This is a genomic window from Aeromonas sp. BIGb0445, assembly GCF_024809075.1.
Lineage (GTDB): Bacteria > Pseudomonadota > Gammaproteobacteria > Enterobacterales > Aeromonadaceae > Aeromonas > Aeromonas rivuli.
The window spans coordinates 1-115343 of sequence record NZ_JANUES010000009.1 but is presented as its reverse complement, the minus strand read 5'-3'; the positions used below and the strand labels follow the sequence as shown (position 1 = coordinate 115343).

At 61.5% G+C, this 115343-nt stretch carries 100 protein-coding genes and 1 tRNA gene (1 of these 101 running past the window's edge); 42 read left to right on the top strand and 59 right to left on the bottom strand.

The window, feature by feature from the left end:
* The 3 genes from M2367_RS16075 to M2367_RS16065 all read right to left on the bottom strand — a co-directional run.
* Positions 1-262: the start of a bifunctional 2',3'-cyclic-nucleotide 2'-phosphodiesterase/3'-nucleotidase gene (locus M2367_RS16075; protein WP_259237265.1), read on the bottom strand. Its footprint begins 1730 nt before the window's first position; 262 of the gene's 1992 nt are visible here — the first part of the coding sequence; it begins with the start codon at positions 260-262; its stop codon lies off the left edge, out of view.
* A 114-nt stretch (positions 263-376) separates the two neighbouring features.
* Complete coding sequence (gene lysE, locus M2367_RS16070) at positions 377-997, bottom strand: L-lysine exporter (RefSeq protein WP_259237264.1); 621 nt, start codon at positions 995-997, stop codon at positions 377-379.
* A 242-nt stretch (positions 998-1239) separates the two neighbouring features.
* The gene (locus M2367_RS16065) at positions 1240-2022 is read right to left on the bottom strand and encodes a LuxR family transcriptional regulator (RefSeq protein WP_259237263.1); all 783 of its coding nucleotides are present in this window, start codon (positions 2020-2022) and stop codon (positions 1240-1242) included.
* Positions 2023-2081: 59 nt separating this feature from the next.
* Between M2367_RS16065 and M2367_RS16060 the strand changes: the two genes are divergently transcribed.
* From M2367_RS16060 to M2367_RS16025, 8 genes are all read left to right on the top strand, one after another.
* Positions 2082-2738, top strand: coding sequence for an acyl-homoserine-lactone synthase (locus M2367_RS16060; protein WP_042044317.1), 657 nt, complete (start codon positions 2082-2084; stop codon positions 2736-2738).
* Positions 2739-2943: 205 nt separating this feature from the next.
* On the top strand, positions 2944-3837 hold the full coding sequence (locus M2367_RS16055; RefSeq protein WP_224431389.1) for a LysR family transcriptional regulator ArgP: 894 nt from the start codon (positions 2944-2946) through the stop codon (positions 3835-3837).
* 114 nt (positions 3838-3951) lie between these two features.
* A complete protein-coding gene (locus M2367_RS16050) occupies positions 3952-5973 on the top strand; it encodes an exoribonuclease II (protein ID WP_259237262.1) in 2022 nt (673 codons plus the stop codon).
* A 687-nt stretch (positions 5974-6660) separates the two neighbouring features.
* Positions 6661-8589 (top strand): PTS mannitol transporter subunit IICBA, encoded by a 1929-nt coding sequence (locus tag M2367_RS16045; RefSeq protein ID WP_259237261.1) that lies wholly within the window; start codon positions 6661-6663, stop codon positions 8587-8589.
* A gap of 35 nt (positions 8590-8624) precedes the next feature.
* Positions 8625-9767: a mannitol-1-phosphate 5-dehydrogenase gene (locus M2367_RS16040; protein WP_259237260.1), complete on the top strand. Its 1143-nt coding sequence runs from the start codon at positions 8625-8627 to the stop codon at positions 9765-9767.
* A 61-nt stretch (positions 9768-9828) separates the two neighbouring features.
* Positions 9829-10350, top strand: coding sequence for an MltR family transcriptional regulator (locus M2367_RS16035; protein ID WP_259237259.1), 522 nt, complete (start codon positions 9829-9831; stop codon positions 10348-10350).
* Positions 10351-10487: 137 nt separating this feature from the next.
* On the top strand, positions 10488-12299 hold the full coding sequence (locus tag M2367_RS16030) for a sodium:proton antiporter (RefSeq protein ID WP_259237258.1): 1812 nt from the start codon (positions 10488-10490) through the stop codon (positions 12297-12299).
* Between the two features lie 38 nt (positions 12300-12337).
* Entirely contained in the window at positions 12338-12586 is a 249-nt protein-coding gene (locus M2367_RS16025) for a hypothetical protein (RefSeq protein ID WP_042044327.1), read from the top strand.
* A 105-nt stretch (positions 12587-12691) separates the two neighbouring features.
* Here the strand turns inward: M2367_RS16025 and M2367_RS16020 are convergent, their stop codons facing one another.
* Both M2367_RS16020 and zntB read right to left on the bottom strand, forming a co-directional pair.
* Entirely contained in the window at positions 12692-13216 is a 525-nt protein-coding gene (locus M2367_RS16020) for a mechanosensitive ion channel family protein (protein ID WP_259237257.1), read from the bottom strand.
* A gap of 2 nt (positions 13217-13218) precedes the next feature.
* A complete protein-coding gene (gene zntB, locus M2367_RS16015; protein WP_259237256.1) occupies positions 13219-14184 on the bottom strand; it encodes a zinc transporter ZntB in 966 nt (321 codons plus the stop codon).
* A 149-nt stretch (positions 14185-14333) separates the two neighbouring features.
* On the opposite strand from zntB, the gene M2367_RS16010 reads away from it, so the two are divergent.
* The 7 genes from M2367_RS16010 (at position 14334) to M2367_RS15980 (ending at position 25748) form a co-directional block, all read left to right on the top strand.
* Positions 14334-14786 carry a YaiI/YqxD family protein gene (locus M2367_RS16010; protein ID WP_042044330.1) on the top strand — a complete coding sequence of 151 codons (453 nt, stop codon included), beginning with the start codon at positions 14334-14336 and terminating at the stop codon, positions 14784-14786.
* A gap of 211 nt (positions 14787-14997) precedes the next feature.
* The gene (locus M2367_RS16005) at positions 14998-15489 is read left to right on the top strand and encodes a metal-dependent hydrolase (RefSeq protein ID WP_259237255.1); all 492 of its coding nucleotides are present in this window, start codon (positions 14998-15000) and stop codon (positions 15487-15489) included.
* Positions 15490-15946: 457 nt separating this feature from the next.
* On the top strand, positions 15947-19642 hold the full coding sequence (locus tag M2367_RS16000; protein WP_310504077.1) for an Ig-like domain-containing protein: 3696 nt from the start codon (positions 15947-15949) through the stop codon (positions 19640-19642).
* 186 nt (positions 19643-19828) lie between these two features.
* Positions 19829-21208, top strand: a complete 1380-nt coding sequence (gene dbpA / locus M2367_RS15995; RefSeq protein WP_042044331.1) for an ATP-dependent RNA helicase DbpA — start codon at positions 19829-19831, stop codon at positions 21206-21208.
* Between the two features lie 91 nt (positions 21209-21299).
* The gene (locus M2367_RS15990) at positions 21300-21590 is read left to right on the top strand and encodes a YkgJ family cysteine cluster protein (protein ID WP_259237254.1); all 291 of its coding nucleotides are present in this window, start codon (positions 21300-21302) and stop codon (positions 21588-21590) included.
* A gap of 382 nt (positions 21591-21972) precedes the next feature.
* The gene (locus tag M2367_RS15985; protein ID WP_259237253.1) at positions 21973-23400 is read left to right on the top strand and encodes a PepSY domain-containing protein; all 1428 of its coding nucleotides are present in this window, start codon (positions 21973-21975) and stop codon (positions 23398-23400) included.
* 380 nt (positions 23401-23780) lie between these two features.
* On the top strand, positions 23781-25748 hold the full coding sequence (locus M2367_RS15980) for an LTA synthase family protein (protein ID WP_259237252.1): 1968 nt from the start codon (positions 23781-23783) through the stop codon (positions 25746-25748).
* A 73-nt stretch (positions 25749-25821) separates the two neighbouring features.
* Here M2367_RS15980 and M2367_RS15975 read toward each other — a convergent pair whose 3' ends face one another.
* Positions 25822-26292, bottom strand: a complete 471-nt coding sequence (locus tag M2367_RS15975) for an Lrp/AsnC family transcriptional regulator (protein ID WP_042001133.1) — start codon at positions 26290-26292, stop codon at positions 25822-25824.
* 538 nt (positions 26293-26830) lie between these two features.
* Here M2367_RS15975 and M2367_RS15970 point away from each other — a divergent pair.
* Positions 26831-27004, top strand: coding sequence for a hypothetical protein (locus M2367_RS15970; RefSeq protein ID WP_198135319.1), 174 nt, complete (start codon positions 26831-26833; stop codon positions 27002-27004).
* Between the two features lie 77 nt (positions 27005-27081).
* Here the strand turns inward: M2367_RS15970 and M2367_RS15965 are convergent, their stop codons facing one another.
* The gene (locus M2367_RS15965; RefSeq protein ID WP_042044335.1) at positions 27082-27585 is read right to left on the bottom strand and encodes a GNAT family N-acetyltransferase; all 504 of its coding nucleotides are present in this window, start codon (positions 27583-27585) and stop codon (positions 27082-27084) included.
* A 229-nt stretch (positions 27586-27814) separates the two neighbouring features.
* On the opposite strand from M2367_RS15965, the gene M2367_RS15960 reads away from it, so the two are divergent.
* Complete coding sequence (locus M2367_RS15960) at positions 27815-28090, top strand: hypothetical protein (RefSeq protein ID WP_042044336.1); 276 nt, start codon at positions 27815-27817, stop codon at positions 28088-28090.
* Positions 28091-28203: 113 nt separating this feature from the next.
* A complete protein-coding gene (locus M2367_RS15955) occupies positions 28204-29070 on the top strand; it encodes a neutral zinc metallopeptidase (protein WP_259237250.1) in 867 nt (288 codons plus the stop codon).
* A gap of 70 nt (positions 29071-29140) precedes the next feature.
* Here M2367_RS15955 and M2367_RS15950 read toward each other — a convergent pair whose 3' ends face one another.
* Positions 29141-29848, bottom strand: coding sequence for an adenine nucleotide alpha hydrolase (locus M2367_RS15950; RefSeq protein WP_259237249.1), 708 nt, complete (start codon positions 29846-29848; stop codon positions 29141-29143).
* 153 nt (positions 29849-30001) lie between these two features.
* On the opposite strand from M2367_RS15950, the gene M2367_RS15945 reads away from it, so the two are divergent.
* Together M2367_RS15945 and M2367_RS15940 are read left to right on the top strand one after the other, a co-directional pair.
* Positions 30002-31318, top strand: a complete 1317-nt coding sequence (locus M2367_RS15945) for an MFS transporter (RefSeq protein WP_259237248.1) — start codon at positions 30002-30004, stop codon at positions 31316-31318.
* Positions 31319-31463: 145 nt separating this feature from the next.
* A complete protein-coding gene (locus tag M2367_RS15940; protein WP_042044340.1) occupies positions 31464-32159 on the top strand; it encodes a MarC family NAAT transporter in 696 nt (231 codons plus the stop codon).
* Between the two features lie 74 nt (positions 32160-32233).
* Here the strand turns inward: M2367_RS15940 and tldD are convergent, their stop codons facing one another.
* The 25 genes from tldD to M2367_RS15815 all read right to left on the bottom strand — a co-directional run bounded on the left by tldD (position 32234) and on the right by M2367_RS15815 (position 60778).
* On the bottom strand, positions 32234-33682 hold the full coding sequence (gene tldD, locus M2367_RS15935; protein WP_259237247.1) for a metalloprotease TldD: 1449 nt from the start codon (positions 33680-33682) through the stop codon (positions 32234-32236).
* Between the two features lie 234 nt (positions 33683-33916).
* On the bottom strand, positions 33917-34723 hold the full coding sequence (locus M2367_RS15930; protein WP_259237246.1) for a carbon-nitrogen hydrolase family protein: 807 nt from the start codon (positions 34721-34723) through the stop codon (positions 33917-33919).
* Positions 34724-34756: 33 nt separating this feature from the next.
* Entirely contained in the window at positions 34757-38653 is a 3897-nt protein-coding gene (locus M2367_RS15925; protein WP_259237245.1) for a YhdP family protein, read from the bottom strand.
* Positions 38653-40122, bottom strand: coding sequence for a ribonuclease G (gene rng, locus M2367_RS15920; protein WP_042044344.1), 1470 nt, complete (start codon positions 40120-40122; stop codon positions 38653-38655). Before rng ends, M2367_RS15925 begins: the two co-directional genes overlap by 1 nt.
* A gap of 86 nt (positions 40123-40208) precedes the next feature.
* Positions 40209-40796, bottom strand: coding sequence for a nucleoside triphosphate pyrophosphatase (locus tag M2367_RS15915; RefSeq protein WP_042044345.1), 588 nt, complete (start codon positions 40794-40796; stop codon positions 40209-40211).
* Between the two features lie 2 nt (positions 40797-40798).
* Positions 40799-41284: a rod shape-determining protein MreD gene (gene mreD / locus M2367_RS15910; RefSeq protein WP_042044346.1), complete on the bottom strand. Its 486-nt coding sequence runs from the start codon at positions 41282-41284 to the stop codon at positions 40799-40801.
* Positions 41284-42168 carry a rod shape-determining protein MreC gene (gene mreC, locus M2367_RS15905; RefSeq protein WP_042044347.1) on the bottom strand — a complete coding sequence of 295 codons (885 nt, stop codon included), beginning with the start codon at positions 42166-42168 and terminating at the stop codon, positions 41284-41286. The genes mreD and mreC overlap by 1 nt, the downstream gene beginning before the upstream one ends.
* A gap of 41 nt (positions 42169-42209) precedes the next feature.
* Complete coding sequence (locus tag M2367_RS15900; protein ID WP_005308111.1) at positions 42210-43250, bottom strand: rod shape-determining protein; 1041 nt, start codon at positions 43248-43250, stop codon at positions 42210-42212.
* 216 nt (positions 43251-43466) lie between these two features.
* Positions 43467-46340, bottom strand: coding sequence for a DUF6701 domain-containing protein (locus tag M2367_RS15895; protein ID WP_259237244.1), 2874 nt, complete (start codon positions 46338-46340; stop codon positions 43467-43469).
* A gap of 35 nt (positions 46341-46375) precedes the next feature.
* Positions 46376-46786 (bottom strand): MSHA biogenesis protein MshP, encoded by a 411-nt coding sequence (locus tag M2367_RS15890; protein ID WP_404972884.1) that lies wholly within the window; start codon positions 46784-46786, stop codon positions 46376-46378.
* 43 nt (positions 46787-46829) lie between these two features.
* On the bottom strand, positions 46830-47699 hold the full coding sequence (locus M2367_RS15885; RefSeq protein WP_259237242.1) for a PilW family protein: 870 nt from the start codon (positions 47697-47699) through the stop codon (positions 46830-46832).
* Positions 47699-48271, bottom strand: coding sequence for a prepilin-type N-terminal cleavage/methylation domain-containing protein (locus M2367_RS15880; RefSeq protein ID WP_259237241.1), 573 nt, complete (start codon positions 48269-48271; stop codon positions 47699-47701). The genes M2367_RS15885 and M2367_RS15880 overlap by 1 nt, the downstream gene beginning before the upstream one ends.
* Complete coding sequence (locus tag M2367_RS15875; RefSeq protein WP_224431411.1) at positions 48258-48734, bottom strand: prepilin-type N-terminal cleavage/methylation domain-containing protein; 477 nt, start codon at positions 48732-48734, stop codon at positions 48258-48260. The genes M2367_RS15880 and M2367_RS15875 overlap by 14 nt, the downstream gene beginning before the upstream one ends.
* 65 nt (positions 48735-48799) lie before the next feature.
* The gene (locus M2367_RS15870; protein ID WP_042044353.1) at positions 48800-49237 is read right to left on the bottom strand and encodes a prepilin-type N-terminal cleavage/methylation domain-containing protein; all 438 of its coding nucleotides are present in this window, start codon (positions 49235-49237) and stop codon (positions 48800-48802) included.
* Between the two features lie 25 nt (positions 49238-49262).
* Entirely contained in the window at positions 49263-49931 is a 669-nt protein-coding gene (locus tag M2367_RS15865) for a type II secretion system protein (protein WP_042044354.1), read from the bottom strand.
* Positions 49932-49998: 67 nt separating this feature from the next.
* Positions 49999-50481, bottom strand: coding sequence for a hypothetical protein (locus tag M2367_RS15860; RefSeq protein WP_259237240.1), 483 nt, complete (start codon positions 50479-50481; stop codon positions 49999-50001).
* Positions 50482-50987: 506 nt separating this feature from the next.
* Positions 50988-52211: a type II secretion system F family protein gene (locus tag M2367_RS15855; RefSeq protein WP_042044355.1), complete on the bottom strand. Its 1224-nt coding sequence runs from the start codon at positions 52209-52211 to the stop codon at positions 50988-50990.
* 3 nt (positions 52212-52214) lie between these two features.
* Entirely contained in the window at positions 52215-53924 is a 1710-nt protein-coding gene (mshE, locus tag M2367_RS15850; RefSeq protein WP_259237239.1) for an MSHA fimbrial ATPase MshE, read from the bottom strand.
* Positions 53925-54136: 212 nt separating this feature from the next.
* Positions 54137-55312, bottom strand: a complete 1176-nt coding sequence (locus M2367_RS15845; protein WP_259237238.1) for a tetratricopeptide repeat protein — start codon at positions 55310-55312, stop codon at positions 54137-54139.
* Positions 55313-55406: 94 nt separating this feature from the next.
* On the bottom strand, positions 55407-56297 hold the full coding sequence (locus M2367_RS15840; protein ID WP_259237237.1) for an ExeA family protein: 891 nt from the start codon (positions 56295-56297) through the stop codon (positions 55407-55409).
* A gap of 53 nt (positions 56298-56350) precedes the next feature.
* Positions 56351-58027 (bottom strand): pilus (MSHA type) biogenesis protein MshL, encoded by a 1677-nt coding sequence (gene mshL / locus M2367_RS15835; RefSeq protein ID WP_259237236.1) that lies wholly within the window; start codon positions 58025-58027, stop codon positions 56351-56353.
* Between the two features lie 121 nt (positions 58028-58148).
* Complete coding sequence (locus tag M2367_RS15830) at positions 58149-58445, bottom strand: MSHA biogenesis protein MshK (RefSeq protein WP_042044430.1); 297 nt, start codon at positions 58443-58445, stop codon at positions 58149-58151.
* A 7-nt stretch (positions 58446-58452) separates the two neighbouring features.
* On the bottom strand, positions 58453-59094 hold the full coding sequence (locus M2367_RS15825; RefSeq protein ID WP_259237235.1) for a type II secretion system protein M: 642 nt from the start codon (positions 59092-59094) through the stop codon (positions 58453-58455).
* Positions 59095-59164: 70 nt separating this feature from the next.
* The gene (locus M2367_RS15820; protein ID WP_042044431.1) at positions 59165-59758 is read right to left on the bottom strand and encodes a PilN domain-containing protein; all 594 of its coding nucleotides are present in this window, start codon (positions 59756-59758) and stop codon (positions 59165-59167) included.
* A 156-nt stretch (positions 59759-59914) separates the two neighbouring features.
* On the bottom strand, positions 59915-60778 hold the full coding sequence (locus M2367_RS15815) for an MSHA biogenesis protein MshI (RefSeq protein WP_259237234.1): 864 nt from the start codon (positions 60776-60778) through the stop codon (positions 59915-59917).
* 69 nt (positions 60779-60847) lie between these two features.
* On the opposite strand from M2367_RS15815, the gene M2367_RS15810 reads away from it, so the two are divergent.
* Positions 60848-61750 (top strand): 1-aminocyclopropane-1-carboxylate deaminase/D-cysteine desulfhydrase, encoded by a 903-nt coding sequence (locus tag M2367_RS15810; protein ID WP_259237233.1) that lies wholly within the window; start codon positions 60848-60850, stop codon positions 61748-61750.
* Between the two features lie 94 nt (positions 61751-61844).
* On the opposite strand, the gene M2367_RS15805 is transcribed toward M2367_RS15810, so the two are convergent.
* The gene (locus M2367_RS15805; RefSeq protein WP_259237232.1) at positions 61845-63767 is read right to left on the bottom strand and encodes an EAL domain-containing protein; all 1923 of its coding nucleotides are present in this window, start codon (positions 63765-63767) and stop codon (positions 61845-61847) included.
* 493 nt (positions 63768-64260) lie between these two features.
* On the opposite strand from M2367_RS15805, the gene M2367_RS15800 reads away from it, so the two are divergent.
* Positions 64261-65784, top strand: a complete 1524-nt coding sequence (locus M2367_RS15800) for an EAL domain-containing protein (protein WP_259237231.1) — start codon at positions 64261-64263, stop codon at positions 65782-65784.
* Between the two features lie 126 nt (positions 65785-65910).
* Here M2367_RS15800 and M2367_RS15795 read toward each other — a convergent pair whose 3' ends face one another.
* The 3 genes from M2367_RS15795 to M2367_RS15785 all read right to left on the bottom strand — a co-directional run bounded on the left by M2367_RS15795 (position 65911) and on the right by M2367_RS15785 (position 69124).
* Positions 65911-66921, bottom strand: coding sequence for a sensor domain-containing diguanylate cyclase (locus tag M2367_RS15795; protein WP_259237229.1), 1011 nt, complete (start codon positions 66919-66921; stop codon positions 65911-65913).
* Between the two features lie 344 nt (positions 66922-67265).
* The gene (locus M2367_RS15790) at positions 67266-67979 is read right to left on the bottom strand and encodes an SIMPL domain-containing protein (protein WP_042044366.1); all 714 of its coding nucleotides are present in this window, start codon (positions 67977-67979) and stop codon (positions 67266-67268) included.
* Positions 67980-68164: 185 nt separating this feature from the next.
* A complete protein-coding gene (locus M2367_RS15785; protein WP_259237228.1) occupies positions 68165-69124 on the bottom strand; it encodes an AraC family transcriptional regulator in 960 nt (319 codons plus the stop codon).
* Positions 69125-69199: 75 nt separating this feature from the next.
* On the opposite strand from M2367_RS15785, the gene M2367_RS15780 reads away from it, so the two are divergent.
* The gene (locus M2367_RS15780; protein ID WP_259237227.1) at positions 69200-69598 is read left to right on the top strand and encodes a VOC family protein; all 399 of its coding nucleotides are present in this window, start codon (positions 69200-69202) and stop codon (positions 69596-69598) included.
* 267 nt (positions 69599-69865) lie between these two features.
* Here M2367_RS15780 and M2367_RS15775 read toward each other — a convergent pair whose 3' ends face one another.
* The 5 genes from M2367_RS15775 to recC all read right to left on the bottom strand — a co-directional run bounded on the left by M2367_RS15775 (position 69866) and on the right by recC (position 80774).
* Entirely contained in the window at positions 69866-70345 is a 480-nt protein-coding gene (locus M2367_RS15775; RefSeq protein ID WP_259237226.1) for an N-acetyltransferase, read from the bottom strand.
* A 410-nt stretch (positions 70346-70755) separates the two neighbouring features.
* Entirely contained in the window at positions 70756-71589 is an 834-nt protein-coding gene (locus tag M2367_RS15770) for a tetratricopeptide repeat protein (RefSeq protein WP_259237225.1), read from the bottom strand.
* Positions 71590-71641: 52 nt separating this feature from the next.
* The gene (gene recD / locus M2367_RS15765; RefSeq protein ID WP_259237224.1) at positions 71642-73681 is read right to left on the bottom strand and encodes an exodeoxyribonuclease V subunit alpha; all 2040 of its coding nucleotides are present in this window, start codon (positions 73679-73681) and stop codon (positions 71642-71644) included.
* An 8-nt stretch (positions 73682-73689) separates the two neighbouring features.
* The gene (gene recB / locus M2367_RS15760) at positions 73690-77310 is read right to left on the bottom strand and encodes an exodeoxyribonuclease V subunit beta (RefSeq protein ID WP_259237223.1); all 3621 of its coding nucleotides are present in this window, start codon (positions 77308-77310) and stop codon (positions 73690-73692) included.
* Complete coding sequence (gene recC / locus M2367_RS15755; RefSeq protein WP_259237222.1) at positions 77310-80774, bottom strand: exodeoxyribonuclease V subunit gamma; 3465 nt, start codon at positions 80772-80774, stop codon at positions 77310-77312. Before recC ends, recB begins: the two co-directional genes overlap by 1 nt.
* On the opposite strand from recC, the gene M2367_RS15750 reads away from it, so the two are divergent.
* On the top strand, positions 80773-81006 hold the full coding sequence (locus M2367_RS15750; protein ID WP_157014129.1) for a hypothetical protein: 234 nt from the start codon (positions 80773-80775) through the stop codon (positions 81004-81006). The genes recC and M2367_RS15750 overlap by 2 nt on opposite strands.
* A gap of 12 nt (positions 81007-81018) precedes the next feature.
* Here M2367_RS15750 and M2367_RS15745 read toward each other — a convergent pair whose 3' ends face one another.
* From M2367_RS15745 to M2367_RS15735, 3 genes are all read right to left on the bottom strand, one after another.
* Positions 81019-81411, bottom strand: a complete 393-nt coding sequence (locus M2367_RS15745; protein WP_259237221.1) for a DoxX family protein — start codon at positions 81409-81411, stop codon at positions 81019-81021.
* Positions 81412-81496: 85 nt separating this feature from the next.
* Positions 81497-82183, bottom strand: coding sequence for a pirin family protein (locus tag M2367_RS15740; protein ID WP_042044372.1), 687 nt, complete (start codon positions 82181-82183; stop codon positions 81497-81499).
* A gap of 29 nt (positions 82184-82212) precedes the next feature.
* Complete coding sequence (locus M2367_RS15735) at positions 82213-82545, bottom strand: hypothetical protein (RefSeq protein WP_042044373.1); 333 nt, start codon at positions 82543-82545, stop codon at positions 82213-82215.
* A 257-nt stretch (positions 82546-82802) separates the two neighbouring features.
* On the opposite strand from M2367_RS15735, the gene M2367_RS15730 reads away from it, so the two are divergent.
* Positions 82803-83702, top strand: a complete 900-nt coding sequence (locus M2367_RS15730) for a LysR family transcriptional regulator (protein WP_259237220.1) — start codon at positions 82803-82805, stop codon at positions 83700-83702.
* 401 nt (positions 83703-84103) lie between these two features.
* Positions 84104-84868, top strand: a complete 765-nt coding sequence (locus M2367_RS15725) for a helix-turn-helix transcriptional regulator (RefSeq protein WP_042044375.1) — start codon at positions 84104-84106, stop codon at positions 84866-84868.
* 122 nt (positions 84869-84990) lie between these two features.
* On the opposite strand, the gene M2367_RS15720 is transcribed toward M2367_RS15725, so the two are convergent.
* A complete protein-coding gene (locus tag M2367_RS15720; RefSeq protein ID WP_259237219.1) occupies positions 84991-85716 on the bottom strand; it encodes a UTRA domain-containing protein in 726 nt (241 codons plus the stop codon).
* Between the two features lie 187 nt (positions 85717-85903).
* On the opposite strand from M2367_RS15720, the gene M2367_RS15715 reads away from it, so the two are divergent.
* From M2367_RS15715 to M2367_RS15690, 6 genes are all read left to right on the top strand, one after another.
* Positions 85904-86965 carry an ABC transporter substrate-binding protein gene (locus M2367_RS15715; RefSeq protein WP_259237218.1) on the top strand — a complete coding sequence of 354 codons (1062 nt, stop codon included), beginning with the start codon at positions 85904-85906 and terminating at the stop codon, positions 86963-86965.
* A 9-nt stretch (positions 86966-86974) separates the two neighbouring features.
* Entirely contained in the window at positions 86975-87808 is an 834-nt protein-coding gene (locus tag M2367_RS15710) for an alkaline phosphatase family protein (RefSeq protein ID WP_259237217.1), read from the top strand.
* Positions 87808-88707: an ABC transporter permease subunit gene (locus M2367_RS15705; protein ID WP_224431435.1), complete on the top strand. Its 900-nt coding sequence runs from the start codon at positions 87808-87810 to the stop codon at positions 88705-88707. The genes M2367_RS15710 and M2367_RS15705 overlap by 1 nt, the downstream gene beginning before the upstream one ends.
* Positions 88700-89476, top strand: coding sequence for an ABC transporter permease (locus M2367_RS15700; RefSeq protein WP_259237216.1), 777 nt, complete (start codon positions 88700-88702; stop codon positions 89474-89476). The genes M2367_RS15705 and M2367_RS15700 overlap by 8 nt, the downstream gene beginning before the upstream one ends.
* A gap of 6 nt (positions 89477-89482) precedes the next feature.
* Positions 89483-90490, top strand: a complete 1008-nt coding sequence (locus M2367_RS15695) for an ABC transporter ATP-binding protein (RefSeq protein ID WP_259237215.1) — start codon at positions 89483-89485, stop codon at positions 90488-90490.
* Between the two features lie 85 nt (positions 90491-90575).
* The gene (locus M2367_RS15690; protein WP_259237214.1) at positions 90576-91247 is read left to right on the top strand and encodes an HAD family phosphatase; all 672 of its coding nucleotides are present in this window, start codon (positions 90576-90578) and stop codon (positions 91245-91247) included.
* Between the two features lie 105 nt (positions 91248-91352).
* On the opposite strand, the gene M2367_RS15685 is transcribed toward M2367_RS15690, so the two are convergent.
* Positions 91353-92936, bottom strand: a complete 1584-nt coding sequence (locus tag M2367_RS15685; protein WP_404972883.1) for a diguanylate cyclase — start codon at positions 92934-92936, stop codon at positions 91353-91355.
* 102 nt (positions 92937-93038) lie between these two features.
* Here M2367_RS15685 and M2367_RS15680 point away from each other — a divergent pair, with 102 nt between their 5' ends.
* Together M2367_RS15680 and M2367_RS15675 are read left to right on the top strand one after the other, a co-directional pair.
* Complete coding sequence (locus M2367_RS15680; RefSeq protein WP_042044383.1) at positions 93039-93479, top strand: DUF2214 family protein; 441 nt, start codon at positions 93039-93041, stop codon at positions 93477-93479.
* Positions 93480-93602: 123 nt separating this feature from the next.
* Positions 93603-94508, top strand: coding sequence for a DMT family transporter (locus tag M2367_RS15675; RefSeq protein ID WP_259237213.1), 906 nt, complete (start codon positions 93603-93605; stop codon positions 94506-94508).
* 111 nt (positions 94509-94619) lie between these two features.
* Here the strand turns inward: M2367_RS15675 and M2367_RS15670 are convergent, their stop codons facing one another.
* Both M2367_RS15670 and M2367_RS15665 read right to left on the bottom strand, forming a co-directional pair.
* Positions 94620-95477: a GyrI-like domain-containing protein gene (locus M2367_RS15670; protein ID WP_259237212.1), complete on the bottom strand. Its 858-nt coding sequence runs from the start codon at positions 95475-95477 to the stop codon at positions 94620-94622.
* Positions 95474-95965, bottom strand: coding sequence for a GNAT family N-acetyltransferase (locus tag M2367_RS15665; RefSeq protein ID WP_259237211.1), 492 nt, complete (start codon positions 95963-95965; stop codon positions 95474-95476). The genes M2367_RS15670 and M2367_RS15665 overlap by 4 nt, the downstream gene beginning before the upstream one ends.
* Before the next feature lie 160 nt (positions 95966-96125).
* On the opposite strand from M2367_RS15665, the gene M2367_RS15660 reads away from it, so the two are divergent.
* On the top strand, positions 96126-97574 hold the full coding sequence (locus tag M2367_RS15660) for a catalase (RefSeq protein ID WP_259237210.1): 1449 nt from the start codon (positions 96126-96128) through the stop codon (positions 97572-97574).
* A gap of 328 nt (positions 97575-97902) precedes the next feature.
* On the opposite strand, the gene M2367_RS15655 is transcribed toward M2367_RS15660, so the two are convergent.
* Positions 97903-98217 (bottom strand): YnjH family protein, encoded by a 315-nt coding sequence (locus tag M2367_RS15655; protein WP_259237209.1) that lies wholly within the window; start codon positions 98215-98217, stop codon positions 97903-97905.
* Between the two features lie 211 nt (positions 98218-98428).
* Between M2367_RS15655 and M2367_RS15650 the strand changes: the two genes are divergently transcribed.
* Positions 98429-99604 (top strand): hypothetical protein, encoded by a 1176-nt coding sequence (locus M2367_RS15650; RefSeq protein ID WP_259237208.1) that lies wholly within the window; start codon positions 98429-98431, stop codon positions 99602-99604.
* Positions 99605-99674: 70 nt separating this feature from the next.
* A complete protein-coding gene (locus M2367_RS15645; RefSeq protein WP_224431445.1) occupies positions 99675-100457 on the top strand; it encodes an ABC transporter substrate-binding protein in 783 nt (260 codons plus the stop codon).
* A 79-nt stretch (positions 100458-100536) separates the two neighbouring features.
* Here M2367_RS15645 and M2367_RS15640 read toward each other — a convergent pair whose 3' ends face one another.
* Positions 100537-100917, bottom strand: a complete 381-nt coding sequence (locus tag M2367_RS15640) for a hypothetical protein (protein ID WP_224431446.1) — start codon at positions 100915-100917, stop codon at positions 100537-100539.
* 184 nt (positions 100918-101101) lie between these two features.
* Here M2367_RS15640 and M2367_RS15635 point away from each other — a divergent pair, with 184 nt between their 5' ends.
* The gene (locus M2367_RS15635) at positions 101102-102490 is read left to right on the top strand and encodes a bifunctional NUDIX hydrolase/phosphatase PAP2 family protein (RefSeq protein ID WP_259237207.1); all 1389 of its coding nucleotides are present in this window, start codon (positions 101102-101104) and stop codon (positions 102488-102490) included.
* Positions 102480-103568 (top strand): AI-2E family transporter YdiK, encoded by a 1089-nt coding sequence (gene ydiK, locus M2367_RS15630; protein ID WP_259237206.1) that lies wholly within the window; start codon positions 102480-102482, stop codon positions 103566-103568. The genes M2367_RS15635 and ydiK overlap by 11 nt, the downstream gene beginning before the upstream one ends.
* 55 nt (positions 103569-103623) lie before the next feature.
* Here ydiK and M2367_RS15625 read toward each other — a convergent pair whose 3' ends face one another.
* From M2367_RS15625 to M2367_RS15615, 3 genes are read right to left on the bottom strand one after another with little or no spacing between them, the layout of a single operon-like run.
* Positions 103624-104748: an agmatine/peptidylarginine deiminase gene (locus tag M2367_RS15625; RefSeq protein WP_224431450.1), complete on the bottom strand. Its 1125-nt coding sequence runs from the start codon at positions 104746-104748 to the stop codon at positions 103624-103626.
* An 18-nt stretch (positions 104749-104766) separates the two neighbouring features.
* Positions 104767-105879, bottom strand: coding sequence for an extracellular solute-binding protein (locus M2367_RS15620; protein ID WP_259237205.1), 1113 nt, complete (start codon positions 105877-105879; stop codon positions 104767-104769).
* A 42-nt stretch (positions 105880-105921) separates the two neighbouring features.
* Entirely contained in the window at positions 105922-106974 is a 1053-nt protein-coding gene (locus tag M2367_RS15615) for an agmatine/peptidylarginine deiminase (protein ID WP_259237204.1), read from the bottom strand.
* A 115-nt stretch (positions 106975-107089) separates the two neighbouring features.
* Between M2367_RS15615 and M2367_RS15610 the strand changes: the two genes are divergently transcribed.
* Together M2367_RS15610 and dhaR are read left to right on the top strand one after the other, a co-directional pair.
* Positions 107090-107995, top strand: a complete 906-nt coding sequence (locus M2367_RS15610) for a LysR substrate-binding domain-containing protein (RefSeq protein ID WP_259237203.1) — start codon at positions 107090-107092, stop codon at positions 107993-107995.
* A gap of 234 nt (positions 107996-108229) precedes the next feature.
* Positions 108230-110131: a dihydroxyacetone kinase operon transcriptional regulator DhaR gene (dhaR, locus tag M2367_RS15605; RefSeq protein ID WP_259237202.1), complete on the top strand. Its 1902-nt coding sequence runs from the start codon at positions 108230-108232 to the stop codon at positions 110129-110131.
* A gap of 95 nt (positions 110132-110226) precedes the next feature.
* Here the strand turns inward: dhaR and dhaM are convergent, their stop codons facing one another.
* The 4 genes from dhaM to M2367_RS15585 all read right to left on the bottom strand — a co-directional run bounded on the left by dhaM (position 110227) and on the right by M2367_RS15585 (position 114242).
* Positions 110227-110943, bottom strand: a complete 717-nt coding sequence (dhaM, locus tag M2367_RS15600; protein ID WP_259237201.1) for a dihydroxyacetone kinase phosphoryl donor subunit DhaM — start codon at positions 110941-110943, stop codon at positions 110227-110229.
* A 1-nt stretch (position 110944) separates the two neighbouring features.
* Entirely contained in the window at positions 110945-111574 is a 630-nt protein-coding gene (gene dhaL / locus M2367_RS15595; RefSeq protein ID WP_259237200.1) for a dihydroxyacetone kinase subunit DhaL, read from the bottom strand.
* 9 nt (positions 111575-111583) lie between these two features.
* Complete coding sequence (gene dhaK, locus M2367_RS15590) at positions 111584-112654, bottom strand: dihydroxyacetone kinase subunit DhaK (RefSeq protein WP_259237199.1); 1071 nt, start codon at positions 112652-112654, stop codon at positions 111584-111586.
* Positions 112655-112883: 229 nt separating this feature from the next.
* A complete protein-coding gene (locus tag M2367_RS15585) occupies positions 112884-114242 on the bottom strand; it encodes an NCS2 family permease (RefSeq protein WP_042044403.1) in 1359 nt (452 codons plus the stop codon).
* Between the two features lie 202 nt (positions 114243-114444).
* Here M2367_RS15585 and M2367_RS15580 point away from each other — a divergent pair, with 202 nt between their 5' ends.
* Positions 114445-114777, top strand: a complete 333-nt coding sequence (locus M2367_RS15580; RefSeq protein ID WP_042044404.1) for a cupin domain-containing protein — start codon at positions 114445-114447, stop codon at positions 114775-114777.
* A gap of 306 nt (positions 114778-115083) precedes the next feature.
* Here M2367_RS15580 and M2367_RS15575 read toward each other — a convergent pair.
* Positions 115084-115160: transfer RNA gene (locus tag M2367_RS15575), tRNA-Asp, on the bottom strand.
* Between the last annotated feature and the right edge of the window lie 183 nt (positions 115161-115343).

The window sequence follows — 115343 nt, the reverse complement described above, 5'->3', positions numbered from 1 at the left end:
TCAGGTCACCGTTGTCGAGCAGCAGGCTGTTGGGGTTTTCGGCGCGGGCGGCGCGGATCAGCAGCGCGGTACGGGAGAGGCCGAACTTGCGGTCTTCCTTGTTCTGGTAGTAGTCATACCCCAGCACGTTGGAGTGGATGTCGGAGGTCTGGATCAGGCGCAGGGAGACGGCTCCCGGCTGCGCCTTGCTGTCATTTTCATTGCTGCAGGCAGACAACAGCACAATGGCTGCGATAGCGCCCAGCTTCGTGGCTTTATTCACTGTTTTTCCCTTTTATTATGAGTATTGCTTTACCAGCAACGGGAATTTAACAGACGAATATGTCAGCAGATGGAACCTGGACTCATTTTTATGAAGCTCGACACAAAAATAGCCTTATGAGGCCGTCAGTGCGCCAATCGCCAGCTGCAGTGCCAGGGCAATCATGATTAAACCCACAACAACATCAATAGCTTGCTGTACCTTTCCCCGGGCAAGCCAAGGGGAAAGTGCCGCCGCGCCAAAGGCCAGACCATAGAACCAGACCAGGGATGCCAGCATGGCGCCCGCGGCGAAGGCGGGCCGCAACGGCTCGGCAAACTGGCTGCCGAGGGAGCCGAGCAGCATCAGGGTATCCAGGTAGACATGGGGGTTGAGCAGGGTAACGCCCAGGGTCATGGCCAGCACGCTCCTGACCCCCATCAGTTGGGTCGAATCCGCCAGGGCAGCCCCCTGCCCGCGCCAGGCGCTGCGCAGGGAGCGCACACCAAACCAGCTCAGGAATAACACGCCGCCCCAGGTCAGCAGCGCCAGTCCGAGTGGATTGGCCGCCAGCAAGCTGGCGCCGCCGAATACGCCAATCCCGATCAGCACGAGATCGCACAGGCAGCAGAGTGTCGCCGTCAGCAGGTGGTGGTTGCGGTGAATGCCCCGGCTCAGCACAAAGGCATTCTGGGCTCCGATTGGGATTATCATGGCAAGGCCTAATACAAAGCCCTGCAAGCTGGTCGCCATCATGGGTTCAAGGTCTCTCAGTGAAGATGGCGGCAGTATGCGAGATGGGGTTATTTAAGAGAAATTCATTAAATTTCTCATTGATTCGAAAATTTAATAAAAGGGCTCCGACCTGAACGTGACGGCGATCGGCTTCTGGCTGTCAATTGCCAGATCTGACAATGGTCGAGGGCGAGATCCCTCCCGATAATGCAGGCCGCCTGGGCCCTATGGAAGAGAAAGAGATGAGCTCTGCTGAATGCGGGTTATTGCAGCTGACGCGGAAAATTGGTGACCACGACCTCTTCCAGATTGGGCACCAGTATGCCGCTGCTCATGCCCTTGGCGATGGCCTGATAGCGATTGATGGAACCCGTCTTGCGGGTCACCTGATTGAGATGGTAATTCACGGTTCGCTCGGTGATGCCGAGGATGCTGGCGATTTCACCGGACGTTTTACCCTCGCTGGCCCAGGAGAGGCACTCGGTCTCGCGCCCCGTCAACACCTCCTGCTGGACCCCTGCCGGCAATCCGAGTCGCACGGTGCGCAGCGCCGCATCGAAGATGTAGGTCGACATCCAGGAGAGCACCGGGGAAGACTCCAACAACAGGTCACTGGAGGCTCGCTCCCGGGTGATGAAGGAGAGAATGCCGCTCTCACCGGTCGGGCCATGGAGCGGGAAAGAGATGCCGTTGCGCAGACCGAATTCGGCGGCCAGGCTCATCACATCCAGACTGCCCGCTTGCAGGAAGCTCGCCTTCTCGTCGAGCTGGTTCCAGTAGATGGGCAGAGTCTGATGGCGGGCGAGTTGGATGATGGGATCCCGAGCCAGCATATGGTGGGCCGTATAGGCCTGGATCCAGGAGTCGGGGCAGCGGTTGAACAGCACCACCTTGGGACGCTGCATCGACATCGGCAGGATCAGCGCGAAGCGATAATAGTCATACCCCATGCCGAGCGCGAAACGTCCAATCAGCTCAGACAGTTGATCTCCATCCATGACCCTGGTGAACAGTTCAAGGTATTCCAGCAGTTGAGCCTGTTTCATTTCAATCCCCTTCCCGAGTCCGTGAGTATAACGCCCTTCCTGGATATGGAGTGAGCAGAATGCGTGTTTTCAAGGGAAAACTGAGCAAACATCGAGATAAATCCGTAGAAAATTCCCTATATACCTTTAGAAACCGAGTTTTCAACGAAAGGCTTCAGTGGGATGTCGAATCCCATTCCGGCCTTGAGCGAGATAATTTCGATGGTCCTGACACTCACTGGGTTCTGATCGAAGATGAACAGGGTCTGTGCGGCTGCATCCGCCTGCTCAGCTGTGCCCAGGACTACATGCTGCCCACTATCTTCCCCGCCGCCCTCGCCGGTGAGGCCCCACCTCGTCATCAGGATGTCTGGGAGCTGACTCGGCTCGCCATCGATGCCAGCCGGGCGCCGCGACTCGACAATGGGGTGAGCGAACTCACCTGCGTCATCTTCCGTGAGGTGTATGCCTTCGCCCTCGCCCAGCAGATCCGTGAGCTGGTCGCTGTGGTCAGTCTGCCGGTTGAGCGCATCTTTCGTCGACTCGGCCTGCCGATTGAGCGGCTCGGCCACCGGCAAGCCGTTGATCTGGGTGCCGTGCGCGGCGTCGGCATTCGCTTCCTGCTCGACGAACGTTTCGCCGCTGCCGTCGCGCGTCCGCTACGCGGCCTCTATGCAGACCAGGGCACAGCGGCCCATTCCGACCCCATAAAAAATCCCGGGAAGATCCCGGGATAAAGCACTCACGCTAGGTCCGATCCCACCCCACGCAGAAGCGGACACAAAGGAGTATCTTCTTTTGGATCCCTGACAGCTACTGTCACTTTTAACAGTGTTAAATGCGGCCATCATGGGGCAGGGCCGAACACCACAGTCTGCTTGCCTCCCCCTCGATGCCGATAGTAGAGTGACTTCTGAATCGTCATATTGATAAGGGATATTGATGAAGGCTCTGGACTACAAGTTGCTGCTGGCCCTGGATGCCGTGATGCAGGAGCAGAACTTCGATCGTGCCGCCCAGCGCCTGCACCTCACCCAATCCGCCATCTCCCAGCGCATCAAGCAGCTCGAACAGCAATTCGCCGAGCCCCTCATCATCCGCAGCCAGCCGCTACAGGCAACGCCACTGGGCCAGAAACTGCTGGCCCACTACCGTCAGGTACGTCAGCTCGAACAGGAGCTCAGCAGCGAACTGACCCCCGCCAGCCCCCAGGCCCCGATCCGCATCAGCATAGCGGTCAATGCCGACAGCCTGGCCACCTGGTTTTTACCGGCCCTGGCCCCCCTGCTGGAGCAGTTTCCCATCGAGCTTAACCTGCTGGTCGATGATGAGAGCCGCACTCTGGACAAGGTACGCGAAGGCCAGGCATTCGGTGCCGTCAGCCTGCATCCGCAGCCACTGCCTGGTTGCAGCGTCGATGCGCTCGGCCAGATGTGCTACGTCCTGACAGCCAGCCCGGCCTTCATGGCGCGCCACTTTCCAGAAGGCCTCACTCCTCAAGCCCTGGCCAAGGCCCCCGGGGTCGCCTTCGATCCCCGGGATGACATGCACATCAGTTTCTTGCGCCGCGAGTTTGGCCTCGAGCCCGGCGGCTACCCCTGCCACATAGTCCACTCCTCCGAAGCCTTCGTCGCCATGGCCGAGCAGGGGCTGGCCTACTGCCTCATCCCGGAGTTGCAGATCCGCGCCCAGCTCCAGTCCGGCCGCCTGCTGGATCTCTGCCCGGACCGTCACCTGATAGAGACCCTCTACTGGCATCGCTGGTTGCTGGAGCGAGGCCTGCACAAACAGATCTCCCAGCGTCTGATAAGCCAGGGGCAGGCCGCCCTGAATTGAGCACGGCCAACCCCTGACCATCCCGGGATCGGCCCAGTCACCTTGGCTTTGCGGGGTGAAAAACGTATAGTGCTGGGCGATTCTTCATCAGGTTTTCACTCAGGTTCCTCACATATGTTCCAAGACAATCCCTTGCTGGCCCAGCTCAAACAACAGATCCGCGAAAACATCCCCAAGAAAGAAGGGGTGATCCGCGCCTCCGATCGGGGATTTGGCTTCCTGGAGGTGGATGAGAAGACCAGCTACTTCGTGCCGCCCCCCTACATGAAGAAGGTGATGCACGGGGATCGCGTGAGTGCCCTGATCCGCACCGAGAAAGATAAGGAAGTGGCCGAGCCGGATGCCCTGCTGGAGCAGGCGGTGACCCGCTTCGTCGGCCGCGTCAAGATGTTCCGCGACCGCCTCAACGTGGTGGCAGATCATCCCCTCATCAAGGATGCCATCAAGGCGCGCACCAAGAAGGGACTGGACGAGAAATCCTTGAAGGAAGGGGACTGGGTGGTCGCCACCCTCAAGCGCCATGCCCTGGCCGACGGTAATTTCTCCGCCGAGATCACCGAACTCATCGCCGACAAGGACGATCACAATGTGCCCTGGTGGGTGGTACTGGCCCGTCACAACCTGGCCCAGATAGAGCCAGCTGATCTGCCCGAGTGGAAAGTCATTGAAGAGGAAGAGCTGCCGCGCACCGACCTGACTCAAGTGCCCTTCTTCACCATAGATGGCGCCAAGACCAAGGACATGGATGACGCCCTCTCCATCCGCAAACTGGACAACGGCTGGGAGCTGCTGGTCGCCATCGCCGATCCGACCGCCTACGTGGCCGAAGGCAGCGAGCTGGATAAGGAAGCCGCCCAACGCGCCTTCACCGTCTATATGCCGGGCCGCAACGTGCCGATGATACCGCGCACCCTCTCCGATGAGCTCTGCTCCCTGAAAGAGGGCGAGGAGCGCAACACCCTGTGCGCCCGCCTGCTCATTGCCGAAGATGGCCTGCTGCTCGAAGAGACCGAGTTCTTCGCCGCCCGCATCAATTCCCACGCCCGCCTCAACTATGACGACGTCTCCGACTGGGCCGAGCACGGCAAAGCTCTGGACATAGACGCAGGCGTCATGGCCCAGCTGCCGCTGATGAAGGCGATGACCGAGGCGCGTATCGCCTGGCGTACCGAGCACGCCCTGGTGTTCCCGGACCGCCCAGACTACGACTTCGAGCTGGGTGAAAACGGCGCCGTGCTGGCCATCCACGTCGAACCGCGCCGCATCGCCAACCGAATGATCGAAGAGTCGATGATCGCCGCCAACATCTGTGCCGGTCGCGTGCTGGGCAAGCAGGTTGGCTACGGCATCTTCAACGTCCACACCGGTTTCGATGAGGAGTCCCTCGACGGTGCCATGGAGCTGCTCAAGACCGCCGAGGCGCCGTTCGAGAAGGAAGATATCGCCAGCCTCACCGGTTTCTGCGCCCTGCGCCGCTGGATAGACAACCTCGATACCCGCTGGCTGGATGGCAAGATCCGCCGCTTCCAGAGCTATGCACTGATGTCCGCCGAGCCAGGTGCCCACTACGGCCTGGGGCTGGATGCCTATGCCACCTGGACCTCGCCAATTCGCAAGTACGGCGACATGGTCAACCACCGTCTGCTCAAGGCCGTCATCGCAGGCAAGACCCCGGGCCCGCGCCCCAGTCTGGAGCTGACCGAGCACCTGACCGCCTGCCGCCGTCTGCACCGCATGGTGGAGCGCGGTATCGGCGACTGGCTCTATGTCCGCTTCCTGCAGAGCGCCGCGGGTACCGAGCAGATCTTCAATGCCGAGATCATCGATGTGATGCGGGCCGGGCTCAAGTTGCGGTTGCAGGAGAATGGCGCCGTGGTCTTCATGCCCGCCCGCCATATCCTCGACAACAAGGAGAGGTTGGAGTGCAGTTGGGACAACAGCCGCGTCTACCTCGACAAGACAGAGGTGATCTATGAGCTGGGCCAGGTCATCGAGGTCAAGCTGACCGAAGCCGTGGAAGAGACACGCTCCCTCATTGCCAAGCCCGCCGTGGCGCTGGTGCCAGGCCCGGCCCCGGTGGCTGTGGTCAGCGAGAGTACGGAAGCACCGGCAGAGACCGCCCCCAAGGCCGAATAAACTCGAAGCCAACAGCTCGATTTCCAAAGCCCGCAACCCTGCGGGCTTTTCTATGGCCGCCATAAATCCATCGCCGCGATGACGATGACCTCAACGCTCGGTGGCCAGCTGATGTATTCGGCATGCAGGGCCAGGGTGGGGCAATGCCCCCTTGAGCCCGTACTCGCTGACCGGGACTGAACGCCTCACCATGGACCCAAGTGGACTTCAAATATGCAACGAGTCTGGCGAAACGCCCGAGGGGAGAAACTGAAAGTGGGTTACAAAATAAGTGATTCATTGGTAATTAGCAGTCAATGCCGATCTATCCATCGGTGTGAGCACTAGATAATGCACCGCACACACTGTCTCGATTGAATACAAATAATGGATGTGTGACCACCATCACGTTGACATGAGGTTTTCGAAAACGAGATAAGGAGGCGTGGATCACATTAAAAAGCCACTCATGGCAGAAAAGATCGAAATGTAGTCAAGGCACAGTGAAGAGATGTGATCGACATCACTGCTGTGGGAGGGGGGTAGGCCAGGTATTTGAGAGGCGGGTCACAAGACACCCCGTTTTCAGCCCAATCAGAAAATGAAGTGGTAGATTGAAGTTGCTTAGACGACAGGGATGAGGGTTCGGCAAAACCCGTTATCCCGACTACCACTTTTAATCACACAGGCTCAAAACGGGGTGCCGTCATGTTATCACCGGATACCAAAGTCAAGATACAGAATTTTGGACGCTTCCTGTCCAATATGGTCATGCCCAACATAGGGGCATTCATCGCCTGGGGCTTCATCACCGCCCTCTTCATTCCCACCGGCTGGCTGCCCAGTGAGACACTGGCCAAGCTGGTTGGTCCCATGATCACCTACCTGCTGCCACTGCTGATTGGCTACACCGGCGGCAAGCTGATGGGCGGTGAACGGGGCGGCGTGGTCGGCGCCATCACCACCATGGGTGTCATCGTCGGTACCGACATCCCCATGTTCATGGGTGCCATGATGGTCGGCCCGCTGGGTGGCTGGGTCATCAAGCGTTTCGATAAGGCGATGGAAGGTCGGGTCAAGAGCGGCTTCGAGATGCTGGTCAACAACTTCTCCGCCGGCATCATCGGCATGTTGCTCGCCATCCTCGCCTTCTTCGTGATCGGCCCCTTCGTCAAGGTGCTCTCCGGCCTGCTGGCGGGTGGCGTGGGTTTCCTGGTGGAAAACCACATGTTGCCGCTCACCTCCATCTTCGTTGAACCGGCCAAGATCCTGTTCCTCAACAACGCCATCAACCACGGTATCTTCTCGCCGCTGGGCATTCAGCAGGCAACCGAGCATGGCCAGTCCATCTTCTTCCTGATCGAAGCAAACCCGGGCCCGGGCATGGGCGTGCTGCTGGCCTACATGGTGTTCGGCCGTGGCGCGGCCAAGCAGTCTGCTGCTGGCGCCTCCATCATTCACTTCTTCGGCGGCATCCACGAGATCTACTTCCCCTACGTGCTGATGAACCCGCGCCTCATCCTGGCGGTGATCGCCGGTGGCATGACCGGGGTATTCACCCTGACCCTGTTCAATGCGGGTCTGGTCTCCCCTGCCTCGCCGGGATCCATCTTCGCCGTGCTCTTGATGACGCCGAAAGCCTCCCTGATCGGGGTCGCCCTCTCCATCATCAGCGCCACCCTGGTCTCCTTCCTGGTTGCCGCCGTGTTCGTTCGTGCCCAGCAGCCAGAAGCCGACCAGGCCGACGCCCTGGGTGAAGCCACCCGTAAAATGAAAGCCATGAAGGGCGGTAAAACCGACACCGTCGCCGCCAAGCACCCGAGTGGCGAGCTGTTGACCGTACGCAATATCGTGGTCGCCTGCGATGCCGGCATGGGATCCAGCGCCATGGGCGCCGGCATGCTGCGCAAGCGGGTACAGGCCGCCGGCCTCGACATCAGTGTCACCAATCGTGCCATCGACCAGCTCGACGACCAGGTGGACTGGGTCATTACCCACCAGGATTTGACCGAGCGAGCTCGTCGCCACGCACCGAATGCGCGCCATATCTCCCTGACCAACTTCCTCGACAACGGCCTCTATCAGGCCATGGTGCAGGAGCTGAGCCAGACCCAGGCCGCCAACGACGATGTGGCCCACCCCACCTTGCTGGTTGCGGCCAACGACGACAACTATGAGCCGCAGGATGCCCAGGTGTTCACCCTGAGCCGCCAGGATATCCAGCTCGGTCTCATGGCCGACAGCAAAGAGGCTGCCATCAAGGCCGCCGGTGCCCTGCTGGCCAAGCGCGGCTATGTCGAGGCCAGCTATGTCGAGGCCATGCTGGAGCGTGAGCAGTTGGTTTCCACCTACCTTGGCGAGTCCATCGCCGTCCCCCACGGCACCATAGCCGCCAAGGAGAAGGTGATCCGTACCGGCATCGTCATCTGCCAATATCCGGCTGGCGTCGCCTTCGGTGAAGCCGCGGACGAGGTGGCCCGCCTGGTGATTGGCATCGCCGCCCGCAACGATGAACACATTCAGGTGATAACCCGCCTGACCAATGCTCTGGATGAGCCCGGTCTTATCGACCGGCTGGCCAGCACCCTGGATCCTCAGGAGTTCCTGGACCTGCTGGGTGGCGAACAAGCTGCCTGATCCTGCCCACATCATTGGTTCAAGAGGTTGATTTTATGAAAACATTACATTTTGGTGCCGGTAACATAGGCCGTGGCTTCATCGGAAAACTGCTGGCCGACGCCGACCATCAGGTCACCTTCGCCGACGTCAACGAAACCCTGATCGACCAGCTCAACCACCGTCAGGAGTACAAGGTGCATGTGGTGGGAGCGGATCAGAAACTGGACACAGTGCGCAACGTCGCGGCGGTCAGCTCCTCAGGTCCGGAGGTGATCACCCGTATCGTCACCGCCGACCTGGTCACCACCGCGGTGGGTCCCAATATACTGGACAAGATTGCCAGTACCCTGGCCAAGGGATTGGAGGCCCGCTTCGTGGCAGGCAATCTCAGCCCCCTCAACGTGATTGCCTGCGAGAACATGGTGCGCGGTACCACTCACCTCAAGCAGGAGGTACTCAAGTACCTGCCGCTCGCGTATCATGCCACCCTCGAATCCTGTGTCGGCTTCGTGGATTCGGCGGTGGATCGCATCGTGCCTCCCGCCGCCGCCAACGATGATCCGCTGGAGGTGACGGTGGAGAGCTTCAGCGAGTGGATTGTCGACCAGACCCAATTCAAGGGAGCACTGCCCCAGGTGGCGGGCATGGAGACCACGGACAACCTGATGGCCTTCGTCGAGCGTAAACTCTTTACCCTCAACACGGGTCACAGCATCACCGCCTACCTCGGCAAGCTGATGGGCTACCAGACCATTCGCGAGGCCATCGAGGATCCGGTGATCCGCAGCAAGGTGCGCCGCGCCATGGAGGAGAGCGGTGCCGTGCTGGTCAAGCGCTACGGCTTCGATCCGCGCCTGCACGCCGCCTATATCGAGAAGATACTGGCCCGTTTCGCCAACCCCTATCTGGTGGACGAAGTGGACAGGGTCGGCCGCCAGCCCCTGCGCAAGCTGGGAGAGCACGACAGATTGATCAAGCCCCTGCTCGGTACCCTGGAATACGGCCTTCCCAATGAGGGATTGCAGGAAGGGATTGCGGCGGCGCTGCGTTATCACAATGACGAAGACCCGCAAGCCGTCGAACTGCAGGCCGCCATTATCGCCGATGGCGTTGCCGCCACCCTGGCCAGGGTGGCGGGATTGGACCCGCAGAGCCCATTGATCGCCGCCATCACGGCCCGCTACCAGGCACTCTAACCGGACTCGCAGAGAGGGAATCCTCCCTCTCTGCTCATGACTAGCTGGACCCTATCGATTTATGACCACACACCAGGAAGATGAGGTACTGGAGCGACTCAACGAGCAGGATGGCCCACGGGGCTTCTTTCTCGAGGTCGTCACCCTCCTGGAAGAAGCGGTGGACTCTCTGATGCGCCGAGCCTTCCGCCAGGAAGAGTATGCCGTCAAATACGCCATCGAACCCCTGCTCAACCAGAGTGGCCCCCTCGGTCAGATAGAGGTGCGCCTCAAGCTCATTTTTGCCCTCGGTCTGGTCTCCCTCGAACTTTATCAGGACATAGACGTCTACCTGAAGATCCGCGATTTTCTGGTACGTGACCCCAAGGATTACCGTTTTAGCGACAAACCCGTTCGCGACCTGCTCGATAGACTGCACGGCATCAACCGCGCAGGCCTCCACGCGTTGGAGCCGCCCGCCTCGGAAGAGGATTGGACCTTCTATCAGATGCAACTCGCCCGTCAGGATCAGATGGTGCGATCTTCCCTGGTGCTGGCCGTCGCCCACTGCGTCGGCGAGCTCCACAAGGAGAGTCCGATCTAACCGCGTCGACACCCACTCCCCACCCCCAGGACTCCCTCCTCTTATTACGGATCTAGTTGTCTCATTCGAGTTAGGGTGTCAGGCTGACATATAGTCATCTTGTTATTCCCTTTCTACTCCCTTTTTATGAGGTAACCATGACCGCACTCTCGTTAGCGGGGATCGCGCTGATCTCCCTGCTTGCCCAGTGGCTGGCCTGGGCCCTGCGGGTCCCCGCCATACTGTTTCTGCTGCTGACCGGCCTGGTGCTTGGCCCTGTGACCGGCGTGCTCAACCCGGATCTTCTGCTCGGCGAGCTGCTATTTCCCCTGGTCTCGCTCTCGGTAGCCATCATTCTGTTCGAGGGAGCCCTGACCCTGCATCTGGCCGAGCTCAAGGGCATAGGCAAGGTGGTCCGCAATCTCTGCTCCATCGGCATGCTGACCAGTTTCGCGGTGATAGGGGCGGCCAGCTACTTCCTGCTCGGTCTGGACTGGCGCGTCGCCATGGTGCTCGGTGCCGTGCTGGTGGTGACGGGACCGACCGTGGTCGCGCCCATGCTGAACGTGATCCGCCCGGTCAAGGAGGTGGACAAGATCTTGCGTTGGGAGGGGATCGTCATCGATCCCATCGGTGCCCTGTTCGCGGTATTGATCTTCGAGGCTGTACTGCTCGGCAGCCAGCAGGAGATGGTGACCCATACCCTCTGGGCCCTGGCCAAGACAGTCGGCATAGGTTCCTTCATCGGGGTGGCGGCAGGCTGGATCACCACTCTCATCATCCGCAAGGACTGGCTGCCGGTCACGCTGCACAAGTTCGGGGTGCTGGCGCTGGTACTCGCCACCTTCACCCTCTCCGACTGGCTCAGTCATGAGTCTGGCCTGCTGGCAGTGACGGTTTTTGGCATCTGGCTCGCCAACCAGGATGGTCTGGATCTGGAAGAGGTGCTGGCCTTCAAGGAGGATCTTGCCGTCATTCTGATCTCTACCCTGTTCATCCTGCTGGCCGCGCGCCTCGACCTGGGCCAGCTCTGGCAGCTCGGCCCCATGGTGCTGGTCTTGCTGTGCGTGGTGCAGTTCGTGGCCCGCCCGCTCTGTATCCTGGTCTCGACCCACGACTCAACCCTGCCCTGGCGAGCCCGCGCCCTGCTCAGCTGGATAGCGCCACGGGGCATAGTCGCCGCTGCGGTCAGCGCCTCTTTTGCCATCAGTCTCAGTGAAGCCGGGATCCCGGATGCGGGTAAGTTGGTACCTCTGGTATTCGCCGTCATCATCTCGACCGTGGTACTGCAGAGCCTCACCTCGGCGCCGCTGGCTGGCCTGCTCGGCATGCGCCAACCCACTCCCAACACCTGGCTGCTGATCGGCGCCAACTCGGTGGCGCGCGCCATCGGCAAGGCCCTGGCGGATCAGGGGGTGCCCGTCTACCTGTCGGATCCGGCCTGGGAGAACTGCAAGCTGGCCCGCATGAGCAACCTGCCCTGCTACTTCGGGAATCCCCAGTCGGAGCATGCTGAACTGCATCTGCCACTCACCAGCATCAGCACAGTGCTGGCGCTCTCCCCCAGCCGCCACAACAATGCTCTGGGGGTGCTGCATTTTTCCCACCAGTTTGGCGAGGAGACTATCTATTCGCTGCGATCGAGCGATCAACATGGCAAAGCCAACCGGGAGAGTGCCACCTTCCGGGCACGCCAGGTGCTGTTTGGCAGCGACATCAACTTTGCCCGACTGAGCGGCATGTTGGCCCGGGGTGGACAGATCAAGGCGACCCGACTCTCGGAGACCTTCGATTGGAGCGCGTACCAGACGGCCAACCCAGGCGCAGTCCCCATGTTCATTCTGGATGCCAAACAGCATCCGCGAGTGGTCATTGGCAACATAGCGCCCGTACCGGGGGAGTCGGTCATTGCGCTGCAACCCCCCAAGGAAAATGGGGTGAAAAGCGAAGCCAATCCCGGCAGAGACTAGACTTGTCATGGTGGCGCGTCGCTCAGAAGGAGGTCGATATGACAGTCAGTGAACTACGCCAGCTTTATCGACAACAGGGCATACAGGAGGCAGAAATCGTACACGATGCCATGCTGCCTGGCTGGATTGTCGAGTTTCGCGGGGAGGGGGGACGCCTGTTCGAGTTGACCGACAGCTTCGGCCTGCCGCTCAGTTTCGGCACAGTGGACGAAGCGCGGGATCACATCCACAAGGTCGCCGACTGCCCGATCCAGGTCGAACATCTCTATCACTTCTTTGAGCGCTGAACCAAGGCACTCAGCCCCTCATGACCCAGACCCCGCCACGGCGGGGTCTTTTCGTCAGCCTCAGGGAGAAGAGGAGGTTGCAGATAATGGATAAGGGCTCTGCCCCTATTCCGGTTGGTCAGGCACTTGGGGATGAGAAGAAGACTCCAGTCTGCGTACCGGTCTTTGCAGGAACAGATTGGCCGGATAGGTGACCAGATCACCCTGATCATCGCGCACCTGCACATAGAAGAGCCCTATCTCCAGGATGACCCCCGTAACGGAATCATCCTTGTCGAGAATGCGGATCCTGTCTCCGATCCGATATGGAAAGGCGAAGAAGATGGTGATGCTGGCGGTGATGTTGGAGAGGATCGACCACTGGGCCACCATGGCAACCCCGAGTACCGCGAAGAAGGAGGAAGCCAGTACCACCAACCGGGAAAAGTCGAGACCCCAGACCCCGGCCAGCACCAGCAGAGTGGCGCTGCCAAGCAGGAAGTGAAATACATGCTCAACGTAGCCGACCCGGCTCTCGCTCACCTGCTTGCTGCGCCCCAATACCAACAGACTGCGCCTGATGATGCGCCGGATCAGGCCATGAGCCAGCAATACCAGCAGGGTCAGCCCAAAAGATTGCCAAAGGGTCATGGTCACCACCAGCGTCGATGTTTGAGCCAGAGGGCGAGCACCACGGCCAGACTGATCAGAGATGCGCAGAACACCCAGAAGGCGAGCGGACTCTCGGCACCCGGAATGCCCCCCAGGTTAATGCCGAACAGGCCCGTCAGGAAGCTGGCAGGGAGAAACAGCAGTGCCATGACCGACATCTGATAGGCGCGGCGATTTGTCGCCTCCGCCACCATGTTGTTGATCTCGTCCGCCAGCACACCGGTGCGGGCGACCCCTGCATCCAGATCGTCCAACCAGCGCCGCAAGCGGTCGGCAATATCGAGCAGACGGCGCCTGTCGTCCTCCTCGAACCAGCTGATCTTCTCGCTGGCGAGACGCGCGATGAGATCCCGTTGAGGGGAGAGGTAGCGGCGGATCATGATCAACTGTTTGCGAATGCGGGCCAGCTTCCCCGTGGTCGGCAGATCCCGCTCCAGCACCTGCTCCTCAAGCTCCAGGATCTGATCGTGCAGCTCTTCGACGAACTCGCCGGCGCGATCGGTCAGGGCATCGCAGATCTCCACCAACCAGTCAGCCGGGTTATCCGGTCCGCCACCCAGCTGCAACTGTTCGAACACATCCTTTTCAGACAAGAGAGGGCGACGACGGCTGCTGATGATGAGATCCGGGGTAATGAAAATACGCAGGGCTACCATCTCTTCGGGTTTGTGATTCTGGTTGTGGTTGATGCCGCGCAGGATCAGCAGCACCGTTTCCCCCATCCGCACCAGCTTGGGTCTATTGCTCTGGCCGAGCAGCGCCTCGCGGGCCGCATCCCCCAGCAAAGGCGTCTGCAGTAGCCAGCGGGCCGCCTCAGGGTTACCGTAATCCAGGTGCAACCAACTCGGTTGCTGGGCCGGTAACTCGGCGCCCGCCCCCAGCGGATGCTGGCCACCCTTACCGTCCAGGGCCAGACCATAGATAACATCATTGGGTACCAGATCCACGACACCTCCTCTCAATTGCGCCGGATGACATTGTTCGCCTCTGCCGCAGCATGGCGGCAGTCGCCCAGCTTACACCAAAGCGGGCCCCGACTCAGCTTTGCCCCAAGCCATGATAAGATGAGACATCTTCATATTCTGGATACCAAACCATGCCCATCTGGGTCGATGCCGATGCCTGCCCCACTCCGGTCAAGGAGATCCTCTACCGCGCCGCTCATCGCGCCAAGATGCTGACCACCCTGGTCGCCAATCAGGGACTGAGGGTCCCCCCCTCTCCCTATATCAAGACCCAGCAGGTAGAAAAGGGCTTTGATGTGGCGGATCACGTCATCGCCCAGCAAGTCGTGCCGGGGGATCTGGTGATCACCGGGGACATCCCCTTGGCTTCATGGGTAATCGACGCCGGTGGCGAGGCGCTCAATCCACGGGGCGAAATCTATACCAAGGAGACCATCAAGGCCCGGCTCGGCATGCGTAATCTGATGGAGGAGCTGCGATCTGCCGGGGTTCAGACCGGTGGCCCCGCACCTTTCAACCAAGCGGACAAGCAGAACTTCGCCAATGCCCTCGACCGTTGGTTGCAGAAGGGACGCCTCGGCTGACAGGGGCTTGAAGCCGGCAGCCATAAGAGTCATCGCCAGCCACGCTGGATTGATCACCCCATGACTGGCTAGATAGGAGGGCAAAACCGGTCAGCGATGGCTCATGATTCGAGCACTCGATGAACCGAGCCGTACCTGGTTTCAAATAGTTGCCGACAAACACTGTTGAGCTGCTAATATGCGCCGCCTCTCACCTCGCACCCCGGTTACCATGACAGCCAAAGGGCACCTGATCTTCTCCGTCACCTGCGCCCTGCTCGCTCACAAGCTACCGCTCACTCCAGCCCTGGCCGATGCAAATCTGGCCCAGACGGTGCTTGCCGCACTGGTGAGTTCGCTGCTGCCTGATCTGGATCACCCCAACTCGGTTCTGGGTCAGCGCCTGCGCTGGATCTCCATTCCCCTCTCCCGCCTGACGGGGCATAGGGGCTTCACTCACAGTTTGCTGGCGGTGGCATTATGCATCTGGGGACTAAGCAGCGACCTGATGGCAGGCAAGGTGCCTGTCGCGGTTAAGGATGCGCTCATCATTGGCTATCTGAGCCACTTGCTTGGCGACTGGCTAACCCCTGCCGGCATCCCGCTGTTCTGGCCACTCAAACAGCGCTACCGTCTTCCCGGCTGGTCACTCCAGAGCGGTGGCGCCATTGAAACAAGCTTCTGTACCCTGAGCCTGCTGATCGCTGGTTATTGGGTCTACTGACTCTCATCTCCGTCGTGGCCCTCTGGTTGTTCTGATCGCTACCTCTGCCAGCAACGCTAGCCTTCCTCTGCAGCAAAACCGCACTCCCGTGCTCCCCGGGCAGCCTCACCATAATGCCTAAAAACCAGCACTGCCCCGAAGAGGGCACCCACCACTGATATAACTAATAACTGCACTTTTCTTAAAAAACCACTAGTTTTTATTCTATCAGTAATGCGTGGCAATATTTGAAGACCTCGCCTAAACATATAAAACAAATTAATGTTTTTAATATCAATAGATGGATATCGAACACCAAAACAGATCAATTTATTAATCAGCCCTCCCAGTTAAACCCTCCTGACAGATATGTTGGAACATGATGATAAATAACCACTCAAGGCATAAAAAACCAATGAAAGCATCATAAAAAACCAAAAATTATCATTGTAAATCATCGTCATAACCATAAAGAGTTATGTGCGGCATCACCAACCTTATTATACGGCTATTCACGTGTTACCAAACGCATATTAACCATTTAACCCATGCAAACGCAGGGTGTATAAGGGGAAACTCCATGAGCAGGATGCTTAATATTTTTCTTCCGCTACTGTTTACTCTGGCTTTATTCGCCTGTGGCGGAGGGGGTGGAGGCGGAGACGACAGTAACGCTCCCGATCCAGGCCCTGCCAAGAAATTAACCAGCCTCCAAATCACCACCAATCCCGTTGGCACCCAGGCTCGGGCCGAGGTAGATCCCAAGATACCCCTAGGCATCGATACCCAGTATCAGGCGATAGGCGCCTACAGTGATGGCAGCACAGAGGATCTCACGACTAAGGTGAGCTGGAGCAGCTCTGACCCCGCCATTGCCACCATAGATGAGAGTGGGCTGGCTAAAGCGATGGACTTGGGGCAATCCACCATCACCGCCAGCTATCAAGGAGTAACCAGTAACAGCTCCATGTTTGAAGCCACCAGCGCCATCGTGACCAATATCCAGATCACGGCCCCCGCATCCAAGTTGGCCAAAGGGCTCAAACTGCAGCTAAAAGCCATGGCTACCTTCTCTGATGGCAGCAGCAAGGATATCTCTGCTCAAGCCAGCTGGATCAGCAATCAGCCGACTCTGTTGACAGTCGATGCCAAAGGGGAAGTCACTGGCAAGGCAAGCGGCACTGCCATTGTGACCGCCCACTTGCAAGAAGCGACGGGACAGATAAGCCTTTCCATCACCAATGCCACCGTGAGTCAGATCCAGATCACCCCCGCCAGTTTGACCCTGGCCAAAGGGATGGCGAAAAAGCTGACTGCCATTGCCACTCTCAGCGACCAGAGCACTCAGGATGTGTCCAGCCAGGTCGCCTGGTTGAGCAGCAATACCAGCATCGCCACCATCAGCACTCTGGGCCTTGTCAACGCCGTGGCGACTGGCAGTACCACTCTGTCCGCCAGCCTGCTCGGCGTCACAAAGAGTCTCAGTCTCACCGTCACCAACGCCACCCTCAATCAGGGCGGCCTGACCATTGCCACCCCCCCTCTGACCCTGATCGCAGGCCTGACAGCTCAACTCGCCGCTACCGGTAGCTATAGCGATGGCACCACTGTGGATGTCACTGCCTCCGTCAGCTGGGTCAGCAGCGATCCCGCTGTCGCCACCGTCAGCCTGACCGGCCTGGTCACTGCCGTCGGCCCTGGCACTGCAACTATTACCGGGACGCTTGACGGGCAAACCGTCACCCTGGTGGTTACAGTCACTAGCGCCAGCCTCAACCCGAACGGTCTGTCGATCTCGACACCTCCCTTGACCCTGGCCGCCGGCCTGACAGCTCAGCTCGCAGCTAACGGCAGCTACGACGATGGTAGCAGCAGGGATGTGACTGCCAGTGTCAGTTGGACCAGCAGCGACCCGCTGGTTGCCACCGTCAGTCCCTCTGGTCTGGTCACCGCCGTTGCCCCCGGCACCGCCATCATCACGGGCACCCTGAGTGGCGAAACCGCAACCATTTTAGTCACAGTCACCAGCGCAGTCCTCAATCCTGGTGGACTCACCATCACAGTTCCGCCTTTGACGCTGGCCGCCGGTTTGACTGGCCAGCTAACAGCAACTGGCAGTTACAGCGATGGTTCCAGTGTGGATGTCACCGCCAATGTCAGTTGGACCAGCAGTAACCCTGCTGTTGCAACCGTTGGCCTCAACACTGGCCTGGTTACCGCCGTACTGCCGGGCTCTGCCACCATCACAGGTACCCTGGACGGACAGACGGTTACCCTGCCGGTGACTGTCACCAACGCAGTCCTCAATCCCAATGGTTTGGTGATTACAACCTCCCCATTGACCCTGGCTGCCGGCCTGACCGGTCAACTCACCGCCAGTGGTACTTATAGCGATGGCAGTGTTGTCGATGTTACCGCCGATGTCAGTTGGACCAGCAGTAACCCTGCTGTTGCAATCGTTGGCCTCAACACCGGCCTGGTTACAGCCGTACTGCCGGGCTCTGCCACCATCACAGGTACCCTGAATGGCGAAACCGCAACCCTGCCGGTAACTGTCATCAGTGCCGTACTCGTCAACAGTGGCCTGGATCTCACCACTGGCGCCCTGCTCAATACCCTGCCGGCAGGCACTACGACCCAACTGACGGTCACAGCCACCTTCACCGATGGTACCAGTAGTAATGTGACCACATCGGCGGCACTTGTCAGTGACAGCACAGGGGTCGCTACTGTCTCACCCAGCGGCCTAATCACCGCGGTGGCACCGGGTACGGCAGGCATTACCGCCAGCTATGGCGGCCAATCGAAGGTAGTGACCATCACAGTCACCCCGACCGTACTAACCGGCATCCAGATCACACCACCCATCATCAGTCTGGTTGAGACGCTGACCCAGCCTTTAGTGGCCATAGGCCTGTTCGATAATGGCACCACCTCGGACATCACCGATCTGGTGACCTGGACTGTAACACCCGTGAATGCGGCCGTGGTTGGTGCCGATGGTCTGCTGACCGCCTTGCTCGCAACGGCAGGAGGCACGGTTCAGGCCACGCTGACTGGCGTCAATAGCAACTTGGCTCAGCTGGATATCAGCTCCCCCACCCTGCTTAACCTCGAGATCCTGGATGTGCCCGCCAACCTGGTTGCCGGACTGCTCTCCCAGCTCAAGGTGAATGCGGTCTATGACAATGGTCTGGTCGTGGATGTCACCAATCAAGTGACCTGGAGCAGCAGCAATCCACTGTTGGCGACTGTGGTCAATGGCCTGGTCACCAGTCTGTTGCCTGGCTCGGTTACCCTGACAGCCCAATTGGGGGTTATCGATGAAACGGTGACTCTCAACGTCAGCAACCCCAGCCTCGATAGCCTGACGGTACAGGGGGACTTGAGTACCCTGCCCTTTGGGATCCAGCGCCAGCTGAAAGCCTTTGCCAAGTACTCCAACTCGGCAACGCCGGTTGAGGTCACCGATCAGGCTCTATGGAGCAGCAGCAACGCGAGTGTGATTGCAGTTGATAATCTGTTGAACAAGGGGCGGATCGAGGCCAAAGCCAGCAGTGGCACGGCCACCATCAGTGCCAGCCTCAATGGCGTCAACAGCCAGCCGACTGCGCCCATTACGGCAGCGCCTTCTACGGTCAACTCGGTCGCGATTCAAGGAGGCGCCTCCGGTACGCTGGTGACAGGCACCAGTGTGCAACTCTCAGCACAGGCCAGCCTGAGCGGAGTGGGCAGCCCGCAAGATGTCACCAATCTGACTAGCTGGACCAGTAGCAACACCGCTGTCTTGACCGTGACTCAGCAAGGCCTGGTCACCGCCGTTGGCACGGGCACGGCCACCGTCACGGGTACTTACTCTGGCGTCAGTGGTAGCCAGGTATTTACCGTGTCGGCCGCCTCACTGAGTAGCCTAACGGTGACCTGCACCAAGGGGCTGGTCGTCGAGTTGCTGGGGATCCCGGTTGCCAATCTGATCACCCTGCGGGCCACGGGCACCTACAACAATGGCTCGACTCAGGATCTCACCAACGTGGCGGGCTGGACCGAGAATGGTACGCTCATCGGTATCAACCTTGGCTCGACCAGAACGGTGCTGTTGAGCGATAACATCATCTATGTCGCCAGTAAAGATGGTATGACTGGTACTGTTACCGCCCTCAGCGGTTGTAACTAACCGTCGTCCCTCCTCAAGCAAAGGGCTCCGTGATGGAGCCCTTTTTTTATCCTCATCGCCTCACTACCATGCCCTTCAGCATCGCCACTGAATGTTCAAAAATCCGCCACATTTCATGCCCACTTCTGGTACAATGCGCGCCCTTAGCGCCACGCGCCCCCCATTTTTCCGAAATAGAGTCCTTTTGTGAACAACAGCGAATTTAGCAGCCTCAACCTCTCTCCTGCCCTGCTTGAGAACCTCGCCAGCCTGGGCTATCTGCAGATGACCCCGATCCAGGCACAGAGCCTGCCCCTGGTGCTCGATGGCAAAGACCTGATCGCCAAGGCCAAAACCGGCAGCGGCAAGACAGCCGCCTTCGCCCTTGGCCTGCTCTCCCGACTTAATCCAAACCGTCTCGACGTGCAGGGGCTGGTGCTCTGCCCGACCCGCGAGTTGGCGGATCAGGTGGCTCAGGAGATCCGTCGACTGGCCCGTACCTTGCCCAATATCAAGCTGGTGACCCTGTGCGGCGGCACGCCGACCGCACCGCAATCCGCCACCCTGGGGTTTGGTGCCCACATCGCCGTCGGCACCCCTGGCCGCATTCTCAAGCATCTGGAGCAGGGCACTCTGGAACTCTCCAGCCTGGAAACCCTGGTGCTGGACGAAGCGGATCGCATGCTGGACATGGGCTTTGGCGAAGACATCAATAAAGTCATCAGCTATGCCCCCGAGCGCCGCCAGACCCTGCTTTTCTCCGCCACCTACCCGGAGGGGATCGCCCAGATGAGCCGCGGTGTGCAGCGCAATCCGGTCGAAGTCAGCGTGGAATCTCTCCACGAAGGCAGCGCCATCGAACAGAAGCTGTATGAAGTGCCCGCCGGTCAGCGACTCGAGGCCCTCAGCTGGCTGCTGAGCCACTACCAGCCAAGCTCCTGCGTGGTGTTCTGCAACACCAAGCGCGCCTGTAACGACGTGGCCGACCATCTGGCCGCCAAGGGCTTCTCGGCACTGGCGCTGAATGGCGATCTGGAGCAGCGCGAGCGGGATCAGGTGCTGGTACGTTTCGCCAACGGCAGTACCTCCATCCTGGTTGCCACCGACGTGGCCGCCCGTGGGTTGGACATCAAGGAGCTGGGTGCCGTCATCAACTTCGAGCTGACCTATGATCCCGAGATCCACGTGCACCGCATCGGCCGTACTGGTCGCGCCGGTCAGCAAGGCCTGGCCCTGAGTCTCTATCAGGGGAACGAAGCCCAGCGCGTCAACTTCATCGAAGAGTACCAACAGGCCCCTATCCCCCATGGTGATCTAGCCAGCATTGGCCGCGAACTCAAGCCGATCGCGCCGCAGATGGTGACCCTCTCCATCGATGCGGGCCGCAAGAGCAAGGTGCGGGCCGGTGACATCCTGGGCGCCCTGACCGGTGAGGGCGGCATAGCCGGTAGTGACGTCGGCAAAATCCAAGTCTCCGAGCAGTATTCCTATGTGGCCGTCAAGCGCCAGGTGGCAAGCGCCGCCCTCAAGCAGCTGCAAGAGGGCAAGATTAAAGGCCGCACCTACCGCGCTCGCAAGCTGGGCTAAGGTTCAGGTTGTCGTCAGCCCCATAGAACACAGGCGCCCGTTGCGGGCGCCTGTGTCATCTTCAACCAAACCAGCCCCCATGAGATAACCCATGTCCCACGCTAATCCACCCGAAGTCAGCTGTCAGAACTGCGAGGCCTGCTGCTGTCGCCTCGAAGTGATGCTGTTTACCGACACCGGCGTGCCGGATCGCTATGTGGATGAGATAGAAGGACAGGTGCCCGTGATGCACCGCCTGGAAGATGGTTGGTGTGCGGCGCTGGATCGTAACACCATGATGTGCCGCATCTATGAAGTTCGCCCCCTCATCTGCCGCGAGTTCGAAATGGGCGAGCCCGACTGCATCGACGAACGGGACAAATGGTTTATCAAGCTGGAGTGAGCCCGCCCCGATCGCCGCTGGATCGCCCTCATCAATGAGGAGCCACCGCTACGAAGTACACCCCCCTCATCTGCCGCGAGTTCGAAATGGGGGAGCCCGACTGTGTCGACGAACGGGACCAATGGTTTATCAAGCTGGCCTGATCTGCCAAACCATTGCTCCGCCAGATACCTGTCCCCGAACTCCTTTGAATTTTTCCACTGTTGCCAGGCATCCCCAGCAAATCAGTCCCTCCTTCAGAGCCTGAGGTAGAGCCTCGGCTCGCGGCCTGGACCCGGCGGTAATCTGTACAGTTGCGACTGACAAAATATTGCTGTTATCATGCGCGCGCCAAACCTTCCACTAGCAAGAAGGTTTATATTTTTTTGCCGAGGAGTGTCATGTGAATAATAAGGACGTGAGTCATTACCAAAGGATCTGGCGCTGGCACTTCTACGCAGGTCTGTTTGTTGCCCCCTTTCTGATCCTGCTCTCCCTGACCGGGATCATTTATCTGTTCCAGCCCCAGCTGGATAGACTCATGTATTCCGAGCAACTCGTTGTCGTGCCGGGCGAACCCCGTATGGATGCAGACTTTCTGGTCAACAAGGCCCATGGCTCCTTGCCTGATAGCCAGATAGTGAAGTACATCCCGGCCCCGGCTCCGGATCGCAGCGACCAATTGGTGGTACGCCAACAGGATCGGGAACTGACTGTCTTCATCGATCCCATTCGTGGCACCCTGCTCGGCACCCAAGACAATCACTATAACCTGCAAGCCATTGCCCGTGCTCTCCATGCCGAGCTCATGCTGGGCACCATAGGCGATCGACTGATCGAGCTGGCGGCGGGCTGGGGGCTGGTATTGCTTGGCACAGGTCTCTACCTCTGGTGGCCACGCAAGGGACCCGGCATGCAGGGGCTGCTCTGGCCGAGGCGGGATCAGCGAGGCCGTCTCTGGTGGCGGGATATGCACGCAGTCGTCGGCTTCTGGGGGGCGGGTTTCCTCGTGTTGCTGCTCTTGACCGGCATGACCTGGACAGGTTTTTGGGGGGGGAAGTTCGCCGGGGCATGGAATAGCTTCCCGGCCCAGATGTGGGATCAAGTACCAAGCTCAACCCCGCTGGCTCGCAGCCTGAATCACGCTCACGAACAGACGGTTCCCTGGGCGGTGGAAACCCAGCCGATGCCGACATCGGTTGCTCACGACCAGGATGTAAACCAGGCACAGAACGCCGCCATGCAGGAGTCCCCCGCTCACGATCATAGCGCCATGAGCCATGCGAGCGGCCCGGCCGAGCCCGGTCGCATCAGCTGGCAGCAGGTGCTGGCAACCGCCGAGGGCCGCCAGGTGCAACCCGGCTATAGCATTACGCCACCTTCAGGTTCCAAGGGTGTCTTCACTCTGGCGCTGTTTGCCGATGATCCCCGTCACGATGCCACCCTCCACCTGGATCAATACAGTGGCAAGGTACTGGCAGATGTACGCTGGCAGGACTACAACCTGATCGCCAAGACGGTGGAAACCGGCGTCATGCTGCACATGGGCAAGATGTATGGCTGGCCCCACCAGTTGGCCATGCTGCTCATCTGCCTGATGGTCTTGCTGAGCGCGGTCAGCGGCCTCTGGATCTGGTGGCGTCGCCGCCCGGCTGGCCGACTCGGGGTACCTCCCCTGCCGACACCCCTGCCCTCCCTGCGCGGAGCCCTCCTCTTGCTGGCCGTGCTCGGTCTCGCCTTCCCTCTGGTCGGCGCTTCCATGCTGGTCATCTGGCTACTCGACAGCCTGTTGCTGAGTCGCCTCGGGGCTCCCCTGGCCAAGTTGCGATGACCCCAGGTTGAAATTGGCCCCTTATGGGGCCTTTTTTATCCCTCCAACGCCAGAATTTGTCCGCTTTCACACTGCGCCCGCACGGGCATATGCCGGCAACCGCCCCTGCATCCCGAGGATGCGAACCCGTTCACTCCTCCCGGTCACTTTATCCCCAGCATGAACACTGGGCATGGGGGGGATTTTCCCCTATGGTGGCGAGCACGCAGGGATGTGTAACTGCAAGCCTGACCCGGAGGATGGGGGTAGCATGAAAATGCGAATAAACCACTGTTTCGCCTCCTCGAATGCAACCTTTGCCCTTCTGCAGTGTCTTACCGACGACAATAAAATAATGCCTGAGGAAACAGGCATATACAGGCTCATATCAGGAACCCTTAATGAAACAGCTCAAACAGTGGCTAGGCCCCTTCTGGCCTTTTGCCTGCTTCTCTTTACTCGCTCTCGCCATGCTCAGCCTCTCTCGAATGGGACTGGCCCTCTGGCAGGAGGATCGCGTCAATGCCGTCGCTGGCTGGGGTCCCATGCTGCTGCAGGGGATCCGGGTCGACTTCGCCACCCTCTGCTGGCTGTGGGGCGTCCCCGCCATGTTCACCATGCTGCTGGCAGGTCCCCATGGGATAGGTCGCGCCTGGCTCGGGCTGATGCGTGTCTGGCTGACCCTGGGATTGTGGTTGATGGTCTTTCTCGAGATCTCGACGCCCTCCTTCATAACCGAATACGGTGTCAGACCCAACCGTCTCTACATCGAGTACCTCATCTATCCGAAAGAGGTGCTCTCCATGCTGTGGGCCGGTCGCAAGGCCGAGCTGCTGCTTTCTCTGTTGATCAGCCTGTTGACCCTCTGGGGAGGATGGCGCCTGGCCGGGTATCTGCTCAAGGATCTGGCGCTGCCCCGCTGGTACCTGCGTCCTGCCTTCGCCTTGCTGATCCTGGCCATAGGTTTCCTTGGCGCTCGTTCCAGTCTGGGCCACCGCGCCCTCAATCCGGCCATGGTCGCCTTCGCTGACGACCCCCTGGTCAACGCCCTGACTGTCAACTCCTCCTACTCGCTGTTCTTCGCCATCAAGCAGTTGGGCAACGAGGAAGATGCGGCCAGCATGTATGGCAAGCTGCCGGATGAGCGGGTCATCGAGCTTGTCCGCGCCGAGAGTCGTCGCTCTGCTGCCGCCTTCGACTCGGCCAGTCTGCCGAGCCAGAGCTTCAACCCGGCCAGCCACCAGGGCAAACCGAAGAATCTGGTCATACTGCTGCAAGAGAGTCTGGGGGCCCAGTTCGTGGGTTCCCTCGGTGGCCTGCCGCTCACCCCCAATATCGATGCCCTGAGCAAAGAGGGTTGGGCCTTCAACCAGCTCTACGCCACCGGCACCCGCTCGGTACGCGGCATAGAGGCGGTGGTGACCGGCTTTACCCCTACCCCGGCTCAAGCCGTCGTCAAGCTGGGCAAGAGCCAGACCAACTTCTTCACCCTGGCGGATCTGCTCAAACAGCGTGGTTACAGCACCAGCTTCATCTATGGGGGTGAGAGTCATTTCGACAACATGCGCAGCTTCTTCCTCGGCAATGGCTTTAGTAAAATCGTCGAGCAGAAAGACTTCCTGAACCCCGTCTTTGAAGGTTCATGGGGCGCGTCGGATGAAGATCTGATGGCCAAGGCCAATGACACGTTCGAGGCCCTGCATAAGGAAGGAAAACCTTTCTTCAGCCTGGTATTCAGTTCCAGCAACCATGATCCCTTCGAGTTCCCGGACAACCGCATCGAGCTGTTTGAGCTGCCCAAGGCGACTCGCAACAACGCCGCCAAATATGCCGACTACGCCATCGGTGAGTTTTTCAAGCGAGCCAAGCAATCCGACTACTGGAAGGACACCCTGTTCCTCATCATCGCAGACCATGACAGCCGGGTCGGGGGCGCCAGCCTGGTTCCCATCCCTCGCTTCCATATTCCGGGCGTCATAGTGGGTGGCGGCCTGGCGCCCAAGCAAGATGCACGCATCGTCAGCCAGATAGACATGGCGCCGACCCTGCTCTCCCTGATGGGGGTCAGCGCCAGCTACCCCATGCTGGGGCAGGATCTGACCCGCACGCCAGACGACTGGCCCGGGCGAGCCATCATGCAATACGACAAAAACTTCGCCCTGATGCGGGGCAAGGACGTGGTGATTCTGCAACCGGAGCAACCGGCCGAGGGGTTCGTCTATGACGCGACCAGGCAGACCCTGACCCCGACGCCCCAACCCGATACCCTGAAAGAACAGGCACTGGGATTGGCGCTGTGGGGCAGCATGGCCTATCAGAAAGGGCTCTATCGCACCGCACCTGAGGCTGAGACGACGCTCAAGGAGTAGCAGTCAGGAGGGCCATGGCCCTCATCAATAAAAAACCCGCCAACTGGCGGGTTTTTTATTGATCCGAGCTGGCTCAGGTTGTCAGAAAGCAGGGTAAAGAGCGGCTGAACCTGTGTTCGAATACCAGGGATGTCTCGAGGTGCACCACCTCTTCCCGGGAAGTGAAGTGATCGAACACGAAGTTGCGCAGGTGTTCCGTATCGGCAACGCACAGATGCACCAGGAAATCATCCTTGCCTCCCATGTGAAACAGGCTGATCACCTCGGGCAACAGCAGGATGGCATCGCGAAACTCATCGATGATCTGGCGGCTGTGACGCGCCAGCTGCAAAGAGACCATGGCCTGGATATGCCCGCCAAGGGCCTGATGATCGACCTCGCAATGGGCCCCCTTGAGCACCCCATCTTGCTGCAATTTACGCACCCGCTCCAGACAGGTGGAGGGAGCCACCCCGACCAGGGCCGCCAAGTCCTTGTTGGTCATGCCAGCATCACGAAACAGGTGTGCCAGGATATCCAGATCCAGCTGATCCAGGTTTCTCATCTCTACTCCTTGAACCGATCAAATTGCTCCAACTCTGCCCGACAACCGAGCTAAACACAACGCAGAAGACACCTGATCACCCTTCAGGGTCGTGGCCATATGCAGGCGGCCGGTGTCAGACTAGATGAAGGTAAATTCAGATTTATTCCTGAACCACCAAATAAATGTTTGCTTTTTGCACAAGTTAGCGACATAGTACGCGCCGGCTAGTTAATCAGCCCTGTTTATGTTTACCCTGCAATGCTTCACCTCACGATGAACCCTGTCAGTATCCGCATAACCTTCTTCTGATTTACTCGCCTTGAGAACCGTCAGGCTGTCTGCCTGCGTTGCCCGGCTCTCACGGTGCAGACCCGATCTGCCCACCCAAATGAACTATGCATCCGCATACTCTTTTGCGCATTCCTTGAAAAGTGCAGACGCCCCTCATCAGGGCTGGGTATTCCTGCGCGCTTGTCGACCACGCTGCCGACCGCGTCCATTAACCTGACATTTGCCAACACAAGGAGCAAACACTTAATTTATATAGAGAAATACCATGATGAAAGCCATACACACACACAAACCCCTGCGTCGTAGCAAGCCCATCAACTTGCCACCCATGGATCCGAGCCCCGGCTACCTGATCCAGTTCAATACCCGTTTCAGCGGTGGCTTTGCCATCCAGTGCGACGGCTTCCCTGCCGAGTTCTCCATCGAAGATCTCGACTAACCGGGTTCATATAGCCGCCAGCCGAAACAGACAGGCCACCCCCAGGGGTGGCCTGTTGCGTATCGAATCTGCTACTTTCAGCCGGCAGGCTCGAGCAGCAGGCACTCGTCAGCATCCTCGCTCAATCTGATCAGACCACGTTGCACCAATCCCAGCTTGGCCAGCAGTGCCAGTGAACTCTGGTTGCCCGGCGTGACGATGGCGATGACCCGCACAATCCCCAACCTTTCCCGACCATCCTGCAGGGCCGCCTTCGCCGCTTCTATGCCATAACCCTGACCGCGATAGGCGGGCAGGAAGGCATAACCTATGTCTTCGCAGGGCAGGGTATCGCGTTTGACCAGCCCGCAGATGCCAAGCTTGGCCCCGTCACTCTTGCGCGCCACCAGGTAGAGGCCAAAGCCATGCTGGCCATAGCTGACCCTGGGACCCTGCTGAATGTATTGCTCGGCCCCCGCCAGATCGCGCACACCGCGATCGCCGATGAAACGATGAAAGTCAGGATCATTGAGCAGTTCAAGAATGAAGGGGGCATCACTGGCATCGAGTTCGCGCAGGGACAGGCGATCGGTGTGGATCATGGTTCTCTCGTGGCTTGAAGGCAGAAATTGAGGCCTTCAAGCCTGCACCCGAGAGGGGTTGATGACAAGCACCACGCCATGAAATCCGGGCCTGGATCGGGTTTCCTGCTGGCCGATTCCGCCCCTTGACGAGCGTTTCGCCACGCGGACCGGACTCGGCATCTCAGGCAGGCTATAATAGCGGCCCTTGTTTTCCACCATGCCCACGCCGGGCACCAAGAGCCAGACCATGACCGACCATAACCAAGATGCCACCGAATTTTTCGACGAACAGACCCTGCTGGAAACAGTGGAAAACCAGCTGGCCGAGGGCAATCCGCTCCAGGTCAAGGCGACCCTGATGCGCCTCACCATGAAGGGCATGGCCCGGGAAGAGGCGCTGCAATATATCGCCTGTGCCCTCGGCGCCGAACTGATGGCGATGGATGCTGATCAGGGTCCCTTCAACCTGGTTCGCTATGGCCAGTTCCTGGACAGTCTGCCCGAGATGCCCTGGGCCGAATAGTCTCTTGCCTGGGCCAAGCGTCAGCCAGGCCCAGGAGAGCATCCGCTCGGCAACCAGGTAGAATTCCCCCGCAACCATTATCATTACTCCCACCGGATTGAGGAGATGTGAACATGCGCTGGCAAAACCGTCGTGAGAGCAACAATGTCGAGGATCGCCGCCAGCAGGGGGGCGGCAGCGGGGGGGGTCTGCCCATCGGCGGAAAGGGACGCTTGATCCTGCTGGTGGTGGTCATGGTCGCCGGCTACTACGGGGTGGATCTCAGTCCGCTGCTCAATGGCACTGATCCCAGTCAGTCGGTGTCGCAGCAACCCAGCCCCGACAAGCAGGGCACAGCCCCCGCCAATGACGAGCTGGCGCGTTTCACCTCGGTGATGCTGGCCTCGACGGAAGATACCTGGGAGCAGATCTTCCAGAAATCCGGCAGCCAGTATCAGCCCCCCAAGCTGGTGCTCTATCGCGGCGCGACTCGCACCGGTTGCGGTCAGGGCCAGTCGGTGATGGGGCCCTTCTACTGCCCGGCTGACAAGTCCGTCTATATCGATCTCTCCTTCTATCAGGACATGAAGACCAAGCTGGGGGCCGATGGCGACTTCGCCCAGGGTTATGTGGTCGCTCATGAAGTGGGTCATCACGTCCAGAATCTGCTCGGCATCTCTACCAAGGTGCGTCAACAGCAGCAGGGGCTGAGCCAGGTTCAACAGAACCAGCTGTCGGTCAGGCTGGAGTTGCAGGCTGACTGCTTCGCCGGGGTCTGGGGACACCAGATGGAACGCGAGCAGATACTCGAGCGCGGTGATCTGGAAGAGGCGCTCAATGCCGCCCAGGCCATTGGGGACGATCGCCTGCAGCAGCAAGGCCAGGGACGCGTGGTGCCAGACAGCTTCACCCATGGCAGCTCGGCCCAGCGCCTCGAGTGGTTCAAGCGCGGCTTTGACAGCGGCGATCCTGGTCGTTGCAACACCTTCGCCAATCGCTGACCGGATGGAAAAAAGGGCCGGATCCCGCCAGGATCCGGCCCTTTTTCCATTTCAAGCCCGTTCGGGCCAACTAGCCAGGCGGAGGGTTGATGGCATCCGCGGGCAGCAGATCGGTGAACACGAAGCCGTCCCGGGTCACCGTCTCACCGACCAGGATCTCGAGGGGCCGCAGGAACATGGGGCCATCGACCGCCAGAGTGTGAAACTCCCCCCGCTCGCCACAAGGATCCACATCCGCAGGCAGTGCCGCCAGCAGCGCCTCATCAAAACCATGCCCCCCCAGACTGGCAGGCAACTTGCCCGGATCCAGCGTGCTGATATAGGCCCTGAGCCCGGCTGCCATCATCTCCCTTGCCAGCAGACGGGTATCGCTGCCCCAGAGCGGGAACAGCGCCGTGATACCCGAACTGGCCAGTTGTTGCTCACGATAGGCCCTGACGTCCTCCAAAAAGAGATCGCCAAACGCCATGTGGGTGATGCCCCGAGCCCGCACCCCGGCGACAAATTCCCCCATGATGCGGGCATACTCTTCGTTGCTGCACGGCCAGGGCAGCATGATCTCGGTGAGCGGCAGGCCGACGCACTGCGCCTGGCGCTGCAGCAATTCGCGCCGCACCCCATGCATGGCCACCCGTTCGAATGCCTGATTCAGGGTGCAGAACAGGCCCACCACCTCGAACTCGGGATCCTGACGCAGTCGATGCAGGGCCCAGGCGCTGTCCTTGCCACTGCTCCAGGAGAGCAGAACCTGCGTAGGGGACCTATCCATTTCGTTCATTCGCTTCTCTCTTCATGGGCAAGACGGGGTTGCAAGACTGTATTGCAAATTGTGCGATTTACACTTAGGGACACAAAAGCATACTCTCGAGGCTGAGCGTATCCCCGTGAGCGGGGAACAATAACTAAAAAAATGATGGGGAAACATAAGGATATGACAACAGCCACGCATGCGGATGGCCACACCCGCCCACTGAACCGACAGGATTACAAGACCCTGAGCCTGGCGGCGCTGGGCGGCGCCCTCGAATTCTACGACTTTATCATCTTCGTCTTCTTCGCCGTGGTGATAGGCGAGCTCTTCTTCCCACCCGATATCCCCGAGTGGCTGCGCCAGTTCCAGACCTTCGGCATCTTCGCCGCTGGCTACCTGGCCCGCCCTCTCGGCGGCATCATCATGGCGCACTTTGGCGATCTCATCGGCCGCAAACGCATGTTCACCCTGAGCATACTGCTGATGGCCTTGCCGACCCTGTTGATCGGCTTGCTGCCTACCTATGCCACCCTCGGCATTGCAGCCCCGCTGCTGTTGCTGCTGCTGCGGATCCTGCAAGGGGCCGCCATCGGCGGCGAAGTGCCGGGGGCCTGGGTCTTCGTGGCCGAGCACGTGCCCGCCCGCCGGGTTGGCCTCGCCTGTGGCACCCTCACCGCCGGCCTGACCGCGGGCATACTGCTCGGTTCTCTGGTGGCCACCGCCATCAACCGCGGTATGAGCCCGAGCGATGTCAGCGACTGGGGTTGGCGCCTGGCCTTCGTCCTTGGCGGTCTGTTCGGCATCGTCGCCATGTACCTGCGCCGCTGGCTGCACGAGACCCCGGTATTTGCCGAGATGCAGGCCAACAAGGCCCTGGCCGCCGAACTGCCGCTCAAGACGGTGCTGCGTGAGCACAAAGGCAGCGTGGTGATCTCCATGCTGCTGACCTGGCTGCTCTCCGCCGGCATAGTGGTAGTGATCCTGATGACCCCCTCCTATCTGCAGAAGCTGCATGGGGTCAGTCCGGCCGATGCGCTGTCAGCCAACTCCCTGGCCATCGTCGCCCTGACTCTGGGCTGCATCTGCTATGGCCGTCTCATCGACAGCCTGGGCAGCGGCCCCACCTTCATGCTGGGCTCCCTGCTGCTGGCGGTAGCCAGCTACAGCTTCTATCACGGTCTGCTGGGCGGGACTGAACAGCTGATCCCTCTCTACACCCTGGTCGGTTTCGCGGTCGGCATTGTCGGCGCTGTCCCCTATGTGATGGTGAATGCCTTCCCGGCCGTGGTGCGCTTCTCCGGGCTGTCGTTCTCCTACAACGTGGCCTACGCCATCTTCGGCGGCCTGACCCCCATGCTGGTCACCCTCTGGATGAAGAATGACGTGCTGGCTCCTTCCCACTATGTGGTGGCCCTGTCACTCCTGGGTTTCCTGCTCGGCCTCTTCCTCTGGCTACGAGATCGCAGCGCGCGTCAGAGTGCGCCCCAGGTCGCATAAAGCCTCCTAGAGAACGGCAGAAGCCCCGCCATGGCGGGGCTTCTTTATACTGTGTCCGTCGAGCGAAAGCGGCATAATATAAGCACTTCTGATGCCGGGGCAGGCCATTTCGTCCCGCGCCACCACCATCCTAACGAGGCTACTCATGTTTTTTCAGGTTGTACTGCTGACCCTGCTGGCCCTGTTGCCCATGGTAAACCCGCCGACCACGGCGACCCTGCTGCTGGGTCTGAGCAAGGGCATGTCCCGGGAGCATGTACGCCGCCAGATCAATCTCGCGGCCATCTATCTGTTTGCCACCCTCTGCGTCAGCTTCTTCATCGGCTCTTCCATCCTCGACTTGTTCGGTATCTCCATACCGGGACTGCGCCTGGCCGGCGGCCTCATCATTGGCTTCATCGGTTTTCGCATGCTGTTTCCGGCCCCGCCCCAGGCCGGTGAGACGGACACCAACCAGAGCATTGCCTTCGTGCCGCTTACCATGCCCAGCATGTGCGGCCCTGGCACCATGGCGCTGGTGATCAGTGGCGCCGCCCAGATTGCGGATCTCTCCACAGAGACTCCTCGCCTCCCCATCTACGGCGGGGTGGTGGTCGCCTTCGCCCTGATGAGTCTGTTCAGCTGGGCCGTGCTCAAGTTGGCGGATCCCGTCTGCAAGCTGCTGGGTGAGACAGGCATCGATGCCATGACCCGCATCATGGGCTTCTTGCTGGTCTGCATGGGGATGCAATTTTGCATCAACGGCATCAAGGAGGTCGCCCAGGATCCGGTATTCCACTCGGCCCCCTCCGCCCAGCAGGCTCCCGCCCCCTTGTCGGAGCGGCTACCCGCCAAACCATGATCGTCAGTGTTACCCAATGCAAAACCCCGGCCTGAGCCGGGGTTTTTTATGGTCATGAGCGCCAGCATCCTGGCTTACTGGGTACCGCCCACAGTGAGCTGATCCAGCTTGAGGGTCGGCTGACCGACCCCAACCGGCACACTCTGCCCCTCCTTGCCACAGACGCCAACCCCGCGATCCAGCGCGAGATCCCGGCCCACCATGGAGACCTGGCTCATGGCTTCCGGGCCATTGCCAATCAGGGTGGCCCCCTTGATGGGGGTGGTTATCCTGCCATCCTCGATGAGATAGGCCTCGGAGGCGGAGAAGACGAACTTGCCGGAGGTGATATCCACCTGGCCGCCGCCAAAGTTGGGGGCATAGATGCCCTTCTTGACCGAGGCGATGATCTCCGCCGGATCATACTGACCCGCCAGCATGTAGGTATTGGTCATGCGGGGCATCGGCAGGGCGGCATAGGATTCACGACGGCCATTGCCCGTCGGCGCGACCCCCATCAGGCGGGCATTCTGCTTGTCTTGCAGATAACCCTTGAGGATCCCGTTCTCGATCAGCATGTTGTAGCCGCCGGGAACCCCTTCATCATCGATGGTGACAGAGCCGCGACGCCCCTGCAGGGTGCCATCATCGACGATGGTGCAGTGTTTGGAGGCGACCTGCTCACCGATACGACCGGCGAAAGCGGAGGATCCCTTGCGGTTGAAGTCCCCTTCCAGGCCGTGGCCCACCGCCTCGTGCAGCAGCACACCGGGCCAACCGGAACCCAACACCACCGGCATGGTACCGGCCGGGGCATCGATGGCCTCCAGATTGACCAGCGCCTGGCGTACCGCTTCGCGCACGAAGCCGAAAGCCCGGCTCTCAAGGCCATCGAGTTCCAGGAACCAGTCATAACCAAAGCGGCCACCACCCCCGGCGCTGCCCCGTTCGCGGCGCTCGCCCCGTTCCGCCAGCACGGTTACCGAGAGGCGCACCAGAGGGCGAATGTCGGCGGCCAGGGTGCCATCGGTGGCCGCCACCAGGATCTCTTCATAGACCCCATTGATGGAGGCCATCACCTGCGTCACCGTCGGATCCAGACTGCGGGCAAACTTGTCCATCTGCTCGAGCAGGGCAATCTTCTGGTGCTTGTCCAGGGTCTGCAAAGGATCCAGGGCGGGATAGAGCAGGTTGGCCGAGGTTCGGGCCCAGGCCTTCACCTTGCCCTGACTGCCTGCGGCGGCGATGCCACGGGCGGCGGTCACGGATTGCTCCAAAGCGCGCAGACTCAGCTCATCGGAGTAGGCGAAGCCGGTCTTCTCTCCGCTGACGGCACGTACCCCGACCCCCTGGTCGATGTTGTAACTGCCGTCTTTGACGATGCCATCTTCCAGCATCCAGGACTCATGCCAGCTGCGCTGGAAATAGAGATCGCCAAATTCCACCTGGTGGCTCATCAGGCTGCCGAGCAGCTGTTGCAAGCGGCCTTCATCCAGCCCATTGGGCGCCAGCAGGGAGGCACTCACCTGATTCAATAGACTCAATCTTTCTCTCCACTCTCGATGCGAGACGTCGTAACGGTGAATTCATCCGGTGTGGCCCGGTGACAAGTTCGTATTCGTAGGGTGCAATGAACAAAGTGAACTGCATCGCCAACCCAAACATAGACACAGGTGCAATGCGCTTCGCTTGTTGCACCCTACGTCAATCAAGCAACCGGGCGTGGTGCACTATCGGCAAACGACTGCGTTTTAGTTCTTCACCTCTTCACCACACCATCAGAGCAAGCGGGCGTGTTGCAGCACGGGCATGGTGCGTTTCAATTCGTCGACAAGCCCGGGATCCATCTTCACCAGCACTGTGGCGGGGCCCGCATCCTGGCAGGCCAACACCCGCCCCCAGGGATCGATGATCATGCTATGGCCCCAGGTCTGGCGGCCCGTCTCGTGGCTGCCGCCCTGATTGGCCGCCACCACATAACACTGGTTCTCGATGGCGCGGGCCCGCAGCAGCGGCTCCCAGTGCGCCTCGCCGGTCACGGCGGTAAAGGCGGCAGGCACCAGCAACACCCGGGCCCCCTGGGCGCTCAGCCGACGATAGAGCTCGGGAAAGCGCAGATCATAACAGATAGAGAGGCCGAGGGGGCCAAAGGGCGAGTCAGTCAGGCTGACCTCCTGACCCGGGCTGAAGGTCTCGGACTCCCGGTAGCGGCCATGGTTGTCCGCCACATCCACATCGAACAGATGGATCTTGTGATAGTGACCTCGGCGGGCCCCCGCCGGATCGAACACCAGGGAGCTGGTGTGGATATGGCTCGAGCCCGGGATCCGGGTCGGCATGGCGCCAGCCACCAGCCAGATGCCATGCTCCTGAGCCCAGCGGGCCAACTGGGACTGAATGGGCCCCTCGCCAAGGCATTCTGCCCCATCGAGATAACCCTGCCGCTCGCCAAACAGGGCGAAGTTCTCCGGCAGCAGCACCAGCAAGGGGCGCGCCGGGGGGAGATCGGCCAGCAAGCTGGCAATCTGCGCCCTGTTATCGGCCCAGTGTCGTCCCGAGATCAACTGCATTGCGCATAGCCACATGACTCACTCCTTGTTCATCATCCGGATGGGGTCTCAACGCTGGGACGGGCCATCATGCTTGGGGTTGAGCAGGAAGGGGCTCACCTCGTTGGGGGGCAGGGTTGGCGCTACCTGCTCCACCGCCTGCTTCTGATCCTGATTGAGCTTGATCATGGCCCTGTCCCGTCCCGCCTCGATAAGCCTGGGATCGTCGATGGGCCCTGAGACCCGAAAATCGATGCGGGTGATGACGTCCACCACGGGCTCGAGCAGCTTGGAGAGCGCCAACACGTAGAGCCCTGTGATGGGGGTCAACGAGAAGGCCGCCACCACCGGCAGGGTGCCCCCCAGGTTGGGGGAAAAACTCAGCTCATAATCGATGTGCCAACGGACCAGATCCAGCACCCCTTCGCCTCTGAGATTACCCGCGGCGCCCTTCATGTAGAAGTCATTGTTGTGCACTATGCCCTTGTCGATCTTGGCGGTGGCGGACATGGACTCAAAATAGAAGCCCTTGTCGAACACGTCGCGAAAATCGAGGCGCAGCTTGCGCAGGATCGAATCCAGACTGAGCAGAGAGAGCAGCCGGGCGCCCTTGTCGTTCACCTCACGCAGGGTGCCGCCTTCCAGCTGGTACTCGGCCGTGCCGTTCAGGCTTGCCAGGTTGAGTCGATAAGGGACATCCTGCCAGCTGAGGCTCGCCTTGGCCTTGGCGGGCGCATCGCCGATGGGGGAGGTGTAACCGAGCCGCTTGAGCAGCAGCTCGCTGTTTTTGCTGTTGATGTCCAGCCGGGCCTGGGTCTGCATGCCGCTGGCACTCACTATCCAGTCGGCACTGCCGCTGAGCTGGCTGTTCGCCAGTCGCATGTCGAGCCCCTTGAGGCTTACCTTGCCGGGGGCTGGCACCAGCTCTCCCTTGACCGCTCCCAGGGGCAAGCTGCCAAAACGGCAATCCAGGCAGCTGAACCTGAGCCAGGGCATGGCGTCCATGATGGCCCTGTCTTGACTGGCATCGGCACCGGGTCGCAAGTCCTGGCTATTGCCGGACCAGTGAATGCGGGCAAACTGGGCATCGACCGGCTGACTGTCCGCCAGGGGGAGTCGCACTACCCCCATCACATCGGGGCTGTCGATCATCACCTCGGTCGCCCCGGCGACGGGCCCGACCGTGAAGTGCACGGCCTTGAGCAGGGCACTGCCCAGACTCGCCTGTGCCAGCTGGCCATCCACCCACCAATCTGACGGCAAGAAGGCTGGCCCCACCAGGGCCGGGCCCTGGTCTCCGTGCTCCGGTAACCAGCGATTGAGCTTGGCAAGCCAGCCTGCCACATCGGCATTGGGCTGGTTGATGGCGATCAGCATGGGCTTGTCGCGCAGCGCCCTGCCACCGGCGCCGCCCACGTCCAGCCGCAAGCGGCTCAGATAGGGGCTGGCTTCGCCATAGACCAGGCTACTTTGCAGCGCGACATCTGTGCCCAGGGCGCCATGGATTTCGGCCACCCCGCTCTGCCCTCGTACCGTGACGTTAAGGGGTTGGCGCGCCCCAGCCGCCTTGTTGAGGGGGGCAGGCAACTCCAGGGCCATGCCCTGCAGATCCGAATCGAGTCCGAGCTGGAAGTTAAAGGGTTTACCCCCTGGCAGGTTCAGCGCCAGCTTGCCGCGCCAGTTGCTGCGTCCTCGCAAGATGGCCAGGTCGCCTATCTGCTTTGGCTGGCGGGCGCTGTCCCAATTCCCTTTGAAATCAAGGTCAACCTTATAGACCCCAGGCTGCTGCCTGCCGTGATAATCCAGAGTCAGGGGCTGGTCCCAGAGTCTGGCCTTGAGCCCCTTGAAGCGGGTCTGGGCATTGTCATACTCGAGGCGGCCCTGCACCTGCTCCAGAGGCAAGTTCAGGGAGGCGACCCGCACCTTGTTGCCATCGAAATCTGCGTGGCCCTCGGCCTTGACCTCCCCCTTGCCATCCAGGGGAATGTCGAGCTTGACCGTCCCCTTGAGCGGGCCGCGCACCTCCAGCTCGCCCAGGGCCTGACCGACCGAGTCCTTCAGGGGCGAGGCTTGCAGGTAGTCGCTGATGGCCTTGCCTTCCCCCGCCACCTTGGCGTCTATGTAGAGATGGGCACCGGGGTAGAGATCCGGGATCCAGGCATGGACATCGTCCGATCCCGCCTTGCCGAGCCGGGTAGCGTGGCTGCGCATATCCAGGCTGGCATTCTGGAACAGCAAGTCTATCTGCAAGTCGGTGAGAGGCTGCCAGCCGGGATCGAACTGGAAGCGCGCCCTCTCGAGGGGCACGGCCGCCTGGAAGATGCCCTCTCCCTTGGCATAAGGGAAGTCCTTGAACTCGCCGTACCAGAGCAGGTCGGCCCCCTTGGCCTGACCGCCCTGAATGGCAGCGCTCAGGTAATCGACCAGGCTCTTGCCCATCACGGCGAGGGGGAAGTAGCCATCGGCGTGGGCCGCATTCTTGACGTCAACATGGCCGGTCAGGGCCAAGAAGGGGTGTTCGAACAAATCGAGTCGAAAACGGCTGCTCAGGCTCAAGTCAGGGTTATCGAGGAGAATATCCTGACCGTAGAGCACCCAACCCTCCGGATCGCGCCACCAGTCGAGGCGGGCCGAGAAATCATCGATTGGGATGACGCGCTTGAAGTGACGGGCCGGGTCCAGCTTGTCCTTGCTCATCCGCAGTCGGGCGCTGCCGCCGGTCGGAGTGAGCCAGAACTCGCCGTTCAGATCCTGCACGCCGGGCACATCCCGCCACGCCTTGAGTTTGAGGTGAGCGAGATCCCCCCGCAGCGAGAGTCCCTGCCAATCTCCGGCGGCCTGCAAAAACAGCTCCTTGATCTCCCCCTCGGGCTGGGTCTGCTTGAGGGTCTCGGTCAACGCGGGGTAGAGGCCAGAGACCAGCTGGCTCAGGCTGGCCGCCTGCTTGAGATCCACGGCGGGCACATAACCCTGGATCCGGTCGCCGATGCGCTCGAGTTGCAACCTGCTGCGCAGCCAGGGTTTGCCGTCGAGCTTGAAGGTCATTTCGTGGCTGGCCAGTTGCCAGTCATCCCCGTCCCGACGCAGCTGCACTTTACCGCCCTGCAGACCCAGATGGTGCGTCTCGCCCTGTTTGGGATCTTTCCAGATGAGGTAGTTGTTACCAAACGCGAGCAGGGAGTCGCCAATCTGGCCACCGGCGAAGCGGCTCCAGAGCTGGAAGTCGAGCTGGCCGTCAACCTTGGGTTCACCGGTATGGATGCGGGCCAGCAGCGGGCCCAGATCGAGCTGCTTGGCGCCAAGGTAGAGCTGCCCCTCCAGCCTGTCGAAGCTGCGTGCCGGGTTGGTGACATCCAGGATCAGATCCAGGGTGCTATCCCCCACCCCGTTGACCAGATACGCCTTGCCCACCCCCTGGTGGCGCTTGCCGCTGTTGCGCCAGCGCAAGTTGGCCACATCCAGCGCCCGCACCGCGCCCAGGGCAGTGGTGATGCTGACGCGGGTGTTGTGCACATCGAAGGTGTCGAGCTGGGTCAGCAAGAAACGCAGCAGGGCCCGCTGCTGGTCATGGGGCTTCTCTTTCTGCTCCACGGCGGGCTGGCTCAGATCAAGGTGGATATCGCCATCGCTCAGTTGCAACTCGCCAAACACGGGCCTCAGCCGCTGCAGAGATTGCCAGAAATCGAGGTGAGCCCAGACTTTGCCGAGGCGAATGGCAAAACGCCCCGAATCCGGGGCTATGGTGAAGTTGGTCAGGGCCAAGGCGGGGCCGCTCTGGGTCCAGTCCAGGCCGACGGCGTCGACGCTGGCCTCCAGCTGGCTGCCCGCGAGCAGATGATCGAGCAGGGCCTGGCGATGCTGGTTGATCAAGGGGCCGCCAAGGCGCACCAGGCTGACCAGCAGCGCCAGCAGCACGAAGCAGACTCCGAGGGCCAGCCAGCCCCGACTCAACCAGCGGTGGATCACTACATCATCACCACATCAAACTGTTCCTGACCACAGAGCGGCTCGCTGATGAGTCGCACCTGCTTGCCGATGAACACCTCCAGCTCGGCCAGGCTGTGGGACTCCTCCCCGCGCAGATAGTCCGCCACGGCAGGGGCCGAATAGACGGTGAACTGATCCGCATCGTAGGCACGGTTGACGCGGATGATCTCCCGCAGGATCTCGAAGCAGACCGACTCCACCGTCTTGACCCGGCCGCGCCCCTTGCACTCGGGGCACTCGGAGCAGAGCACATGCTCCAGGCTCTCCCGGGTGCGCTTGCGGGTCATCTCCACCAGGCCGAGCTGGGAGAAGCCGTTGACGTTGGTCTTGGCCCTGTCTTTGGCCAGGGCCAGCTCCAGGCTGTGCAGCACCCGGCGCCTGTGATCCTCGGACTGCATGTCGATGAAGTCGATGATGATGATGCCGCCCAGGTTGCGCAGCCGCAGATGACGGGCGATGGCGGCGGTGGCCTCGACGTTGGTGTTGAAGATGGTCTCTTCCAGATTGCGGTGGCCGACGAAGGCGCCGGTGTTGATGTCCACCGTGGTCATGGCTTCGGTCTGGTCGATGATGAGGTAGCCGCCGGATTTCAGCTCCACCTTGCGCTCCAGGGCGCGCTGGATCTCGTTCTCCACGTCATAGAGATCGAAGATGGGCGACTCCCCCGCATAGGACTCCAGCTTGCTGGCAAGCTCGGGCACATACTCCTCGGTGAAGCGTTTGAGCGCCTCGAAGCTCTGCCTGGAATCGACCCGGATCTTGTCGAGCTCGGCACCGACGAAGTCACGCACCACCCGAAAGGCGAGGCTGGGATCTTCATAGAGGATCTTGCAGGGGGGGTACTTGTGTTTGCGCTCCAGGATCTTGCGCCACAGCCGTTTCAGGAAGGCGGCATCCTGCTCGAGTTCCTGCTCCCCCACCCCTTCGGCGGCGGTGCGGATGATGTAGCCGCCCAGATCGTCCACATAGCCGGCCACGGTGCGCTTGAGGCGCTCACGTTCGGCCTCGGATTCGATCCGCTGGGAGACACCGACGTGGGCGCTGCCCGGCATAAATACCAGATAACGGGACGGCAGGGTGATGTCGGTGGTGAGACGGGCGCCCTTGGTGCCCAGGGGATCTTTGACCACCTGCACCATGATGTCCTGCCCCTGACGGACCAGCTCGGCGATGTTGCCCGCCTGGAACTGCTCCTTCTCCTTGACCGCCACGCACTCGGTGTGGGGCACTATGTCGGAGGCGTGCAGGAAGGCGGCCTTGTCCATGCCGATGTCGACGAAGGCCGCCTGCATGCCAGGCAGCACCCGGCTGATCTTGCCCTTGTAGATGTTGCCCACTATGCCACGCTTGGCCTGGCGCTCTACGTGCACTTCTTGCAGCAGGCCATTCTCGACCAAGGCGACCCGGGTCTCTGAGGGAGTGACGTTTACCAGCAGTTCTACCGACATAAGTTACCTTGTCTGTTCTAGTTTTGAATTCTGGGCAGCCCATCAGGAACAGGGGCGGAGGTAACAGGGTAAACGCGGAGAGAGACTCAGCCCGCCTGTTCCAGATGTGCCTTGATCAACAGATCCGTCTCCAGCAAGGGCAGGCCGACCACGGCGCTGTAACTGCCCTCGATGCGGCTGACAAACTTGCCAGCTATCCCTTGGATACCATAAGCCCCGGCCTTGTCACAGGGCTCACCGGTGCGCCAATAGGCCTCAATCTCGCTCTCATCCAGCTTGCGAAAGGCCACATTGGTGGTCACCAGTCGCACGTCACAACGCTCTTTCGTCGCCAGGGCCACCGCCGTCATCACCTGATGCACCCGACCGGAGAGTGCTTCCAGCATGTCTTTGGCATCGAGCAGGTCGGAGGGCTTCTCCAGCACCCGATCCCCCAGCACCACTATGGTGTCGGCACCCAGCACCGGCAATGCGGTCGGGGCCGCTGCCACACCGGCCATCGCCTTGTCACGGGCGAGGCGGCAGACGTAATCCTGGGGCTTCTCACCCTCGAGACGCTGTTCCGGCACATCCAGCCTGAGTACCTCAAAGCGGTAAGCGAGTTGGGTCAGCAGTTCCCTGCGACGGGGAGAGCCAGAGGCGAGATAGAGTTGCAGTTCGTTATGTTTGCTCATAATCACTTGATATTAAAGCGGCGGCGCACTTTGCGCAGCACCAGAAACACCCAAGGCCATATTAACATCGTGGAGAGGGTGGACCAGAAATAGGCCAGATTGAGGCTGGCACGACCAAACAGATGCTCGGACCAGAAGATGGCGACCTTACCCACCAGGGAGAGCAGACCTATGATGAGGGCTTGCTGCCAGAGGGAGAAGTTGCGGATCTTCTGGAACTGGAAGGCAGCCAGATAGGTGGTGATGGCCATGGCCATGGCCCGCACACCCAGGGTGCTGCCCAGCAGCACATCCAGCAGCAGACCGGCCACCCAGGCGGTGCCGACATTGGCCCTGTGGGGCAAGGCCAGCGCCCAGTAAATGAGTACCATGGCGAGCCAGTCCGGCCGGAAAGGCTCGAACTGAAAAGGGAGCGGCATGATGGAGAGGCTCAGGGCCAACATGACCGAGACCCAGATCCAGAGTCGCCCGCTAGCGGGTTCCAGCATCAGCGGGTCGCCCCCGCGGCCGAGGTCGCGGGCGCAGCGGCCTCTTCGTCGTGGACTTCGGGCTTCTTGTCAGTCCAGAGCAGCAAGAGGTAACGCAATCTGTCCAGCGCCACCAGCGGCTTGGCCTCTATCTGGGCGAAGGGCTTGCCCTCCACATAGTCGGAGCGGGTCACGGTCGCCACCGGATAACCTTCCGGGAAGCGGCCACCCAGACCCGAGGTGACCAGCAGATCACCAACCTGGACGTCGGTATTGCGCGGCAGGTTGCGCAGCTCCAGCTTGTCCAGCTCGCCGCTGCCGGAGGCGATGGCGCGCAGATCATTGCGCAGCACCCGTACCGGAATGCCGTGGCTGGTATCGGTGATGAGCAGCACCCGACTGGTGGTCGAGCCCACGTGCAGCACCTGACCGATCACCCCCTGATCGTTGATCACCGGCTGGCCGTTATAGACGCCATCCAGTGCCCCCTTGTTGATCAGCACCTGATGGCTGAAGGGGTCGGAATCCACCGACAGCAGCTCGGCCACCATCTTGCGGGACTCGTTATGCACGGGAGAGCCAAGCAATTCCCGCAGCCGCTGATTCTCATGCTCCAGATGATCCAGCTTGAGCAGACGGGAACGCAGAGTGAACAACTGCTGTTCTTGCTGCTTGGTCTGTTCGATGAGACTGGATCGGGTCTGCACCTGGGTCGACATGGTGTCGAGCAGGGAGCTGGGGGCATTGGCGATATATTGCAGCGGGCTGACCAGGGAGCTCAGATAGACGCGGACGTGCGTGAACACACCGAAGCGGGAATCCGCAACGATGGCAGCAACCGAGATGATGACGGCGAGAAACAACCGTAACTGAAGCGAAGGGCCTCTACCAAAAATGGGTTTCATGTGTCGTCAAAAAAGAGCCGGCGCTCGGCCGGCTTTGGGTCTTATTCGTAGTGGAACAGGTCGCCACCGTGCATGTCGATCAGCTCCAGCGCCTTGCCGCCGCCACGGGCGACACAGGTGAGGGGATCTTCAGCCACGACGACCGGAATGCCAGTCTCTTCCATCAGCAGACGGTCGATGTCCTTGAGCAGCGCGCCACCACCGGTCAGCACCATGCCGCGCTCGGAGATGTCGGACGCCAGTTCCGGCGGGGACTGCTCCAGGGCCACCATGACCGCGGAGACGATACCGGACAGCGGCTCTTGCAGCGCTTCCAGGATCTCGTTGGAGTTCAGGGTGAAGCTGCGCGGTACCCCTTCAGCCAGGTTACGACCGCGGACTTCGATCTCGCGCACCTCTTCGCCCGGGTAGGCGGAGCCTATCTCGTGCTTGATGCGCTCGGCGGTGGCTTCACCGATCAGGCTGCCATAGTTGCGGCGCACGTAGCTGATGATGGCTTCGTCAAACTTGTCACCACCGATCCGCACGGACTGGGAGTAAACCACGCCATTCAGAGAGATGATGGCCACTTCAGTGGTACCACCACCGATATCGACCACCATGGAGCCGGTCGCTTCGGAGACCGGCAAGCCGGCACCGATGGCGGCAGCCATGGGTTCATCGATCAGGTAAACCTCACGGGCGCCGGCGCCCAGTGCGGATTCCTTGATGGCGCGACGCTCTACCTGAGTGGAGCCGCAGGGTACGCACACCAGCACACGGGGGCTGGGGCGGAAATAGTTGTTGTCATGCACTTGTTTGATGAAGTGCTGCAACATCTTCTCGGTCACGTAGAAGTCGGCGATGACGCCGTCTTTCATCGGACGGATGGCGGAGATGTTGCCTGGGGTACGGCCCAGCATCTGCTTGGCGGCATGACCGACGGCAGCGACCGATTTGGCGTTCCCGCGCTCTTGGCGAATGGCGACAACTGAGGGTTCGTTAAGGACGATCCCTTGATCTTTTACGTAGATCAGGGTGTTGGCAGTTCCCAAGTCGATCGACAGATCGTTGGAAAAGACGCCTCTGAGCTTTTTGAACATGGCTACGGGAAATCCTAAGAATTTGGAGGTGCGGAAAACCGGCTAACTTTACCAATGCCCACCCCAATCGGCAAGCGCTCAAACTGTCACCAATCAATCAAGCGCGACAAAAATGCGAGTCATCACTCACTGGCCCAAGCCGACAAACACTAAGAAACAAGGAGATAAGCCGCGCACTCATGCCAAACAGCCCTGATCCTCGCCCGCATATCCATTTCAGGGCATCACTTCCCGGCGATAAATAATTCTGTCATTACCGCGACCAATCCCGAAAATCGCCATGCCATCCAGACTATCAGGGTCGGAAAGCCAGAGCGGCCGCCGTCCTGGCTGCAGTTCTGACTCGGGCTGCTGGCTCAGATCGATACGGAAAGGAATGCGCACCGCTCTCTCCGGGGCGGCAAACTGGAAACCTATCTCACCCTCGTGGGCCATCGCCGTCATGGCTCCCGGCGCCGTTTCGCCCAGTCCGAGCCGGATCTTGACGTTGGACCCCAGGTCAAGATCCCCGCTCCCTGCATCGAAGTGCTGACTGCTATCGGTAAACACGACCCCTTCATCCAGCAGAGAGAGCCGAGTGCATTGGTCAGCCCACTGCCTGTGCCAGCTGCCCGCTTCATGATATTGCAGCTCCAGCGGCACCGTCAGCGGCGCCGAAGCGACCCCCTGCACCGTACCGGCCTGTATCCGGCCGAAATAGGCCTCCATGGGCCGGTTATCTATCAGCCGGGCATTGCAGCCCGACCCGCTGCAGGGCCCCACCTGCTGGGCATTGAAATCCGGGGCGGCGATCAGGGTCCTTTCGCCATCGCCGTCCTGCATATAGAGACCAAACAGCAGCGCGCGATAGGGGCCATCGGGCTGGGTATCGGACAGCCTCACAAACTCGGTCGGCCCGATGAAGTCGGCCTTCCCCGCCTCCCAGGGCAGATCCCCCAGGCTACGTAGCCGGGCAGAGAGCGAGACCCCATCGCTGTTGTTGGCCGTGGTCAGATAGGCATTCCCCTTGGCGAAGTCCCCCCAATAGTTTTGGGTTGTCTCGCCAAACTGATTGCGGGCCTGAATGTGCAACTCGGTATTGAAGGGTTGCCCCATATAGGAGAAATCACCGCAGGCAGGCAGGATGTCGCCGCTGACCAGATTGAAATCCACCGGAATAAAGCGCCCCACCGGCACGCTGCTGGCGGGGGGTATGGTGTAGTTGAAATAACCTGCTGCCGGTGGCGTCGCCGTCATCCGGAACACCCCGACCTCGCTGACCGATTGACTGATGACGTTGAGGTTATTGCTGCCCTTCACATTGGAATGGTCATAGCGGGGCGTACCTATCGCCGCCTCCACCCCGGGTTTGGGGGCCACCAACGTGCTGCCGAGGGCAATATTGGCCAGCACGAAGTTGGGGGTCGCCAGATTGCCACTGCAAAAGTCGGTGTCATTGTCGGCCTGCCAGGCCACCCCTTTGATATCCAGCTGGAATGCCTCGCCGGTCTTCTTGAACACCGGGCAACTGGCATTCCCTGCCTCGCAGATCCCCTGGGCAGGGGTGATGCAGAGCCCCACCGGACGACTGACGAACAGATCCGAGCCCGTCATCACCAGCCCCGCCGTATCGCCGCTGCCATCGTGGCGGGCGTTGAGCCGCATCTGACCCGCATCCGGGTAATTCACGGTAAGAGTTGTCTCACCCTTGCCATCGAATCTCAGATTGCTGACGGTGGCCGCCCCTTGCGAGGTGGCGATGGCCGTACCGTTCACGGTCACCTTGCTGCCGAAGGTGTTGCTCGCCGGGCTGATATAGTCGCTCCAGAAGCGGACCGGCTTGCTCACATTGGCAAAACCGGGAACGCACTGCTTGGTAACATCGTCTTTCTTGACTGCGCTGATCACCACATCCTGTGGCTTGTTGGCATCGGTATCCAGCACATTGAACACAAAGCCGCTGTCGGCAAAGCTCAAGGTGCAAGCGGCGGTACTGAGCGCCCCGCCCCCCGCCCGGCACAGGGTCGGGTGCTGGAATGCTGGCGTCGAGCTGGCCACGCCCATGGTCACCGTGCCCGCCGTGTTGTTGTGCAGCCGTGCCGTGGTCGAGCCCCCGCTGAAGGTCAGCTGATTGCCCCCCACCCAGCCATTGCTGGCGGTATCGGGGGTGAGGCTAAGGGCTGCGCTGACCTGCCCGGTGACGAGCAGGGAACAGCTCGCATCGGCACAGGCCTTGATGACCACCGTCTCGGGGTTGCAGGTCAGAGCATTGCCGCTGTGGTCAAATTCGAAGTGATCGATCAGGGCATTGACCGGCGGTGACAGCTTGTCGTTGATCGCCGTGGAGCCTGTCATGAACAGGGAACGGCTGGTTGTTCTGCCGTTGATGACGCTGGAGCCATTCATGCTCAGAGACTTATCCGAATACACCAGGCCATTGATAAGACTATTCCCATTCAAATTGATATCGGCATAGCCAAACAGCAGCACGGACCCCAGGTTGTCCGGATTGAGGCGTCCATCGTTCAACGCGGCTTGCTCATTTACAAAAATACGCACGGCGCCCTGTGTTTCAATCACCCCTCCCTGGTTGATAGTCAAGCTGCCAATCCAGTAATCCCCGGCAGGCAGAATGACCTTGGCACCTCCTCCTATGGCGAGGCTCTTGAGCCGATACTCCTGGCGAGCACTGGAGAAGGTCAGGGTGCAGGCACTGTAGAGACTGATCTCACCGAACTGATATTGGCTGGTACTGCCCATGGTCAACTGTTGCCCCGCGTTACAGTACCCCACGCTACCATCGCCGCCGGAACTGCTCAGGAAGCTGTTACCACCCGACGTAGACACCCCTCGGATGGAACGGTCGCTGATGGAGCAGAGCCGGCGAGAACCATTGGCGTTGTCACAACCATCCGACGGCATGCCGGAACCCTGGTTCGAGTCGCAGAAATTCAATGCAGCACCTGCAGTGCCCGTGATTTTCGCCTGGTTGTTCTGGGTCAACTTGGCGGCATCCTGGCCAGTACAGACCGCGTTGTTATTACCGCGATGGCCCTGAACCACAGCCGGGAAATAGGTGTCAGTGTCGAAGGTTCCAAACCCATAAACCATGCCAGACAGCATTGTTAAGACCAGCCACCAGAGTCTCACGGCATCACTCCATCAAAGGCTTGCGCCACCAGGGTGCGGCTGACGGCAAAATCCGGATTGGGACTGTTCACATCGCTATGGCCGCAGGCGCCCGTGCTCTGGAAGCTGTAGCCGGTCTGGGTGCCCCCTGCCGCACTGACCACCACCGGCTTGCAGGTCAGTACCACGTTGCAATCCACCAGCCCCGGGATTGCAAAGGGGATAGCTGTCAGGGCGGCGCACTGTTGCGCGTCCCAGTGATCATTGGGGTAGAGGCGGTAGAGGCCTATCTCCAGGCCGCTCTGAGCTGCCATCAAGGCCCTGACACTGCGCACCTCAAGGGTGTTTTTCTCGCTGCTGTCGAGCAAGAAACGGCCCATGGCCGCGGCAAGCAGCCCCATGATGACGATGACAAACAGGGCTATCATGATGGCGCTGCCGCGCTGGGCCGCCATGGCAAGGGGCGGCGGCTTAGGGAACATTGAGCAGCTCCAGCTTGTGGTTGAAGATGACCTGCTCGCCGCTGCGCTCGAACCCCAGTCGCAGCCCCACCTCGCTCTGATTGAAGGCGGCGGGCTCCCGATAGAAGTAATAGGCCGCCGGGCGGATATGCTCGGCCATCAGGGCGGGAGTGTTCGTGCTGATATGGGTGCCTATCGCGCCGCTGGCCCGGGTCAGGGTGGTGCCTGCCACGCAGTAGCGCACCTGTTGCCTGGCAAAATAGATGCGCTTGCCCGGGGAGTCCTTGGCAAAGCCATCATCGACGGTCAACGACAGGGCCCCCGAGACGGATGTTCCCACCGAGGTCACGCTGGCGACACAATTGCCATGGAGACAGCCCTCGTCCAGCTGTTTAGCACTGGCCAAGGGATAAACGATAGCCTTGTCCCCCACCACAGGCAGCAGGGTCGGTGTCACTATGCTCACCCCGCCACTCCCGCTGAGACTCAGATAACGGCTGGCGGTGGCAATGGGCCAGAAACTCAGGCAAGTACCCTGTTCCATCAGGGCCTCAGCTTCATCTTCCACCCGCACCGAACCTGGCACCGCATCGCGCACTTCGCGATTGAGCCGCTCCAGGGCGAAGCGGGCATCGCTCATCAGCTGCTCACGGCGGCTGGCGTCCCCATAGATCTCGGTGCCTATGCCAATAAACTGGCTGGAGAAGGTCGCCATGATGCCGAGCAGCAATATCACCATCACCAGCTCGACCAGGGTGAAGCCCCGTCCCAGCCCAGGCTGGGCGCAGGTTCGATTAGCGAAGCCTAATCGGACGCGGTCACGGGTTGTGGTAACAGATGCGTCATCGGACGCGGCATAACGGGCATGCGACCTGTCCATCAGTAATTACTCCGGTAGAGCGCAAACTCGACTTCGCTGCTGTCCGGCAGCCGCACCGTCAACTCGATGCGCTTGCCGATGGACGCGGCGCCCTTGCCTGCACTGGCAAGCAGGTCATCCGCCGTGACCCGGATCCTCAGTTGATAGTTGCGATACTCCTCATCGCTGATACCGGCAGCCTGCTGGGTAAACAGGTTAGCGGCCACCCACTGACCCGCCGTATCGAAGTCATCCACATCGTTGAAGGTATAAGGGGCGCTCTCCCCCGCATCCTTGCCATAGCTGGCAGCTGGGGTGCAGGCGGCATAGGGCACGGGCGGGGTACCGACCGTCTCGCCGCAGCGGAAACGGCCGCCGTTATGATCAGAATGCTCATCGAAGGATTTTTGCAGCACCTCATTCAAGACCCGCTGGGCCAGCTGGGCGGCACGCACCTGCTGCACCGGGTCGACGGCTTGGGGTGCCTGATTGACCAGCAAGCCCAGAATGCCGGTCAACGCGACAGAGAGCAGCACTATGCCGACGACCAGCTCTATCAGGGTAAAACCACGGGAAGGGTTAAGGGAGGGCATGAATATAACCCTCGGCCTCGATGCGCAGCCGGACAGACTCCCTGCCCTCAGCCACCATCAGATCGCAACCGGCACTGCAGGCTCCCAGGGGGCGGCCACTGCGTTTATCGAAACTGAGTGATGTCTGGGGGGAGAGGACAATAGTGCCAGAAGCCTGCACCGGGCGGCCCCGAGTCAGTTCGTTCGCACTCCAGTCGGCGATGGGGTGGGCACTGCAGGTGCCCGCCTGGGTGAGATGAGCGAAGCGGTTTGCCTCCAGCACCAGCTGGCTGCAACGCTCCTCACCTTCGTTCATGTTCAGGGTCTGTACCAGCCGCAGCCGGGTGACCAGTTCGTCGCGCAGGGTATGGATTTCAAAGCCGCCTTTGCCCAGCCATTTAGGCATGGCAAAGGCGGCCAGAATCCCGAGTAGCAGGATCACGATGACCAATTCAATCAGGGTAAAGCCTCTAGTCGAAGCCATTGTCACTCTCGCTTGGGTCATCGAAGAAAAGCGGGGCATTGGGCCCCGCTTTATTGTCAGTCGACTTAGTTACAAGTCGCACCACTCAGCGAGACCGAGAACGTAGCACCGGCCACAGAGGGAGCCTGGTAAATAACTGCACAACTGTTGGCCTGATCTGTGGTGAATACACCATCATCATTTTTCTGCGACCAACCGCCATCGATGGTAACTGCTTCACCAATACCGGCCTTATCCGCAGTCGGATAGCCAAATGTAGTGGTGACCGTGCTGGTACCAGCTGAGACAGAAGAGTCGGGAGCTTTTTCAGTACCATCCAAAGCTGAACGGCTATAAACCAGTTGAGCGCCACTTTGCAGTGCTGCAGCAACCCCTTGGGCGGCAGCTTTATTTGCATCATCCTGCAAATTCAGAAACTTGGGTGCGGCGGTGACCGCCAGAATGCCCAGGATGATGATCACGATCACCAGTTCTATCAGGGTAAAGCCTGCTTGCTTTTTCATCTCTTGTCCTCTGTCGATAATGAAATCAGTTGATATTGGTGGTTACCTGGCCGGAGGCCGGTCGGTAACTGAAACTCATGAACGCCTCAGTGCTCCCTTGCGGGTCCTGATACTGCCCATCACTACCCTTACTCAGACTATTGACCAGGTAGTAGCGACAGACGGAGTCGAGGCCATTACTGGATACGGTGGCATAGTATTTCAGGTCATTACCACTACTGCGCACCTCGGAGAAGCTGGCAGTAGCCTTGGGGGGATTTTGCAGTAATCCATCCCAAATTCGCAGACAGCGCTGGGCTGTCAAGTTGGCCGGATCGATGTCAGTCGCCCCGCCCGCCGTATCCATGGGATAGCCGGGAGAGAGCTCACCATTGTCGATCTGGCTGTCGGTGGGGGTGGTCAGATAGAAGCGGGTGCCATCATAGAGCACGGTATTTTGTGCATCCTGCTTGGCCCGTCCTTCGGCCTCCCACTGGGCCCGCACCAGGGAGACGGCGGTAGCATAGCCACCCGAAACCCCTTCCACGCTCGCCTTCTTCGCCTCGTCGGTCACATCGAGAAAACGCGGCAAGGCGGTGGCCGCCAGTATTCCCAGGATAACGATGACGATCACCAGCTCGATCAGCGAGAAACCCGCAGCCCCGCGGGGCAGGCTCCTGCCTGTTGTGAACTCTCTGCGCTTGCTATATGCCATGGATCCTCCATCGGACGCGGTATTATTTCATGTAGATATAAAAAAATCATGGGAACGAGGTGAATAATTAGCCTCGCTCAGTCCCATCCTGCGGCATCCGCCAAGGCAGCACGCGGCCATCGGCGAAGCGATAGTGCAGCCAGTGCGACTCGATGCCCATGAGACAGCCCCCCGTCATCCCCCGAAATTGCAGGGGCAGATTGCCCGGCTGCAACGACCCCATGGCGCCTTGCCACAGTTGTTGGCAATCGGCGGAAGGGCTCATCAATGGCGCCATTCCCAGCGGCCAGCCGCGCTCATCGAACTGCCAGACCTGCCCCTCGGCGTGAAGCCGTGCAGGCCTGCGCTCATCGAGCCAGCGACCATGAAGGCGCTGCACCCGCTCGGCAAACTGCTCTCCCAGCAGGGTCAGACTGGTCGCCAGCGCCTGTTCGCGATGGCGTTGATAACCACCGACCAGGGTGGCGATGATCACCAGCAGCACCAGGATGGCGGCCACCAATCGGTAGCCCGCCAGCCAGCGGGCATCTTGTTCACCCTGGCGGCTCATGACCTGCTCCAACGGCTACTCATCAACCCCTGCCACCTGGCTGCGATCACCATCCCCCCTGACCGCGCTCATCATGTCCCACCATCTGATGAGGTGAAGATACCCAAATCATCCCCCACCCCTGACCGCGTTCATCATGTCCCACCATCGGATGAGGTGAAGATACCCAAATCATCCCCCACCCCTGACCGCGTTCATCATTTCCCACCCCTGACCGCACTCATCATGCCCCACCATCCGATGAGGTGAAGATGCCCAAATCATTTCCCGCCCCTGACCGCACTCATCATGCCCCACCATCCGATGAGGTGAAGATACCCAAATCCTTTCCCACCCCTGACCGCGTTCATCATGTCCCACCATCTGATGAGGTGAAGATGCCCACACTCATGAGCACTCCCTGCCGCCTGGCTGCAATCATTTCCCGCCCCTGAGCGCGTTCATCATGTCCCACCATCGGATGAGGTGAAGATACCCAAATCCTTTCCCACCCCTGGCCGCGCTCATCATTTCCCGCCCCTGACCGCACTCATCATGTCCCACATCGGCGTGAAGATACCCAGCGCCAGGATCAGCACCATGATGGCCACCAGGCCGATGAGGATGGGTTCGATGCGAGCGGTGAGGCTCTTGAGGTCGTAGTCCACCTCCCGTTCGTAATACTCGGCCGCCTCGTGCAGCAACTCGTCGACCTGACCCGTCTCCTCCCCCACGGCGATCATCTGCATCACCAGGGGAGTGAACAGACCGCTGGCACCGGCGGTGCGCAGCAGGCTCTCGCCACGCTCTATGCCACCGCGCATATCCCGGATCCGATCGCGCATGAAGGCGTTATCCACCGCATCGGCCACCAGCGCCAGCGCCTGGTTCAGGGGCACACCGGCCTTGAGCATCATGGAGAAGCTGCGCGCGAAGCGGGCCAGCAGGGAGCGCTCGATGATGCTGCCGACTATGGGTAATTTAAGCTGCCATCTGTGCCAGCTCAGCTGGCCTGCCGGGGTGCGCACCCAGTGGCGCCAACCCAGCACGCTCGCAATCAACCCCGCCAGCAGCAACCACCAGTAGTGCACGAAGAAGTGGGAGGTGGCGAGCAGGATCCGGGTCGCCAGGGGCAGCTCGACCCCGAACTTGGCGAACATGTTGGCAAAGACCGGGATCACCATGATGTTGAGGATCACCATGGCGATGCCGATGGCGATCATCACGAAGCTGGGGTAACGCATGGCGGCCTTGATCCGCTTGCGGGTCTCCAGCTCCAGATCGAAATAGTTGGCAAGCTGTTGAAAGGCTTCCTCCAGCTGACCGGTGTTCTCCCCCACGTGGATGATGGCGATGAACAGGCTGCTGAACACCTTGGGATGGCTCTGCATGGCGCTCGACAACGGGCGACCATTGCCCAGATCTTCCCCGAGCTGATGCAGGGCTCGCTTGAGGGGCTTGCTGTGGGCACTCTCTTCCAGGCCCGCAATGGCACGCAGTATGGGAATGCCGGCCCGGGTCAGGGCATACATCTGGCGGCTGAACACCACCAGCTCTTCCAGTCGCACCTTGGATTCGAACAGCTGGGAGAGATTGATATCGCCGCCCCGGGCACGGCGCTCACGCAGTTCGGTCGGCAAGATGCCGCGCCGCATCAGGCTGTCGGCCGCGGCCAGTTCGCTGGCCGCCTCCAGGGTACCGCTGACCGCCTTGCCAAGCTTGTCACGGCCTTTGTAGGCAAAATGTCCCATGGCTTAACCCAGATCCTCGGCCAGACGCAGCACCTCATCCACCGAGGTAATGCCACTGCGGGCATAGTCGAGGGCGGTCAGGGCCAGAGGGCGATAGTGGGGGTGCTGGCGCGCGGCCCGGGCAAAGCCCTCGGTATCATCACGGCGCAGGGCGTCCATCATGGTCTGATCCAGTTCGAGCAGCTCGTAGACGCCGACCCGGCCACGATAGCCGGTGAAGTTGCAACTCTGGCAACCACGGCCCTTGTGATAATCGTGCTGGCCCGGCGTCTCCCCAGACAGGGTGGCAAGCCAGCTCCCTTGCCCCTCATCCGGCACCTTGGGCTCGCTGCAGTGCTCGCACAGCCGACGCACCAAACGCTGGGCCACCACGGCGCGCAGGGCGCTGGCCACCAGATAGCCGGGGGCCCCCATGTCGATGAGACGCAGGGCACTGCTGATGGCATCGTTGGTGTGCAGCGTGGTCAGTACCAGGTGGCCCGTGATGGCGCCGCGCAGCCCTATCTCCACCGTCTCGTTGTCGCGCATCTCCCCCACCAGCAGGATGTCGGGATCCTGACGCAGGGTGGATCGCAGCACCTGGGAGAACGTCAGCCCTATCTTGGGATTGACCTGCACCTGGTTGACCCGGGGCAATCGGTACTCTACCGGGTCTTCTACCGTGATGATCTTCTGACTCGGCTGGTTGAGCTCGGACAGCGCCCCGTAGAGGGTGGTGGTCTTGCCGCTACCGGTCGGCCCCGTCACCAATATCATGCCGTGGGGGCGCTTGAGCTGACGGCGAAAGCGCGCCAGTATCTCGGGCGGCATACCGGTCTCCTCGAGGGAGAGGATGCCAGCACTCTGATCCAGCAGCCGCATCACCACGGACTCCCCATGCTGCACCGGCATGGTCGACAGTCGCACATCCACGTCCCGGCCCCGCACCTTCATGGCGAAACGGCCATCCTGGGGCAGTCGCTTCTCGGAGATATCGAGCCCCGCCACCAGCTTCAGGCGCAGCACCAGCGCCTGGGCGATGCGCACCTCGTTGAGCAGGTTCTCGTGCAGCACGCCATCGATACGCTGGCGAATGCGCAACACCTTCTCATCGGGCTCGATGTGGATATCCGACGCGCCGACCTGCACCGCATCCTCGAACAGGGAGCGCAGCAGCTTGGCCACCGTCGCCTCCCCCTCGTTGCCCCCTTCCAGATTGCTGGATCCCAGCTCGAAGCCGGCGTCCTGATACTCCTCATGCAACTGCTCGGCGAAGCTCTCTATCTCGCGGGTACGGCGATAGAGGCGGTCAAAATAGTCGAGCAGCTGCCCCTCCCGGGCCACGGCGAGTTTCATCTCCCGCGGGCGCAACAGATTGGCAATGGCATCCAGGGCACTCAGGTCGGCGGGATCCGACATGGCCACCGTCACCTCATGCTCGCTCTGATGCACCGCCAGGGCGCGGTAACGGCGCGCCTGCACCTCGGGCAAGAGGGTGACCGCCCTGGCATCTATGGTGAGATTATTGAGGTCGAAGAAGGGCACCCCCAGCTGACGAGCCAGGAACTGAAGTAACTGCACCTCGCTGATAAAGCCAAGGTCGATGAGGGTGGTACCCAGCTTGCGGCCGGTCTGACGCTGCTGTTGCAAGGCCAGTTGCAGCTGATCGTCAGAGACAATCTGCTCTTGAACCAGCAGATCGCCGAGGCGCATCTTCAGTCTCGGTTGTGCCATGAAAACTCCGGTGCTGTGGGTGCGCTGTGCGAGCGGCATCCCTGCTAGGTTGCTGGGCACCGCCCACCCGTGGGCAGTGCCATCTTACTGTTCATGTATGTCGGGCCAAGGCGGCCCAGGGAGCGCTCAGGGCCCCAGCTGCGCCATGCGCTGACTCAGCCAGACCTGGGAGGCTTCGCCCAGAGATACCGAGTGCAGCCTACGCACTTCATTCAGGGGCCGAGTTGAGCCATGCGCTGGCTCAGCCAGACCTGGGAGGCTTCGCCCAGCTCCCCGTGCAGCAGGGCATTGCGATAGGCATCTTTGGCGCGCTGGCTGTGGCCCTGACCATCTTCGGCTATTCCCAGCCCCAGCCACCAGCGCCCCTGATCCGGCTGGACCCGCAGCAGCTGGACATAGAGATCCGCCGCCTCGGCGTTCTGGCCCAGCTCCTGACGTAAACCGGCCCAGGTTGCGTAGTAATCGAGATTGCTGGCCAGGGGCGGTTTGGCGCCGCCGAGCCAGCCGAGAGCCCGCTGTTTGTCCCCTTCGGCCAACGCCAGACGGGCCAGCAGCAGCCTGAAATCGGCCTGGGCCGGTTGGCGGCGAATGCCGTCCTCGAGCAGGGCACTGGCCTCGGCGAGGCGCCCCTGACCATAGAGCAGGCCCGCCAGCTGCTGACGAGCCTCTTCGTTATCCGGGGTTTGGCGCAACAAGGCGATGAACTGCGCCTCGGCCTCGCGCAGCTGTCCCTTGGCCAGGGCCGCGGTGGCTTTGCGCTCGCTCAGGGCAGCCAGCTCAGCCTGGCTCAGCTCCACCGTCTCTATCTTGAGGGAGGCGGGACGACGCGGCGCGGGAGCGACCGGCTGGGCGTCTGCCTCCCGGGCCGCATCCAGTTCGGCATAGAGATCCGGCTGCAACTGTGCATCGCTCGGCTCCGGTTCCGGCTCGGCCTCGGCATAGTCCGGCCCCAGTGTCTCAAGCTGTTGCGCCGGAACCGGATCGCCAAGATCCGCCGCCAGTGTCTCGCGCTGTTGAACCGGGGCGATATCGTCTGGCGATGGCGTCGGCTCGCTGCGGGCGAAACCGGAGGGGCTCTGCTGTTCGGGCAAGGCGTTGGCCACCGCCTGGGCGCTGGGAGTCGGCAGCGCCACCACCAGATCCACGGGCTCATCCTCGGCAGCCGTCACCGGGGCGGCGGCCTGAGTGAGCGGTGGCATCTGTTGATGACTCTGCTGCCAATAGGCCCAACTGCGCCAACCCAATATGCCAAGGGCCAGGCCGCAGATCAGGGTGAGCAGCAGCATCCACCAGCCCTGGCCCCGCGCCGGTGCCACATAGATGGCGGCACCGTCACTACCGCCCTGACGGCGTTCGAGATCGGTGAGCATCTTGTTGATCACGCTCACGACCCGACTCCCCCATGCAGGCCAAGGCGCATCCGTTCGGCACTGTCTGTAGCCCGCCCCCGGCCGCCGAGGCCGGGTACGCTGTCGATTCGGTTCATGGCCAGACTCCATAGGTCAGGGCGACGCCCAGCATGAGCAGCAGGCACCACCAGCCACCTCGCCAGGGGCGAGATGCATCTTCGGTATCCTGAATGGCGAGCCGCACCTGGGCAGGCAGAATACGAGAGGTGCCCTTGCCATAGCTGACCATCAGGCTCTTTTGGGCCAACACATTGATGAGGCGGGGAATGCCCCGCGAGGCGCGCCACAGCAGGCGCTGGGCCGCCTTGGAGAAGAGGGGGGCACCGCGATAACCGGAGATGTGCAATCTGTGCTCCAGGTAGGCGCGCGCCTCGTCCAGACGCAAGGGGCGCAGGGCATAGGAGAAACCGATGCGCTGGCGCAGTTGACGCAGATGGGGCATGGCGAGGCGTGCATCCAGCTCGGGCTGGCCGAACAGCACCACTTGCAGCAGCTTGCTCGACTCCGTCTCCAGGTTGCCAAACAGCCGGATCGCCTCCAGGGTTTCATCGGGTAATGCCTGGGCCTCGTCAATCAGCACCACCACCCGACATCCCTGCTGATGCAGGCTGATCAGATGACGATGGAGCCTGTCCGTGATGTCCAGCTCGCTGCCGTCCCGCAGCGCGAGTCCCAGCTCCAGGGCCAGGGCGATGCGCAGCTCGGCCGGATTCAGGTGCGGGTTGGGCAGCCAGGCGAGGCGCACCGGTTTCTGTTCGGAGCCAAGCTCCACCAGCAACTTGCGGCAGAGCAGCGTCTTGCCGGTGCCCACCTCGCCGGTCACCTTGATGAAGCCCTCCCCCTCGGCCAGGGCCCAGTGCAGCACCTGCAGCGCCTCCTCGTGGGGAGGCAGGCCATAGTAGAAGCCGGTGTTCGGGGTCAGGGCGAAAGGAGGCTCCTGCAGACCGAAGTGGTTCAGGTACATGGCACTGCCTTGCCGGATGGCGAGGGGCGCGGGACGCGAGCGCGCATCGCGGCTCACTGATCCCGGGACGGGTACCATTTATCCAGCAGCTCGGAGGAGCGTTGCAGCTCTTTTTGCCAGGTATCCTTGTCCACCACTGTCGGCTTGAGCAGGATGACCAGCTCCACCTTGCGGGTACTCTCGCTGCGGTTGGTGAAGGCTTCCCCCACCCAGGGGATGTCGCCGAGCAGGGGCACCTTGCTCACTATCTCCTGCTTCTTGGTCTCCATCAGGCCGCCGATGACGATGATGTCGCCGTCGTTGGCCTGCACCACGGTATCGGACTCGCGGATCGAACTCTTGGCCAGGGGCAGCACCAGCGGGTTGGTGGTGCCCACGCTGATGGTCTTCTGCTGCTCCTGGGTGTCGATCACCGAGGGGTGAACATGCAACAGCACCCGATTCTGTTCGTCGATCTGCGGGGTCACGTCCAGGGCAATGCCGGAGAAGAAGGGGGTCAGCTCCACGTTGGGATAGACCTGATCCTGATTGTTGCTGCTGGTGACAGTGGTGGAGGCATCGGTGACGAAGTATTCGTCGGTCCCGACCTTGATCACCGCCTTCTGGTTATTGGTGGCCGTCACCCTGGGGCTGGAGAGGGTATTCACATCCCCCTGGGTCTTGAGCAGGCTGACCGCCACATCGAAGTTGCCATCCGAGATGGTGAAACCGGCGCCGCCCCCCAACGCCTTGAAGATGGGGTTGGTGCTGGCGGCGACCGTATTGCCAACCAGGCTGCCAATGCCGGTGATCCCCTTGTTACCGTCCCAGGTGGCGGACAGACCATTCCAGTCCACCCCCTGCTCATAGCCTTCGTTCAAGGCTACCTCCAGGATCCGCGCCTCCAGCACCACCTGACGCTTGAGGTGCGACTCGGACTGGTTGAGGAATTCCCGCACCGCCTTGAGCTCATTGGGATAGGCGCGCAGGGTGACCAGTCCCGCCTGGGGGCTGGTGATCACGGCGCGCCCCTCTCCCTTGCCGATCAGGGTCTGCAGGGACTCCTTGAGATCTGTCCAGTAGTCGGTGTTGGTGTCCGTCTCTATCTGGGTGCCATTCTGACTATTGCTAGTGGAGGAGCTGCTGTTGACACCATTGTTGCTGATGCTGCTCTGGCTATCGTTGTTGAAATTATTATTACTGCCGCTATTGGGGTCATTGGCGGTCACCCCCCCGGTATTGATGGCGGTGCGGGACATGCCCCGGCGCGCCATCATCAGGTAGTTGACCGGAATGGTTTCGGTGCGCAGTCCGGCCGGATAGATGTGATAGACATACCCCTTGCGCTGCACGTCATAGCCATACATGTCCGCCGTCACCGCCAGCACCTCGGGCAGGGTCACATCCTTGAGCTCCAGGGAGATGATCCCGGCGACACCGGGGTGTACCGCCACGCTGTAACGGGAGCCCTTGAACAGGGAGCCGAAGAAGTCGACCGCCTCCACATCCCGGGCGGCGATCCGCAGCCGCTTCTCGGGCATGGCGGTCGGCATGGCCGGACGACTGAGCGCCAGCAGCTCGCTTTGCACCGCGCTCGGCACTGCCAGCGCCTGAGCCTGGGCATTGCGCTGCTGTTCGAGCTGCGCGTCTCGCAACGCATCCTTGGCGGCGGTGGGCTCTGGGTGACGATAGCTGGTACAGCCTGCGGCCAATACGGCAAGGGAGAGCAGGCAGAGTCGATGTCTTTTCATGAAATGAGGATGCCCTGACATAAAATGCGATTCGGATTGGCGCACGGCGCCGAGAGGATGACGGCCAGGCGAGCGGCGGCACAGGACGTCATTGCCCTGTCCCTCGCAGCCCTGGCCCGGCTCACTGCAATACCCCGGCGGCGAACAGGGCCAGCCGCAGTCGCTTGCCGCCCTTGTCGAGGTGCACCGCATCGGCGTCTATGCCGACCAGTCGATAGCCGTTGACCCTGTCACCGATGCGGTAACTCTGCCCATCCAGCACGGCGCGCGCCGGGCCATTGCCCAGCATGATGCTCTGCAGTCTGGGCAGACCGGCGCCCTGAACAGGGCTGGCATTGCCCGCCAGCCCGTCCAGCGGCTGGGTCGGATCCCGCAACACCTCAGCCTGGGCAAGTGGTGCCAACAACAATAAAAACATCAGCCACTTAGCCACGAATGAACTCCTTGCTGGTGCTCAGGGTGTAGATCTCCATCTCCACCACGGCACTGGGATGATCCTGCACCCGATAATCGAACAGCCGCCAGTAGAAGTGGCGGGGCAAGGCTTCCAGTGCGTTCAGATATTGATAAACGTCGAAATACCCCCCTTCCAGCTTGAGGCGGATACCGTGCTTGAACAGATTGTCGGCCTGATCCCCCGCCACCAGAGGGGTCGGCGCTATGGTGGTCAGGGCCAGCATGTGCAGACGGGAGGAGCTGGCCAGCAGGCTCTCCAGCACCGCGGCCATCTCGTTGGCCGGGATCAGGTCCACCGTCTGAGCCTTGAGGTCAGCGTCGATGCGCACCAACTCTTGCGTGACGCTCGCCAGCTGACTGCGCACCCCGAGATTGGGATCCCGGTTGAGCTTGGCCTGCTTGCCCTGGTTCTCCAGTCCCATGATCTCGAGATCCCGCTGGGCCGTGACCAGCGCCTGCCTGTCCTGATCCAGCCGGGCAGCGGCCCCTTCCAGCCAGCCGTAATAGAAGAGGGCGAACACCAGGATCAGACCGGTCAGCAGGATCAGTACCCGCTCACGCTGACTCAGCGCCGCCACCCGCTCGCCATATTGTTGCCAATGGGCCTTCATGGGTTCCCCCCGCGTTGCCAGGTCACTTTGAGCGGCATGACACCCGCATCCATTTTCCACTGTGCGATCATCAGGGCTTCTCCCGGGCGATACCGCTCAACTGGAACTGCAGCCGCCCCGCCTTGTCACGGCTCAGGGTCAGCTCACCAAACTCTTTGCCCGCCAGGGTCGGCATCTGCTTGAAGCGATTGACCCAGGCCGGTACGTCCTGGCTGGCGCGCGCCACCCCGGCCAGATTGATGTGGCCCTCGTTGATCTCGATGCGCTCCAGTGCCAGCTTGTCGCTGGAGAGGCGGGCCAGATCCGACAGGATACCGGCATAGCCCTGGGATTTCTGCAAAGAGAGGCTGCCGAGCTGGCGCATCAGCCCCTGCTTGGCACTCAACTCGTCACGCTTGTCGGCCAGGGTGCGCTGCAATGCCTCATCGGCCTGATGACGAGCCAGGGCCGTGTCGAGCCGCTTGGCCTCATTGCGCTGCACATCGAGGGCCAGGCGCACCTGGGCCAGCTCACGGCTCACCCCTTGCTGCTGCCAGCCATGGAGGGCGCCGAGGCCGCTCATCAGCAGGGCCAGCAGGCCCCAAGCCAGCAGCATCTGCGGCAAACTGGCCCACTGGCGACGGGGGCGAAATTCGGCGCTGTAGAGGTTGATCTGATGCTTCATTTGCGCGCCCTGGCTCATGACCGACCTCCCGGAACCGCAGCAGAGGCCCCACGGCTTATCAGGTCATTTTTCATCGTGGTCTGGCTCATGACCGGCCTCCCGGAACCGCAGCAGAGGCCCAGCGGCTTATCTGGCAACTGTTCATCCTGATCAGGCTCATGAGCGGCCTCCCAGGGCGGCGCCATAGGCGGAGAGGTACTCGACCCCGGCCAGCACCGCTTTATTGGCCATGGCCGAGACGGGGAAGCCGAAAGTCTGCTCCATGTGGCGCACCAGGGTGCCCATGAAGGGAGAGGCAATGGCGAGCTGCAGGGCGCTGATCTCGGGCAGCTTGAGCTGACCTGCCAGGTAATCGAGGGAGCGCTGTATCTCCAGCATCAGGCTGTCGAGCTGCATGCTGTCTGGCTCCTGCTCCGCGGTCAGGGCGGAGAAACCGCGCAGCTGGCGGGAGAAGCAGAGTCCACCCTGACGAAATACCAGCAGTTGCAGATCCTGGCCCCTGGGTTGCCAGAGCAGCATGCGCACCTGAGGGTCACGCTCATACAGGGCGGTGAGCACCAGTTCGTCGCTCTGTATCGCCTCCAGGTGGGCCACGGCGTTGACCGCATCGGCCACCAGCTGGATCCGGCTCTTGGGCACACAGATCACATTGATGCGCGGCTGGCCCGCAGGCGGAGTGGGCAGGTCCACATAATCCATCGCCAGTTGCATTACCGGTTCATTGACGTAATCCTTGACGGCCCAGGGCAGGGCGCCAGCCATCTCGGCCTCGGGCACCGCGGGCTTGTCTATTTGCACCTGCTGGCAGAGATTGGCGGCCAGGGCGACCCGCACCCGCGACTTGGCGAGACCGTGACGCTGAAAGAGTTCGGCGATGGCAAGAGGCCACTCCTGCTGACTGTTGACCTTGCGGGTGACGAAGAGAGGGGATGCGCTGAGCGCAGCCAGCATGACCCTGTCCTGGGCCAGCAGCAGCCCCACCGGGCGCCCTTGGGGCTTTGCGGAAAAAAAGGATGTCATGCTCGCCGATACCTGGCCGCGAAAAACGAATCAAACCTTAACATATACAGTGGATTAGCCTCTAGATAAATGACGGATACCCAAGGCAGACTGCCCTCCCCCCTGCAAGCCATCAGCCACCCCTTACTGGACGAGTACGGGGTCACGCTCTGGTGCAAACGCGACGATCTCATCCACCCCCAACTCTCGGGGAACAAGTGGCGCAAGCTCAAGTACCAGCTGACCCATGCCCGGGAGCAGGGCAAGACCCACTTGATCTCCTTTGGCGGTGCCTATTCCAACCATATCCATGCCTTGGCGGCGGCCGGGCGTCAATTTGGCCTGAAAACTACCGGCATCATACGTGGTGAGCCGAGTGCCGTCAGCAATCCCACCCTGATAGATGCCAGGGGCTGGGGCATGGATCTCATTTTCGTCGACCGGCAGAGCTATCGACGCCGCCAGGAACCCGGCTGGCTGGCGCAGTTCGAGGCTCCAGATACCCTGATTATTCCGGAGGGTGGCAGCGCCCCCCTGGCCCTGCCCGGGGTCGCGGAACTGGTCGATGAGCTGCCCTTCTCGCCGGATCTCTGGGTGCTGCCCTGCGCTAGCGGCGGTACCCTGGCGGGTCTGGTCTCGGGCAAGCGCACCGGGGAACAGATCCTCGCCATCGCCGTGCTCAAGGGGGGCGACTTCATCCGCGAGGAGGTCTGCCGCCTCTATCCGCCCGCCGAGCAGGATCCGCACTGGCGCATCGCCCTCGACCATCACGATGGGGGTTATGCCAAGTTCAGCCCGGCGCTCTGGCAGTGGCTGCAAGCCTTCAGCGCCGAGACGGGTCTGCCGCTGGAACCCATCTACAGCGGCAAGGCGATGTGGGGGCTGTTTCGCGAGCTGGCGGCCGGACGCATCCCCAGAGGCAGCCGCATCGTCTTCATCCACACCGGCGGCCTGCAGGGACTGGCCGGGTTGCGGGAGCAAGGCCGGATCTGAGTCAGGGCAGCGTCATCACCAATGACACAGGGCCGCCCAGGCCCTGTGTCACTGCTCATCGACCGGGATCCCCTAGGCGGGCTGACCCGGTGACTCAGGCCTGAGGCGAGGGGAGCGGCTCCGGCTCGGAGAACCAGGGCCCCTGACCACCATAGACCCCCAGGTGGCGCAGCATCTTCCACTCCTCCTGGCTCTCCACCCCGACGGCGATGACCCGCGCCTGGGTGTTGGCACAGCCCCCCACCAGGCTGCGTACCGCCATCTGATTGACCTGACGGCTCTGGATCTCCCGCACCAGACTGGGGTGCAGGCGCAGGAAGCTAATCTCGAACTCCTTGATGTACTGGGTGCTCACCACGTCCTGACCCGCATGATCGATGGCCAACTGGCAGCCCAACATGCGCAGAGATCGCAGCGGCCGCTTGAGGGCCTCATAATGGCGGGTCACCTGGGCCTCGGAGAACTGCAACACCAGCCGCTCATTGGTGCTGCGCGGCAATTGGAACAGGGCGAAGAAGAGCCAGCGCTGGAATTCGCGATTGAGCATGCTCTGGGCGCACAGACTGAGGGTCATCGGCGGGCTCGCCTCGCCACCGGCTCGCAGCAGCAGCAAGGTCTGCTCCGCCACCAGCCGATCCAGGGGCAGCAACAACCCGGTCTTCTCGGCCATGGGAATGTAGACACCGGCCTGCAGTGTGCGGCCTTGCTCATCCTGGATCCGGGTCAGTATCTCTTGTTGCAGCACCAGGGCGCCACGATCCTGCTGCACCGACTGGCGATAGAAGTCGATGCCCCCCTCTTCCAGTCTGCGGCTGAGCAGGGTACGCCAGCGTACCGTGCCCTTGCTGCTCGGCTCGAGATCCAGCTGTTTCTCGTAGAGGAACCAGCCGCTGTGATCCTGGAGTCTGGCGCTCTTGAGGGCCAGCTCGGCCTCTTCCTGAACCTTGAGCAGGGAGTCGCTGGCCTGATAGCAGACCGCACCGATGAAGACGGCCGTTTCCGGGTTGACCTGCGCGGGCCAGTGCAACCGTTGCAGGCTCTTGAGCAACTGACTGGCCCCGTCCACCATCTCGTTTTCGGCCATGTTGGGCAGCAGTACCGCAAAGACCTGACCGGCGTAGCGGGCCTGCAAGGCACCATTGTGCTTGCGCACGAAGGTGGCGATGGAGCCGCTCGTCTCCTGCAGCAGCTCCCGCACCTGATGAGCCTGCTCCTCGATGTCCAGCTCTTCCAGGCAGGCCAGTTCGATGAGCAGCATGCCGCCGCTCATCACGTTCGCCTCCATGATGGCGCTCTCCAACCTGTTGTCGAAGAAGAGTCGGTTACCGATGCCGATGTCCTTGTCGACAAAGGCATTGCTGCGAATGAAGTTATCGAAGCGGCTGCGCTCCTTGCGGGCATCGGTCAGCTCGGCGATCAGCTTGTCGAGAGCGTTGCTGGCCGAAACGGGCCACTCCTCGGCCGGATCATGGGCCAGCTTGGCCAGCTTGCCATCGAGGATCAGCTGACCCCGCAGGGCCAGCAGCTCGGCGCCCCGCAGTTGCAGACGCAGCCAGCGGATCGAGTACCAGAGCCCGAACACCACTATCAATATGCCAAGGGAGATGCCGGACATGGCCTGCATCGAGTACTCGAACTCTTTGAAGGGGCGTTCCAGTTTAAAGTCGGCGACCAGACCCGGCTGGCGGTCAAGCTGCCGGCGGTAGGGGATCAACAGACTCTCGTCTTCCTGAAACTGCACGTCGCGAAACCAGTAGATACGCTGCTTTCCCTGGCGTACCTCCAGCTCGACCACCCGTGCCGAGCGCAGCAGGGTCGGCAGCCAGCGGGTGAGATCCTGATGGTCGTCGGCCACCTCCAGCTGCTTGTCGATCACCTCGACCAGGGCATTGATCTTGTTCTCCTGCATCTCAAACCCGAGCTGGCGAAAGCTGAATACCCCGCCCAGCAGCACCATGGTCATGGCCGCTATTACGCACAAGGTGATGAAGGAGACGAGTTGTGTCGTGAGTTTCATGGGCCTTCCGTTGCACCAACGTCCGTGTGGACTCATGGTAACAGCCGGATCCGAGCCCGCCTATGGACGAGGATCCCACTGCTGAGATTAAGGGCGCGAGCATAATCAATAGCGTCGCCAATACCAAGGTGATTCGGGAAGGTAAAAATGAGGGGGAGCAGAAAGAAAAGTGGTCCCGCAGAGGGGACCAAAACACTCATATCAAAACTAACACTCTGTGCTACTGACAAAACATACAGATACAGGAGTATTGAACACACGGTGAGTCAAACCGCAGGGCTACTCTACCGAGTTCGGATAAGCTGGACAATTGTCATTTCTGACAGGTCATCGATTGAATCTTGTGCTAGCGTAGATAAAAACTCAACTATTATCAGCAAGTTACTTTCTTAGTTTGAAAACGCAAACTGCGTCACTCAAATTGATACAGCTAATCGCTATGCTGTTCAAAACTCAATCGAGCCTGACGGTTCGACAATGGCAAGGGTTACTCATGTCTCGACTCACCTCTTTGTGGATTAGCCTGGGGTTGTTGTGTGCCCCTGCTCTGCTGCTATTGCTGCTCAGTCCGCTACTGACCGGCCCGATCACCCATCAGCTGCTCAAGGCCAAGGAGCGAGAGCTGCTCGCCTATCAGGAGGAGCTGAATAAAGTACTCGAACACGGCATAGAGAGCCAATTGGCCCACTTCAAGTTCGACTGTGGCGCAGAAGACATGGCGCTGCTGCGCGCCCCAAACTATTACAGTCGCCTTATCCGCCTCGCGGGGCTTCAGTCCGCAGATGGCAAGAGCTGTTCGACTCTTGGTGCGGGACTCCCCCAGCTGACAGGCATCGAAGGCAAGCCACTGCCCTCAGGCTTCGGGCTCACCGCCACCGAAAGTGTATTTGGCACAGAGCAAGAGTTGATGGTCTACGTCAAACGCTCAGGCAACCTGGCCTATTGGGTGCTCAGCAACAGCTGGACCCATGAACTGCTACGCACCCCTTGCGAGGCGTGTTTCTATCTGGAATTAACCCATCATGACCCGGCCCTGGCTCACCTCTATTTCCCGCGAGGCAACGCCGACATCATGAGTCAGCCCCATGCAATCAAGCTCAGCCACCTGTATGAACGCCAACAGGTGCAACAGACCCTGTGGGCTGGCACGGCCCTGCGTCAGCATGCAGCCGAGCGAATCCGTCATATCGGACTGCTCATTACCCTTCCCCTGGGTCTGCTGCTGGCCGCGGGTTACTGGTTGCTGCGCAACTACCGCAACTCCCTGGACGGCCTGCTCAAGCTGGGTCTGCAACGGGGGGAGTTTCTGCCCTTCTACCAACCCATTGTCGACAGCCGCACCCATGAGGTCGTCGGCCATGAGGCCCTGATCCGCTGGCGACGGGGCGGAGATTTCATCTCCCCTGGTGCCTTCATCGATTATGCGGAGCGTCAGGGGCTGATCATCCCCATGACGGAGCAGCTGGTCCGCCAGGTGGTGGCAGATCTCAAGCAACTGGCCGCCCCCCAATGGGTCAGTGTCAATCTGGTCGCAGCCCACGTCGAGCGCCCCTATCTGCAAGAGCTGCTGACCCGCTTGCACTGGCCGGATCCCGACCGGCTCACCTTCGAGTTGACCGAGCGTATCCCCATCTCGGACATGAAGACCGCGGCCCGCGAGATGGCCAATCTTGGCCTGCGAGGCTACCACTTCAAGATCGATGATTTTGGTACCGGCTACGGCGGCTTCTCCTATCTGCAGCGGCTCGGCATCAGCCGCATAAAAATAGACAAGATGTTTATCGACACCATAGGCACCCAGGATCTGAAACGTAACGTGCTCGATGCCATCATCGCCTTCGGCCATAAATCCCGAATGGAGATGATAGCGGAAGGGGTCGAGAGCCAGGCCCAGCTGGACTATCTCGCCGAACGGGGCGTCTATCTGATCCAGGGCTATGTGTTCGCCAGGCCCATGGCCTTGATGGATATCATCCATTGGCGCCCGCCGGTCAAGGTGTCCCGCCCCGCAGAGTAGAAGAGGTTAAACGCGAGACAACAGGCTTTAACCTGTCGCCAAAGAACGCACCTTGGCGCACGCTTTCACAACAGAGCGGGCGGCATGGCTGCCGCGGTCAGATATGGGCATGAGAGTCTGGGGGCACTACTCGCTGATCAGGTTCTTGCCGAGCCGCTTGGCCCGATAGAGGGCGCCATCAGCCCGATTGAGCAACTGATGGGAACCCTCTCCTGGCAAGTATTCCGCCAGGCCGAAACTGAGGGTGATGGGCAGCGGCGTCTGTAGCCCCACCTCGGCAATGTGAGCCCGGATCTTCTCGGCAACCCGGTGCGCATCCTGTAATGAGGTGCTCGGCAAGATCAGGATGAACTCATCCCCTCCCCAGCGCGCCAGGGTGTCTATCTCCCGCAACTGGTGTTTTACCTGATTCGCCAGCTCGACCAGGGTCTGATCTCCGGCGCAATGGCCATACAAGTCATTGATCTGTTTGAACTCATCGATATCGAGCGTCACTATGCTCAAGGCATGGTTGAAGCGTTTGGCCCGTTCACATTCGTGGCGCAGGGTCTGCTCCAGTCGATAGCGATTGGCGACCTGGGTCAGGGAGTCCGTCTCGGCCAGGCGCCGATTCTCCTCCACCTGGCGGTGCAACTCCTCGTTGGTGTGGCGCAACTCCTGAGTACACTCGTCCACCAGCAGCGCGAGGGACTTGTTGGTTGATACCAGGGTCTCAAAATAGAGTTTCTTGTCATGAATATCGCGGTGCGCCCCTATCATGCGGGCCGGGGCGCCATCAGGCAGGCGAGTGACAATATGGGCGCAATCCTCTATCCAGAGATAATCCCCGCCACTGGTGCGGCAGCGGTACTCGATGCGATAGCAGGATGAACGTCCGCTCAGATAGTCATCGAAGTGGAGCATGACCCGGGTCAGATCCTCGGGGTGGATCAGGGACTCCCAGGTCAATACGTCATTGTCCAGACTGTGGGGTTCATAGCCCAGCATCCGGTACCAACCCGAGTTGCGATAGACATAGCCTGTGTCTATGTGCCAATCCCAGATGCCATCACTGACCAGATCGATGATGGCTTGCACCACATCGTCCGTCACATCAGGCAGTTGTTGGTACTGCTGTCGATAGCTGTCCTCATTCATGATGCCATCCTTGCTCACACTCATGGGGCCACTTAGTGGGATCAAGTGTAGGGGCATCAGGGTGAAAAATACCTGCGCTGGCGCCCCGAATACTCAAAATCACACTTTTTGGGGACGGTGTGATTCGAACGGCACAGCGCGTGGAAAGCGGCTTCCCGGCCATCGACAGCGGGATGCGAGCCGCGATATGACGCAGGACAGACAACTGGCGTCATGATGACTCCCGGCGCTCGCCATGGCCATGCATCCACTGAATCAATTCAAGACTTCAACCCCATGCTTCAAGCCAGGGCGTCGGCTAGTCGAACATGAGCCAGCCACGGCTGGCTGGCGCCGGGCCGGGATCAGTCAGAGAGGTAGTATTCGACCGTCGAGACCACTCGCACCTTCTTGATATAGGGGGTGCTGGAGTCACGATTCTCCACGGTGAACTGGCCCTGATTGGCGGTACGGATCTTGCCGAGCCGGCTGTCGGAGTCCTTGGCAAACTTGTCGGCGACTTCCCGTGCCGAACGAGTCGCCTCCTCCACCATCAGTGGCTTGAGTTCGTTGAGCTTGGTGAAGATAAACTCGGTCTGCTGGTAATCCTGCCCCCCGAAGACGATGCCCTGCTGACCCAGCTCGGCGATGCCGTTCATCAATTGACGAACGCGTTCCACCTGAGCGGATCGCACCGTGATGGTCTGGGCCGCGGTGTAACGGAAGGCGCCCGACTCGGCGCCACCATAGGGCTGAGCCAGCTTGTCGGTGACCGCGGGGGGCGCAATCAGTATCTCCTCCTCCGCCACCCCGTTGAGCTTGAGGTAGGCCAGCACGGCGGCGGCGCTCTTGCCCATCTCACTATAAAGCGCAGGCAACTCGTTGCTGGCCCCGGAGAAGCGGATCGGCCAGACCACGATATCGGCCTGCACCTCTTTCTCCGACAAGCCCTTCACCGACACCCGCCGCTCAAGTTCCTTGGCCTTGAGCAGACTGTTGCCACCTATCCAGGCCATGCCAAGCAGCCCGACCAGCAGCAGGCTGCCGAGGGCGAGGGAAGATTTCACGCTCTGTTCCATAACAAACTCCGCATCAGTGGTACCCAGAGGCACCTGACTCTATCTGGGGCATATCCAGCAGTTGTATCAGAGACGGCGCCAATGACCAGTCCCCAACGCGAAAGCGGGTCGGCTCGCGGCCAGAAAGGAGTCATACGCGACGCCTTGTGGCGCCTGTCTATGGCATCCGACATCTCAAAGAGAGCTTAGGATGCTGACCGGGCCTTGAATCCGGGGTGATGCAACCGGCGATAGTGGCTCGGGGCCAGCCCGTGCTGGCGCTTGAAGGCGGTGGAGAAGTGGTATTCGTTCTTGAAGCCGCATTGGGCGGCCAGCAGCTTCACCGAGTCGGCCCGGCTCGCCAGCAGAAGCGCCGCCCGCTGCAAGCGCAGCCGTTGCAGCAGTGCCATGGGGGCCAGCGCGAAGTGCTGCTGACTGAGCCGATGGAGCTGGCGCTCCGAGAGATGCAGGGCGGCGGCCATGCGGGCGATGTCCCAGCACTCGGTCAGGGAATCTTTGAGCATCAATTCGAGGCGCAGGGCCAGCCGCTCGCCGCGACTCTGCCCCTCCCCCTTTTGCAGCAGGCGGCGCAGGTAGAAACCGAGCTGCTCCACCAGCAGCGCGCTGAGCAGCGGGTCCTGATGGCGCTCCTGCTCCGCATAGAGGTTCTCCAGGGTGCGCAGCAGGGTCCCCTGCTGGGAGGTGCACCCCAGACGAGGGCGGCTGGCGAAGGCATCCCAGGGGGAGTCCTTGTGCAGCAGCAGCCACACCAGATCCCAGTCGCCCTTTGCCGTCGGCTGTTGCTGCTCCGGCGCTGGCAACTGCGTCTCTGCTAGCCCCGTCTCCGCTAACTGCATCTCTGGCAACTGCGTCTCTGGCAACCGATAGCAGAGCGGCTCCCCCGCCGGGATCAGGGCCCACTCCCCGACCGGCAGCCGCGCGAAGCCATCCCCCAACCGCACCTCCCCCTCGCCCCCCAGGGTGAGCAGGAAGCAGTGCACCTCCCCCAGGCGGCGCTCGATGCGATAGCGGGTACGCAGGCGGGAGTAGCCCGCCAGCCAGACCCGCTCCTGGCCGAGGGCGGGCAGCAGGCTGTCGCAGCAGATCTGCTCGCGGCAGTCCGGGGAGACATCGATGAGATCGGGGTTGGCAGTGTCAGACATCATCAGGACGGGCTCAGCCATGTCGAAGGATTAGGCCAGAGCATAACATCAAGGGCATGGAGTCACAGGAGACAAGCCATGCACATACATCACGTCGCCATCTGGGCACAGGATCTGGAGGCACTCAAGGCATTCTACTGCACCCTGTTTGGCGGGCAGGCCAATGAGCGCTACCACAACCCGACCAAACAGTTCTCGTCCTACTTCGTGCGCTTCGAGGGGGGCGCCAGTCTGGAGCTGATGCACAGCCCCACCCTGCTCCCGGCGGATCTCGGCCTGCCGCATCCACTGCAAGGGCTGGCCCATCTTGCCTTCTCCCTCGGCAGCGTGGAGGCGGTGGATCAGATGACGGCCCGCCTCAAACTGCTGAAAAGCGCCGAGGTCAAACACCTGGACGGCCCCCGCTGGACCGGCGACGGCTATTACGAGAGCACCTTCCTCGATCCCGAAGGCAACCGGCTGGAGTTGACCATCTAGCCGAGGGGCGAGCCCCTATCACCCTCTCGCAGGTTCGTCGTAGGTTCGATTAGCGAAGCGTAATCGGACGGCGGTAACGTTATTTCCCCCTTCTCCCGCTTAATTAAAAAAGAGGAGATGTAGTGGGGTAAGGGGGTGGCGGCTCCCTTCTCCCCTTGCGGGAGAAGGGCTGGGGATGAGGGGCGGTAATATCATTTCCGTAGCAAACGAACACCCAATAAGTGGTGCAATGCTTCGCTTATTGCACCCTACCGCTAGGGGTTATTGTTAGACAACCAGTCCAAGTCGATAAAAATCCGTCTCTGCGTGTTTGGGATTGGGACGGAGGAACTGCCAGCCAAAGCGTCGGTAGTGATTGAGAGCCCGTTGATTGGTGCGGCTAACCGACAGTAGCGCCCATCTGCAACCCGCGCTTAACAACTGGTGACGGATATACGCCTGCAATTCTGCCGCCAGGCCGGTGCCACGATACTCGGGGAACAGATAGATAAGCTGCACATAGCCGGTCTCTGGCTCATCGGAAAAGCTGCGAAATTCCAGCTGCCCCACCAGTTGTTCACCCGCCCAGACATGGAGGTAGTGCCATTGCGCTTGCCCCAGCCTTTCGCGGATCCGCTCCCGATAGCCGCAGATAAAGTCGGCAAAGCCATTATGGGTATGAAAGCTGCAAAAATAGGCATCCCTGCGCGCCAACACACAGTGTTCATAATCCCGATCCAGATCGATGGTGTTAAATTCGAGTCGCAATCAATAACGTCCTGTCGTGGTAGGGTGTAATAAGCGAAGCGCATTACACCTTTTTGGCAGATAAATAGCAGCGGTGCAATTCACCTTGTTCATTGCACCCTACCCGATTGTACGAAGTGGGTATTCTACCAACCCGCAGCCCTCACCTGAGCGCCTATGTAGGGTGTAATAAGCGAAGCGCATTGCACCTTTTTGGCAGATAAATAGCAGCGGTGCAATTCACGTTGTTCATTGCACCCTACCCGATTGTTTATAAAGAATGAGGAGAAGGGTTGGGGATGAGGGGAAGGAAAAAATAGATTACGCGGTAAACGTTGGGCTTCGCTCAGCCACAACCTACACAATCGGTAGGTTGGTGCTAAGCCTGCGAAGCCCAACATACGAGATTAACGAAAGAAACACGTTCGTACTCAGTAACCGATATCAAATGGTGTAGGTTTTTTCGACACTCTAATAAAATCACCGTACGCATATACATTGTGGCCAAAACCACACTCTTTTCTGTCGGGATTTGTATCAACCTTCAGGATACCATTATCTTTATCTATAAATTTTATTGAAATCTCACAATTACCTTCTTCACCGGTAAGTTGTATCAACCCCTCATCGCCCTTCATAGTCACAATCTGAGAGATTTCCCCCATGTTAGGACCATAGGCCATCCCTCTTAACCCGAAGTAGAGCAGATTCAAGGATATCAAGTAGTCATTACCTTGCTTCTCTACAGAGGCTACATTCCAGCTTCCTAAACCAGCATATCGCCAATAGGTCCCCACCATATCAGGTCCAATGGAGACAGGCATGTCTTTAAGCAGACCGTAGTTGAATTTAGATTTTTTATCGTTCGGAGCCAATGACAACCATGCCAGCGCCTTAAGCTTATCCCCTTCTTTTATGTAAGAAAGCGCAACATTGTTATATGCAGTGATAATCGCAGCTTTATCTGGCTTGCCATTGATATATCCACACCCCTCACTTAACGATACTTGCTCAGTGAAGTGCTCTCTTGCTTCGGCATACTGCCCCGCCCTATATGATTCATTACCCTTTTTAATAATGGCAGGCAGTTTTGCACACATCTCTTTCTCGATATCATCGCCAGACTCTGTTGCATAGGAAAAGAATGGTACACCAACATAGGCGGCCAACATTATCGGCATTAGTATTAGTTTTATATTTATACGATTCACTATTATTAGTTCCTCAACGTTATCTGCTGACTCTGAGCTGCTCCGTTTATTCATAATATGCTCCTGTTACAGTCAGATAAAAATTACAGTTCATCATTCATTGTTGTTAGTTCCCCAACCGCTCCGCCAATCCGGAATAACGCTCGGTCTTTTTCCGCACCGCCTGTGCCAGCAGGGCGCGGTCGCCGTAGAGATCGAGGCGCGCCTTGGCGCGGGTGATGCCGGTATAGACCAGCTCGCGGGTCAGCAATGGGCTGGGGCTGTCGGGCAGCACCAGCACTGTGTGGGCAAACTCCGACCCCTGGGATTTGTGGATTGTCATGGCGTAGACGGTCTCGTGGGGGGGCAATCGGCTCGGCAGAAGCGCACGCAGGGAGCCGTCCGGCTGCTCGAACCACACCTTGAGGCGGCCGGTTTCATCGGGCAGGCAGAGCCCCATGTCGCCGTTGTAGAGGCCGATGCCGTGGTCGTTGCGCACCACCATCACGGGGCGGCCCGCATACCAGTCGCCATCCCGGGCGATCAGCCCGGCCCGAGACAGAGCCAGTTCGAGCCGCTCGTTAAGCCCCAGCACCCCGAAGGGGCCGTCCCGCAAGGCGCAGAGGATCTGGAAGCCGTTGAACGCCTTGAACACGGCGGACGCCTCTTCTCCCGCGCGGGCGGCCTTCAGATAGCTGCCGTAGCCGGCCACCCCCTGGGCAATCAGGGCCTCGTAGGCCTCTCCCGCCCAAGGGTGCAGGCTGATGTCCTTGAATCCCGCACTCCAGACCGATTCCACCGCGGCGGCATCGCCGTCGTTGCAGGCCCGCGCCAGCTGGCCTATGCCGGAGTGCTGATCGAAGCGCCAGCTCTTGGAAAGCAAACAGAGGCTGTCGCGCACAGGTGCACCGGCAGGCGAACCCTGCAGCCGGTAGCCGGTCTGGCGGGAGAGCCAATCCGCCTGAGCGGGGCTGATGCCTTGTTCGATAAAGCTGCAGATATCCCCGAGCACGGCCCCCGCCTCCACCGAGGCGAGCTGATCCTTGTCGCCGAGCAGGATGAGGCGGGCGTGGCTCGGCAGCGCATCGAGCAGGCGTGCCATCATGGGCAGGTCGACCATGGAGGCTTCATCCACCACCAGCAAGTCGAGGTGCAGCGGGTTGCCCGCGTGGTGGCGGAACTGGCTGCGCCCCGGGATCACCCCGAGCAGCCGGTGCAAGGTGCCCGCTTCGGTGGGGATGGCCTGGGCCCACTCCGGGGGCAAGTCCAGTGCCTGCAGGGCGGAGCCTATGCTCTCGGTGAGGCGCGCCGCCGCCTTGCCGGTGGGGGCCACCAGCCGGATCGCCGGTGCCTTGCCTGCTTGCAGGCCTGTCTCCACCAGGATGGCCAGGAGCTTGGCCACAGTGGTGGTCTTGCCGGTGCCGGGGCCGCCGGAGATGACCGCAAAGGGGCGCGCCGCCGCGGTGGCCGCCGCCAGCTTCTGGCCGTTGCAGCAGAGCGCCTCGGGCACCAGCGCATCCAGCTTGCTCAAGTCACTCGCCGCCTGGGCGCTCCCCAGCAGCGCCTCTATGGCGGGCCAATCCACCTCGTGCGGGAAGACCAGATCCAGATACTTCTCGACGAAGTGGCGGGCCGAGAAATCGGGGGCGAGGCGGGCTTTGAGCAGCGCCCCGAACACCAGACCGTGGTCGCGGGCAAAGAGGCGCGACAGGGCCGGGGCTATCTCCGGCCATTCTGCGCGTTCACTTAAGGCGCGCAGATGACGGGCCACCCCCAGCTCAAAATCGTGGTAGCGGGTGAGGTAGAGGCGCCCGTGCCAGAGCCGCAGCGGCCAGCGGGGGGCGTTGCCCTCATCCTGTTCGGTGCCAACCAGGGGGCTTGCCGCAAAGAGGGCGGGCCAGCTCGCAGGATCCGCCAGATCCCCCAGCAGATCCCGGCTCTGATCCGGATCCAGCCCGAAGGGGCGCAGGGATCCGGCAGCGAGCATGTCAAGCGGCAGGCAGACATGGCCGCGCCCCAGCTCGAAGCAGGCGAGCGCGGCCCCCAGCACCAGCTCGGGGCCGCCGCCCAGATCGGCCACCAGTTTGGCAAATTGCAGATCCAGCTGGCGGATACGCCCCCCTAGCGCCAAGGCTTTCAGCCGTTCGATCATACCGTCGCTCTTCATCTCGCCCCTCATGCCTCTGCCTTGTTTGGTTTTTCTAAACGATGATCGTCAGGCATCACACCTTTACTAAACAACTTGTCCAGCCCCAACACCAGTTCACGGCTCGGGCGGGTATGGAATACCCCGCCTCGCGGCATGCCGCGCAGGAACAGATAGAAGACCCCGCCAAAGTGCTGGTCAAAGTCGTAGCCCGGTAGGCGCAGGCTGAGCAGCCGATGCAGCGCCAGGGAATAGAGCTGGTATTGCAGGTCGTAGCGATGATCACACATGGCCCGCTCCAGGGCCGGACGGCTGTAATCGGCGGGGCTCATGCCGAGGTGGTTGGATTTGTAGTCGAGCAGATACCAGCGCCCCTGCCACTCGAACACCAGATCGATAAAGCCCTTGAGCATCCCCTGCACTGTGGCGAAGCCCAGCGGCTTGTTGCCCCGCGACAGGGGGTCGTGCTGCTGGCAGAGGGCGGTGAGCGCCGGTGCCGTCACCCGCCCCATGGGCAGGAAGAACTCTAGCTCCACCTGCTTGCGATCGGGGGCCAGATCCCGCAGCCGCACCGGCTCGTCAAAGCCGGTATCCAGCGGGGTATCGAGCACAGCCTCCACCTGCTGTTGCAGCACAGGTGCCCAATTCTCGTCGAAGCCATCCTGCGCCAGCAGGCTGGCGATATGCTGGGCCAGCGAGTCGCCTGCGGCACTTTGAAAGTCGATGGTCTCGAACAGGCTGTGCAGCAATGTGCCGGGGCACGCCCCTTTCGGGAAGGTGAAGATGGAGGGCTGGGGCGCTTCTTCCTGTTGTGCTGTAGACAGTTCAGCCGCCAGCGCGGCCGCCTCGGTCACTACCTCGTCATCGAAGCCGGGGTTCGCCAAGACCCCCTTGCCGTGGCCGTTCCCCTGGGCCGCCAGCCCGGAGTAGGAGCTGATCCACCAGTCCCGCTCAAGGGAGCCGGTAAAGTGGCGCACCTGGGGCTCGCCCAGCTGCTCCTCCTCTGGCGGCAACGGGGCCGGACGGGTGAGCGAGGGCTCACAGACCACCACCCCGGGCAGCGCCTGGGCAAGCTCGGTGAGGGCGGTCGCCAAGGTTTCGGCATCCCCCTCTTCCCCCTTTTGCAGCAGGTAGCCGATGGCGGTGTGGTGCAGCTCTGTCTTCTCCGACTTGCCGTTGCCCGAGCGCACCGGGGCCAGCCCCAGCCAGGTGGCGTAGACGCCCCGGGTCAGCGCCACGTAGAGCAGCCGCAAGTCTTCGGCGAGGCGCTCCTTGTCAGCTTCCGCCAAGGATCCCTCGGCGCCGGTCAGGTCGAGAATGGTGCGATTGCCCGCCTCATCCGCCTCGTGATAGAGCGGGGTCTCGGCGGTTCTGTGGCTGCAGATGAAGGGCAGGAACACCAGGGGGTACTCCAGCCCCTTGGATTTGTGGATGGTGACTATCTGCACCAGCTTGCGCTCGGATTCGAGCCGCAGTACCTGCTCAGCATCCTGGCCGCCCGGGCGGCTCACCGCCTCCCCCAGCCAGCGCAGCAGGGCATACTCCCCATCCAGCTCGCTGCTCGCCTGTTGCAGCAGCTCGCCGAGATGGAGGAAGTTGGTCAACCGCCGCTCGCCGTAGGGGCTCGCCAGCAGGGAGGAGGCGAGATTGCGCCTGTGCAGCAGGGCCCGCAGCATGGCCAGCACGCCGCGGCGATGCCAGATAGATCGGTACTCCATAAACTCCTGCACCGCGCTCTCCCAGGCCCGCTCGTCCGAGGCCAGCGCGTCGAGCGCTTTGGCATCCAGATCAAAGAGCCCGGTGGCCAGCGCCGCCCGCAGGCTGCGCTCTTCACTCGGGTTCTGGCAGGCGTGCAGAATAAGCAAAATCTCCCGCGCCTCCACCTGCTCCAGTACGCTCTCGCGGTTCGACAGATAGACAGAGGCGATGGCGAGGCGCGCCAGCTCCTGCTGCACCAGCTTGCCCTCGCTGCCGGTGCGCACCAGCACGGCGATATCCCCGGCCTTCACCGCCTTGTCACCTATCTGCGCCTTGCCCTCCCGGGCCAGGGTCAGCAGGCGGTGGATCTCGGCGGCGGTGGCGCGGGCCATCTTGCTCTGGTAATCCCCCCGGTTGAAGGTGGACTGGCCGGCCAGCTGCCAACAGTGGAGCACGGGTGCGGTAACGCCACCCAGCAGCAGCGCCTTGCTCTTGCCCTGGGCCTCCACCGGCAGGAAGGGGATATCCGCCTCGTAGATAAAGGGATCCCTGGCCCGCTCGAACAGGCCGTTGACCGCCCCCACCAGCGCACCGCTGGAGCGCCAGTTGCGCCCCAGGGTGTAGTGGGCGCTCACATTTCGCCGCGCCTGAATGTAGGTAAAGATGTCGGCGCCGCGAAAGCCGTAGATGGCCTGCTTGGGGTCACCGATCATCAAGAGCGCCGTGTCGCTATGGCCGCCGTAAAGCCGGTGGAAGATGCGGTACTGCTGGGGGTCTGTATCCTGAAATTCATCGATCATCGCCACTCTATAGGTGGCGCGAATGCGATCGCAGAGCCGCTCGCCAAGGCTGGAGCCGAGCGCCCCGTCGAGATCCTTGAGCAGGTCATCGAAGGAGAGCTGATGAGCCTGGCGCTTGCTCGCTTGCATCCGGCTGCGCACCACCTTGGCGGCCCGTTGCAGGATGAGGTCGCGAATACCGGGACGGCTCGCCAGCAGTTGGTCGATCTGACTGAATAGCGGCAGGGTCGGCACTGCCCCCCCCTTCTTGAGGTTCTCCTCCAGCACGCGTTGCCCGAAGCGCTCCAGCTCCTTGGGGATGGCGTAGCCGCTCCCCTCGTCCTGCGCCCAGTCGCCAATCTTGGCGAGCCAGCCTTCGTAGTTCTTGCCGGTGTAGCGGCTGATATGACCGTCGGTCTGGCGGCGGATCTCGTCCCCTTGCGCCAGCCACTCGCGCTTCACAGCCCCGATACGGGCCATGGCAGCCTGATGACGGGCGGCGAGGGTCTCATCCCCCAAGGCGGGGTGTATCTCCAGCTCGCTGTTGTCGAGCCAGCCGTTCATCTCCCGCAGCAGGGCGGCGGGGCTAGGCCAGAGCGCGCGCACCGAACCGGCGAGGGTTTTATCCACCGGATAGAACTCGGCGCGCCAGTAGTCGCTCACCGCCTGCAGCCTGAGCTGGCTGTCGTCGGTCAAAAACTCTGTCTCGAACAGGGCGCCCGACTCGAAGGCGTTTTGCTTCAGCATCCGCTGGCAGAAGCCGTGGATGGTAAAGACAGCCGCCTCGTCCATCTGCCGCTCGGCAGCCAGCAGGCGGCGGGCCGCCAGCTCGTGATCCTCCACCTCGATCAGCAACTGGGCCAGCAAGTCATCCTTGCTCTCACCCCGCATAAAGGCGAGGCGCGCCTCGTGGATGCGACCGCGGATCCGCCCGCGCAGCTCGGCGGTGGCGGCCTCGGTAAAGGTCACCACCAGGATTTCGGTCACCGAGAGCGGCCGCTCGTGGGCGCTGGATTGACCGGCATCGGCCCCCTCTTCGATCAGTGGGCCGTGGCCCAGCAGCAGGCGCAGGTAGAGACCGGCTATGGTGTAGGTCTTGCCGGTGCCGGCGGAGGCCTCGATCAGTCGTTCACCGTGGAGGGGAAAACGCAGGGTATTGAGCGGGTTAGCCATTATTTCAGCTCCTCCAGGGTCTTGAGCAGCGGGGTCAGGTGTTCCCGGGCCAGCGCCTGCAACTGGCTCAGCACGGCTTCATCCAGTTCGGGGAAGCAGCGGGCGACATAAGGATCTTGCCCCTCCCCCGTTACCATGTAGCCGCCGTTGAAGCGGGTGAGGGCCGCCTTGTCGGCCGCCTCCGGCTTGTCCGGATCCTTCTCGATCGCCCTGAGCCACTCCCAGGCGGTGTTGGGAAAGAAGGGTAGCGGCCGCTTCATCCCCTGGGCCCAGAGGGAGACCATGGCTGCCAGCCTGGGGCGCGCCTCCTCGGCCGGAAGAGCTGGCAGCCGCAGACTCTGCTTGCCATCGAACAGCAGGGTGTCGCCGGGGGCGCAGCTCAATGAGAGGCAGAGGTGCTGAACCCAGCCCAGCAGCAGATCCTTGCCGTTGAAGCTGCCGGGTTTGACCACCAGCAAGCGCCCCTTCTGGGTGTCTATCCACCCCTGCAGCTGGCCCTGGGTCAGGGAGATATCGATCTCCACCGCCCGTTTTTCTGCCTCATTGGCCGCAACCCAGGGTCTCAGCCGATCCGCCAGCTTGCCCATCTCGGCGTCCAGATCCTCCAGCAGCAGGCTGCCGAACCAGCCTTGGGGCAGCAGGCCGGTGAGCTGCAACCGCTCGCGGCGCACTGAGCTATCCCCCTGTGCCAGATGGGCATCGAGCAGCAGGGCCTTGAGCTGATAGTGCTGCAGGCCGTCCAGCTCGAACGGCTCGCTGTCTTCGATGTTGGCTTCATTCAGCTCGAACCACACCTTGAGGCGACGGTTGAGGAAATATTTGGTGGGCTGACGGTAGAAGCGCAGCAGCTCCGCCAGCTCCAGCCCCTGCTCCTTGCCCCATTCGGGGGGCAAAGGCAGCTCGCCGCTCTGGAAGTTGGCTGCGCCGCGCACCGGATTGAGGGCGGGCAGCCAGTCGGCGGCATAGGTGAAGAGGCGGGACTCTGCCTGTGGGTAGAAGTAGTTGCGGCTGTAGGGGGTGAGCGGATGCGGCACTATCAGGTGCTGAAGCAGCCGCTTGCCGGAGGCTTCGTCATCCAGGCTCTCATCCCCCGCCAGCACGAAGCCCTGCCGCACATAGTCGATCAGCTCCGCCAGCAGCACCGAGGGCACCTTGTCGCTGTTGTCCTGGGCGCTGAAGCCCTGATAGCTGATATAGAGCCCCTGCTGGGCGCTCAGCAGCGCCTCGAGGAAGAGGTAGCGGTCATCATCGCGGCGGGATCTGTCCCCGCGTCGCCCCGCCACCGCCATCAGATCGAACCCCATGGGGGCCAAAGTGCGCGGGTAGACGCCGTCGTTCATCCCGAGCAGGCAGACCTGCCTGAAGGGGATGGAGCGCATCGGCATCAGGGTGCAGAAGTTGACCTGACCGGCGAGGAAGCGCTGGCTGGAGCGAGACTCCCCCAGCACGCTGCCGAGATAATCCTGCAACAGGTCGGCGGTGATGGGCTGATCGAAGCGAGCCTCCCCGAGCTGGGTCTGCCAGTCGGCCAGCTGGCTGCGAATGAGCTGCAGCTGACGCTCTTCATCCTCGTCGGCCAGATAGAAGCGCTCCAGCAGCGCCAGCAGGCAGGCGTTCCACTCTGCCAGTGGCTGCGCCTGTTGCAGCCGGGGCAGGAATTCGGCCAGCGAATCGACGAACCAGGCGAGCTTGCCGAGCGCCAAGCCCTGCTGACCCTCGATCTCGGCGTAGGGCAATATGCTGGCCAAGGGGCCCTGCTGACCCCCTGTGTTGTCGGCACAGGGCAATATGCTGGCCAAGGGGCCCGAATGCCCCCCTGTGTTGTCGACACAGGGCAAGATGCCCGCCACCGGCTCGCCGTCGCCCATGGCAAAGCCGAGCAGCATGCGGCGCAGGCCGAACAGCCAGCTGTTGCCGGACATGGGCGGCAGATCGAAGCGGACGGGGTAGCCGTCATCCAGCCCCCAGCGGATGCCGGTCTCCTGCACCCAGACCCGCAGCTGGTTGAACTCGTCGTCATCCAGCTCGAAGCGGCGCAGCACGGCGGGCACCTCGAGAATGGCGAGCAGCTCGCCGGCACCGAGGCGGGCGTTTGGCAGGTGCAGCAGGGCGAGGAAGCTTTGCAGCAGCGGGCTCTCCTGGCTGGCGGCTCTATCCGATACAGCGAACGGGATCTGGCCACGGGCGCCAAACACCGCCTGAATATAAGGGCCGTAGCTGTTCACGTCCGGCATCATCACCACCACATCTTTCGGAGTGAGAGAGGGGTCCTGTTCGAACAACGCCAGCAGCCGGTCGTGCAGCACCTCGAGTTCGCGCATGGGGCCGTGGCAGGCATGGATCTGCAGGGATCCATCCGCCGGGCTGATGGGGCTCTTGTGATGGCTGCTGTCGAGGTCGAATTGACCGGCGCCCCGTTCTGCCAGCTCCAGCACATCCTTCTGGATGGCGCGCAGCAGGCTGACATTGCCCTGCTCATCCACCTCGTCGATATCGACGAAGGCTTCGATTTGCGGCACCTCCAGCTCCATCAGCTGATGCAGGTAGTCGCGCCCCAGCTTGCCCATGGAGGCGAGCAGCGGGTTGGCGGGCCCTTGCAGGGTCTCGATGTCGGTGCCGGGCTTGAGCCTGGTTTCGAGCCGCGCCAAGGTTTTTCTGTCCAGCAGATCCCCCCAGTAGTAGCGGCAGGGGTTGGTGACGAACAGGTGCACCTCCACCTCGGGTCGGCTGCCGAGGGCCAGCAGGGCCTCCACATAGCGCGGTGGCAGCGCCGAGATGCCGAACACGAAGACCCGCTGGGGCAGCTTGCCCGGCAATTCACGGGTGCGCGCCAGCTCGTGGATAAACTCCTCGTAGAGGTTGGCTCTGTGGTAGCCGCTGGGTGCGAGGGCCAGGGTGCGGGCCACCAGCTCGCGCCACAGTTCGGGCTGCCAATCCTGACCGCTCACCCCGGCCAGATCCTGACTACCTGTTCCGACAAGGCCCTCCCCCGCTTCCCAGCGGGCTATCCAGTCCGGCCGGTAGACCAGATACTGGTCGAACAGATCCGCCACCTTCTGGCAGAGCTGCCAGAGCCGCACTTGCTCGGGATCCTTGGCAGGATCCTGCTCATCCCCCCCCAGATAGGCGGCCAGGGGTGCAAAGGCGGGCCTGTCCAACAGGGCGGGCAAAATGGTCATCAGCTGCCAGCTCATGGAGCCCTTGTTGTAGGGGCTCTGGCGGGGCACATCCGCCAGCACCTGGGTGAACATCTCCCAGATGAAACTGGCGGGCAGCGGGAAGTCGATATTGGCGGCGATGCCGAAGGCCTTGGCCAGCTCCAGCTTGAGCCACTGGGCCATGCCGGGACTCTGCACCAGGATCTGCTCGTGCTCGAAGGGGTGAGAGAGGGGCGCCTGCCGGATATGGTTCACCAGCAACTCTTTGAGCAGATCCAGCTGATTGGAGTGGTAGAGGGTAAACATGGGCAAGTCCCGCCAATTAAAAAGAGGGGTGCGCGCAGGAAAAGATGAACAAATCCCGTCACTTCACCAGACATTGGATTGTCAGGGATCGGGGGGGAAGATGCAAAAGGCCCTTGTAGCAGCAGAGCGGGCCGCCATCACACTACCGACATTGGCGGTGGCAAATCACGGACACAAAAAAGCCGGCGCTGCTGCGCCGGCTAAAAACATGGGAACTTTATGGAAAATATGACGTATCAGGGTATTACCAGCACTTGCCCAAACGGCCATCCACACTGAAGGCACCGGCACCCGCTGCCGCCAGGACCAGGAAGCCACCAGCCACTGAAACGTTCTTCATAAACATCAACATCTGCATCTGCTCCGCAGGCTGGTAATGGAAGAGGAAGGCCGCCATCAGGGTAAAGCCGGCCATCAGCACGGCGATGCTACGGGTAAAGAGGCCCAGCATGATGGCGAGACCACCGCCCAGCTCCAGCAGGATCACCAGGGGCAGCAGGGCACCGGGCACTCCCATGGCCTCCATATAACCTTGGGTGCCAGCGTAGCCGCCGATCTTGCCCCAGCCTGCGACCACAAACATCAGGGCCAGCAGAATACGACCAACCAGCAGTGCCACATCTCTCATCTTGTCCATCTTCAGATTCCTTTGATTACCAATTCACAGTGTTAATAGTGTAAGACCGATTTACTAACTCATTCATTTCGCCGAGATTTATTTATCAAGGCAGATCAAACAACAGAGCCTCGCTCCCTTGGGAGGCGCTCAGTGTCCAGTTATCTTCATCACGACTGAGTACCCCGTCGCCAGGCTGGGCCGCCAGACCGTTTGCGGTCAAGCTCCCTGAAATCATATGCAGGTAACCATGACGCCCTTGCAATGCCCATTTGAGGGTCTCCCCTTCGGCGAGTTGCAGTCGCCATACCCGGGCCTGCTGGCGAATGCTGAAGGATCCGGCCTCGCCATCCGGCGATGCCACCAGCGTCATGCCTGGCTGGTTTTCTATCCGCTTCTGCTGATAACCGGGGGTCGTACCGAACTCGTTCGGCTCGATCCAGATCTGCAGCAGTTGCAGAGGTTCACTCTGAGAGGGGTTGTATTCGCTGTGGCGAATGCCTGAACCCGCACTCATCAACTGGAAATCCCCAGCCGGGATCTGCTCGGCATGACCCAGGCTGTCCCTGTGTTCTATGGTGCCCTTGAGCACACAGGTCAGGATCTCCATGTTGGCGTGAGGGTGGGTGGCGAAACCGCCACCCGCTGCCACCATGTCGTCGTTGATGACCCGCAAGGCTGAGTGCCCCATCCACTCCGGGTCGTAGTAGTGACCGAAGGAAAAACTGTGGTGAGTATCGAGCCAGCCAAAATTGGCGTGACCTCGATCTGCTGCGGCTCTCAATTGCATCATGGTGTGCTCCTTACGCTATAAAGCTGTGGTTAACGCTGGCGACCATCACCCAGACCGAAGGGGATCCGGTACTCACTGGACTCGTCACCCAGGCTCACCGTCAGGTTGCCCTGGGTGCGACTCGGCAGTTTGACCCGCTGGGTGCCCATCAGATCGGCATGGACAGAGGCCAGCAGATCGCCGGACTCGTCACGCACCTCCAGCATGGGGTTGGACTTGCCGTCGATGACAGCGCTGGCTTGCCAGTTGACGAGCAGGGAGCCCGGGGTGGCGCTGAAATCAGCTGGCACGCTGGCCTGGGCCAGACCGGAACTCATCAGGCCTGCAACGGCCAACATCTTGATTACGTTTTTCATGTTCAATTCTCTCTTGGATTTTTATGTCATTGATAGGCCGTCAGGCCTGGGCCAATGCCTCCATGCAAGAGACTACGTCAAATATTATGTTGTTCTTTTACTGAAAGCTGACCTCCTCATTTTGAAGGGGTCACAGCCTGGAACTGCACTTATTTGGCCACTGAGCCATCCTGCTCAAGCGATGATTGAATATTAAACCTGCATGGCTTAAGTTGTTAGCGAGATAATCTGGCGATCATATTCAAAATATTTGAAGGTTACCCATGAGCAAAGAGCGCGCACTGACCCTGGAAGCCATTCGGGTGCTGGATGCCATAGAGAGACGGGGCAGCTTCGCCGCCGCCGCGGAGGAGTTGGGCAAGGTGCCCTCGGCACTGAGCTACACGGTGCAAAAACTGGAAGATGAACTGGATGCCATGCTGTTTGACCGCAGCGGCCATAGAACCAAGTTCACTCCGGCCGGTCGCATGCTGCTCGAACAGGGTCGCTTGCTATTGCAAGCGGCCGAGCATCTGGTGGGGGAGACCCGTGCTCTGGCGCGGGGTTGGGAGACCGACATCACCATAGCCGTGGATGCCCTGGTACCGGTGCAGGCGCTCTATCCGCTGGTGGATCGACTGGCCGAGTTGACCGATACCCGCTTGCGACTGCGGGCCGAGGTCTTGGCGGGGAGTTGGGAGAGTCTGGAAGATGGCCGTGCCGATCTGCTTATCTCTTCCCTCAATCCCGATCTCATGCTGACCGGCATCAAACACCAACTGCTGCAGGAGGAGGTGATGCTCTACGTCGCCCATCCGGATCACCCGCTGCATCAGGAGCCGGAGCCCCTGGCGGACGAGACCCTGCGTCGCTACCGCGCCATCGCCATCGCCGACTCGGCGCGGCGCAAACCCGCCCTCACCTATCGCCTGCTCGACAAGCAACCCAGACTCACCGTCAGCACCATGGCCGAGAAGCGCGATGCCCTGTTGGCGGGGATCGGGGTCGGCACCATGCCGCTGAACTGGATCGAGGAGGACATCAAGGCGGGGCGCCTCAAGGTGATAGGCCCCGAGTATCGCCATCAGGTGCAGGTCGTGCTGGCTTGGCGGCGGGACAGCATGGGCAAGGCCAAGAGCTGGCTGGTGCGGGAGATCCCCAAGCTGTTTATGGCCAAGGCGTAATGCGTCACAACTTGACGCCAGGGGCAAATTAGGGGAAAAGAAAAAAGCGGAACCCTGACGGGATCCGCTCAATTTGCCAGGAAAGAATAAAAACCTTTCGGTTTAAAAAAACCCTTAAATTGGAAGCAAACAATCGATTTCGCAACCAGGAAAGTCTCGAATTCGATTCGTGTTCGATTATGCGCGAACTGTTATTCCTCGCCAGCACTATGTTGCAGAGTTGAAGGATGTGCACCGCCCGGTGTCATTTTCTGCAACCTTTGCCCCAAACTGGTCAGATCATCCCGCTTATTTCGGCCGCTTGCTTTCTCCTGGTTTTTTAAAGTGTCAATATCTGAGCCCGAACCATGGAAAAGGTACACTTTTTGGCGGTTCATCAAATGCACATAAAGGAATGACGCATGACCTATAGCCAGACCCTGGCCATTAACATTCTCGACACCCTCAAGAAGACGCTGATCGACAAGGGGATCCGTTATCAGACCCTGGCGGAGGCGATGAATGTCTCCATCGCGACGATCAAACGGATGATGAACAAGCCATCACTGCCCTTTGATACCCTGTTGGAGATCTGCCATCTGGTGGGTCTGTCATTCGAGGAGCTGCTCGAACGCACTCAGGAGGCCCAGAGCCGCCGCGCCGTCTTCACCCAGGAACAAGATGAGTCCTTCCACAACGAGCCCGGCCTCTACGCCTTCCTCGCCAACATCTTCTGGCGTGACAAGACCCTCATCGACCTGAAGCGGGAGTACGGCCTGACCGATGCCTCCTGCTACCTCTATCTGCGCAAGCTGGAGAAGCTTGGCATATTGCAGCTCGGCATCGACAACAGCTTCCATTTCCTCATCAGCGAGCGGATCAACTTCGAGCAGCACAGCCGCTTCGCCCGCCAGCAGGCACGCCAGGCCATGTCTGTGCTTGGCGACTATCTGGTGGAAAACATGCACAAACAGAACAACTACATGGCGCTCTGTCAGCTCCATCTGGACGAGAGCGAGGCGTTCGCCCTGATCGAGCGGATGAAGGAGTACTGGCATCAGGAGCTCAAGCTCAACCGCCCCGCCATCGGCCAGCGGGAAGACACCAAGACCTACACCATGTCGCTGCAGCTGGCGGACTGCGGTTACCAGAGCTTCGACGATCTCATCCCCAACATCGACGGCTAGGACTCAGCGCAGACCTCGCCCTGCGGGGGGAGGTCTATTTCCCTCAAACGCCAGCGCTCAGCCACGGCTAACAGGACGGGTATCCAGCGCGATGCAGATTGCCATAGCGCTGACGCCAGTGCTCAACCATGCCGGATAGGACGGGTATCCAGCGCGATGCAGATTGCATCGGGACGCCAGTGCTCTATATCACAGTCGATCAAGGCGCCCGCCTGGTCATAGTTGACCCGCACCAACCGCAGCACGGGGCTGCCCTGGGCCAGGTTGAGCACCCGCGCAATCTCTCCCCGTGCCGCCACCGGTGTCACCTCCAGCCGTGCGCCCCCCTGCCCCATGCCATATTCGCGCAGATAGAGCTCGGTGAGCGACCCCGCCAGCGGTTGACTCTCGATACCAGGAAAACGGGTCGCCAGCAGATGATGGCTGACGTGGAGCACGGGGCGGCCATCGATGAGGCGCTGACGGCGGATCCCGAACAGTGGGGTAAAGGGGGTGATGGCCATCCAGCGACAGAGATCACTGCTGGCCAGTTCGCTGCCCTGACCGAGCAAACGGGTCTCGGCGCTGCGCTGCTGCTCGGCGATCCACTGATGAAAGTGGGTGTGACGAGCCGGGTCATAGACGAGCCTGGGGGGCGCCACGAACCAGCCGCGCCGCTCGGCCCGGTAGATGATCCCCTCGGCCTCCATGGTCGAGAGCGCCTCCTTGACCGTGATGCGGGTGGTGGCGAAACGCTCGCTCAAGGCTCGCTCGGCGGGCAATTGCTGGCCCGCCGTCAGTTGCCCACTCGCGATGTAGCGGTGCAGCGTCTGGCAAATTTGTTCACTCTTGGTGAGCGGTCTGGTCACGAGCCTGTCCTGGCATAGTCCAACGAATCGAATGCCACGCTTATATCCCGCCCAGATGAAGCTGCCATGACAGTGGCTCAGGCAAGAAAATGTCATCCAATCGCCACAAAAGCGCCCCGCCACCGTCACATTCCCCCCCTAGCATCGTCCTCGAACCTTAACTGACCTAGTCCAGAAGGATGGGATGATGAAAACCTTGATCGCAAGTGCACTGGCCATCGCGGCCATCAGTCAGCCGTTTTTTGCAACCAATAGCTATGCCGCCGAAAATATCGCGGATCTGGAGAAGGCCGCCCGTGGCGAAGGCCAGCTCAACAGCATCGGCATGCCCGACAGCTGGGCGAACTGGAAGGACACCTGGCAACAGATCGGCAGCGTCTATGGCATCAAGCATCAGGATACCGACATGAGCTCGGCGCAGGAGATCGCCAAGTTCGCCGCCGAGAAGGCCAATGCCACCGCCGATATCGGTGACGTGGGCGGCGCCTTCGGCCCGGTTGCGGTCAAGCAGGGGGTCACCCAGCCCTACAAGCCCTCCACCTGGGCCGACATTCCCAACTGGGCCAAAGATGCGGACGGTCACTGGATGCTGGCCTATACCGGCACCATCGCCTTCCTGATCAACAAGGATCTGGTCAAGGCCGCCCCCACCAGCTGGCAATCCCTGCTGGGTGGCGACTACAAGGTGACCCTGGGTGACGTGGGCGTGGCCTCCCAGGCCAACAACGGCGTGCTGGCGGCAGCCTATGCCACCGGTGGCAGCGAGAAGAACCTCAAGCCTGCATTGGAGCTGTTCGGCCAGCTGGCCAAGCAAGGTCGCCTGTCACTGAACGACCCGACCATAGCCAACATCGAGAAGGGCGAAGTGGAAGTGGGTGTGCTGTGGGACTTCAACGCCCTGAACTACCGCGACCAGATCGACCCCAAGAAGTTTGATGTGGTGATCCCGAGCGACGGCTCCGTCATCGCCGGTTACACCACCATCATCAACAAGTGGGCCAAGAACCCCAACGCCGCCAAACTGGCCCGTGAATACATCCTCTCCGATGCCGGTCAAATCAACCTGGCCCGTGGCTACGCCCGCCCCATCCGCAGCAACGTGACCCTGCCGGATGACGTCAAGGCCAAGCTGCTGCCCGCCGAGCAGTATGCCAATGCCAAGCCGGTGCAGGATCATGCCGCCTGGGAGCAGAGCTCCAAGGCCCTGCCGCGCCAGTGGCAAGAAACCGTCATGATCAACATGCAGTAAGGAAATCCAGTGCAACACAAGGTGATAGTGGTACTTGTGGATGGCCTGGCAGCCGAGGTAGCCCATTGCATGGGCTACCTTTTCGGCATGGTGGAGGCGGGGCGCGGCCTGCATACGACCCTGAGCTCTGCCCTGCCCTCCCTCTCCCGGCCCCTCTACGAGTGCATCCTGACCGGCGTGCCGCCGGTGGCGAGCGGCATCACCCACAACGGGGTGAGTCGCCTCAGTCTGCATGACTCCATCTTCCATCTGGCCCGCGCGGCAGGCAAAGGCACAGCAGCGGCGGCCTATTACTGGGTGAGCGAACTCTACAACCGCAGCCCCTGGCTGGGGTTGCGGGATCGCTATACCCATGACGAGCAACTGCCCATCCAGCACGGCTGCTTCTACTGGGATGACAACTACCCCGACAGCCATCTGCTGATGGATGGCGAGTGGCTCAGAACCCAACATGATCCCGATTTTCTGCTGATCCACCCCATGGGAGTGGATGACGCCGGCCACAAGTTTGGCCTCGATTCACGCCAGTACCGCAATCAGGCGCGCCGGATGGACAGCCTGTTGGCCGATCTGCTGCCCCTGTGGCTAGGAGAGGGGTATCAGGTGGTGATCACCTCGGATCACGGCATGAACGAGGATCTCAGCCACGGCGGCACTCTGCCCGAAGAGCGCACCGTGCCGCTCTGGCTGTTTGGTGATGCCTTCGTCGAACACTGGCCGGATGGGGTGGTGATCGCCCAGACCCAGCTCTGCGCCCTGATGGCCGACCTGCTGAGGGCTCCTCACGACAAGCCGGTGGCTCCCCCGCTGCTCAAGGCGGCCTTTATGCGCGAGGTGCACTGATGATGCCTGCAACCACCGAGATCCTGCTGGATCAACCCGCAGCAACCCGGCGCCAGGCGCGCCGCCACTGGCTGCCCGCCCTGGTGCTGCTGCCCTTTGTCCTCTTGATGATCCTGTTCCAGCTCGCCCCCATGGTCTGGGTGCTGGTGGGCAGTTTTCAAACCCCCGATGGCTGGGGCCTCGCCCATTACCGGGAGATTTTGAGCTCCCCCTTCTACCTGCAATCCTTCACCAACTCCTTACGCATCGCCGGCATCGCCAGTCTAGGGGGGCTTGCCATCGGCACCCTGGGGGCGGCGGCGCTGCGCCACAGCGGCGAGCGGGTCAAACGGCTGCTGCTGGCCTTTGTCACCATGACCGGCAACTTCAGCGGGGTGCCGCTGGCGTTCGCCTTCATCATCATTCTCGGCATCAACGGTGCCGTCACCCTGTTGCTGAAATCCTGGGGGCTGATCGACGGCTTCAACCTCTACTCGGGGTCTGGCCTCATCCTCATCTACACCTACTTCCAGATCCCCCTCGCCCTGCTGCTGCTCTATCCGGCCTTCGATGCGCTGCAGGATGAGTGGCCCCAGGCCGCCGCCCTGCTTGGCGCCAGCAAGAGGCAGTATGTGTGGCACGTGGCGCTGCCGGTGCTCACCCCCGCCCTGCTCGGCACCCTGATCATCCTGTTTGCCAATGCGGTGGGGGCCTATGCCTCCGCCTACGCCCTCACCACGGGCAACTTCAATCTGGTGACCATACGGGTGGCGAGCCTGGTCTCCGGCGACATCTTCCTCGAGCCCAATCTGGCGGCGGCGCTGGCGGTGATCCTGATGGTGCTGCTGGGGGTGGTGACGGCCGCCAACCAGTGGCTGCTGAAAAAGAGCTATGTGAACAAGGGGAACCAGCATGCGTGACCTGAAACCGAGCTGGCCACGCTGGGTGCTGGGAGCGCTGGTCGCCACCCTGCTGCTGCCGCTGCTGGCCACTTTTCTCTACTCCATCTCCACCCGCTGGGGGGCGACCCTGCTGCCGGATGGCTTCACCCTCGACTGGTATCTCAAGCTGTGGGGTGACCCGCGCTTTCTGGCGGCCTTTGGCCGAAGCCTGCTGGTCTGCTTCGCCACCCTGCTGCTGGGTACCCTGGTGCTGGTACCGACCGTGCTGGTGGTGGCCTACTACTTCCCCAAGCTGGATCCCTGGATGAACCTGCTGATCCTGCTGCCCTTCGCGGTGCCGCCTGTGGTCTCCTCGGTGGGGCTGCTGCAGATCTACGCCGACGGCCCCCTGCCCATCATCGGCACGCCGTGGATCCTCATCGGCACCTGGTTCACAGTGGTGTTGCCCTTCATGTACCGGGCGCTGGCCAACAGCCTGCAGGGTGTACCGCTCAGGGATCTGATGGATGCAGCCCATCTGCTGGGGGCGAGCAGCGCCCGTGCCTTTCTGCTGGTGGTGATCCCCTGCCTGCGCAAGGGGCTGCTGGCGGCGCTGTTTCTCTCCCTCTCCTTCCTGCTCGGTGAGTTCGTGTTTGCCAACATGCTGGTGGGCACCCGCTACGAGACCCTGCAGGTCTATCTCTACAACATGAGGTCCACCTCGGGCCACTTCACCAGCGCGTTGGTGATGAGCTACTTCCTGCTGACCCTGCTGCTCACCTGGGCGGCCAACAGATTTCATCGGTGATCCAAGATGTTTCATTTAGAAGTCAATCAGTTGCACAAATCCTACGGCGACACCAAGGTGTTCGAGGGGATCGAATTCGGCATCCGCAAGGGGGAGCTGGTGACCCTGCTCGGCCCCTCCGGCTGCGGAAAGTCCACCCTGTTGCGGGCCCTGGCCGGGCTCACTCCGGTGGATGGTGGTCAGGTGCGGGTGGCCGGGGAAGAGATCACCTGGCAGGCGCCCCAGAAGCGGGGCATCGGCATGGTGTTCCAGAGCTATGCGCTCTTCCCCAACATGACGGTGTGGGACAACGTCGCCTTCGGCCTCAAGATGAAGCCCCAGCCGGGACGGGAATTGGCGGCCAGCGTGAAAGAGGCACTGGCGCTGGTGGAGCTGGACGGCTTCGAGCGCCGCTATCCGGGGGAGCTCTCCGGCGGTCAGCGCCAGCGGGTGGCGCTGGCGCGGGCTTTGGTAGTGCGGCCAAGGATCCTGCTGCTGGACGAGCCGCTCTCGGCGCTGGATGCCCGCATCCGCCGCAGCCTGCGCCAGCAGATCCGCGAGATCCAGCAGCGCCTCGAGCTCACCACCATCTTCGTCACCCACGATCAGGAGGAGGCGCTGACCCTGTCGGATCGGGTGTTCCTGATGAACAAGGGGTCCATCGTCCAGAGCGGCACGCCTGAGCAGATCTACACCCAGCCCGCCGATGAGTTCGTGGCGAGCTTTATCGGCCATTACAACCTGCTGGCTCCCGAACAGGCCAACAAGTGGCTGGGGGGAACACGCAGCACCAAGCTGGCACTGCGTCCCGAGGCCATTGCGCTATTGCCTCAGGAGGCCTGCCCTCCCGAGCCCCATCTGCCGGGAGTGATACGCCACCAGCAGTTGCTCGGCAACATCATCCGCTATCAGGTGGCGTGCGAGGCCGGGTTGCTGACGGTGGACGTCCTCAACCGCTCGGCCCGGGATCTGCTGCCGGTCGGCAGCGCCGTCACCCTGGCGGTGGCCCGGGATCAGCTGTGTGAGGTAGCATAAGCCGAGGGTTTGCATGCTCTTTTCAGCGGTGGCGCGGCCAGGGTGCCGCCCCGCCAGCCCCCCGTATTCATAGCAAGGAGCCGAGATGGCACTGGCACTGTTTGATTTGGATGAGACCCTGATTGCCGGGGATTCCGCCAGCCTCTGGCTGGAGTACATGGTGGCCCAGGAGCTGGCCCCGGTGAGCATGGTGGCCGAGGAGCAGGCCATGATGTCCCTCTACCATCAGGGCAAGCTGGACATGCACCAATACATGGCCTTCACCCTGCAACCCCTGGCGGGCAAATCCAGAGCCTGGCTCGATGGCCAGTGCCAGCACTTTGCCGAGCAAGTGTTGCGCGAGCGGATCTATCCGGAGGGGCTGGCCCGCATCGACTGGCATCGAAAACAGGGGGATACCCTGGTGCTGATCTCCGCCTCCGGCGAGCATCTGGTCGCCCCCATGGCGCGCATGTTGGGCATGGATCACTGCATCGCCATCCTGCTCGACGAAGAGGAAGGCCTGCTGACCGGCCAGACCCGGGGTACCCTGAGCTTTCGAGAGGGCAAGGTGGCGCGCATCAACCAGCTGTTTGGCGGGCTTGACGACCCCTGGCAGGAGAGTTTTGGTTACAGCGACTCCCACAACGATCTGCCCATGCTGCAGGCTGTGACTCATCCCCATGGGGTCAATCCTGCCCCCCGCCTTCGCCAAGCCGCCGAGCAGGCGGGTTGGCCCTGCCTGCAGTGGCAACTCGCCGAGACAAAGGTGCCGTAACGGACAGGGGCAGAGACAGCCTGACGCCCCATGAAAAAGGAGAGGAGGCCAGCGCTCTCCTCTCCTTGTTCCATCCAGAAGCCGGCGAAAACAGCCTGGCCCTGACTATACCTGCCTGAGCAGGGGTTCGGGGTCAGAGGCCGGCTCTCCCGCTTGATAGCAGCGATTCTTGCCCGCCCGCTTGGCGCGATAGACCTCGGCATCCGCCGCGACGATCAACTCCTTGGCCTCCCGGGCCTGGCCACTGGCCACCAGACCGCCGCTCAGGGTGACCCGCAACCCGGGTTCACGCCACGTCAGGCTGGCTACCCGCTCACGAAACTCGTCGAGCAGGGCGAAGATCATGCGCTGATCCTCCCCCGTCAGCAGGGCCACCAGCTCCTCGCCACCATAGCGACAGACCCAGCCCCGCTCGCCCAACTGCTCCATGGCCAGGGTGGCAACCCGCTTGAGCACCATGTCCCCGGTGTGGTGACCAAAGGTGTCGTTGACCCCTTTGAAGTCGTCGAGGTCGAACATGGCGAGGAAGAAGGGCTCCCTCTCGCTCAGCAATTCAGCCAACTGGTCATCGAAGAAACGGCGGTTGTAGAGGCCGGTCAGCTTGTCGAGGTTCGCCAGCTGGCGTACTTCATGAAGATCCTGACTGGTTGCGGCCAGCTCGGCATAGATATGTTTCAGCTCCTGTATGCTGCCCACCTGGGTCGCAGAGGGATCATGCCGGCTGTAGCGGATCATCCGGGCAATCTCGTTGAGCATGCGCCTGAAATAGCGGGTCCAGACGATGGCCAGTACCAGGTAGAGCACGGAGGCCAGCACCACCATGAGCTGCACGTTGAGGGAGGCGCGGGCCACCGTCTGATTCAGGCTGGCCGCAGGCTTGACACTGACCAGCACCCACCCCTGCTCCGGCAAGTGGCTGTAGGAGACAAACTGGCGATTTTCTTCGTCGAAGAAGAGCCCCCTGTCGTCGGTAAAGTGCCTGAGCCAACCGGGATGGGGCATCATCTTGAACAGCTGCTTGGGATCAGGGTGGGCCAGCTGGCGACCCGAGGCACTGATGATGCTCTGATAGCCATCTTCACCGGGCCGATTGAGCAGGAGTGAAAGGGGCTGCAACTGGGAGTCGATTGCAAAGACACCCAGGATCTTGCCCTGCTCGTCGGTGAGCGTCTTCGCGATGGAGATCAGCAAATTTCCCGTGGTGTAATCGTAATAGGGTTCGGTCCAGACCCGCTGACCCGGGTGCGCCAAGGCCAGTTGATACCAGGGCCGGGTACGGGGATCATAGGCCGGGTTATGATCCCAGTCCGGGTAGCTGAGCACCAGGCGCCGCTCGGTGCCGAGGTAGATGGCGATAATATCCGAGGCCAGCCCCTTGTAGAGCTGCCAGTCATGGCGGTAGCTGTGGGTGTTGCCGAGTTCACTGCCGCCGACATCCCCGGCCTTCACTTGGTCATAGATAAGGGTAAACTGTCGTTCCAGCTCGGCCAGGTAGGGCTCAACCAGGCTCTCACGCAGCTGGCTGTTATTGGCGCTGAGCCGCTGCTCCAGCTCCTGTTGCAGGCTACGGGCCATGTGCAGATAGTAAATGCCCCCCAACACCAGCACGGGAATAAAGAGCACAAGCAGGCCCAGCCGCATGCGGCTCACCAGAGACCAGTGCTTTTTGGTGGTAGGAGACTTGCTCAAGCTTGACTCCGGTGACAGGGACATTTGAGCCAGATTAACAGCCCGTCACGACGGCGTCCAAAGGAAGAGAGAGATGTGCACTGACCCACAACCTGCGCTGCCATGCTGACTCACGACAACTGGATCGCGGTGCATTTTTGCGCCCTGATCCTGCTCACCGGCGCCCTCACCTCCGAGTATTTTCTGTTCAGGCGCGGCATGTCCATCGAGCAGGTGCGCAAGTTGCTGATCGCCGATGGTCTGGCGGCGCTGGCCCTGCTGCTGCTGTTCATCAGTGGCCTGATGCAACTCTACGCAGAGCCTCAGGGCCCGATCGCACTGCTGCAATTGCCCAGCTACCGGCTCAAACTGGTGCTCTTCATGCTGATGGCGCTGAGTTTCGGCTATCCGAGCCGCCTCTTCTATCGCTGGCGCCAATCCCTGCGGCGGGGCAGGGCTCCCATGGTGTCGACGCAACAGCAGCTGTGGGTGATCTGGATACTGCGCATCGACCTGCTGCTGCTGATGCTGATCCCGCTGCTGGCCCATAGCTCCAGCTCCTGACCCATTCAATACTCGCAGCCAGTCACAGGGGCCTGGCTGAGCTCGGCCAAGACAAACGCCATGGCTGTCGGTATGGTGGCACAGGAAGGAAGTTCAACTTTTTGATTTCAGGGATGAAACCTTATGCGTTCTAACATGATGTTGCTGATGGCCGCCGCCATCTGGGGGCTGGGCTTCGTCGCCCAGCGGCTGGGAATGGATCACATGGGGCCTTACACCTTCAATGGCCTGCGCTTCCTGCTCGGGGCCCTCTCGCTCCTGCCCCTGCTCTGGTGGCTAAAATCCCGTCAACCGACGCAACCTCGCGCTGAGGATAACCCGCGCCTGCTGCTGATCGGCGGCACCCTGGCGGGGGGCGTGCTGTTTTGCGCCGCCTCCCTGCAACAGGTGGGACTGCTCTATACCACGGCCGCCAAGGCAGGCTTCATCACCGGTCTCTACATCATATTGGTGCCGGTGCTCGGCTTGGCGCTGCGCCACAAGACGGGGGCCAACACCTGGGTCGGCGCCCTCATCGCCATGGTCGGGCTCTATGTGCTCAGCGTGACCGATGATTTCACCATCGGCTATGGCGACCTGCTGCAGGTGATCGGCGCCCTGTTCTGGGCCATTCACCTGCTGGTGCTGGATCACTACTCGAACCGGGTCGCCCCTATCCGCCTGGCCGGGGTGCAATTCGTGGTGTGTGGCCTGCTCAGTCTTGGCACGGCTTTCATCATCGAAACCCCGACCCTGAGCGGTGCCGTGGCGGGTTGGCAGGCCCTGCTCTACGCGGGGCTGGTCTCGGTCGGCATCGGCTACACCTTGCAGGTGGTCGGCCAGCGCGGTGCCCATCCTGCCCATGCCGCCATCATCCTCAGCCTGGAGACAGTGTTCGCCGCCATCGGTGGTGTGCTGCTGCTCGGCGAGATCCTCGATGAACGCGCCGTCATCGGCTGCATCCTGATGCTGATCGGTATGCTTCTCTCCCAGATCAGACTGCGCTGGTGGTGGAAATCCCGCCGGGACAAGGTGCCCAGCCAGCCCTGATACGGGCAGTATGCTGCGCGGCGGCGCGGGAAAGAAGGTGCCGCCGGGATGGGGCCACCCACCCCCAATAAAACGAGGCGCCTCTGGGCGCCTCGTTTTATTGCCGCCCCCTTATCGCACGCTGGAGCAGAAGCTGACATCGTCCTGCAGGGGATCGTTGCTCACGCTGTGATAGAGCTCGAAACAGGGGCCGCTGCCAAACTCCAGTCCGGCGGACACTATGTCGCCTATGTGCTCCTGCCAGCGCGGCCCGTACTGGTTGCGATCCGTGATGAGGTAGCGGGACTGGGCGTAGCGCCCGGCGGGGATAAGCTGGGTTTCCACCTCCCCCGTCCCCTGGGTCCCCACCGGCACCGTGACACCTATGTCGGTGCGACACTGGGCCGGCGGTGTCACTTGCGGGTTGTCATGGTAGATGAAGATCCACTCCCCCCCTTCCAGATCGCGGGGCGCGGCCCACTGGTGCAGGCGGTTGCAGACGGCGTCATAGCCTTCGCCATAGGGGCCTGTGACCCGGATATAGGCCAGGGTGCGGGCATCCATCTCGACGGTTTTCATGGTGTTGCTCCTTGCTGATGAGTGGCCTTCAGCATAAGAGAGGGGGGCACCCCATGCGTGTCCATCCTTGCGCTCATGGTGTCCGTTCTTGCCCTTGTCACGGCGAAACTCCCCCGGGGTGCAGCCATAGTGACGGCGAAACGCCTTGGCAAAGGCCTGGGAGCTGGCCAGACCCGCCCCCAGAGCGATGGCGGTGACGCTGGCGTCTGTGTAGCAGAGCTGCCAGGCCGCCCGCTGCATCCGCAGCCGCCGGCACATCTCCCCCGGCGCCTCCCCCACAACAGCGGTGAACACCCGATGGAAGTGGTAGAGGGAGAGGCAGGCGCGGCTCGCCAGCTCCTCGATGGAGAGATCCGGCTCCTGCTCCAGCGCCCGCAGCACGGGAGTCAGGCGCTCGCGATAGTCGATCATGACAGACGGATCCGCCCCATATGCAGGGCATCGACGAAGCGCCCTTCACGAAATGCATAGGCGGGTGAGCAACCTTCCTGCTCGAAGCCGAACTTGCGGTAGAGCGCGATGGCGGCCGCGTTGTCGCTGTAGACCGTCAGCTCGAGCCGCTGCAGGTTGAGCCAGTTGTCCGCCAGATCCACCGCCGCCCCCAGCAGGGCCGAGCCCACCCCGCGGCCGGCCCAGTCATCCCGGACCCCCATGCCCATGCCAGCCACATGGCGACGACGTGGATTCGGCTCGAGCCAGAGCCCCAGATCGCCGACCAGCAGCTCATCAACCATGGCCACCAGGCCGTAGCCGCTACGCTCGGCCAACCGTTTCTGCCACATTGCCAGGGTCGGATAGGGCATCTGCAGGGTGCCTGCCTGAGCCTTTGGCATGGCATAGAGATCCCGCAACCCCTGGGCATCCCCGGCCTCAGCCTGACGAATCCTGATATCAACCATCCCCTCTCCTCCCTGATGCGTGAACGTCCGTCCAAAATAGCGCCCTTTGTGTCCGTAGCCAACTCCATTAGGGCTACCTATCAAACACTTAGAACTGACCGATTGGCCCCGCTCGCGCCCCTTGCCGTATCGTGCCTCCATCATCACAAGGAGATGCCCCATGACTGACAAGAGCCTGCACAGCGCCAACGGTGCCCCCGTCGTCGACAACAACAACAGCCTCACCGCCGGCCCCCGCGGCCCGGTGCTGATGCAAGACATCTGGTTGATGGAAAAACTCGCCCACTTCGACCGCGAGCGTATTCCCGAGCGAGTGGTTCACGCCAAGGGCTCCGGCGCCTACGGCACCTTTACCCTGACCCACGACATCAGCCAGTTCAGCAAGGCGGATCTCTTCAACACAGTCGGCAAGCAGACCCCTGTCTTCCTGCGCTTCTCCACCGTGGCCGGTGAGAAGGGGGCCGCCGATGCCGAGCGGGACGTGCGCGGCTTCGCCCTCAAGTTCTATACCGAGCAGGGCAACTGGGATCTGGTGGGCAACAACACCCCGGTGTTCTTCATCCGCGATCCCCTGAAATTCCCCGACTTCATCCACACCCAGAAGCGGGATCCGCGCACCAACCTGCGCAGCGCCACCGCCGCCTGGGACTTCTGGTCCCGCCACCCGGAATCCCTGCATCAGGTCACCATCTTGTTCAGCGATCGCGGCATCCCCAAGAGCCTGCGGGAGATGAACGGCTACGGCAGCCATACCTTCAGCTTTATCAACGACGCGAACGAACGCTTCTGGGTCAAGTTCCACTTCAAGACAGAGCAGGGCCACAGCTTCTACACAGATGAAGAGGCGGCCAATGTCGTCGGGCAGGATAGGGAGAGCAGCCAGGTGGATCTGTTCAACGCCATAGAGCAAGGGGACTTCCCGCGCTGGAAGGTCTATGTGCAGGTGATGCCGGAGGCCGAGGCCCAGACCTACAAAATCCACCCGTTCGACCTCACCAAGGTGTGGCCGCACAGCGACTATCCGCTGATCCCGGTGGGCGTGCTGGAGCTTAACCAGAACCCGGACAACTACTTCGCCCACGTGGAGCAGGCGGCCTTCACCCCGGCCAACGTGGTGCCAGGTATCGGCTTCTCGCCGGATCGCATGCTGCAAGGGCGGCTGTTCTCCTACGGTGACACCCAGCGCTACCGCCTCGGGGTCAACCACGGTCTGCTGCCGGTCAACGCCCCGCGCTGCCCCTTCCACCACGGCGCCCATCGTGACGGTGCCATGCGCTCCGACAGCAATGGCGGCGCCAGCCCCAACTACCAGCCGAACCGCTTCGGCACCCAGCAGCCGAGCGAGCAGCACGAACCGGCCCTGAGTCTGGAAGGAGCCGCCCTGCACCATGACTTCCGTGACCATGACAGCGACTACTACAGCCAGCCGGGGGAGCTGTTCCGCATCATGGACGAGGGGCAACGTGCTCGCCTCGCTGCCAACCTGGCGCGCTCTCTCATCCATGTGGAAGATGACGCCATAGTCGCGGCCCAGCTCAAGCACTTCGAGCAGGCCGATCCCGAATACGCCAAGCGGGTCGAGCTGGCCCTGGCCGCCCTGCAACGCTGAGCCGCAGGCAGCAAAGTAAAAACGGGGCCTGCAGGCCCCGCTTCCATCAATGACGCCCAATATTCAGCGCCCATGCCACCGAGAGATAAATAAAAAACGGGAACCCTGGGGTTCCCGTTTCTCATCAATCTGTCTCAATCCCGAACGGACCGCGCTTCGCGCTCTTCCCGTTCCCTGACCAACAGGCGCTTGTACCACCAACTATTGCGACGACGTTGAATATTAGAGGAGCGACGAGCCATAGTATTGGGTCCCATGCCAATTGTGAGCGAGGGCACATTATGCGATAGCCATCCCGCCCCTGTCTTTAACTGGATCAAGAAAAGCCTCAGCGAGGGGTCTGAATGCGCTCAATCTGTGCATCGGGTAGCACCTCGTCACTCGGCTGTTGTTGCACGGAGCGCCAAGCCAGCGGGCCATTGCTCTCCTGACTGTTGATGGGGGCACAGACCAGCCAGGATCCCCCCTGCTCAAGCTGGGCGCCAAGGGAATACTTCTGATCCGCAAACCAGCAGACTCGCTCCGGCAATGAGCCCAGTGGCAGCAGCAGATCCGTGCCCACCCGGGTCGAATGGCGCAAGGGCTCGGCCACCGCCACTGTACTCAGGCCCCACAGGGCCAGCATGATGCCGACTGATTTCATAACGACTCCTTGGTTACCCCTTGCAGGCGACCAGAACGGGGGAAAACTTGATTAATAAGTAGTGGGCCAGCTGGTATTCCGGAACCATTATGGTAGCCTGCCAGCGCCCCGCTTTCCTGTACAGGAAGTGGCCGCCACAACCCCTGGAAACCTGGCCATGACGAGGCCTAGATTACCTTAGTTATCAAATCGTTATCTGGATTTTCTCCTAATGCGTATCATGACCTTCCTCAAGGCCGCTTGCCTGAGCCTGATGTTATCCGCCTGTGTCGCCCCCCTGCTGCTGATGGGCCCCTCCAGCCAGCTGATGTGGGCCCTCCTCAAACCCCTGGTTGGCTTCGATCCCAATGAGGTCAACCTGTTCGAACAGCCCCTCATCAAGGACAGGATGACGGCCCTGCTCGGCCCCAACTATGACACCACCGTTGCCCTGCTCAAGACCGCTGGCGAGCTGCAGCAAGAGGGTCCGCTCTTCTATGTGGTATCCCGCTATACCCCTGTGCCCGACATGGCTCAGAAGGCAGGTCTGGTCTGGAACTCGGACACCAACCAGATGGCGGTCAAGCTGCTCAAGGGGGATGTGGTCGAGGTCTTTGGCGAACAACTGGGTCAGATGACGCCAAGCTGGCCGAGCGAGATGGATGGCTGGCAGCATACCAGTGCAAATGCCCTCAAGGGGGCCATGACCGGCTCCGCCAGTGCGGCGCTCGATGGTGCCGTGCAGGGTGCCAGCAAGTCGGTAACAGAGAGCGCCAGCAAGGCCATCAGCGATCAGACCAAAGCCGTCACCGACAGTGCTAACAAGGCCATCAGCGATCAGAGCAAAGCGGTGACCGACAGCGCCAGCAAGGCCATCAGCGAGCAGAGCAACGCCGTCACCGGCAGCGCCAGCAAGGCCATCAGCGATCAGACCAAAGCCGTCACCGACAGCGCCAACAAGGCCATCAGCGATCAGACCAAAGCCGTCACCGACAGCGCCAACAAGGCCATCAGCGATCAGACCAAGGCGGTCACCGACAGCGCCAGCAAGGCCATCAGTGAGCAGAGCAACGCCGTCACCGACAGCGCCAACAAGGCCGTCAGCGATCAAACCAAGGCCGTGACCGACAGCGCCAGCAAGGCCGTCAGCGATCAGAGCAAAGCCGTCACCGACAGTGCCAGCAAGGCCGTCAGCGATCAGAGCAAAGCCATCACCGACAGCGCCAGCAAGGCCATCAGTGAGCAGAGCAACGCCGTCACCGGCAGTGCCAGCAAGGCCGTCAGTGAGCAGAGCAACGCCGTGACCGACAGCGCCAGCAAGGCCGTCAGCGGTGCGCTGCCGACTCAGGATCCCCAGGCTGCTGCCCGCGCGGCCGCCGAAGCCGAGCTGGAAAACCTGTTGAAATGATGCTGCCTGGCACTCACCCCCAGAGCACAGCGCCCGGATCTACACTCTTCGTCAAGGAACTGGCGCGGGGATGACGCTCATGATGCAACTGTTTGCCTCACTCGGGCTGCTGGCCGCCTTGGCTGGCACGCCAGCCGCGGCGCTGACTTACTATTCCGAGCAGAATCTGCCCTTCAATGGCGTCGATGAACAGGGCCGCAGTAGCGGTTTCAGCATAGAGTTATTGCGCTTGATGTGGCAGGAGCTGGGGCAAGAGGAAGCGCCCATCCAATTCTTGCCCTGGTCCAAGGCCTGGTATCTGCTGACTCAGCAGCCCGATGCCGTCCTGCTCACCACGGCCCATACCTTGCCCCGTTCCCACCACCTGCAATGGGTCTGCCCCATCAGCCGCTCGCGCATCGTGTTGATGGCCAGGGCCGATCACCTGCCCCGGATCCGCCACAGGGCCGACCTGCTCACCCTGAAGATAGGAGCCATGCAGGCCGATGTGGGCGAGCAGTTACTGCTCAACCGCGGCATGCCACCGGCCCAGCTGATGACGGTGCCGCGCATGGATCTGGTGGTACGCCAGTTGTTGCTTGCCCGCACCGATCTGGTCGCAGGTAACGAGACCATGTTGCGCTATCAGATCCGCCAGCTTGGCTATGAGCCACGGCAGTTCGTCACAGTGGCCGTATTGGCCGAGCAGGATAACTGCTTCGCCTTCAATCCCGCCGTGGATCCGGCCGAAGTGGCACTGTTGCAACAAGCCCTCGACCGGGTGCGCCAGGGTCCGGCTTTTCAAGCCCTGCAGGCCCGCTACGAAGATATGCTGAACCCGAGCACCCATGAACGACTGCCGGAAATAGAGTGAGGTACGCTCAATCCGGCCGCCAACCCACCATAAGCGAAGAGGCCACCCCAGGGTGGCCTCTTCGTTGCACCGACCAGGGTTATTTGTAGAGGTTGTCCTGCTCGTTATCCTTGTTGGCCGCAGCTCCGCTGTGCTCGATGGCGGTACGGATCAGATCCACCCCGGCGCGGATGATGAGCACCCCCATGTTGACCAGCTTGACGCAGACCCACATGAAAGTGATCAGCAGTATCAGCTTGAGCACCGTCTGGAATGCCTCCAGGAAGTTCTGCTCCAGCTGGCCGGTCAAGCCATTGGCACTGCTCATCAGCCAGGTGTAGACCTCGCGCACGAAGGGGATACGACTTGGCATCTCTAGTACATCCAGCGCCGCTGGCAGAGCCTGGCAGATGACAATACTGCCGAACAGTACCAGGATGACGCCGAGGCCGATGCCGAGATAGAAGCCGAACTGTTTCATATGAGATCCCAAGAGTTGCTGCATGGAGAGTGAGGATAGCTGCCAATAGTAGGCACAGCCGCGCCCCAGAGCAATCTCGGCGGGAGAAACCCCAAGGATCCCAGGCCTGTTTCGCAACGGAAGTCGTTGCCCAAGCCACTGATTTCTGTGACGCTTCTCATACCGCCCCTGGAAACGGACTCCCATGCTCAGATACCCTTGTTGCCTGCTGCTCGCCCTCATGCTCGCGACGCCCCTTTGGGCCGCCCCATCCAAAGCACGGGGAGCCGTGTGCGTCATCAAACAACAGGATAAAGTGCTGCTGGTGCAAGACAGGGTCTCGTCCCGCTACAGCCTGACGGGCGGCTATATCGATCCCGGCGAGACGCCGCCTCAGGCGGCCCTGCGCGAGCTGTTCGAGGAGACAGGCCTGGCGGGGCGCATCATCGCCCCCCTTGGTCGCTGGCAATCGGCAGACATCTATGCCTGCCAGACCCTGACCCCCATAGTGGCGCAGCAAGGTTCGGGGGCCGTCTCCCTGCTGCATGCCCCCAATCGGGATGGGGAGGTGCTCAGCGCCCTGCTGATCTCCCCCAGTGCCCTGCCCCATGTACTGAGGCGCTTTCCGGCCCAGCTCGACTGGTTGATCCCGCAACTCCCCCGGATCCCTGATAGCGAGGTGAGTTGGCGAACCGATTTCAGTGCCGAGGCCAATGCGCTGCACCGTCAGGAACTGCCGCTGATCCGCCAGCTGCAAGCGCGGCTTGGCCCACACAACCTCTGGCTCCAGCTCGCCAACCTCGCCGGATCTGCGCCCTTCATGCTGTTACTGGTGCCTCTGCTGCTGCCCCTGCTCGGCTGGCACAGAGCCCTGCAGTTGCTGTTTGTCATGCTGTGGCTGAGTCTGCTGGTGCAACTCACCAAGATGGGCATCGGCTGGCCACGCCCCTTCAACTTCCAGCCCGAACTCGCCCTGCGCGCCGTGTCCGGTTTTGGCATGCCGAGCGGCCACTCGGCCACGGCCATGCTCGGCTGGGGCCTGCTGCTAGGCTGGGCCTGGCCGGGACGGCGCTGGCTGGCAATATGCCTGGCCCTGCTGCTGGCAAGCGCCACCGGCCTTGCCCGCGTCTGGCTCGGGGTGCATTTTATCTCGGACGTGGTGGCCGGCATGCTGCTTGGCCTCGGCCTGCTGCTGTTGTTCCCCTGGTTGCAGCCCCTTGCCTCGCGCCAGCTCCCCTGGCTGCTACTCGCCAGCCTGGCCGGTGTCGCTGCTGCCGTGCTGCAATCCCCCGCGCTCGCCGCCATCGGCATTCTCAGCCTGACACTGCTGCTCGGCAGTCGATCCAGGGTCGAACGGAGCAGGCGCCGCCCCTGGCTGACCGGCTTTGTCGCCCTGGCGGGTTGCCTGCTGCTGGGACTACTCAGCGCAAGCTTGCCACTGTTGATCACCAGTTCCCTGTTGATCCTGACCGGACAAGGGATACTCTATGGACTCTTGGGACTCTGGTTGAGCTCGGGCCTCTGGTGGCTGATCTCCCTGACCGACGACCACAATCGGGGTGCAACCCCACGCAAGGAATACAATGATTATTAAGAAACCGGATCTGGCCAAGCTCACCCTAGGAGTCTTGTTTCTCAGCATCTTGATCGCGTCCTGCTTCCTGGTGCTACGCCCCTTCCTGCCTGCCTTGGTGTGGGCCACCATGATCACCATAGCCACCTGGCCGCTGATGCTGATGATGCAGCGCCTGCTGTGGGGGAAACGGACCCTGGCGGCCTTCGTCATGACCCTGATACTGCTGCTGATCTTCGTCATCCCGCTGTTCATGACCCTGGCCAATGTGGCGGAGAAGGCCCCCATGCTGATCGATCTGGCCACCACCATCAGCAAATCCCCGCCCCCGGAGCTGCTCTGGCTCCAGCAGATACCGCTGGCAGGGGACAAACTCTTTGAGCTGTGGCAGCAGATCCTGGCCAGCGGTGGTCAGGTACTGTTCGCCAAATTGGCACCCTATTTCGGCCAGACCGCCCGCTGGCTCGCCTCCCAAGCCGGTAACCTGGGGCTCTTGTTCGTCCACTTCCTGCTGACCGTGGGGATCTGCGGCCTGCTCTATCACTCGGGGGAAACTGTCGCTGTCGGCATCCGTCGCTTCGCCCACAGGCTGGCCGGTGAGCGGGGAGACAACGCCACTGTGCTGGCCTCCCAGGCCATCCGCGCCGTGGCCATGGGGGTGGTGGTGACCGCCCTGGTACAATCCTCGGTGGCCGGGATAGGCCTGCTGATTGCCGGCATTCCCTACGTCATGATCCTGGTGGTGTTGATGTTCCTGCTGATCGTCGCCCAGATCGGCCCCTTCCCGGTGCTGCTGACCAGCGTCGGTTACCTCTACTGGAGCGGCGATACTACCTGGGGCACCTTCCTGCTGGTCTGGTCGCTGCTGGCGGGCACCATGGACAACTTCCTGCGTCCCTTCCTCATCAAGCGCGGCGCCGATCTGCCCCTGATCCTGATCCTGGTTGGCGTCATCGGCGGCCTGCTGGCGATGGGGATCATCGGCCTGTTCATCGGCCCAGTGGTGCTGGCGGTGGGCTACACCCTGCTCGATGCCTGGATCAAGGAAGAGGATCAATCCGCCGCCGTTGCAGCGCCCGTGCCGCCCAAGGCGGAGTAAAGCCCGCAACGAGCAACGCCGCCCATTTGGGCGGCGTTTTTGTTATGGCACTGACTCAAGCTGGTTGATGCAGGGTGATGCAGTGAATACCGCCGCCCCCCGCCGCCACCGGGTCTATGTTGACGGCCACCACCTTGCGCCCCGGGTAGAGGCGGGCCAGCAGATCCTGGCAATAGCGGTCGGCCGCCTTGTCGCCGAACTCGGGGACTATGACGGCGCCGTTGATGGGCAGGTAGTTGATGTAACCGGCGGCAAAGTCCGGGCTACGGCTGAATTTATTGTCCCGCCCACCCAGCGGGGGCGGCAGCTGATGCAGTTCCAGCTTGTTGCCATCGGCGTCCGTCGCCTGCTGCAAGATGGCCAGATGCTGGCGGGTCACCTTGTAGTCGTAGGAATCAGGATCGTTGTCCATGTTGATCACCACCACCCCGGGGCGCACGAAGCGGGCGTAGAAGTCGACGTGGGCATCGGTGATATCCTTGCCCTTGATGCCCGGCAGCCAGATGATCTTGCGCAGCCCCAGGTTGGTTTTCAGCTCTGCCTCCAGCTGCGTCTTGGTCAGGCCCGGGTTGCGGTTGCTGTTGAGCCAGCTGCTCTCGGTCATGATGGCGGTGCCGTTGCCATCCACCTCTATGCCCCCGCCTTCGCCAATCAGCTTGCTCTGCAGATAGTGGGCATCCGCCTGCCGACTCACCAGGGAGGCGACCCTGGCATCATAGTCATGCTCCTGTTTGTCACCCCAACCGTTGAAGTTGAAGTCCACCAGCGCGAGCTCCCCTTGCTCGTCCTGTACGAAGACACCGCCGGTATCCCGCAGCCAGATGTCATCCAGCTCAGCGGGGATGAAGTGGGTGTTGTGCTCGCCACAGAGCTGACGGGCCAGACCCTCTTCCTCCCCATGGCAGAGCACGTTCACCTCGGTATGGGGGGTCATTGCCTTGACCAGCCGGCCTATGGTGGCCTGCACATCCTGGTAGTTACGGCCCCAGATCTCGCGATTGGCACCGAAGGCGACCCAGACCCGAGTCTGGGCTGCAGCCTCGTCCGGCATCTGGTAGTGACCGGCGGCGCTGACCGACGAGGCCCCGGTGGCGGCAGCCTGGGCCCGTGGCAGGCCAGTCAGTCCGGCCAGCGCCCCTATGGCAACCAGCTGTTTCAATACTTGGCGTCGGGATGGCATCTCTTTACTCCTTCAGATTCAGAGGCTGCTCTTGAAACGAGTCCAGGCTCGCATCCGGGCTCGCATCTGGGATTGTGCAATGTCCTGGCCTGGAATGAGTCGCCCGTAGCTGGCCTCATCCAGATAAATATCCGGGTTGGCTGTCATGGTGGCATCCACCATGGATCTTGCCTTGGCACTGGCGGTTGGATAACCGGTGCTGTTGGTGATAGCGGCCATGTTGGCCGGGCGCATCACGAAATTGATAAAGGCATAGGCATACTCAGGATGGGGGGCATCCACCGGGATCGCCATGGTATCCATCCAAACGGTGCTCCCCTCCTTCGGCAGCCGGTATTCAAAGTCGCTGCGCTTGCCCGCCTCGACGACGGCCCGTCTGGCTTGCGTCATGTCGCCGCTGTAGCCCAGCGACAGGCAGATGTCACCATTCACCAGCTGGGTCACCGGCTGGGACTGAAACTTGCGCACATAGGGTTTGAGCCCCTTGAGCAGCGCCAGTGCGGCAGCCAGATCCTCGGCCTTGCCGCTGTGGGGATCCCGCCCCAGATAGTGCAGCACCACCGCCAGCACCTCGTCGGGGGAGTCGATGATGGAGATGCCGCAGTCGGCAAATTTTGCCGCCAGTTCGGGCTTGAACAGCAGGTCGAGACTGCCCACCGGGGCATCCGCCATCCGCTGCCTGATGAGGTCCGCATTGTAGGTGAGCCCTATGGTGCCCCAGGTGTAGGGCACCACCGCCTCCCTGGAATGGGGATAAGCCTGCTGCAGCCGCCGCAAACCGGGCTCGATATCAGCCAAATGCTGCAGCCTGCTTTTGTCGAGCGGTTGCAGGCTGCCCGCCCGCATCAGCCGCTCCGCCACCGTATCGCCGGGAAAGATCAGATCATAACCGCTGCGACCGGCCATCAGCTTGGCCTCCAGGGTCTCGCTACTGTCCATGACGTCATAGATGACCCGGATCCCTGTCTCCTTGGTAAAGGCGCTGAGGGTATCGGGGGCGAAGTAGTCGGCCCAGTTGTAGAGCCGCAGCACCTTCTCCTCCCCTGTTGCCGCATCGGCCTCCCCGGCCTCGGCCGCAAGGCTCAGCAGCAGGGCCAGACAGCCCATCCACCCGAGTGTCTTCCTGATCATGATGTGGTTACTCCCCTGTGATTGGCCGCCGCCGTGCAACGCTCAGCCCAACAGCGGCCAGGCGGGCTGCTGCTGAGTGATGCAGTGGATGCCGCCGCCGCCGTGGGCCAGCCGGTTGATTGAGACCGGCACCACTTCCCTGTGCGGGAAGGCGCCTTGCAGCACAGCCGCCGCCTCCCGGTCGCTCGCCACCCCGTAGGCGGGCATGATGACGGCGCCGTTGACGAGGTAGAAGTTGGTGTAGGAGGCGCAGAACACCTCTGCCTCCGTGTCTACGGCCTCGCTCGCGTCGTACAGATCCTGCAGCTCGAAGGCGCGCCCCCTGGCATCCGTGGCCAGGGCCAGGGCGCGGCGGTTCTCCCGCACCACAAGGCCGTAGGTCGAGGTGCTATCCAGAGTGGCATCCACCAGCAGCTGGCCGGGGCGACTGAAGGCGCAGACCCCGTCCACATGGCCATCGGTCATGTCGCCGGTGACATGGTCGGGATCCCCCGGCAGCCAGATGGTCTGCTCGATACCGAGCAGGCGACCGAAGATCTGCTCGATCTCACCCTTGCTGATGCCCGGGTTGCGGTTGCTGTTGAGCAGCACGGATTCAGTGGTGATCAGGGTGCCTTCGCCGTCCACATGGATGGCGCCCCCCTCGTTGGCCAGAAAGCTGCCGATACACTCCAGCTCCAGGCTGTTGAGGATGCGGCGAGCCAGCCCCTCGTCCAGCTGATGGACCGACTTGCCGCCCCAGGCGTTGAAGCGCCAGCTCACCCCGGCACTGCCCAGTTCGGGGTGGCAGATAAAGGTGGGGCCTGAGTCGCGGCACCAGCTGTCATCCACCGGGAGGGGGACCAGGGTCACCCTGTCGTCACAGAGGGCGCGCGCCTCGGCCAGCGCGCAAGGGTCGACCACCAGCCTGACCGGCTCGAACCGGACAATGGCGTTGACCACCCGGGCGAAGTCCTGCTGCACCTCGGCCAGGGTGACGCCCCAGCCGGATTCCCACAGCGCCTTGTTGTGGGGCCAGACCATCCAGGTCGCGGCGTGCTGGCACCATTCGGCGGGCATGAACCAGCCTTTTGCCACTATTCCCTGTTCCCGCATATTCCCTCTCTGATTAGGTACTATTAAGGTTGCTGACGATGGGAATAGACTATTCCCACAGAACACGGCGAACAAACGATCGATTTTCAGTACAAGTGATAAGTGGAGCTAATCAATGATGTTCAAACACTGGCCCCCGCTCAACGTGCTGCGGGGCTTTGAGGCGGCGGCTCGCCTCGGCAGTTTTCATCAGGCGGCCCAGGAGCTGCACCTCACCCAGTCCGCCATCAGCCAGCAGATCCGCTCCCTGGAGGAGCTGCTCGGCCAGCCGCTGTTTCACCGGCAGGGGCGCTCGGTCGCCCTGACCGATGCGGGGCAGGATCTGCTGGAGACCACCCAGAGCGTGCTGCTGCAACTGGCGGTGGGGATCCAGCGCCTCGAGCAGTACCGCAAGCCGAACCAGCTGGTGCTCAACACCAGCACCGCCATCGCCCGCCACTGGCTGCTGCCCCGACTGGGGGCGTTTCATCGCCAGCACCCCGACATCGATCTCTGGCTGTTCACCAGCGACGAGGTGCCCGAACTGGCCGAACAGACCATAGATCTCGCCCTGCGCTGGGATCTCGCGCCGCAGGCCCTGTGTCGCCATCAGCCGCTGCTGGCGGACAGGTTGCTGCCGGTGGCCACGCCTGCCGTGCTGGCCCAACCGGCGGCACAGCGCACCACCCTCCATGGTGAACGAGAACTGGACTGGCACCACTGGACGCTCAAAGGGGGGGAGGATCTGCAACTGCAGACCCGGGGGCTCAACTTCTCCGATCCCGACCTGCTGCTGGAGGCGGCCAGCGCCGGGCTCGGGGTGGCGCTGGTGAGCGAACGGCTCTCCCAACCGGCCAGGGAGCAGGGGCAGTTGCTGCCGCTCTCCGCTTGCCGGGTCAAGGGGCCCCAGTGGAGCCTGCTTATCCACCAGGAGAGCGAAGGGATGCCGGAGTGCCGCGCCTTCTGTCACTGGCTCGGCCAGCAATTTGCCGAGGGGGCGGAAATGAGGATGCCATTGCCGCCCTCTGAGGCAGGTCACTGAATCTGGCGGACGGGCATGGTTAAATGGTCGGCCTCTCTCTATGCCGGATATTGCATGTGACCCTGCCATCTGACCGCCCGCCACCCCAGCCCTGGCCTGACTATGGGTATGCCCTCTGGCTACACGCTTGCCGGACAGGACAGTGACAATGCCATCTGACCGCCTGCCACCCCAGCCCTGGCCAGAGCATCTATATGCCCTCTGGCTACACGCTTGCCGGACAGGACAGTGACAATGCCATCTGACCGCCTGCCACCCCAGCCCTGCCCTGACTATCTGCAGGCCTCCTGGCTGCGCTGCGCCCACCAGACCAGCGCCACCCTCTGGCATCCGCCCCACAGTGCCAAGGGGCAGACCTTGCAGAGTCTGCGCCAGCGCAAGCGGGACCTGCTCACCACAGGCGAGATGGCCCTCGAGGATCTCTACGAATTCATGGAGGGGCGCCCCTGCGCCCTGCTGCTCACCGACGAGAGCGGCTGTGTGCTGGCCCAGACAGGCCATCCCGACACCCTGCGCGAGCTGGCTGCGCTGGGGTTTGGCCCCGGCGCTTTTTTTAGCGAGGGGCGCATCGGCACCAATGCCATCAATCTGGCGGCGCTGGAGGGAGTGCCGCTCTGCGTCAGCGGCCTCCAGCACTTCAACCAGACCCTGCACCCCTGGCACAGCTGCGCCAGCCCGGTCTACAACAGCAACAGCCGTCAGGTCGCCATCATGGCCCTGGTCTGCAAGGTGGAAGCGGCGACCCTGGGGGATCTGGCGCTCACCGTCAGCGCCGGTCGCGAGCTGGCCCACCTGCTGCAGATGGAGCGCCTGATGCAGGAGTCCCAGCACCATCTGAGCGAGCTTTACGCTTTGCTGGACGGCATGGATGACGGCGTGCTGGCCTGGGATCCGCAAGGCAGGCTGCGCTACCTCAATGGGCTGGCGGCCGACCGACTGCGGCTAGATCCTGCGCTCTGCCTCGGTCAGCCGCTGGAGCAGCACCTGCTGCTGCCCCAGCGGTTGCAGCTGGCCATCAAGGGGCAGACGCCACTCAGTCATGTGGAGGTGACCCTGGAGCGGCTCGGGGTGCACTCCGGGGAGTTCATCAATGCGCTGATAAGCCTCAAGCCGCTACCGGGGCCGGAGGGGGTCAGCTTTATCGCCCTGCTCCATCCGGTCGACCGGCTGCGGGCCATTCACCAGCTGCGCCAGACGGTGCCCGAGCTGTCGGCGCTGGTGGGGGAATCGAGCGCCATGCGCAAGCTGCTGCGCCACGCCAGACAGGCGGCCCAGAGTCAGGGGCCGATCCTGCTGCGCGGTGAAGAGGAGGTAGGCAAAGCCCAGCTGGCGGAGGCCATCCACTTTGGCAGCGAACGGGCCGCCGGGCCCCTCATTACTCTCAACTGTCAGGCGCTGCCGAGGGAGCGGATGGCGCTGGAGCTGATGGGCTCCGACGAGGCGGGGCAGGAGCGAGCGGGCAAGTTCGAGCTGGCCCACGGCGGCACGCTAGTGCTGGAGCAGGTGGAGTGCCTCTCTGCTCCCATGCAGGCGGCGCTGCTGCAACTGCTCAAGACAGGCCGCATCCAGCGCTTCGATTCGGCCCGCGTGCTGCCGCTCAAGGTGCGGATCATAGCGACCAGTAGTGCCCCGCTGGAGCAGAAGGTGCAGGAGGGGCAGTTCGGTCGCCAGCTGCTCTATGCCTTGCAAGCGTGCGAGCTCTGGCTGCCGGGGCTGCGGGAGCGCAGTGCCGATCTGCCCGGCCTTATCAGCCAGCAGCTAGGGGCGCAGGGGCGAGAGCCGGTGCGCCAGTTCAGCCCGGCGGCCCTCGACTGTCTGCTCGCCTATCCCTGGCCCGGCAATCTGGGGGAGCTGCGCAGCGCCATCGAGCATGCCCTGCTCCACGCCAGTCAGGGGCAGATCCCGCCGGAGGCGCTGCCCGCCGCCATTCGTCACGGCCATCAGCTGGTGGCGAATGAGGTGGTTGGACAACCGCTGCTCACGTTGGCGGAGTTGGAGCGCCGAGCCATCTTGCGCAGCGCCCACGCCTGCAAGGGGCAGGTGAGCCAGATGGCCCGGCAACTGGGCATCAGTCGCACCACCCTGTGGCGGAGGCTGAAGCTGCTCGGCATGGATCCCGCCGACTATCACGGCTGACGGTGGCTCGGGTCGCGATTCGTCCCGCTAACAACCGGCAGAGAGAGCAAAAAAAGGCCCCGCGGTGGCGGGGCCTTGATAAAGCTATGGGAGCCTCAGTCGCCGAAGCGTTCCGCTGCCAGCTGCTGGAAGCAGGTCAATGCGGCGATGGCATCCTCCCCGCGCGCCAGCAGGGTGAGTCTGTCGCCCTGACGCACATTGAGCATGGCGAGCCGGGTCAGGCTGCGGGGGTTGGCCTCTTTATCCCCCTTTTGCAGCTTGAGTTCAGCGGCAAAGGGCTTGAGGGCGGCCACCAGTCGGGCGGCGGGGCGCACATGCAGGCCGTGGGGGTTATCCACCACCACCTCGCAGCGCAGCCAGCCGTCGTCGGCAACGGAGGTTGTCTCGGTGGCGGTCTGCGCCGCGCTGGCGGGCAGCATCGCCTGTTTCGGGCCTAGCGCGCCGAGCGCCTCGGCGGCCACCTCGTCCAGCGTCAGGCCGGATCCGGCCGCCACCACGGCGGCCAGGGTGCCCTCGACCAGCGGGGCGGGGCAGAGCCGTACCCGGGTGCTCAGCTCAGGGGGCAGCAGTTCGAGGGCGGTCTCGGCGCTGAGCAGAGCGCTGCCCAAGTCCATCAGCACCAGCACACCGCTGCCGTCGTCCGCTTCTTCGATCGCACTCATCACCGCGATGGCATCGGTGCCTATGGGGTGGTCGGGGTCATCGACCCCGGCCGCCAGCAGCAATCTGGCCGGGCTGCCCAGCTGGTCGGCCAGCGCTTTCAATCCGGCCGCCAGGATGGCGCTGTGAGAGACAACGACGATTCCTATCATGTCACAACCTCGCTCTGTCACGCAGGGCGGTCAGCAGCAGCAGGGTCGAGGTGGCCCCGGCATCCTGATGGCCTATGCTGCGCTCGCCCAGATAGCTGGCGCGCCCCTTGCGGGCCTGCATCTGTATGGTGGCCTCGGTGCCGGCTGCGGCAGCCGCGACTGCCTTGTCCAGCGCATCATTGAGCGACAGCGCTTGCTGCTGTGCCTGTTGCAGGGCGGCCAGCGCCGGCCACCAGGCATCGCACATTGTCTTGTCGCCCGGCTCGGCGCGGCCGCGAGAAACAATGCCCTCGACTCCGTCGCTCAGCATTTTGTCAAGCTGGCTGAGGCTGAGGCTCTGACAGGCGTCGGTACTGGCCGCCGCCCGGATAAAGAAGGTGCCGTAGAGGGGGCCGCTGGCGCCGCCGACCGAGGAGAGCAGGGTCATGCCGGTGGTTTTCAGCACCTGACCTATGTCCTTGTCCGCCACCGCGGGCAGCTTCTCGGCCACCTTGGTGAAGCCGCGCTGCATGTTGAGGCCGTGGTCGCCATCACCGATGTCGGTATCCAGCGCGGTGAGATGCTCCCTCGCATTGGTAAACAGAGGCTCGCAGTCGAGCAGCCAGTTGACGATTTGATGCTTGCTTAACATGGGTTTTCCTTAGCAGCCGCGACGCAGGGCGGGGGTATTGACGGGGGCATCCCACAGGCTCATCAGCTCGTCATCCACCTTGAGCAGGGTGATGGAGATGCCGGTCATGTCGAGGGCGGTACAGTAGGGGCCAATCAGGTTGCGCACCAGATGGATGCCCGCCTCTTCACAGCGGCTGGCGAGACGCCCATAGACGCCGTACAACTCGGAGAGAGGGGTGCCTCCCAGGCTGTTGACCAGGGCGATGACCCGATCGCCCGCATTCAGCGGCTCGATGAAGCTGTGCTCTTCCTGCCAGTTGCCGGAGGCTCTGTCCCAGTGGCGCAGGGTACGGCCATAGGGGGTGTTGTCAGCAAGCTCTTCGAACATGTCGTCCACCAGGGTATTGAGGTCGGTGAAGGGGCGGCGCGCTATGCCCGGTTCGCCGTGGATACCCACGCCGAACTCCATCTCGTTGTCCGCCAGGGTGAAGGAGGGCTTGCCAGCGGCAGGCACTGTGCAGGCGTGCATGGCAACGCCTATGGTGCGGCTCTGGTTGTTGATGCGACGGGCCAGCGCTTCGCAACGGGTCAAGTCATAGCCCGCCTCGGCAGCGGCCCCCACCAGTTTTTCGCACAGCACCGTGGTGGCAACGCCACGACGACCGGCGGTATAGAGGCTGTCTTTCACCGCCACATCGTCATCGATCAGCGAGAAGCCGACTTTGACCCCGTCACCGTGCAGCAGCTCGACCGCGGTTTCGAAGTTGAGCACGTCGCCGGTGTAGTTCTTCACCAGGAACAGCACGCCCGCGCCGCCATCAACGGTCTGACCGCACTCGTACATCTGATCCGGGGTTGGCGAGGTAAAAATCTCGCCGGGGCAGGCGCCATCCAGCATCCCCTTGCCCACCAGACCGCCGTGCATCGGCTCGTGGCCGCTGCCACCGCCGGAGACCAGCGCTACCTTGCCCATCACGGGGGAGTCGGCGCGGGTGATGTAGTGGGGTTCGATACGTACCTTGAGCTCGGGGTGAGCGGCTGCCATCCCCATCAGTTGTTCACGGACCACGGCATCGACGGCATTGATCAGCTTCTTCATGGCTCACTCCTTGGCTTGCCACCGCACGGGTAGGCAGATGGTTGATGAAGCCAGTCTAACGGGATATATCGGGAGAAAAATGACGGCCTGTTCGGTTCGGATTTGAAACAGCAGAAGGGGGCTTGGCGTTTCAACCTGAAACGGCGCGGGGCAAACGGGCGGGAAACTGTTAACGGCCTCACAACCATGAAAAAGGGCCCCGCAGGGCCCTTCGCTATCACCGGAAGCCTTAGATGGCCCAGCCACCGGCATAGAAGATCACCAGCGCCACGGCGATGATGACGGTGCCGACGTTGAGTTTCTTCCACTCGGCAGCAAACAGACGACCCACGACCAGCGCCACGAAGCCCAGCATGATGCCGGTGACTATGTTGCAGGTCAGCACGATAAAGACGGCGCACAGCATGCCGGCGAGAGCATCGACCGAATCGCTGAAGTCCAGCTTGGTGACGTTGCCCAGCATCAGCAGACCGACGTACATCAGGGCCGGTGCTGTGGCGTAGGCCGGTACCAGATAGCTCAGCGGGGAGAGGAAGATCATCAGCAGGAAGAGCACGCCAACCAGTGCAGCGGTCAGACCTGTTTTGCCGCCGGCTGCGGTACCTGCGGCGGATTCGATGTAGACGGCGGCCGGAGCACCACCCACGACGCCAGCGACCATGCTGCTGACGGAGTCGGCAGTCAGGGCCTTGCCGCCGCTGATGATGTGGCCACGTTCGTTGATGAGGCCCGCCTGACCGGCCACGGCACGTATGGTGCCGGTGGCGTCAAACACGGCGGTCATCACCAGCGCTAGCACGGTCGGAATGACCACCGGATTGAGGGCGCCCAGCAGATCCATGCTGCCCACCAGAGAGCCCTTCTCGCCGGTCAGGCTCGGCATGGCGAAGAAGCCCTGCCAGGTCACTTTCGGGTCGAAGATGAGGCCGAGGATGGAGATGGCGATGATCACCATCAGGATGCCGCCCGGCACCTTGCGACGCTCCAGACCGAAGATGGCGGCCAGACCCAGCACCGTCATGATGACAGGGAAGGAGGTCACTTCACCGAGTTGCACCGGCAGACCGGCCCCTTCGTTCTTGATCACCATGCCGACGCCGTTGGTGGCGATCAGCAGCAGGAACAGACCTATACCTATGCCGGTGCCGTGAGCGATGCCGGAGGGGAGGTTATCCAGGATCCACTGGCGCACGCCGGTGACGCTGATCAGGGTAAACAGCACACCCATCAGGAAGATGGCGCCCAGCGCGACCGGAATGCTCAGTCCCTGACCCAGAACCAGACTGAAGGCGGTAAAGGCGGTGAGGGAGATGGCGCAACCTATGGCCATCGGCAGCTTGGCCCACAGGCCCATCAGCAGGGAGCCGAAGGCGGCGATCAAGCAGGTCGCCACGAAGACGGGGCCCTGCTCAAAACCGGCGGCACCCAGCATGTTCGGCACCACTATGACGCTGTACACCATGGCGAGGAAGGTGGTCATCCCGGCCAACAGCTCCTGGCGCACACTGCTGCCGCGCTCGGAGATGGAGAAGTAGGAGTCGAGAAATCCGCTCTTGCCGGTGCGGGCCGTCATTTCTTGCGTTGCCATAACTCATCCTGAAAAGTGTGAAGGAAATCGTTTGCGTAGATGGCGCGCAAAATAGCAAGAATTTAGCGAAATTGCAGCGTGTAAGGTCGTATTTCCCCGATTTTTTCGATCGCAGGTCTCATTGAGGGCCACATTTGACGAGTCGCCGAGTGTCGCCAGCTTCTACACTTCGAGGGAACCCACTTCAGCCGGAGACAGGCTCATGCACACAGGAAACCTGCTTGCTCACATTCCCTCTCCCTTGCCCACAGAGCTGTTCAGCGACTTGGTCAGTACCAATCACTTCCGTATCGAGCGCATTGTCTCCCTGGGGCAGCACACCCCACCCGGTGAATGGTTCGATCAGGATGAGCATGAATGGGTACTGGTGGTGCAGGGGGAAGCTATCTTGCTCTTTCTCGAACCGGAAGCTGGGGCCCAGGAGCGCGTCCATCTGGGACCTGGGGACTACATCAACATCCCGGCGCACCTTCAGCACAGGGTGGAGTGGACTCACCCTACCGAGACCACCGTCTGGCTCTGCATCTACTACTAGAGGAATCCCCACGCCGCTGTGACAAAGCACAACGAGAAAAGCCCAATCGACAGATTGGGCTTCTTGGACTCAGATGCTGAATATGCATAGCAAAAGGGCCTTCCCGTGAGGGAAGGCCCTCAAATTATTGGCGGAGCGGACGGGGAGACGGACACCGTCCGGCTCAAGCACAAGGTGCCACAGGCAGGGGTCGAGTTGCCAGTGGCAAGTCGCAGCCCTGTCTGTTGTCCCTTGTTTCCTTACTCCCGTTCGCGAATATCCAAAAGCAAAAAGGCCTTCCCGTGAGGGAAGGCCTTTTCTATTTATTGGCGGAGCGGACGGGACTCGAACCCGCGACCCCCGGCGTGACAGGCCGGTATTCTAACCAACTGAACTACCGCTCCGCAATTTGGCTAGCGCTTTGCTAAATCGTCTGCCGTTTCAGCGAGGTGTCATCCTCTCGGCCAACATCGTACTGCGTACAATGTTGTCTAATTAGGAGCCTGGCAGTGTCCTACTCTCGCATGGCGAATGCCACACTACCATCGGCGCTACCGCGTTTCACTTCTGAGTTCGGCATGGGATCA

What these genes read in the sequence shown, in the direction of transcription:
- M2367_RS15690 (WP_259237214.1), top strand. Translation starts at nt 90,576, where the DNA reads ATGGCACTGGCACTGTTTGATTTGGATGAGACCCTGATTGCCGGGGAT.
- M2367_RS16005 (WP_259237255.1), top strand. Translation starts at nt 14,998, where the DNA reads ATGACAGCCAAAGGGCACCTGATCTTCTCCGTCACCTGCGCCCTGCTC.
- M2367_RS15830 (WP_042044430.1), bottom strand. Translation starts at nt 58,445, where the DNA reads ATGTTTTTATTGTTGTTGGCACCACTTGCCCAGGCTGAGGTGTTGCGG.
- mshL (WP_259237236.1), bottom strand. Translation starts at nt 58,027, where the DNA reads ATGAAAAGACATCGACTCTGCCTGCTCTCCCTTGCCGTATTGGCCGCA.
- M2367_RS15930 (WP_259237246.1), bottom strand. Translation starts at nt 34,723, where the DNA reads ATGTGGCTATGCGCAATGCAGTTGATCTCGGGACGACACTGGGCCGAT.
- recC (WP_259237222.1), bottom strand. Translation starts at nt 80,774, where the DNA reads ATGTTTACCCTCTACCACTCCAATCAGCTGGATCTGCTCAAAGAGTTG.
- M2367_RS15740 (WP_042044372.1), bottom strand. Translation starts at nt 82,183, where the DNA reads ATGATGCAATTGAGAGCCGCAGCAGATCGAGGTCACGCCAATTTTGGC.
- M2367_RS15980 (WP_259237252.1), top strand. Translation starts at nt 23,781, where the DNA reads ATGAAACAGCTCAAACAGTGGCTAGGCCCCTTCTGGCCTTTTGCCTGC.
- M2367_RS15870 (WP_042044353.1), bottom strand. Translation starts at nt 49,237, where the DNA reads ATGAAAAAGCAAGCAGGCTTTACCCTGATAGAACTGGTGATCGTGATC.
- M2367_RS15815 (WP_259237234.1), bottom strand. Translation starts at nt 60,778, where the DNA reads ATGACATCCTTTTTTTCCGCAAAGCCCCAAGGGCGCCCGGTGGGGCTG.
- dhaR (WP_259237202.1), top strand. Translation starts at nt 108,230, where the DNA reads ATGCCATCTGACCGCCTGCCACCCCAGCCCTGCCCTGACTATCTGCAG.
- M2367_RS15965 (WP_042044335.1), bottom strand. Translation starts at nt 27,585, where the DNA reads ATGATCCACACCGATCGCCTGTCCCTGCGCGAACTCGATGCCAGTGAT.
- M2367_RS15855 (WP_042044355.1), bottom strand. Translation starts at nt 52,211, where the DNA reads ATGGGACATTTTGCCTACAAAGGCCGTGACAAGCTTGGCAAGGCGGTC.
- dhaK (WP_259237199.1), bottom strand. Translation starts at nt 112,654, where the DNA reads ATGAAGAAGCTGATCAATGCCGTCGATGCCGTGGTCCGTGAACAACTG.
- M2367_RS15805 (WP_259237232.1), bottom strand. Translation starts at nt 63,767, where the DNA reads ATGAAACTCACGACACAACTCGTCTCCTTCATCACCTTGTGCGTAATA.
- ydiK (WP_259237206.1), top strand. Translation starts at nt 102,480, where the DNA reads ATGATTATTAAGAAACCGGATCTGGCCAAGCTCACCCTAGGAGTCTTG.
- M2367_RS15705 (WP_224431435.1), top strand. Translation starts at nt 87,808, where the DNA reads ATGATGCCTGCAACCACCGAGATCCTGCTGGATCAACCCGCAGCAACC.
- M2367_RS15790 (WP_042044366.1), bottom strand. Translation starts at nt 67,979, where the DNA reads ATGGAACAGAGCGTGAAATCTTCCCTCGCCCTCGGCAGCCTGCTGCTG.
- M2367_RS15725 (WP_042044375.1), top strand. Translation starts at nt 84,104, where the DNA reads ATGACCTATAGCCAGACCCTGGCCATTAACATTCTCGACACCCTCAAG.
- M2367_RS15820 (WP_042044431.1), bottom strand. Translation starts at nt 59,758, where the DNA reads ATGAAGCATCAGATCAACCTCTACAGCGCCGAATTTCGCCCCCGTCGC.
- M2367_RS15880 (WP_259237241.1), bottom strand. Translation starts at nt 48,271, where the DNA reads ATGCCCTCCCTTAACCCTTCCCGTGGTTTTACCCTGATAGAGCTGGTC.
- M2367_RS15675 (WP_259237213.1), top strand. Translation starts at nt 93,603, where the DNA reads ATGCGTTCTAACATGATGTTGCTGATGGCCGCCGCCATCTGGGGGCTG.
- M2367_RS16040 (WP_259237260.1), top strand. Translation starts at nt 8,625, where the DNA reads ATGAAAACATTACATTTTGGTGCCGGTAACATAGGCCGTGGCTTCATC.
- M2367_RS15615 (WP_259237204.1), bottom strand. Translation starts at nt 106,974, where the DNA reads ATGCGGGAACAGGGAATAGTGGCAAAAGGCTGGTTCATGCCCGCCGAA.
- M2367_RS15915 (WP_042044345.1), bottom strand. Translation starts at nt 40,796, where the DNA reads ATGAGCAAACATAACGAACTGCAACTCTATCTCGCCTCTGGCTCTCCC.
- M2367_RS15770 (WP_259237225.1), bottom strand. Translation starts at nt 71,589, where the DNA reads ATGAATAAACGGAGCAGCTCAGAGTCAGCAGATAACGTTGAGGAACTA.
- M2367_RS15750 (WP_157014129.1), top strand. Translation starts at nt 80,773, where the DNA reads ATGGGCAAGTCCCGCCAATTAAAAAGAGGGGTGCGCGCAGGAAAAGAT.
- M2367_RS15670 (WP_259237212.1), bottom strand. Translation starts at nt 95,477, where the DNA reads ATGATCGACTATCGCGAGCGCCTGACTCCCGTGCTGCGGGCGCTGGAG.
- recB (WP_259237223.1), bottom strand. Translation starts at nt 77,310, where the DNA reads ATGGCTAACCCGCTCAATACCCTGCGTTTTCCCCTCCACGGTGAACGA.
- M2367_RS15780 (WP_259237227.1), top strand. Translation starts at nt 69,200, where the DNA reads ATGCACATACATCACGTCGCCATCTGGGCACAGGATCTGGAGGCACTC.
- lysE (WP_259237264.1), bottom strand. Translation starts at nt 997, where the DNA reads ATGATGGCGACCAGCTTGCAGGGCTTTGTATTAGGCCTTGCCATGATA.
- recD (WP_259237224.1), bottom strand. Translation starts at nt 73,681, where the DNA reads ATGAAGAGCGACGGTATGATCGAACGGCTGAAAGCCTTGGCGCTAGGG.
- M2367_RS15650 (WP_259237208.1), top strand. Translation starts at nt 98,429, where the DNA reads ATGCGTATCATGACCTTCCTCAAGGCCGCTTGCCTGAGCCTGATGTTA.
- M2367_RS15695 (WP_259237215.1), top strand. Translation starts at nt 89,483, where the DNA reads ATGTTTCATTTAGAAGTCAATCAGTTGCACAAATCCTACGGCGACACC.
- M2367_RS15655 (WP_259237209.1), bottom strand. Translation starts at nt 98,217, where the DNA reads ATGAAATCAGTCGGCATCATGCTGGCCCTGTGGGGCCTGAGTACAGTG.
- M2367_RS16060 (WP_042044317.1), top strand. Translation starts at nt 2,082, where the DNA reads ATGCGTGTTTTCAAGGGAAAACTGAGCAAACATCGAGATAAATCCGTA.
- M2367_RS15610 (WP_259237203.1), top strand. Translation starts at nt 107,090, where the DNA reads ATGATGTTCAAACACTGGCCCCCGCTCAACGTGCTGCGGGGCTTTGAG.
- M2367_RS15745 (WP_259237221.1), bottom strand. Translation starts at nt 81,411, where the DNA reads ATGGACAAGATGAGAGATGTGGCACTGCTGGTTGGTCGTATTCTGCTG.
- rng (WP_042044344.1), bottom strand. Translation starts at nt 40,122, where the DNA reads ATGTCGGTAGAACTGCTGGTAAACGTCACTCCCTCAGAGACCCGGGTC.
- M2367_RS15585 (WP_042044403.1), bottom strand. Translation starts at nt 114,242, where the DNA reads ATGGCAACGCAAGAAATGACGGCCCGCACCGGCAAGAGCGGATTTCTC.
- M2367_RS15885 (WP_259237242.1), bottom strand. Translation starts at nt 47,699, where the DNA reads ATGGACAGGTCGCATGCCCGTTATGCCGCGTCCGATGACGCATCTGTT.
- M2367_RS15950 (WP_259237249.1), bottom strand. Translation starts at nt 29,848, where the DNA reads ATGAACGAAATGGATAGGTCCCCTACGCAGGTTCTGCTCTCCTGGAGC.
- M2367_RS15860 (WP_259237240.1), bottom strand. Translation starts at nt 50,481, where the DNA reads ATGAGCCGCCAGGGTGAACAAGATGCCCGCTGGCTGGCGGGCTACCGA.
- M2367_RS15640 (WP_224431446.1), bottom strand. Translation starts at nt 100,917, where the DNA reads ATGAAACAGTTCGGCTTCTATCTCGGCATCGGCCTCGGCGTCATCCTG.
- dhaL (WP_259237200.1), bottom strand. Translation starts at nt 111,574, where the DNA reads ATGTTAAGCAAGCATCAAATCGTCAACTGGCTGCTCGACTGCGAGCCT.
- M2367_RS15840 (WP_259237237.1), bottom strand. Translation starts at nt 56,297, where the DNA reads ATGTACCTGAACCACTTCGGTCTGCAGGAGCCTCCTTTCGCCCTGACC.
- M2367_RS15715 (WP_259237218.1), top strand. Translation starts at nt 85,904, where the DNA reads ATGAAAACCTTGATCGCAAGTGCACTGGCCATCGCGGCCATCAGTCAG.
- M2367_RS15645 (WP_224431445.1), top strand. Translation starts at nt 99,675, where the DNA reads ATGACGCTCATGATGCAACTGTTTGCCTCACTCGGGCTGCTGGCCGCC.
- M2367_RS16010 (WP_042044330.1), top strand. Translation starts at nt 14,334, where the DNA reads ATGCCCATCTGGGTCGATGCCGATGCCTGCCCCACTCCGGTCAAGGAG.
- M2367_RS16065 (WP_259237263.1), bottom strand. Translation starts at nt 2,022, where the DNA reads ATGAAACAGGCTCAACTGCTGGAATACCTTGAACTGTTCACCAGGGTC.
- M2367_RS15900 (WP_005308111.1), bottom strand. Translation starts at nt 43,250, where the DNA reads ATGTTCAAAAAGCTCAGAGGCGTCTTTTCCAACGATCTGTCGATCGAC.
- M2367_RS15730 (WP_259237220.1), top strand. Translation starts at nt 82,803, where the DNA reads ATGAGCAAAGAGCGCGCACTGACCCTGGAAGCCATTCGGGTGCTGGAT.
- M2367_RS16045 (WP_259237261.1), top strand. Translation starts at nt 6,661, where the DNA reads ATGTTATCACCGGATACCAAAGTCAAGATACAGAATTTTGGACGCTTC.
- M2367_RS15660 (WP_259237210.1), top strand. Translation starts at nt 96,126, where the DNA reads ATGACTGACAAGAGCCTGCACAGCGCCAACGGTGCCCCCGTCGTCGAC.
- M2367_RS15990 (WP_259237254.1), top strand. Translation starts at nt 21,300, where the DNA reads ATGTCCCACGCTAATCCACCCGAAGTCAGCTGTCAGAACTGCGAGGCC.
- M2367_RS16055 (WP_224431389.1), top strand. Translation starts at nt 2,944, where the DNA reads ATGAAGGCTCTGGACTACAAGTTGCTGCTGGCCCTGGATGCCGTGATG.
- M2367_RS15890 (WP_404972884.1), bottom strand. Translation starts at nt 46,786, where the DNA reads ATGATAGCCCTGTTTGTCATCGTCATCATGGGGCTGCTTGCCGCGGCC.
- M2367_RS15975 (WP_042001133.1), bottom strand. Translation starts at nt 26,292, where the DNA reads ATGAGAAACCTGGATCAGCTGGATCTGGATATCCTGGCACACCTGTTT.
- mshE (WP_259237239.1), bottom strand. Translation starts at nt 53,924, where the DNA reads ATGGCACAACCGAGACTGAAGATGCGCCTCGGCGATCTGCTGGTTCAA.
- M2367_RS15785 (WP_259237228.1), bottom strand. Translation starts at nt 69,124, where the DNA reads ATGATGTCTGACACTGCCAACCCCGATCTCATCGATGTCTCCCCGGAC.
- M2367_RS15825 (WP_259237235.1), bottom strand. Translation starts at nt 59,094, where the DNA reads ATGAAGGCCCATTGGCAACAATATGGCGAGCGGGTGGCGGCGCTGAGT.
- M2367_RS15945 (WP_259237248.1), top strand. Translation starts at nt 30,002, where the DNA reads ATGACAACAGCCACGCATGCGGATGGCCACACCCGCCCACTGAACCGA.
- M2367_RS16020 (WP_259237257.1), bottom strand. Translation starts at nt 13,216, where the DNA reads ATGACCCTTTGGCAATCTTTTGGGCTGACCCTGCTGGTATTGCTGGCT.
- M2367_RS16035 (WP_259237259.1), top strand. Translation starts at nt 9,829, where the DNA reads ATGACCACACACCAGGAAGATGAGGTACTGGAGCGACTCAACGAGCAG.
- M2367_RS15940 (WP_042044340.1), top strand. Translation starts at nt 31,464, where the DNA reads ATGTTTTTTCAGGTTGTACTGCTGACCCTGCTGGCCCTGTTGCCCATG.
- M2367_RS15665 (WP_259237211.1), bottom strand. Translation starts at nt 95,965, where the DNA reads ATGGTTGATATCAGGATTCGTCAGGCTGAGGCCGGGGATGCCCAGGGG.
- M2367_RS15800 (WP_259237231.1), top strand. Translation starts at nt 64,261, where the DNA reads ATGTCTCGACTCACCTCTTTGTGGATTAGCCTGGGGTTGTTGTGTGCC.
- M2367_RS15865 (WP_042044354.1), bottom strand. Translation starts at nt 49,931, where the DNA reads ATGGCATATAGCAAGCGCAGAGAGTTCACAACAGGCAGGAGCCTGCCC.
- mreC (WP_042044347.1), bottom strand. Translation starts at nt 42,168, where the DNA reads ATGAAACCCATTTTTGGTAGAGGCCCTTCGCTTCAGTTACGGTTGTTT.
- M2367_RS15580 (WP_042044404.1), top strand. Translation starts at nt 114,445, where the DNA reads ATGCACACAGGAAACCTGCTTGCTCACATTCCCTCTCCCTTGCCCACA.
- M2367_RS15895 (WP_259237244.1), bottom strand. Translation starts at nt 46,340, where the DNA reads ATGGTTTATGGGTTTGGAACCTTCGACACTGACACCTATTTCCCGGCT.
- M2367_RS15635 (WP_259237207.1), top strand. Translation starts at nt 101,102, where the DNA reads ATGCTCAGATACCCTTGTTGCCTGCTGCTCGCCCTCATGCTCGCGACG.
- M2367_RS15960 (WP_042044336.1), top strand. Translation starts at nt 27,815, where the DNA reads ATGACCGACCATAACCAAGATGCCACCGAATTTTTCGACGAACAGACC.
- M2367_RS15680 (WP_042044383.1), top strand. Translation starts at nt 93,039, where the DNA reads ATGCTGACTCACGACAACTGGATCGCGGTGCATTTTTGCGCCCTGATC.
- M2367_RS15875 (WP_224431411.1), bottom strand. Translation starts at nt 48,734, where the DNA reads ATGGCTTCGACTAGAGGCTTTACCCTGATTGAATTGGTCATCGTGATC.
- M2367_RS15795 (WP_259237229.1), bottom strand. Translation starts at nt 66,921, where the DNA reads ATGAATGAGGACAGCTATCGACAGCAGTACCAACAACTGCCTGATGTG.
- mreD (WP_042044346.1), bottom strand. Translation starts at nt 41,284, where the DNA reads ATGCTGGAACCCGCTAGCGGGCGACTCTGGATCTGGGTCTCGGTCATG.
- M2367_RS15700 (WP_259237216.1), top strand. Translation starts at nt 88,700, where the DNA reads ATGCGTGACCTGAAACCGAGCTGGCCACGCTGGGTGCTGGGAGCGCTG.
- M2367_RS15970 (WP_198135319.1), top strand. Translation starts at nt 26,831, where the DNA reads ATGATGAAAGCCATACACACACACAAACCCCTGCGTCGTAGCAAGCCC.
- M2367_RS16025 (WP_042044327.1), top strand. Translation starts at nt 12,338, where the DNA reads ATGACAGTCAGTGAACTACGCCAGCTTTATCGACAACAGGGCATACAG.
- M2367_RS15620 (WP_259237205.1), bottom strand. Translation starts at nt 105,879, where the DNA reads ATGATCAGGAAGACACTCGGGTGGATGGGCTGTCTGGCCCTGCTGCTG.
- M2367_RS16030 (WP_259237258.1), top strand. Translation starts at nt 10,488, where the DNA reads ATGACCGCACTCTCGTTAGCGGGGATCGCGCTGATCTCCCTGCTTGCC.
- M2367_RS15625 (WP_224431450.1), bottom strand. Translation starts at nt 104,748, where the DNA reads ATGCCATCCCGACGCCAAGTATTGAAACAGCTGGTTGCCATAGGGGCG.
- M2367_RS15955 (WP_259237250.1), top strand. Translation starts at nt 28,204, where the DNA reads ATGCGCTGGCAAAACCGTCGTGAGAGCAACAATGTCGAGGATCGCCGC.
- M2367_RS15810 (WP_259237233.1), top strand. Translation starts at nt 60,848, where the DNA reads ATGACGGATACCCAAGGCAGACTGCCCTCCCCCCTGCAAGCCATCAGC.
- M2367_RS16000 (WP_310504077.1), top strand. Translation starts at nt 15,947, where the DNA reads ATGTGCGGCATCACCAACCTTATTATACGGCTATTCACGTGTTACCAA.
- M2367_RS16050 (WP_259237262.1), top strand. Translation starts at nt 3,952, where the DNA reads ATGTTCCAAGACAATCCCTTGCTGGCCCAGCTCAAACAACAGATCCGC.
- dhaM (WP_259237201.1), bottom strand. Translation starts at nt 110,943, where the DNA reads ATGATAGGAATCGTCGTTGTCTCTCACAGCGCCATCCTGGCGGCCGGA.